Origin of the sequence: Acinetobacter sp. TR3 (assembly GCF_027105055.1) — a bacterium.
Taxonomy (GTDB): Bacteria; Pseudomonadota; Gammaproteobacteria; order Pseudomonadales; family Moraxellaceae; genus Acinetobacter.
The window spans coordinates 57,672-173,014 of record NZ_CP114264.1; the positions used below are offsets into that span (position 1 = coordinate 57,672).

The following is a 115,343-nucleotide window of genomic DNA, read 5'->3' on the forward strand; positions in this document are numbered from 1 at the left end:
AAAAAAGCTCTTTCAAGTCAATTGTGTCTTCAGTATTAGTATTTTGGCTCATAATCTTAATCTAAAAGTTAAATATAATTTTTCCAATCAGTGACACACTGTTGAATAAGCTGACATGTCTCATCGAAAAAGGCCTGATCATGCTGATATGGGTCTGGCACATTTTTATTTTGCCAATGGCCTAAGCGGAAAACTTTTCCTTTAGCAAAAGGCCAAGTTTGTTCAATATGAGCTTGCTGATTTTTACTCATGACGAGGATTAAATCAGCTTGTTTTAAATGCCCAGAGTTTAGTTTCTTGGCAATATGGGCACTCATATCAATACTTAAGTGCTGCATACACAATTGAGCTTTTTCATCGGCGGGGTGACCTGTAAGACCAGCAATACCAGCAGATTCAATATTCAACTCAGGATAGTCTCGTTTGAGTAGATACTCTGCCATAGGGCTACGACAAATATTACCAACGCAAACCACTAAAATACTTCGAATCTGCATGATTACTTACCTAGCTGATCAAAGCTATAAAGTGCGCTGGAGAAAGGTACAATCTGGTTCATAACACGTTGCCAGCGAGTTAAGCCTGTTGCATCAATATAAACAATATCATTACTACGCAAACGGAATTGATTTGCTAGCCCAAAGTCACCTAGACTCATTAAATTCAAATGATAAAGTTCAGTTCGTCGATCATTTGCATTAGTGCGTAATACATAAATTCGGCTAGCACTTGCGGATAAAGGATTTAGACCCAAACCCTCCCCAAGAGCATCGCTTAAAGTCATGCCCTGATCACGCATTGGTAGTGCTTGGTTTTTACCCGATTCACCCATGATGTATATTTTCTGATTTTCTTTGGTACTAACGTAGACTGTATCGTTTGGTTGCATTAAAAGTTTGTGTAGCGAATAGCCTGATTTTTCTAATTCAAGTGTGTTGAGGTTATAAGTGATGCCATTACGGACTAATTGTATGTATGTGTTGTCACCTTGATCTGAGACACCACCAGCCATACCTAGTGCGGTATATATGTTGATAGGTTGGTCATTTAAATAAAATTGACCACCTTTCCTTACACTTCCTTGAACAGAGTAACGTTGTCCTTGATAGTTTAAGACTCGAACGATTACGTCAGGAGTTTTTAAATAATGAGCAAATTGATTTCGTAATTCCGAATTTAATTGACTTAAAGTTTTACCGGATGCCTTGTATCGACCTACTAAGGGCAATTGGATGAATCCATTATAATCAATAGGGTATCCATTGGCTTGAATCGATTGATCATTCGTCAGATTGTTTACAGGTGGGGTGATTTCAGGGTATGCCCAAAGTTGAATGGATAAAACATCACCTGAACTTAAACGATAAATTTGCTGAGGTTGTGTGAATAGCGAGGTGTAGTTCTGTTGATTATTGAGTTGTGTCGGTTTGATTGTCTGCAAAGTATCTTGAGTAATTTTTATTACACTTACAGTGGTTCCAAGATCAGTTTTATAGATCCCTTCACTCGGAATATCATAGGTTTGTAAACCAGAAGTGACAGCACACCCTACAGCGCTTATGCTAATTGCAAGGATGGAAAATAGTTGATAATGCTTCACACTTTACCCTTGAATATTTATATATAATTTAATATCAGCTGCGGCACAAATAATCTGTGCGTAGACTTAGAATTTTGCTTATTCTAGCTTAAAAATCTTAAAAAATCATCGACAAAAGCCTTTGCTTTGTATGCGAAGTATATCTGATAGGTAGGGATTGTCTTGTTAATCATTGATAATATTATATTTTAGTTGAATTTATTAATTGGGATGACGCTAGATGGAAATACGTCATACAATTTCGTTATAGCGTGAAGAAAAACTCTGTTATATTGTGCACAGAAAAATTGATGGTTTCTATTTTCGTTCATTTGAATTTTTAAATATGTTGTAGGGATGAAGGCTAATTTTATGAAACTTGCCGAATTAAAAATAGCAATTATTGGTTTGGGATATGTAGGTTTACCGTTAGCTGTTGAGTTTGGGAAAAAAAGTTCAGTTATTGGGTTTGATATTAATCATAATCGTATCGATGAGCTGAAGCGTGGAGAGGACCATACTTTAGAAGTCTCATCAGATGACCTTAAAAAAGCAGATCAGCTTAACTTTAGTGCGAATTTACATGATTTAAAAGAAGCTAATTTTTTTATTGTTACAGTTCCAACACCAGTTGATCAAGTAAATCGTCCAGATTTAACACCTTTGAAAAAAGCGAGTGAAACAGTAGGTCAAGCTTTAAAAAAAGGTGACATCGTCGTTTACGAATCAACAGTTTACCCTGGGGCAACAGAAGAAGTTTGTATTCCAATTTTAGAGAAAATATCGGGTTTAAAATTCAATCAAGACTTCTTTGCAGGTTATAGCCCTGAACGTATAAATCCTGGGGATAAGATTAATACTTTAACCAAGATTAAAAAAATAACCAGTGGCAGTACGCCAGAAATTGCGAATACTGTTGATGCCGTCTACGCTAGTATTATTACGGCAGGCACTCATAAAGCATCTAGTATTAAAGTCGCAGAAGCAGCCAAAGTAATTGAAAATACACAGCGTGATTTAAATATTGCTTTGGTCAATGAACTTTCAGTGATTTTTGACCGTTTGGGTATCGATACTATCGATGTACTTGAAGCAGCTGGAAGTAAATGGAACTTTTTGCCATTTCGCCCAGGTTTAGTAGGTGGGCATTGTATTGGTGTTGATCCATACTATTTAACACATAAAGCGGAAGAGGTGGGTTATCACCCACAAGTGATTCTGGCTGGTCGCCGTATCAATGACAACATGGCACGTTATGTTGCACGTAATACTATTAAAAAAATGCTTCAAAATGGTATCGATGTCCCTCGTGCAAAAGTTGGTGTGCTAGGGGTAACTTTTAAAGAAAACTGCCCTGATATTCGTAACAGTAAAGTTGCAGACTTAATTAAAGAGTTTGAGGCTTGGGGGGCTCAAGTGGTTGTGTCCGACCCATGGGCTGATGCTGAAGAAGTGAAGCACGAGTATGGTATTGAGTTGGGGCTTGTTGATGCTGAACACCCTGTCGATGCACTTGTTGTCGCTGTTGGACATAATGAATTCCGTAACTTGTCTGCTGCCGAACTAAAAACATATGTGCGCAGCGATAAGCCTGTTCTTGCGGATGTTAAAGGCCTATTTAATCGCACAATCATAGCTGAACATGGTTTTACAGTATTCCGTCTATAATTTAGAAATTGAAAAGAAGTGAAATGATGAAAAAATTTGCTCTTATTGGTGCAGCCGGATACATCGCACCACGTCATCTTAAAGCGATTAAAGAAACAGGCAATACTTTAACTGTTGCTATGGATGTGAATGACTCTGTAGGGATTATGGATAGTCATTTTCCTGAGGCTGAGTTCTTCACTGAGTTTGAAGAATTTGAAGCGTATGTAGAAGACCAAAAATTAAAAGGTGAAAAGCTAGATTATGTTGCAATCTGCTCACCGAACTATTTACATGCACCTCATATGAAATATGCTTTGAAAAATGGCATTGAGGTCATTTGTGAAAAGCCATTGGTATTAAATTCAGAAGATTTAAATATGCTGTCTGAATATGAAAAACAATATAGTGCCAAGGTAAACTCGATTTTACAACTACGTTTACACCCATCAATTATTGCATTGCGTGATAAAGTTCAAGCTGCGCCAGCAGATAAAGTATTTGATGTTGACCTAACTTACCTGACTTCCCGTGGGAAATGGTATTTAAAATCATGGAAGGGCGTGGACAATAAATCAGGTGGTGTAGCCACTAATATTGGTGTGCATTTCTATGACATGCTTCATTTTATTTTTGGCAAAATCGTTAAAAATGAAGTGCATTTCCGTGACGAAAAAACGGCTTCTGGTTATTTAGAGTATGAGCGTGCGCGTGTACGTTGGTTCTTGTCAATTAATGCGAATAATTTACCAGAAAATGCAGTGCAAGGCGAAAAACTGACTTACCGTAGTATCACGATTGAAAATGAAGAGCTTGAATTCTCTGGTGGTTTCACCGATCTACATACACAAAGCTATCAGCGTGTATTAGAAGGCAAAGGTTACGGTATTGAAGAAAACCGTGCTGCGATTGAAACAGTTGAAGTGATTCGCGTTTCACCAATTATTGAAAACCCGTCAAATCCACACCCATTATTGGCAAAGGTGAAAAAGGCATGAGCTTTTATCAACATGAAACAGCCATAGTTGATGATGGTGCACAAATTGGTGAAGATTCACGTGTTTGGCATTTTGTTCATGTATGTAGTGGCGCCAAAATCGGTAAAGGCGTGTCTTTAGGTCAAAACGTATTTGTGGGTAACCGCGTTGTCATTGGTGATCACTGTAAAGTTCAAAATAATGTATCGGTTTACGATAATGTCGTTCTGGAAGAGGGCGTGTTTTGTGGCCCAAGCATGGTTTTTACCAATGTATATAACCCGCGCTCTTTGATAGAACGCAAAGATCAATATCGTGACACACTGGTGAAAAAGGGTGCCACATTAGGCGCAAACTGTACTATTGTCTGTGGTGTTACCATTGGTGCTTATGCATTTGTTGGAGCTGGTGCAGTCGTAAATAAAGATGTGCCTGCCTATGCGTTAATGGTGGGGGTGCCGGCTAAACAGATTGGTTGGATGAGTGAATTTGGTGAGCAGCTTGATCTTCCTTTACAAGGACAGGTACAAGTAACCTGTTTTCATACAGGAGCAGTTTATCAACTCGATGGAACGACATTAACAAAGCAGAGTTAATATGATTGACTTTATTGATTTAAAAGCACAGCAAAATCGAATTAAAGATAAAATTGATGCAGGTATTCAGAGTGTATTGACACATGGTCAATATATTCTGGGGCCAGAAGTAACAGAACTAGAAGAAAAGTTAGCTGCTTATGTTGGCGTAAAATACTGTATTACTTGCGCGAATGGGACAGATGCTCTGCAAATTGCACAAATGGCATTTGGGATTGGACAAGGTGATGAAGTAATTACTCCAGGTTTTACTTATATTGCTACTGCTGAAACTGTTGCATTATTAGGTGCAAAGCCTGTTTATGTCGATGTAAATTCTAAAACTTATAATTTAGATGTCGAAAAACTAGAAGCAGCAATTACACCTAAAACAAAGGCTATTATTCCTGTGAGTTTATATGGTCAGTGTGCTGACTTTGATGCCATCAATGCGATTGCCAGGAAGTATAATCTTCCTGTGATTGAAGATGCTGCACAAAGTTTTGGAGCGACTTATAAAGGTCGTAAAAGCTGTAATTTAAGTACAGTTGCTTGTACTAGTTTTTTCCCAAGTAAACCATTAGGTTGTTATGGCGATGGTGGTGCAATTTTCACTAATGACGAGGAGTTAGCTAAAGTCATTCGACAAATTGCTCGCCATGGACAAGATCGTCGTTATCACCATATTCGAGTTGGCGTTAATAGCCGTTTAGATACTATTCAAGCAGCAATTTTATTACCAAAATTAGAAATTTTGGATGATGAAATGCAGGCTCGTCAAAAAGTAGCTGAAAATTATAATCAGTTATTTAATCAAGTCGGTGTTCACACCACACCATACTTAGAGCCACATAATACCAGCGCATGGGCACAATATACGATTCAGGTCGATAATCGAGCAGAAATCCAAAAAAAGTTACAAGAGCAAGGTATTCCAACAGCTGTACATTATCCAATTCCATTGAATAAACAACCAGCAGTTGCTGATAAAAATGTATCGTTACCTGTAGGTGATGCGATTGCAGAAAGAGTAATGAGTTTGCCTATGCATCCTTATTTATCTTTAGACGCACAAGAAAAAATTGTTACATCATTAGGATAACGTAATGAAAAAAATGCTTGTGATTGGAGATGGAGATTCTGTTTTTATCAAGGATTTTGTTAATCAGTATGACAAAAAGGGTGTATCAGTTGATTTAATATCCTTCGGGCAAGAGATCAAAAATAAATTTGTACGTACACAAAAGAATATCACTGTAAAATTTGGTTTTTCATTTTCAGCTTTAAATAGTCTGTTTGAATTAAGTAAGATTATTGATGAACTGGATGATGACTATGATGTCATCGTCATACATTTTGTTTATTTTTTCCTAGGACCGTATATTTTTAAATTAAAAAGAAAAACAAATCGACTGGTGTCTGTTATCTGGGGAAGTGATTTTTATCGTATTGCCTCAAAGTTTAAATTTTTTCTTCAAAAGTTAGTATTTAAAGGTTCTGATGCAATTATTTTTACAAACCCAAAAACAAAGGCTTTATTTATTGAAAAAAAAGCAGCAATAGCAACTGAGCTTTATGTAGCTAGATTTGGATTGCCTGCTTTAGACGAAATTGACCGGCTGAAAAATGAAGATTATTTTGCTTTGTGTACTAATTTTAATTTACCAATTAATAAAATAAAAATTATGGTAGGTTATAATGCTAATTTAGCGCATCAGCAATTGAAAGTAATTGATAAAGTTGCTGAGCTAAATATAGAGGTTTTAGATAATATTCATTTGGTTTTTCCACTTGCTTATGGTGGGAATAGTAAGGAATTGATTAAAGAAGCATTAGATCAAAATAAAAATATTAAATATACTATTCTAGATCAATTCTATGATTTTCATGAGATAGCTAAGTTAAGATCAGTTGTTGATATTCTTATTAATATACAACCTACAGATCAGTTCAGTGGATCTATGCAGGAAACATTATATGCTGGAGGTTGGGTGTTAGCAGGTAGTTGGTTGCCGTATCAACAACTAACAGAATTAACATCTAAATTAATATTAATTGATTCAGTAGAAGATGTTGCGGAAAAGTTGAATGTCATGGTTCTGAATGGGTGTAAAAAGTCAGCAAGTAATAATGAATTGGTTAGAAATTTTATTAAAAAATCATCAAGTTGGAAAGAAAATATTCCTATTTGGGATGATATATTATTTCCCAATGAGGTAGGGTAATGTACCTAAAAAAAATTCTAGGCTATGCTTTAGGTCCTATAGGTGGAGGGATATTAAGCCTTATAAGCCTTCCTTTAATTACTTGGTTTTATAGCGTTGAAGATGTTGGTCGAATTTCAATGCTTCAAGTTTTTACGAGCTTTGCTGTTCTTTTATTTGGGTTAGGATTAGATCAAGCTTATGTTCGAGAGTATCATGAAACATATAATAAAGCCTTATTATTAAAAACTCTTATATTTCCTTGTCTTTTTTTTAGTCTTTTTTCTGTTTTTCTTATCCTTATATATAATTCAAATATTTTATCTATTTGGTTATACGGAATAGATAGTACATATTTAAGCGTCATAACTATAATATGCTTTGTTGCTGCATTATTAACTAGATTCCTTTCTTTAGTGTTGCGAATGCAAGATAGAGCTTTTGCTTTTTCTATTAGTCAATTATTGCCAAAATTATTGTTGTTAATTTTTATTATAGGTGTTTTCCTTTTGGGGGGGCCCAGAGATACTTTTAGTCTGTTGTCTATAAATATGTTATCAATAGTTTCTGCATTCGTATTTTATGCATTTAATACTAGAAAAGATTGGTTAAACTCTATTCAAGAGAGAATAGATAAGGAACAACTTAAAAAGTACTTTTTTTTCGGCTTCCCTTTATTGATTGGAGCTTTAGCCTCTTGGGCTTTGAATATGTCTGATAGGCTTTTTCTTCGTCAATTTTCTAATTATCATGAATTAGGTATTTACTCTGTTTCAATGAGTATAGCTGGTGCCGTAACTATTATAGCAACAATTTTTAATACGATATGGGCACCTGTAGTCTATAAATGGGTGAGTGAGGGTAGCGTAGATTATAATAAAATAGATGAGATTACTGAATATTTATTGATGATTATATTTTTTTTAGCGGTCTTATCTGGTTTGTTCTCATGGATAATTCCCTTTTTCTTGCCTAGTCAGTATTTAACAGTACAAAGTTTAATTGTAGCATGTGTAATCGGGCCACTTTTTTATACGCTCTCAGAGACAACAGCTATTGGTATCGCTATAGTAAGAAAAACGAGCTTACTTATGGTCGCTTCAATTATGGCGATGTTAGTTAACATTTTAGGGAATTATTTTTTAGTTCCTATATTAGGTTCATCAGGATCAGCTATCGCATTTGCTACTTCATTTTGGATTTTTTTTGTTATAAGAACTGAATTTTCTAAACTTGTTTGGCGAGATATTTCTACTTTTAGAACATATCTCATCACCTTTGTAATTTTAATTTTATCAATATTAAATGTTTTTAATTTTAAAGATTTAATTCCTAATTTTTTAATATGGTTGTTTATGTTTTTTATAGGCTTGATGATTTTCAGGAGAAGAATTTTAAAGATATTAACCTTGGTAATGGCTAAAAGGATTAATATATGAGTTTTTTGGTGATTAAAAAGAAGTCTATAATAAGTTTCTTGTTTTTTATTAGTTATTTCTTCTGTATTCTTTCTGATATATTTTACTTTCAATTCGCTGGTAGTTCTATTTCATATTTTTTTATTTTACACCTACCTGTTTTACTTTTACTTTTTTTTCTTTATCCAAAAGTTTTAACTAATAATATTTTTGTTGTCTGGTATTTGTGGTTTTTTGTTATAATTGTATTTTCTGTTTTGGGGGCTTTCCTCTATAGCAATATTGGATTGTTGGCACAAATGTATATATATATATTTATACCGATAATTTTCTTTTATTTTGGCTACTTAGTTAATTTTAGATTTCTATTTTGGATTAATGGTTTTTTTATATCGATTTGCTTTTTCTTCTCAGTTGGTCAGTTTCTTTTTTTTAATTATGGGTTGGGTGGGCCTTTAGGCTTATTTGAGTTTCTCACTCTCTTAATAAATAAAAGTCAAATTGGGTTGGGAGTGGAAGAAATTGGAGCAAGAGCGACAGGTTTCTTTGTAAACCCTAATATTCTTGGTTTTTTCTCAGGACTCTCTTTCTTCTTTTTCTTAATAACAAAAAAATATTTAAAAGAGCAAAGTATTTTCTCAATAATTTTTATTTTTTTAAGTCTGCTTTGTGTCATGCTGTCAATTTCTAGAACAAGTATGGTTGGATTATTTATTGGCTATAGTGTGATTTTATTTTATTCCTTTAAACAAGGAAATAAAATTGAGAGCATGAAGGGGGTATTGGGTTCTTTTTTTGCTGTATCTTTGTCTGTTTTTTTAATGTTTAAATTTTCTTCAGATTATTATTTGGAAAGGACAGTCGAGATTGGAAATGTTGCTAATCAGGGAGCAGAAGGCTCAGGTAATTTAAGCGGCCGCTTAAATGCGTGGATAAATCTTATTGACTATGTAACCCTTAATCCATTTGGGACTATCATTCCTCCTCAATTAGCCTTAGAAGAATCTCCAGATAGTCAGTTTATTTATTTCTTAACACAGGGCGGTATAATGCTCCTTATTGTTTTTTCAATCCTTTTGTTGAGTATACTATTTATTTTTAAAAAAACAAAATCAGAATATTTTTTAGCTGTTTTTATGTTTGTCTTAATAAGTTGTTTAACTTTTGTTTCATTTAACTCATTCGTAATATCTCTTTTTTGGTTAATGATTGGGCTATGTTTCAAGATGAAAGATAGTAGGTGTTAAATATGAAGTTTTTACATTGTGCTATAATGCTCTCTTATTCTTCTGGTATATACCAACAAATGTGTTGGGAGCAAAAAGCAGCTAATATACTAGGTAAAGATTTAACGGTTAAAATTTTCTGCCCTCAGAATACTTATCCTAATCATGAGGTGGTTTTTCCTAGCCGTATGTCTAAATCGACAGGCTTTATTAAGAAAGCTTATGCATGGTTTCAGATAAGAAAAGAGTTTTATAATTGGCTATTAAACGAAAGCTCTAATTATGATGTGATTCTTTTAAGATATAGTGTTCATGATCCCTTCTTATTAAATTTTCTAAATAAGATCAAAATACCAGTTTATTTAGTACATCATACTCTTGAATTACCAGAACTAAATAGTCTGGGCATTTTGGGAAAGTGTCGTGGGCAAGCTGATAGTTTGCTAGGAAGAGCTTGTATATCAAAAGCAGCTGGTATAATTGGTGTGACTCATGAGATTGTTGAATTTGAGCAAACACGCATTATAAAGAAAAAAGAAAAAACATTAGTTTATCCTAATGGTGTATTTCTAGAATCAAAACTTTTTAATGATAATAGATCAGATATTCCAGAAATTTTATTTGTGGCAAGTTACTTTTTCGAATGGCACGGATTGGATCTCCTATTAGTTAACTTGAAAAATACAGATGAAAAATTTATTCTTCATGTGGTTGGTAATGTAGAGCAAGCTGATAAAGAACTAGCTATAAACGATAATCGTGTTATTTTTCATGGTCAACTTAGTACAAAAGAAATTAATGATCTAGCACAAAAATGTTGGGTTGGTTTATCCTCTTTTGCTTTATATCGAAAAGGTATGCACGAGGCTTGTACACTAAAAGTTAGAGAATATCTTAGTTTAGGGCTTCCTGTATATTCTGGGCATAGGGATATTTTTCCTGAGGACTTTTCTTATTATAAGAATGGAGCTCCTGATTTTGACTCTATTTTAGAATTCAGTAAAGATGTAAGAGTTTCTTCTAGAGAGCATGTGTTTAATTGTTCTGAGAGTTTTATTAATAAAGTTAATTTGGTTGATGATTTAATTAATCAATTGGAAAGATTAAACTATTCCTGTGAATCTCATGACTAAGAAAATTGTTATTATTGGTACAATTGCATCAAGCTTTTATGGTTTTCGTGCAGATTTGATTAAATCTTTACGTTATAAAGGGTACGTGATCTATGCTTTTATTTCAGAGTATAAAGATACTGATTTAGAAAAAATAAGCTCTTTAGGCGCAATTCCTGTAACTTATGAATTAAATCGTGGAGGATTGAATCCTTTATTAGATTTAATAGCAACTTATAAGCTTTCCCATAAAATTCGTGAAATTAAACCCGATATCGTTTTCTCATACTTTAGTAAACCTGTTATTTTTGGAACTTTAGCTGCTAAATTGGCAGCAGTGCCTCGTCGAATTGGTATGTTAGAAGGTTTAGGATATACATTTACTGATCAGCCTAATGGAATATCCTCTAAGGCTAAGTTAATACGGAATATTCAGATCTTCTTATATAGAATCACATTTCCCTATTTAGATACGTTAATTTTTTTAAACCCTGATGATCCTATAGATTTAGTAAAAAAATATTCTTTAACAATAAAAAGTGTAAGTATCTTAGGTGGAATCGGATTAAATTTGAACGAATATCCTTATCGACCTGCTGCTACGATAAATGTACAAAAAATGCGATTCTTATTTATCGGTAGATTGCTGAAAGAAAAAGGTATACATGAATTTGTAGCAGCAGCAAAGCTTGTAAAAAAAGAATATCCAGATAGTCAATTCACTGTACTAGGGGCGATTGATAAGAGTAATTTAGGGGCCTTATCTGAGACTGAGTTACTAGATCTAATAGAAACGGGAATTATAGAATACCCTGGTCATGTTGATAACATTCAGGAATGGATTGCCAATAGTGATGTTTTTGTTCTGCCGTCTTATCGTGAGGGTGTCCCTAGAAGTACCCAGGAAGCAATGGCAATTGGTCGAGCAATTATCACTACAGATGTCCCAGGATGCAGGGAAACTGTCGTTAATGGTTTGAATGGTTTTATTGTTCCAAAGTGGAATGCTGAAGAATTGGCAAAAAAAATGATATATTTTTTAGAACATCCAGATCAGGTTAGAACTATGGGAGATGCTAGTTATAAGATTGCCATAGAAAAATTTGATGCCGATAAAGTCAACCACAAATTGCTTAATATTTTAGGTCTATAAATGCTTAAACGTTTACTTGATATTGTGATTGCATCAATTGCATTGGTAATTCTATCGCCTTTATACATTTTTGTAGCTTATAAAGTGAAAAAAAATCTAGGCTCCCCAGTTCTTTTCCGTCAGGTACGTCCAGGATTAAATGGGATACCTTTTGAAATGATTAAATTTAGGACGATGAAAGATGCAGTTGATATACAAGGGAATCCATTACCTGATCACGAACGTTTAACCCCTTTTGGAAAAATGTTACGTTCAACAAGTCTGGATGAAATGCCTGAGTTATGGAATGTCATCAAAGGTGATATGAGTATTGTAGGGCCTCGTCCATTACTCATGGAATATTTACCACTTTATAATAATGAACAAGCGAAACGACATAACGTTCGTCCTGGTATGACTGGTCATGCCCAAGTGAATGGGCGTAATGCAATTGGCTGGGATGAGAAATTCAAACTTGATACATGGTATGTTGAAAATCAATCAGTTTGGTTAGATTTCAAAATTATGTTTAAAACCGTCAAAAAAGTCATTGCTAAGGATGATATTAATGAAGCTGGCGAAGCAACGATGAGTAAATTTACAGGTACTAACAAGAAGGAAGTTGATAGATGAAAGAACTTATTGGTGTCTATGGTGCAAGCGGTTTTGGTAAAGAGGTTATGCCATTAGTTCGTGAAAAATTTCCAACATTAAATAAACATCAGTTTGTATTTATTGATGATGGACAAGCAGGCAGCTTTTTGAATGGTTATAATGTATTAAACTATTCAGACTTTATTGCAAATGCATCAACATATAAAGCTGTTACTATTGCGATTGCAAATAGCAAGGTGCGAGAAAAACTAGCCAATAGATTGACGCAGGATGGTATTCAACATTTAGCTATACAAGCAATCAATACAGTTATTTTAGATGAAGTTGAGGTAGGAGAAGGTAGTTTACTTTGCCCATTTACCTGTCTGACTTCAAATATTAAAATTGGAAAATTTTTCCATGCTAATATTTATAGCTATGTTGCTCATGACTGTGTGATTGGCGATTATGTGACTTTTGCACCAGGTGTAAAATGCAACGGAAATATTCATATTGAAGATCATGCCTATATTGGCACTGGTGCAGTCATTAAGCAAGGTACACCAGATAAACCTCTAGTGATTGGAAAAGGTGCGGTGGTCGGTATGGGCGCAGTCGTTACAAAGAGTATTCCAGCTGGTGTCACAGTGGTTGGAAATCCTGCACGAATTTTAGAGAAAAAATAGATTTTATCAGCAATATAAAGGGATGAGAGTATGTTAAACACAGCATTTGAACCATGGCCAAGCTTTACAGAGAAAGAAGCAGATGCAGTTAAAAATATATTGCTTTCGAATAAAGTAAATTATTGGACAGGACAAGAATGCCGTGAATTTGAAAAGGAATTTGCATCGTTTTCTGGTACAAAATATGCCGTTGCTCTAGCAAACGGGACTGTTGCACTTGATGTTGCATTGAAAGCATTACAAATTGGTGCTGGTGATGATGTGATTGTAACTTCACGTACTTTCTTAGCTTCGGCAAGTTCGATTGTTACAGCTGGAGCGAATCCAATTTTTGCTGATGTTGAGTTAGATTCACAAAATATTTCAAGACAAACGATAGAAGCTGTATTAACACCAAATACGAAGGCAATCATTTGTGTTCATTTGGCTGGTTGGATGTGTGATATGGATCCAATTATGCAATTAGCAGTTGAAAAGGGTCTATATGTTATTGAAGATTGTGCTCAAGCGCATGGTGCTAAATATAAAGGTAAGCCTGCGGGTTCTATCGGTCACATTGCTGCGTGGTCATTTTGCCAAGATAAAATTATGACTACAGGTGGCGAAGGTGGGATGGTTACCACTAACGATGAGAGCCTGTGGAAAAAAATGTGGTCTTATAAAGATCATGGCAAAAGCTACGATAGTGTCTACAATAAACAACATCCACCAGGATTCCGTTGGTTACACGATTCTTTTGGAACAAACTGGCGTATGATGGAAATGCAAGCCGTTATTGGTCGCATTCAACTCACTTATATGGCAGATTGGACGAAAAATAGGATTGAAAATGCAGATAAAATATTAAAAGCATTTGCTGATTCTATTTATTTTACTGTAAACCGACCAACAGATGATTATCTACATGCACAATATAAATGTTATGTGCAAGTCAATATAAATGCGTTACCAAGTGGTTGGTCTCGTGACCGAATCATGCAATTTATCAATGCAGAAGGCGTACCATGTTATAGTGGTTCATGTTCTGAAGTGTATTTAGAGCATGCTTTTGATAATACGAATTGGCGACCGAAAGAACGTTTGAAAAATGCTCAGCAGCTTGGTGAAACTAGTCTTATGTTTTTAGTACATCCAACACTGAGCGAAGATAATATTAAGAAAACAGTTGATGCGATTGAAAAACTAAAGAAAGTTTTTAGATCAGTGATGAGCGAATAGGCGATAAAGTTTAAAGCAGTTAATTATAAATTAGCTTTTTGCTTTATCGTTGTATTATTAAGGCAAGATCGTCATTTCAGCTTGTGGAAGAATTGCGTATAACGTGCGCATGCTTAATGGGATAATTAGAAGATTATTGTGAAGAAGATTATTTATCAGCTTGCATCAGCACCAAGGCTAGCAAAACAGGCTCTATTGATGTTTTTAGACTTAGTCGCATTTCCTGTGATTTTATGGTTGTGTTATGTCATTCGCTTATTTGATTTAGGAGCAGAAGTTGTACCTGGAGTTAACCACGGTGTAATTTTAATCACATTTTTTTCAATTATTAGCTTATTGTTGACAGGCGTTTATCATTTTATTGTTCGAACATTTGATGAAGTCTTCATTGTCAAACTGGCATTTGCTGTATGCAGTATGATGATAATACTGTATGGATTTAATGCATTTAGTCATGCATATATCCCGATGTCGATTCCATTTATGTTCGGCTTTATGATGTTTGCATGGATATGGTGTAGTCGAGCATTTATTCGTTTTATTGTGAAAGCGACCTTGCACACTCATGTTGGCTGTAAAAGGGTTGCAATCTATGGTGCAGGTGATGCTGGTCAGCAAATCGCAGCAGCTTTACATCGCTCAGATGACCATACGCCAGTTTTCTTTATTGATGATAAAGTTTCATTACAAGATCAAATTGTAGGTGGCTTAAAGGTTTATTCCACTGCGAAAGCACTACGGAATTTTAAAAAGTATAAGATAGATGAAATCTTACTTGCTTTACCTTCTGTGGGGCGTGTACGTAAAAGTGAAATTATTCAACAACTAGAACCAGCATTTGTGAAAGTCACAGAACTGCCAGGGCTAACTAAACTTGTTGATGGTGATATTCGAGTTTCAGATATCCGTGAGGTTGATATTATCGACCTTTTAGGACGAGATCCTGTTCCACCTATTGCTCATTTATTGGCTAAAAATATTCAGAATAAAATTGTTATGGTGACAGGTGCTGGCGGATCGATTGGTTCAGAGCTTTGTCGACAAATCATAAAAAATCAACCTAAAATGCTGGTTTTATATGAATTAACTGAATTTGCATTATATGATATTGATAAAGAGTTAAGGCAAACTGCCAGTTGCGACATTGTTCCCATTTTAGGGACTGTACAAGATCAACAAAAATTAGAACGTATCATCGAACAATATCATGTGCAGACAGTCTATCATGCCGCCGCTTATAAACATGTTCCATTGGTTGAGTGTAATCCAATTGCTGGATTAAAAAATAATGCAATTGGAACCGCAAATAGTTTAAATGCCGCTGTAAAAAAAGGCGTAGAAACCTTTGTATTGATTTCAACTGATAAAGCAGTTAGACCGACTAACGTCATGGGTGCATCGAAACGGATGGCTGAATTGTATTGCCAAGCCGTGGCTGAGACGAAACCAAATACGCAGATTAGCATTGTGCGTTTCGGAAATGTATTGGGTTCATCTGGGTCGGTTGTACCTTTATTTAGACAGCAGATTGCAAAAGGTGGTCCAATTACGGTGACTCATCCTGATGTAACGCGCTATTTTATGACGATTCCTGAAGCCTCTCAGTTAGTCATCCAAGCTGGGGCATTAGGTTCAGGTGGTGATGTGTTCTTACTCGATATGGGTGAACCTGTTCGAATTCAGGATTTAGCACGACAAATGATCGCTTTAAGTGGTTTAAAAGTTCGAGAAGCAAATACAATGGATGGTGATATTGAAATCGCTTATAGTGGTTTACGTCCGGGAGAAAAACTTTACGAGGAACTTCTCATCGATCAAGATAACACAGGTTATACAGAGCATACTCGTATTTTACGTTCTTTTGAAAAGCATTATCCGTTACAAGAGATTCAATTGGTATTCAGTAAAATCAATCAAATGACAGCAGTGGATCATGATGTAGATTGGGCTTTAAGTCAGTTAGAATATTATGTTGATGGCTATAAACGTAGCGGCGAAGTACGAGTTAATTAAGAGAGTATTGTATGATCAAAAAAGCAATTTTACCCGTCGCAGGTTTAGGCACCCGTTTTTTACCAGCAAGTAAATCTATTCCCAAAGAAATGGTTACGGTTGTCGATCGTCCCGCAATTGAATATGTGGTACGTGAGGCAGTTGAGGCAGGTATAGAACAAATTATTTTGGTCACTCATTCCTCAAAAGCTTCAATTGAAAATTATTTTGATCGTAATTTTGAGCTTGAAACAACTTTAGAACAAAAAAAGAAATTTGACCTGCTGAAAGAAATTACTGATATTTTACCGAAGCATGTCAGTGTGGTCAGTGTACGCCAACCACAACCCCTAGGACTAGGTCATGCGGTATTATGTGCGAAAGATATCGTGGGTGATGAAGCCTTTGCAGTGTTATTGCCTGATGTTTTAGTCAAAAATCAGGCTGCTGAGAATGATTTGTCTCTGATGATTCAACGATTTGATCAATCTCAGGCTGCACAGATTATGGTTGAGGCTGTGCCTGATCATTTGGTCGACCAGTATGGCATTGTAGATGTTGCTGTTTCTCCAAATGAAGGTGAAAGTATAGTCATGCAGGGTATTGTTGAGAAACCTGCAGTGGGGACTGCACCTTCAAATTTATCGGTGGTGGGACGTTATATTTTACCCGCTCAGATTATGGGGCTATTAGCAGATACACCCCGCGGGGCAGGGAATGAAATTCAACTCACGGATGCGATTGCCACATTGCAGCAATCAGAAACTGTGGAAGCCTACCGTATGAAGGGACAAACCTTTGATTGTGGTAGTAAGCTTGGATATTTAAAAGCTGTATTACACTATGGTATCGAGCATCCAAAATTGGGCGCAGAGTTTAAGGGCTTAATCCAAGAATTAGCCCTATAGTTTTAGGGCGTGTGGTTATGAAAGTTGCAATCTTTGGCAATACATTATATGCAGGCGTGATGTCTGCATTATTGTCTGAATCAGGGCATTTTGTATATTGGTGTTCCCACCTCAACCCAAATGAAAATGGTCAGCAATATTCTTTTCATGATGAAAATGTCAGTCGCTTACTTGAAAAACAGCTCAGTAGTGGATTTCTGATTTATCGTGATCTGGATAGTATTCCTTTAGACATTGATGCTTACTTATTTAGTTTTAATCAAACCCAAGAACAACAAGTTTTTCAACTGTTAGCATCACTAAAACAGCGTCCGATTATTCATCCAAAATTGATGATCAATGCATCTACCTTTGGCTTACATGGGACTGAGCATTTTCAACAAATCCTTTTTGAAGATCACTGGGTCTATTTACCAGATACCATCCAAGAGGGAAATGCGTTACAGAGTCTGACCCAAGCTAAGCAGCTGATAGTCGGATGTAGTCAAGCTAATGTTCAGACCAAAGTAAAAGAGTTACTTCGCCCTTTTTTCCCTTTGGCACAGCAATATCTATTTATGCCGATTTTAGATGCTGAGTTTACCAAACTCAGTATCTCAGGTATGTTGGCAACACGGATCAGCTATATCAATGATTTGGCCGTGGTTGCTGAGAAACTTGGGATTGATATTGCATCAGTACGTCAGGGTATGGCAGCGGATAACCGTATTGGTTCAGCTTACTTAGCCCCTGGTGCTGGTTTTGGCGGTGAAAATTTTTCTCATGATATTCTGACACTCTCTAATACAGTTGCAAATACAGGCGTTAAAAGCCAATTGCTTGCACAAGTATGGGAAATTAATGAGCAACAAAAAGAAATCTTGTTCCGTAAGTTTTGGAACTATTATCATGGGGATTTACAGGGAAAATCTGTTGCAATTTGGGGTGCTTCTTTTAAAGAAAATACCTCAAGTATTCAGCAATCACCTATTCACCAAATGCTTGCAGCACTCTGGGCGCAAGGGGTAACTGTTCATCTTCATGATCCACAAGCCTTGGATGAAATTAAGCAGATGTATGGACAACGTGACGATCTGATTCTTTGTGAAGATCAGTATGATGCGGTCAAAAATGTGCATGGTCTGTGTGTACTTACGGCTTGGAAACAATATTGGAGTCCAGCATTCAAACAGCTTGAACAGTTGATGGGACACCCTTTAATTCTGGATGGTCGCAATATTTATGATCCTGACTATGTTAAAGCACAAGGTTTTGCATATATAGGTGTGGGGCGTTAAAGATGATCAAGCAGATTCAGTCTTTTGCTGTAAAAGAGCAAGCTTCCGCCGTGGAGCACCTTTCATCTTTACAACAGCAATTTAAAAAGGTCCATCTAAATACATTATTTGCAGCAGATCCTGCACGCTTTAAACGTTTTTCGGTTGAGTATGACCAAATTGTTTTGGACTTCAGTAAGCATCGTATTGATCAAACGATTTTAAATAACTTAGTGGACTTAGCTCAGGCACAAGATTTAAAAGGCTGGATTAAAAAGCTCTTTTCATCTGAACCGATTAATTATACTGAACACCGCGCAGCAATGCATTGGGCTTTACGTTTACCACAATCGAGTCCAGACTTTTCTGATGTGAATCAGCTAGTGCAGCAGCAGTTGGAGCGAATGTATGCTTTAGTGGATAAAATCCACGCAGGGCAGTATCGTGGTGCGACGGGTGAGGTGATTCAAGATGTGGTGAATATTGGTGTGGGAGGCTCTGATCTCGGCCCGTTAATGGTGACACATGCACTTTCCGATTTTAAGGTTGCGACCACAAAACCTTTAGATGTGCATTTCGTTTCGACGATGGATGGCAGCCAGTTATCTGAGTTATTGCATCAACTCCGCCCTGAAACCACTTTATTTATTATCTCGTCAAAATCATTTGGCACCATTGATACGCTTTCCAATGCACAAACCGTGCGTCAATGGTTAGAAAAGGCATTGGGGAATAATGACAAGATTTTGCAAAATCATTTTATCGGGGTCTCGACTAAGCCTGACAAGATGACAGAATGGGGCATTGCTGCAGATAAACAGTTGTTGTTATGGGATTGGGTCGGTGGTCGTTATTCACTGTGGTCATGTATTGGTTTACCGATTGCGCTGACCATTGGGGTTGAGGGATTTAAGCAACTGTTAGCAGGGGCTTATGCGATTGACCAGCATTTTCAATCAGCACCCTTTCAGCAGAATATTCCTGTTTTGATGGGGTTATTAGGCGCGTGGAATAATAACTTTCTGGATATTCACACCCATGCGGTACTGCCTTATGATGGCCGACTTAAATATTTCGCGGCTTATTTGCAGCAGCTTGAAATGGAATCCAATGGCAAATCGATCCAACGCAACGGCGAAAAAATTGGTTCCGTGACCTGTCCAATTGTGTGGGGTGAGGTTGGACCTAACGCACAGCATGCATTCTATCAGCTGCTGCATCAAGGTACACATTTGGTTAGTTGTGACTTTATTGCGCCTGTGAAGCGTTATAATTCCAATCAATTCACTTATGCTGAAAGTGCTGAAGCTTTGGTAGAACAGCATCATTTGGCTTTATCCAACTGTTTGGCACAGTCGCGCCTGTTGGCCTTTGGGAATCAAGCATTGGCAGTAGATGAACTGGAAGGCTTACCCGCTTATAAACAATATGAAGGCAATCAACCTAGCTCCACTATTCTACTTAAAGAGCTGAATCCTTATAGCTTAGGAATGCTGATTGCGATGTATGAACATAAGGTTTTTGTACAGTCGGTGTTATGGAATATTAATCCCTTTGACCAATGGGGTGTTGAAAAAGGCAAAGAAATTGCCAATCAGCTGTTACCGATTTTAAACCGCGAGCAAGATGATCTATCGAGTTTTGATGCATCAACACAAGGTTTGTTGAAAATATTATTAGGAAAAATAGATGGCTAAAATTTTAGTCACAGGTGGTGCGGGTTATATTGGCTCCCATACCTGTTTGGAATTGCTTACTGCAGGTCACGAGGTTATCGTCTTCGATAACCTCTCAAATAGCTCTGAAGAGTCTTTGCGTCGAGTACAAGCATTAGCAAATAAAAGTTTGGTATTTGTGCAGGGTGATATTCGTCATCAGTTTGAACTAGATCAAGTTTTTCAGGATTATTCGATTGATGCTGTCATTCATTTTGCAGGTCTCAAAGCTGTGGGAGAGAGTCAGCAGATCCCTTTGGCTTATTTTGACAATAATATTACAGGCAGTGTTCAGTTGGTCAAGGCGATGGAGCGCGCAGGTGTATTTAGCTTGGTATTCAGCTCATCTGCAACGGTTTATGACGAAGCCAATCTTTCGCCTTTGAATGAAGATATGCCAACAGGAATGCCAAATAACAATTATGGTTATACCAAACTGATTGTTGAGCAAATACTGCAAAAACTGGCACAGGCAGACTCGCGTTGGTCGATTGCTTTACTTCGTTATTTTAACCCTGTTGGCGCGCATAAAAGCGGTCAGATTGGTGAAGACCCACAGGGAATTCCAAATAACTTAATGCCTTATGTCACACAAGTCGCAGTCGGTCGTCGTGAAAAATTGTCCATTTATGGTAATGATTATGACACCATCGATGGTACAGGGGTTCGTGATTATATACATGTAGTCGATTTAGCCAAAGCCCATTTATGTGCCTTAAATAATCGCTTATCTACACAAGGCTGCCGTGCTTGGAATATTGGTACGGGCAATGGCTCATCTGTATTACAAGTCAAAAATACCTTTGAGCAAATTAATGGTGTGCCTGTTGCGTTTGAATTTGCACCACGTCGTGCAGGTGATGTTGCCACTTCTTTTGCAGACAATACGCGTGCATTGAGCGAGCTCGGTTGGCAGCCACAATATACGTTGGAAGATATGCTGGCGGATAGCTGGAACTGGCAGAAGCAGAATCCCAACGGCTTTAACTGAATAGAACAGCAATTAAAAAAGGAGCAATATGCTCCTTTTTTATTGGGCTGAATTAACCCTGAATTAACCCAGTTAACTCATCCACATAAGTTTGCATTGGTTGTGGATTTTGATCGGCACGACTCTCAATATTCAAGCGAAGCAAAGGCTCAGTATTAGATGCCCGAACATTTAAACGCCATACACCAAAATCAAGACTCACGCCATCAGTACGGTCTACTTGTGGATTTTGGTCAGCATAATGATCAAAAATCTTTTGTACTGTTGTTTGAGTATCAGCCACTTTAAAATTGATTTCACCGCTACACGGGAATTTGGCAATCATGTTTTCAACCAGCGTTGAGAGTGATTGACCTGTTTCAGAGAGTAAGGCAATGGTCAGTAACCAAGGAATCATACCACTATCACAATAAGCGAAGTCACGGAAATAATGGTGTGCACTCATTTCGCCACCGTAAACAGCATTGTGTTCACGCATCACATCTTTAATAAAAGCATGTCCAGATTTTGATTGCACCGCGATACCTTGATATTGATCAACAATATCAAAGGTATTCCAGACCAGACGAGGATCATGCACAATCTTCTCACCTGATTGTTTGATCAAGAATGCTTGTGCCAATAAGCCAACAATATAATAGCCTTCTATGAATTGACCTTTCTCATCGAATAGGAAACAACGGTCAAAGTCACCATCCCAAGCAATGCCCATATCTGCATGGTGCGCAAGTACAGCATCACGGGTGCTGTCACGATTTTCAATTAAGATTGGATTTGGAATCCCATTTGGAAAATTGCCATCGGCTTCATGATGGATTTTGATAAATTCAACAGGAATATTGAGTTCTTGAAATTTTTGCTCAATCGCATCAATTACATGACCTGCTGCACCATTGCCTGCATTCACCACCAGCTTGAGGGGTTTAATTTTTTGTGGGTCGATATATGTTAATAAGTGATCGACAAATTCAGGCAAAATATTATAGTTTTCAGTTGAACCCTTTTGTTCTACTTCTACAAAATCACCAGACTCAGCCAATGCCTGAATGTCTTTTAAGCCTGTATCAGCACTGATTGGACGTGCATTTTCACGAACCAATTTCATACCATTATAATCCATTGGGTTGTGGCTTGCGGTTATCTCAATCCCACCTTGAACATCAAGATGAAAAGCGCCGAAATAGACTTCTTCAGTGCCTGTCATGCCTAAATCTAGAACATTGACACCCGCATCATTGAGACCACGAATGGTGGCTTGTTTTAAACCTTCGCTACTCAAACGGATATCACAACCAATCACAACTTTTTTAGGTTGGTAGATTTGTCCGTATGCACGACCGATTTTATAGGCGATTTCTTCGTTGAGTTCAGTGCCTAGTTTTCCGCGAATATCGTAGGCTTTAAAGCAAGTCAGTTGAGTCATGTTCAAAAGTGCTGTTTGTTGTTTATTCATGTGTTGCAGTATACAAAGACTCGCTAGGCTTGAACATTCATAGATACAGATTTAATCATTTAGTGATTTTTATTGGTTTTAGCTAGATGAGCAATCTTAAATTCAAAAGACTCTCATCATGTAAAAACAAAAAAGGTTGTTCCACGTGAAACAACCTTTTTTGATCCATAAAGTCTCCCTTTTAAAAGGGAGATGAGGAGCGATTATAGCTCCGCAAGGGAATTTTAAGCTGATTTCGCTAAAACTTCTGCGACTGCTTTTGCCACTTTATAAATATTATTCATATTTAGACCCGCAACGCAGATACGACCACTACGAACGAGGTAGATTGCATATTCTTCACGTAAGGTGTCAACTTGCTCACCTGTCAAACCTGTGTAGCTGAACATACCTTTTTGGTTTACAAGGTAGCTAAAGTCACGGTCAGGAAGGGCTTTAGTCAACTCATCTTTTAAGATGCTACGCATTTTGATAATACGCTCACGCATCTCTTTCACTTCGCCTTGCCATTGTTGGTTAAGATCAGTGTCATTTAACACTTGATCGACTAACCATGCACCCGTTGTTGGTGGGCTAGAGTAGATACGACGTACCGTTGCTTTTAACTGACCAAATGTGCATTTTGCTGCTTCAGCATCATCACATACGAAAGTTAAACCACCAACACGCTCACCATAAAGTGAGAAGATTTTAGAGAACGAGTTGCTGACGATGAAGTTTAAACCAGCTTGGTCTAAAGCACGAATTGCATAAGCATCTTGTTCCATGCTATCGCCAAAGCCTTGATAAGCGATATCAAGGAATGGAATCAAGTTATGCTCTTTTAATACCGCAATCACTTGATCCCACTGTGCTGGATTTAGATCCGCACCTGTCGGGTTGTGACAGCAAGGGTGTAACAATACGATGCTTTGCTCTGGCAGAGTTTTTAATGTCGACAGCATACCATCAAAATCAACGCCACGTGTTTCAGCATCGAAATATGGATAGTAGTTGCTCTTGATTCCAGCACCGTTGAAGATCGCAACATGGTTATCCCACGTTGGTTGGCTCACCCACACTTCTGAATTTGGGAAATAAGTTTTTAAGAAATCTGCACCGACTTTTAATGCACCTGAACCACCAAGCGTTTGAATGGTTGCAACACGACCTTGTTGAATAGCAGGGCTGTTTGCGCCAAACAATAGAGCTTGAATTGCGTCACGATAAGGCTTAAAACCTTCCATTGGAAGATAAAGTTTGGTTTTATCATTTTTAGGTGCAATACGTTTTTGCGCTTCGATAATGGTATCAAGCTGAGGAACGATACTGTCTTCGTTATAGTACAAACCAATACTTAGATTAACCTTTTCAGCGCGTGGATCAGCATTAAACTGTTCCATTAAAGAGAGAATTGGGTCGCCTGCATAAGGTGGGATATGTTGAAACATTAACAATGTCCTTTTATTCAACAAGGTGCATGGATGTGTCTTGCGGAGCATGACTCCAGATGCCCAATAATGTACCAATAAAGCGCTTATGAAGCACGCTGTTATTTACATTTCTGGTGCAGTATTTACTTACAAAAATTCGTAGAAAATCGATCGATTATAAGGATTGTCTACAATCAAGCTGTCATACCATGGTCGTAGCATACGTAATATAAATAATAGGAAAAATGCCTTGGATCAATTGAAATAAAGTACTTAAATTTTAGTAAAAATATGTTTTATATATAATTATTTTATATTTTTAGTGCCTTTTTCAGAACATTTTATTGTGAGTCAAGCGAATAGTATTGACTGGATCAGTCTATTTTATTGTCGACAATCCTATTGCATTTTTTCTTCTATCTCGTTATAAAATCATCAAAACTGTAGAGATTGTCGACAATATGCAAGATACCCTTGTTCCTCAAGCCATCAGCACGAGTCAGAGTATTACTTTGACGGAACACGTATTTAAGCAAATTCAATCGGCGATTGTATTAGGACAAATTCCTGCGGGCAGTAAGATTTCTGAACCTGAACTGGCGCGTATTTATGGGATCAGTCGAGGTCCATTGCGTGAAGCGATACATCGTCTTGAAGGACAGAAGTTAGTTGAGCGTACGGCACATGTGGGTGCGCGAGTTGTTTCTCTTTCTCTACAACAGTTTCAAGAGCTTTACCAAATTCGTGCTTCGCTTGAGGGTTTAGCCTGTAAATTAGCAGCTCAGCATATTGATAAAAAACAAATTTTAGCATTGCGTGATGTACTGCGAATGCATGCTGAAGATGAAAACTTTAAAGCAGGTAAGGGCTACTATCTGCAAGAAGGTCAAGACGATTTCCATTACTGCATTATCAAAAGCAGTGGCAATAAAACCCTCGAAAAAATGTTATGTGATGAGCTGTATCACCTCATCCGTATGTACCGAATTCAATTTTCAAATACCCCTGATCGACCAAGCAAAGCTTGGGATGAACATATCCGCATTTTAGATGCGATTGCAGAGGGTGATGGTGAACTAGCCGAAATGCTAATGCACCGTCACATCAATGCATCCTACAAAATTGTTGAGCAAACATTGCTGCAAACCCAAGGAGAACATCAACATGGCTAAATCTGCTGGTCAGCTATTCCGCGACGCGGTCGCAAATGAAAAACCATTACAAGTGGTCGGTGCGATTAACGCCAACCATGCGTTATTGGCAAAACGTGCAGGCTATAAAGCAATTTATTTGTCAGGTGGTGGTGTTGCCGCAGGTTCATTGGGTTTACCTGATTTGGGGATTAGTAACCTTGATGATGTCTTGACCGATGTGCGTCGTATCACGGATGTGTGCGACCTACCATTATTGGTTGATGTTGATACAGGTTTTGGTGCTTCAGCATTCAACATTGCACGTACCACTAAATCAATGATTAAGTTCGGTGCAGCAGCGATGCACATCGAAGATCAAGTGGGCGCAAAACGTTGTGGTCACCGTCCGAATAAAGCGATTGTTACGCAACAAGAAATGGTGGATCGTATTAAAGCGGCAGTCGATGCGCGTACTGATGAAAACTTTGTGATCATGGCACGTACTGATGCTTTAGCGGTTGAAGGCTTACAAGCAGCGATTGACCGTGCAGGGGCATACATTGAAGCAGGTGCGGATATGCTGTTCCCTGAAGCAATTACTGAATTGGCAATGTATAAGCAGTTTGCTGATCTGACCAAAGTTCCAGTATTAGCCAATATTACTGAATTTGGTTCTACACCATTATTTACGACTGAAGAATTGGCTTCTGCGGATGTTAGCATTGCGTTATATCCACTTTCAGCATTCCGTGCGATGAACAAAGCGGCTGAAAATGTGTATGAGACTCTGCGTAAAGAAGGCACACAGAAGAACGTTGTTGACACCATGCAAACTCGTCAAGAATTGTATGAGCGTATTAACTACCATGCGTTTGAACAGTATCTTGATGGAACTTTTGCGAAGAATAAATAATTTCCCCGTTCTTCACCTCTCCCTAGCCCTCTCCTCAGAGGAGAGGGAATAACATGAATCATAATTGATTGGATTTGTGTAATTCCTCCCCTTTTAGGGGAGGCTAGGAGGGGTCTTAAAAGTAAACAAATAAACACCATAAAAAGGACAATCTTATGAGCAGTAATGAAACACCAGTAGGCTTCAAACCAAAAAAATCAGTTGCACTCAGCGGACAAGTTGCAGGCAATACCGCACTTTGTACCGTAGGTCGTAGTGGTAATGACCTGCACTACCGTGGTTATGACATTCTTGACCTTGCAGTCGGTAGCGAATTTGAAGAAGTGGCTCACTTATTGGTACATGGCAAACTGCCAAACAAAGCTGAGTTGAAAGCCTATAAAGCAAAACTTAAAGCACTTCGAGGCTTACCAGCTGCATTAAAAACTGCACTTGAGCAGTTACCACCATCTGCACACCCAATGGATGTAATGCGTACAGGTGTGTCAGTTTTAGGTTGTTTAACGCCTGAACATGAAGACCACAATGAAGCAGGTGCAAAAGACATCGCTGACAAATTGATGGCAAGCTTGGGTTCAATGTTGTTGTATTGGTACCACTTCAGCAACAACGGTCGTCGTATCGAAGTTGAAACCAATGATGACTCAATCGCTGCGCATTTCCTTCATTTACTTCATGGCGAAGCGCCATCTGAAGAATGGATTCAAGCAATGCATACATCACTTATTTTGTATGCTGAGCACGAATTCAACGCATCAACATTTACATCACGCGTTGTAGCAGGTACAGGTTCTGACATGTACTCAGCAATCACTGGCGGTATTGGTGCGCTTCGCGGACCAAAACATGGTGGTGCGAACGAAGTTGCATTCGTGATTCAACAACGTTATGACAACGCTGATGAAGCAGAAGCAGACATCCGTAGCCGTGTAGAGAAAAAAGAAGTGATCATTGGCTTTGGTCACCCTGTTTATACCATCTCTGATCCACGTAACGAAGTGATCAAGAAAGTGGCGTATGACCTTGCTGAAGCGCAAGAGAATAACAAAATGTACCTCATCGCAGAACGCTTAGAAGCGGTGATGAAAGAAGTGAAAAACATGTTCCCGAACCTCGATTGGTTTAGTGCGGTGAGCTATCACTTAATGGGCGTGCCAACGGCAATGTTCACGCCATTATTCGTAATCGCTCGTACAGCGGGTTGGTCAGCACACGTGATCGAACAACGTCAAGACGGTAAGATCATTCGCCCAAGCGCAAACTACACTGGTCCTGAAAACCTAGAATTCAAACCATTGGCGGAGCGTGGCTAATGTCAAATCAATACCGTAAACCGCTGCCAAATGATAATGGCAATACCCAGCTCGAATACTATGACGTGCGTCAAGCCGTTGAAGATATTCAGCCAGGCGCATACGCAACCTTGCCATACACCTCGAAAGTGTTAGCTGAACAGCTTGTACGTAAAGCTGATGCAGAAAATTTAACTGCCTATTTAACCCAATTGATCGAACGCCGTCAGGACTTGGATTTTCCTTGGTATCCTGCGCGCGTGGTGTGTCATGACATCTTGGGTCAAACTGCGTTGGTTGACCTTGCGGGCTTACGTGATGCAATCGCTGAAAAAGGTGGCGATCCATCTAAAGTCAATCCAGTCGTTCCAACGCAGTTGATCGTGGATCACTCTTTGGCGGTGGAATTCGGTGGTTTTGACCCTGATGCATTTGAGAAAAATCGTGCAATCGAAGATCGTCGTAACGAAGACCGTTTCCACTTTATTGAGTGGACGAAAACTGCTTTTAAAAATGTTGACGTGATTCCTGCGGGCAACGGCATCATGCATCAAATCAACTTGGAGAAAATGTCTCCAGTGATTCAAAATCGTGATGGCTTGGCTTTTCCTGATACCTGTGTTGGTACAGATTCACACACACCACATACCGATGCACTTGGTGTCATTTCAATTGGCGTGGGTGGCTTAGAAGCTGAAAATGTCATGTTGGGTCGTGCATCGTGGATGCGCCTACCTGACATTATTGGTGTTGAATTTGTGGGTCAGCGTCAAGCAGGCATTACTGCAACCGATATCGTCTTGGCATTAACTGAGTTCTTGCGTAAAGAGCGTGTAGTGGGTGCATATTTAGAGTTCTTCGGTGAAGGCGCTGACAGCATGTCTGTGGGCGACCGTGCCACCATCTCGAATATGACCCCAGAATATGGCGCAACTGCGGCAATGTTCTACATCGACCAAAATACCATTGATTATTTACGCCTAACAGGTCGTGAAGATGCACAAGTGGCATTGGTTGAGCAATATGCAAAAGAAATCGGTCTTTGGGCATCGGATATGACCAAAGCGCAGTATCCACGGGTACTTCGTTTCGATCTTTCAACAGTCACTCGTAACATTGCAGGTCCATCAAACCCACATGCACGTGTCTCTACTGCTGACTTGAAAGCCAAAGGTATTGCAGGGAATTTGGATGTTGCGAAAGCACAAGAAGCAGAAGGTTTAATTCCTGATGGTGCTGTGATTATTGCGGCGATTACCTCGTGTACCAATACATCAAACCCACGTAATACCGTGGCGGCTGGTCTATTGGCACGTAAAGCCAATGAATTGGGCTTGGTACGTAAACCTTGGGTGAAATCATCATTTGCACCAGGCTCTAAAGCAGCGGCTTTATACCTAGAAGAAGCAGGCGTATTGGGTGATTTAGAAAAACTTGGCTTTGGTATCGTAGCGTATGCATGTACTACTTGTAATGGTATGTCAGGTGCACTTGATCCAGTGATTCAACAAGAAATCATTGATCGTGACCTATATGCAACAGCGGTACTTTCGGGTAACCGTAACTTTGATGGTCGTATCCATCCATACGCAAAACAAGCGTTTTTGGCATCTCCGCCACTGGTGGTGGCGTATGCGATTGCAGGAACGATTCGTTTTGACATCGAAACAGATTCGCTCGGAAATGACAAAGATGGTAATCCAATTTACCTGAAAGATATCTGGCCTTCGGATGCAGAAATTGATGCGCTTGTGAAAGAAGCAGTGAAGCCTGAACAGTTCCGTAAAATTTACATTCCAATGTTCGATTTGGGTGTGAATGAAGAAGCGGCAAGCCCACTGTATGATTGGCGTCCAATGAGTACCTATATTCGCCGTCCGCCGTATTGGGAAGGCGCGTTGGCTGCACCACGTACTTTAGCCAATATGCGTCCACTTGCAATTTTGGGTGACAACATCACTACCGATCACTTGTCGCCATCGAATGCGATTGTGTTAGACAGTGCTTCAGGTGAATATTTGGCGAAAATGGGCGTGCCTGAGGAAGACTTTAACTCATATGCAACCCATCGTGGCGACCATCTCACCACACAACGTGCAACCTTTGCCAACCCGAAATTGTTTAATGAAATGGTGGTTCGTTCAGACGGCACCATTAAACAAGGTTCAAAAGCGCGTGTAGAGCCTGAAGGCGAAGTGATGCGTATGTGGGAAGCGATTGAAACCTACATGAACCGTAAGCAACCGTTGATCATCGTGGCGGGTGCGGATTACGGTCAAGGTTCAAGCCGTGACTGGGCAGCGAAAGGTGTACGTCTTGCAGGGGTTGAAGCAATCGTGGCTGAAGGCTTTGAGCGTATTCACCGTACTAACCTTGTAGGTATGGGCGTGTTACCGCTTGAGTTTAAATCAGGTGTGAACCGTAAAACGTTAAAGTTAGATGGTACTGAGCTATACAGCGTGATTGGTAATATCTCACCGCGTTCGACTTTAACTTTAGTGATTGAACGTGCGACAGCGGATGGTAAAGAAGAAATTCTTGAAGTGCCTGTGACTTGCCGTTTAGATACAGAAGAAGAAGTGTCTGTATATGAAGCGGGCGGTGTACTTCAGCGTTTTGCACAAGACTTTTTAGAAGGTCAAGTAGCTTAGATTACTGGGTTTGTGGTTCTTATGAAAAAGCTCTATCGCTATGATAGGGCTTTTTTCTTGGTGATTAAAAAGCTAAAAATTAGATTATTTTAATGATGATGGAGGCTAAATTTATTTTTTTGAAATGAAAATACTATAGATTATACTGAACAGTATATTTTAACTCCCTAAGATGATACAAAAATGCTTTCTAAACAAAAAATAATACTCCCATTACTTTGTACTGTTTTTCTTACAGCATGTGGTGGCGGTGGAAGCGGTAATTCAAATAATTCCACTGGAAAACCAGAGACAAAACCAGAGACAAAACCAGAGACAAAACCAGAGACAAAACCAGAGACAAAAGTTGAGTATATTACATTAAAAGGTAATGCTCGTGCATATGGCAATGTTTTGGATAATATTAGACTGAACGTCACTGCTAAATGTGAGAATGGCACTGGTTTTAAAACAGATGTTGTAAGTGATCTCCATGGATCATGGTCTGGTGAGGTAGATCGTAAACAGCTCCCATGTAAGTTAAAAGTCGTTTCAGTAAAAGACACACACTACTCTTATATATTTGATAAAGACGTCTTTGTTAATGTTAACCCTATTACAACCTTAGTCGTTGCTTTGGCATCTCAGCAAAAATCTGAAGATTGGTTTAATTCTAAATATATTTTTACTCCAATGGATTTAAACAAAGCGAATGAAGCAATAAAACAAGAATTAATTAAGAAGGGCTATGTTCTTGACAAAGATTTGAATCTGATAACAAATGATGTGGGGAGTAACGCTTCTTATTATACTGTATTAGAAAAGTTAGAAGAATCGATTCATGGTGCGACAGGTTTTAAGGGCTACTCTGATTTAGTTGATTTAATTGCTAAAGGTCAAGTTGATGCAATTCCACTAATACCAGAGGATTATGCACGTTTAAAAATTAATTATCAGGCTTGTGCTGGAGAGCAGTATCAAGGGAGTACAAAAATATTAACACATTGTTCTTCAAGCTTATTACCTGATTTTAAGTCTAAAAAATTAAGACAAAAAGATAAGCAGGTTTGTGAAATTCAAAAGACAGGAGATCTGCTTTCAATTAAAAGTGGTCAAGCCAATTATCAAGTTAAAATAAATCAGCAAGAAAATGACAAAATTACAGATGGTTATCCAGTTATGAATACCTTATTACTTGCCGAAGGAAATCAGCGAGTAGAAATTCTTTTCCAATATGATTTACTTGTTATGGCGGCTGCATATCACGTAGATAGTAAAGGAAGTCAGAGTGATCTTATTTCTTGTGATGGCATATATACACGATAATGAGATCTTGTCGAAGGGGGAGATAAAGCCTCTCAAAGAGTATAAATGATAATTTTAACCTTTCCGACACTACCATTTGTCAGAAAGGTCAATAAATAATCAAAACTATCACGCTATAGTATATGTACCATTTCTAAAATCTATGGAGAACAAAGATGGTTACTGCTGGCGAAAAACCTGGAACTGGCTTCTATTTTTGTGTTCAATGCGGACACCGCACCTATTTAGAAATTGGTACTGATCGTTTACCTCCGTGTACCAAATGCCTTGGCAATCAATTCAACAGTAAGAATGCCTAAGCCGCAAACACCAAACAGTTACCCACTGTTTTGATGAAAGCCCTGTCACTCGATAGGGCTTTTTTGTTACTTTAAAATATGAAATAACAAGATAGCTATATCCAACAAAAATAAGGAAAACCCAGATGGAAACAATTTTAGGACTTTGTATCGGCGTAGGATTAAGCGCAGCCTGTGGTTTTCGTGTCTTTGTTCCTTTATTGGTGATGAGCATTGCAACTTTGTTGGGTTGGTATGAACCTGCTAAAGGCTTTGAATGGTTAGCCATTCCATCTGTATGCGCTGCACTTGGATTTGCAACCCTCTGTGAAATCTCAGCTTACTATGTGCCGTGGGTCGATAATCTCTTGGATACCATTGCTACACCTGCTGCTGTAGTGGCAGGCACACTCAGTACGATGGCAGTCAGTAGTGGAGAAATGTCACAATTTGCCACTTGGGCAGCCGCATTGATCGTGGGGGGCGGAACAGCAGGCGTAGTGCAAATGAGTACCGTAGCGGCACGTGGCATTTCAACCGCAACCACTGGTGGACTGGGCAATTTTGTGGTGGCAACAGGTGAATTGCTTGGTTCAATTGTCTTGTCGATCTTGGCATTTGTGATGCCTGTAGTGATGACGGTATTGGTGATTATTCTCGTGATTGTGGTTGTACGTTGGATTCACTCAAAACGCCAACAAAAAATCAGCCATTCCTTATAAATGTAATGACACCAATAACAACCTGAATGATGAATTAAAGATGATGATAAGAACGCAATACATAGCCCTAATCTTGGCTTGCTCAAGCCTATTTATACTTCCACAAACAACGTTTGCTCAAGAACAACCGACTGCAGAAGAACTTAAATTACGTAAAGATAAAGACATTTATAAAGCCTATATCCCAGCGACATATCATTTATTTGAAGCGATTGAGGGTGATTTAAATAAAGATGGCTTGAAAGATGTCGTGCTAATCGTCAAAGCAACTAATCCTAAAGCCTTTGTCGATGATGAATATCGAGGGCGTTTAGACCGAAACCGCCGTGGCATGATTGTTTTACTCAATGAAAAAGGCAAATACAAACCTATTGTTCGCCACTTAGATTGTTTTAGTTCAGAAAATGAAGATGGTGGTGTGTATTTCGCACCTGAACTATGGTTAGAGATCAAAAACAATGTATTGGATGTGCATTATGCCCATGGATGATATGGCGATTGGCATTATCTGTTTAGGTTAGAAGGAAATGACTTACGTCTTATTGGTTATGATGAATCCAATAATCATGGGCCCTATATTGAAAGTAAAACCAGTATTAACTTTTTAACAGGCAAAAAAGTTATTCGTAAAAATTTAAGTGCAGATGAAGACGCTGATCCGAAGTTTGAAGAAACATGGAGCAGTTTTAATCAAGCACCGATCTATTTATCCAAAGTGAAAGACTTGAGTGATTTGAGCTTTTAAAAATTGATCACTATCGAAAAAGTAAGCAGAACAGAGTAAATTACACCCACTTTTTAAGATGACGTTCAAGCTTATGGCTTTTACTTGGATTCTATTTACGATCATGGCTGCGTTTATGCAGGCGTGGCGCAACGCATTTCAGAAACAGCTCAGTACCACAGTCGATGCTTATGGTACGACATTGGCTCGATTTATCTTTGCTCCGATTTTTGCCTTTAGCTATTTAGCATTTCTCTATCTACATCAACCTGTCACTGCTCAAGTCCATTTTTCCAATATATTCTGGCTTTACGTGGTGATTGCAGGAATCAGCCAAATTTTTGCGACAGCGTTGATGGTGAAATTATTTCAACAAAAGAACTATGCGATTGGCATTGGACTGGCTAAAAGCGAAGCGATTTTGGCTGCTCTTATCGCCGTTTTATTCTTGCAAGAACGTTTGACCACTTGGGGTTGGGTCGGGGTAATGATTGGTGCGGTTGCAGTTTTTTTACTGAGTAAAGGTCGGCATAGTACGCAACTTTCATTCAATACCTTAATGATTGGTTTAGGCAGTGGTTTATGTTTTGCCATTACTTCACTTCTGGTACGTGAAGCCAGCTTAGAGTTGAGCATGTTGCCGTTTTTGCATCGTGCAGGATGGGTGTTATGCAGTTTGATTAGTTTTCAGTGCATTGTGCTATTACTCTACTTGGGTATTTTTAGTCGTCAAACGCTGTATAACATGTGGCAACGTCTTGGGCTGACGTTTCGGGTGAGTGTTTGCAGTTTTTTAGCATCTGTGGGGTGGTTTAGTGCCATGAGTATGCAAACGGTGGCGATTGTCAAAACACTGGGTCAGGTTGAGATTTTATTTAGTTTACTGATCTCAGCATTTTTCTTTAAAGAAAAGCTCGCTAAAACAGATCATTTAGGATTATGGCTGGTAATTGTGGCAGCTATTATGGTCATCTGGGCATAAATTTAGGTTTTAAATGAAAAAATACACATCTAAATTGGAATATATTGAAATTTAAATGAGCTATTTTTTATTGAAATGGAAAATAATTCTGATTGTAATATGAGATATGCAAAATTATTTCATTAGTGGCGAAAAATACCAGTTTTTAGGAAAACAATCCCGCACTGATTTGCCTAAACTATGTCTCAAGGGTGTGAAAGGGATCGAAAAGAGTAGCATGCACCGATGCTTATAAAGCAAGTGTGTACAAACCCAAAAGGTCTCGATTCGGCTTAGGACGCTATAGATCAAAAGTCTATAGGCAAAGGTTATGGCTTACAAAGTCATAGGTGTTGAAGTAAACAACATGTTTTCCCTTGATACCCTAAAAAATTTAATATAAACAGAATGTGACCAATCAGATATAAATAATAAAAACCCGATCAATGAATTTAAATATAAGTGTGAAATAGGTCTTAGAATATTTATTTTTTGAATATAAACTTCTGTTTTTATAATAAAAAACAAAATGATATAATTGAAACTAGAAAATTGATCATATTGGAAGAGGTCATAAAAATAATGAAAGAATTCGATCTTAAAATACGTTATCCGCATCAAACTAATCGAAATGAAGCTGATCATTTGGGTGCTTTTGATTTAGAAACGATCGTTGCTCGTTTCGATGAGATGGGATGGCGTCAGCAATTGGTTCGTCAGTTACAGCTAGATGGTGCAAGTACCAGCTTTATTGTACGAGATGATTACACTGAACAAACTTTACGCATCACAATAGATGCCTTTTCACAAACACAGCAGCTTGAATTTAAATTAGAAAGTGATATTCCTGTGTTTATTCCTAAAAAAGATTTATTCGGATTGGTGACACGTAAGAGTAAAGACACGATTTCTTTTAATCATTTAACGTTGAGTCGTGCGAAAGAATATTTGATTACTTTTTTAAATCGAGACATCACAACTTTAGAGCAGCTTTATAAAGACAGTTTAAATAAAGCGATAAAAACAGCATCATAAAAATATACGAGTTAATGTCGCAACAATAATAATCAAAACAGGCAACGGCATTAACTCTAGACATCTTCAATAACATTTCAATAAAACGAGTTCTTTGTTCAGGATTTCATCTCAAAATTCGTTTTTGGCTAAGAACTCGCTATAATTGCCGTGCTTTATTCAATTTGTTTATTTCCCATGCCCTTAAATGACAATTTTATCTATATGCCACCACAAGATCCGCTTGAGATCATGTATGAAGATGAAGACTTGGTGGTGGTGAATAAGCCTGCTGGTTTATTGTCGGTGATGGGGCGCTTGCCAGAACATCAAGATAGTGCCTATTTGCGTGTGTTAGACCAGCATCCAACTGCAAAAGTGACGCATCGTTTAGATATGGCAACGTCGGGGTTGTTGATGTTCGCCAAGCATCGTGATGCAGAGGTGGCAGTGAGTAAAATGTTCCAAGCACGAACTGTAAAAAAGTACTATGTTGCTTTGGTGCAGGGGCAGATTCAGCAAGACGGCAGTGTGGAAGTGCCCTTGATTACAGATTGGGAAAATCGTCCTCGTCAGATGGTGCATTTTGAATTGGGAAAGCCTGCCAAAACGCTATTCCAATCAATTGAGTATGATGTGATAACAGATCAAAGTAGAGTGCGTTTAGAACCAGTGACAGGTCGCTCACATCAGCTTCGTGTGCATATGATGCACATTGGTCATCCGATTATGGGAGATAAGTTGTATCATCCTGAACCAGCCCAATTTGATTTAAAACGTATGGCACTACATGCAGCTTATCTTGCATTTAAGCACCCTTTGAAAATGCATGCACTTGAAATTCATTCAGAAGTTACATTTTAATAAAAACAATCTATGAAAAAACATAGGTATTTGATCCAATAGCAATAATTGATAAGATTGGCAGAGTAATCACAAACTGAATGAGAGGTAGTTTGATGCGATGTAGACTTAAATTGTGCGTGAATTTTGCTCTAAATAATCTCGAGGTGTCTAAAAACTGACATAAAAATAGGTTAATCTATAGCCAATAATGAAGTCAAAACATAACAAAGGATATTGATATGACTCGCGACTATGAGCAATTTCCAGAAAATGATAATGGTAATGTCTTATGGCAGATGGTTGAAGATGGTAATGACTTGAGTGAGCCACACGAGGTCGAATTTTCAATTGTGTTTGAAAAACAAGAGCAAGTTGAAAAATGTGCACTCCATTTGTTGCACCAAGAACAAAAGATCTCACTTTATCAAGAAGAGTTGCACTCAGATGGCTCAGATATGTGGGTGTTGAATATCCATATTAATATGATGCTTGAATACGATGATATTGCTGATTTAGAAGAGTGGATGACACGTATTGCACAAGAGTTTGATGGTGAATATGACGGTTGGGGTTGTATGAGCTATATTTATGATGATGAAGCTGAATAACTTTAATATTGAAACCTTCAGCCTGTACTAAGCAGGCTGAAGATTGTTGAGTTAGAATTTAAACTGTGCTGAAACTGAAGCATTGATCGGTTCGCCAGGTTGAATCCATAGATCACTATAACTAGAAAGATAATAGGTTTTATCCAATAGATTATTGAGATTGAACTGATAGCGTAAGCGATCTGAAGGGGCGTAATACGCATTTAAATTGACCAAAGTATAGCTCGGCAAATTAAAACCATTGTCTAAATTATGTCCACTACGTTGCCCAACATAACTGATGTTTGCGCCTACACCTGCTTTCGTTGAGCCTTGTTGTAAAAACTCATAATTGCTCGTCATCGAAGCTTGGTGCTGAGGAATATTACTGAGTCGAGAGCCCTCGGCTAAGTCTTGGTCTTTTTCAATCTTGGCATCGGTGTAGCTATAATTGGCATTGAATGACCATTGATCATTGAACTGACGATTAAAATCGAACTCGATGCCTTGGCTACTCACTTCTCCTGCAGCCGTTTGAAAATTTGCATCAATTGGGTCTGTGGTCAGGACATTCTGTTTTTGCATTTTAAATAATGCAACACTGGCTAAACTTTGGTCATCGATTTGATATTTACTCCCGATCTCATAGCTTCGTCCTTTTTCAGGGGCAAAATTTTCTCCATTACGGTTCATGCCACTATTCATGGCAAATGAATGACCATAGTTTGTATAAAATGCCCATTGATCTGATACTTTGAAATTAATCCCAACACGTGGACTGGCTTGGTGCAAGGTTTGACTATGCTGAGCTTGAGTTCGATGATTTTCAAAATTCTGCTCAACCTGATCGAAACGTGAACCGAGCAACACACTCCATTGATCATTGAAAAAGATCTGATCTTGCAGATTGAGGGCGAAATAGCGTTGGCGTTCATCTGTATCCGTAAAGGGGGCGAGACTTGGAAGATATTGCGCATAAATCGGATGGTAAATGTTGATGGTATTTGGATTGCTTACGCTGTGATTACGACGTTGTTGGTACTGGCGATAATCCAGTTGCCCAATTTCACTGGACACTAAAAGCTCATGCCTTGCCCATGAATGTTCTAATTTGCCTAGTAGTTCAGTTTGCAACAGTAGGTCTTCACTTTGATAATTACGATAGCGACGCTGACGCTCTAACGTTTGTCCATCGGCTTGTATACGGCGTGGTTCGGTAGAGAAGCCAACTAGTTGCGCGTCTTTATAACTGAGTGCGCTGTTTAGTGTCCACGTATCATTGAAGGTGTGATTTAGACGAAATTGATAGAAATGATCTTTCACTCGCATGTCACCATCATTTGGTTCACCTGTGAATGTTTTGGGGTTCATCACAAATTTTTTCTGAAAGGTGCTGACACCACGATCAAAAGTACCCAGTTGTTGAGTCAATTCACTATCAAAATCAAGTTGAGTTTGATCTGAAATTTTCCATGTCAGTTGGGGTGAAAAAAACCAGCGTTCACTACTCACATTTTCTCGAAAGCTTTGGTTGTCCTCATGGGCGATGGCGAAACGGTAAGCAAGTTCATCATTGATGGGAGCGGTGTGTTCGATACTGATGCGGTATTTTTCAAGGCTGTTTGCACGTAAATTCACTTCATTTTCGCTTTGCCATTGTGGTTTTTTGCTATTCAGATTGAGTAATCCCCCTGTTTCTCCACGACCGTATAGAGCTGCCATTGGGCCTTTTAAGAAATCAAGGGATTCGATATTGACCATATCTTTAGGTGCGCTAATGCCACGATTGACACTTAAACCATTGCGGATCATGGCTGCTCCCCAATTGGGATCTGTGCTAAATCCTCGTACTGAGTAGTTATCCCAAAAACCTCCACCTAAGCTATTTTGGTGAAAGACCCCACTGACCAGTGTTAATGCATCATCAATCCGTTGTACATCCTGTTGTTCGAGTTGCTGTTTCGACAGGAATGAACGGCTAAAGGGGACATCGACTACATCATGAGAGAACTTCGTGGTTGCAGGACTGGTTTCATGACTGGGTTGTGTCGCATCTGCTTGAATATGGATGGTAGCAAGTACAGCGCTTTTATCTTCTGCCCACGCCGCAGTGGAAATAAAACCAAGCCCCAAACATGAGCATAATCCGAGTTTGTATTGCATAAATGATCAGCCAAATAAAGACAAAATAGATTTAATGTAATAGTATAACATTACATTAATTTGTTTATTTTTACTATGCGAGTCGAAAAAAATACGCAACGTTTACAGTCGATAGATGCATTACGTGGTTTGGTTATTCTGATTATGTTGCTCGATCATGTGAGGGAAACCTTTTATCTGCATAAGCAGGTCAGTGACCCGATGGACATCGTCATGACCGAACCTGCATTGTTTGGAAGTCGCTTATTGGCACATCTTTGTGCACCAGTTTTTGTGCTGCTAACGGGTATTTCAGCATTTTTGTTTTATTCAAAGACGCAAAGCGTGCAGCAAACGCGAACTTTTTTATTCAAACGTGGTTTATTTCTGATTGGGCTTGAGCTGACGTTGGTTAATTTTGCTTGGACTGCAACTTTTCCACCTGAGGTCATTTATTTGCAAGTCATTTGGGCAATTGGCCTGAGCATGTTGGCTTTGGCAGCATGTATTAGCCTGCCTTTACCGATAATTGTGCTGAGTGCATGTGCAATTATTTTTGGGCATAACTTACTGGACTCGGTTCATTTTGCCGAAGGAAGTTGGATGCAGACACTTTGGCTGATCTTACATGAACGTGGTTGGATGGAGTTTGCTGGGATCAAATTGCGAAGTTCTTATCCTGTTTTACCGTGGATCGGTGTGATTTTGTTAGGTTTTGCTTTGGGACATTTTTTCAGTCAAAAATATACGGCAAAACAAAGAAATACCTACTTGGTTTCAATGGGTGTGTTCAGTATTGGTTTGTTTGTTGTACTACGTTTGATCAATATCTATGGTGACCAGCCTTGGCAGCACTTTGACACATTCTCATTAAGTCTCATGAGCTTTTTTAATTTGACCAAATACCCACCGTCATTGCTTTTTATTTTATGGAATGTTGGTATTGGGCTGATTATTTTGGTGCTGTTTGAGCGTTGGCAGCAACAACGATGGTTTAGACCACTGGTTGTATTTGGTTCTGTGCCAATGTTCTTCTATCTCTTGCATTTATATGTCTTGAAACTGTTGTATGTGCTTGCAGTGAGTATCTGGGGTCTCAATCATGGACACTATTTTTCTGTCGACCATGTTTGGATGATGTGGCTGATGAGTATTGCACTGTCTTTTGCACTTTATCCTGTAGTGCAATGGTTCTCAAATTTTAAGCATCAAAATAAACAGATTTCGATCTTAAAATATTTTTAGCTCTTCTGACTTTAGCTCTAAAGTACGCTCTGAACCGTGCGTACTTTATTTGCTGACATCAAGGTATAAGCCTTCTTTGACTTCCTCCATCACCACATAGCTATGTGACGAGGCCGAAGCAGGCAGCTTTTTCAGTAGATCCCCCAATAAACGTCGATAAGCACTCATTTCTTTCAGTCTAGCTTTGACTAAATAATCAAACTCACCTGAGATCAGATGGCATTCTAGCACCTCAGGAATATCAACTAGATCACGTGCAACCTGATCAAAAACATCGCCAGATTTGGCTGAAAGTTTAATTTCTAAAAATACCAAAAGACTGCGGTCAACATGGGCAGGATTGAGTCGCGCGTAATAACCCATAATGATCCCTTCACGCTCTAAGCGTTTAACACGTTCTGAACACGGGGTGGTGGACAAATTGACACGTAAAGCCAGCTCACTAATCGCAATCCGACCTTCACGCTGCAGAATATCTAAAATCAGGCGATCAATACGGTCTAATTTACGCATAGATTATTCCCTTCTATTTTAATTTTTTCACGACGAAAACATGAAATTACCTAGATTATAAGCCTAAAAATAGTGAAAAAAACTGTTGATGCAAAAATATACTAGTTAAATAAACTAGTGTGCGTGAGGGATTGTTATGCGCGTCATCGTCTTAGGAAGTGGTGTTATTGGTGTGGCAAGTGCTTATTACCTTGCGCAACAAGGGGCTCAAGTGACTGTGCTTGATCGTCAATCAGGTCCTGCCAAAGAAACCAGCTTTGGTAATGCAGGGCAAATTTCCCCAGGATATTCGACACCGTGGGCAGCGCCAGGAATTCCTTTTAAAGCAGTTAAATGGATGTTCCAACATCATGCACCACTAGCGATTAATATTGATGGCAGTATGTGGCAGTTACAGTGGATGGCTCAAATGCTGAAAAACTGTAATCCACAAAGCTATGCAGTGAACAAAGAGCGCATGATGCGTGTTGCTGAATATAGCCGTGACTGTCTGCGTGATCTAAGAACAAAAACCGGCATTAATTACGAAAATCGTTCTAGAGGTACGTTGCAAGTATTCCGTAATGACGCTCAGCTAGAGGCGGTGCAACGTGATATTCAAGTACTCAAAGAATGTGGTGTGGATTTCGATTTACTTAATGCACAAGAGTTAGCACGCGTAGAACCTGCTTTAGCACATACCGATAAGTTAGTGGGTGGTTTACATTTGCCAAATGATGAGACAGGTGATTGTTATTTATTCACCAATGCCTTGGCAAAACTGGCACAAGATTTGGGTGTGGAGTTTAAGTTTGATCAGAATGTTGAAAACTTAATTGTTGAAGGCGATGAAATCAAAGGCGTCATGGTCAATGGAGCAGTTTTAACAGCCGACCGTTTTGTTCTTGCTTTTGGTAGTTATTCTCGTGACTTCCTCAAACCATTGGCGCTCAATTTGCCTGTATATCCAGTGAAGGGCTATTCATTAACAATTCCAATTGTTGATCCTGCACTTGCACCACAATCCACCGTTTTAGATGAAACTTACAAAGTTGCGATTACACGTTTTGATCAACGTATTCGTGTTGGTGGTATGGCGGAATTGAGTGGTTTTAATCTGGGCTTGAATGAAGACCGTCGTGCCACTTTAGAAATGGTGACTCAAGATTTATTCCCTGGCGGTGATTTACAGCAAGCTTCGTTCTGGACGGGCTTACGTCCAATGACACCTGATAGTACCCCGATTATCGGTGCGACCCAGTATAAGAATTTATTCTTGAATACTGGACATGGCACTTTAGGTTGGACGATGGCATGTGGTTCAGGAAAATTAATTAGTGATCTGGTGATGAATCATCGCACAGATATTAGTACGGATGGTTTGTCCATTCAGCGCTATTCACACGCAGCATAATTACAGCGTACAAGGAAGTTTATTATGCCTCGCCCAATTACTGCGGTCATCCATACTCAGGCTTTGCGTCAAAACCTCGAGGTCTTGAGAGCAAGTGTTCCAGATAGCAAGGTGTTTGCTGTAGTCAAAGCCAATGCTTACGGACATGGTATTGAACGTGTTTATGAATCATTTAAAACAGCAGATGGTTTTGCTTTACTGGATATTGAAGAAGCAAAACGCCTACGTGCACTCGGTTGGACAGGGCCTATTCTATTGCTCGAAGGGATTTTCTCTCCTCAAGATTTATTTGATTGTGTCCAGTATCAACTCAGTTTTACCATTCACAATGAGCAACAAGTTGAATGGGTACAGCAGCATATTTACCCCGCACAGTTTGATATTTTCTTAAAAATGAACAGTGGTATGAACCGATTAGGTTTCAAGCCACAACAATACCGCAAAGTCTGGCAGCATCTGCAACGCCTTAATCATGTTGCTAAAATCACGCATATGACCCATTTCTCTGATGCAGATGGGGAGCGTTTTGATCAAGCTGGCGTGGATTATCAACTCACAGAATTTGAAAGCACCATTCAAGATTTACCTGGGGAAAGATCGGTGAGCAATAGTGCCGCCATCCTCAGATATTCATCTCAACTACACTCCGATTATGTCCGTGGCGGCATCATGCTGTATGGAAGCTCTCCCGATTATCCTCAGCATAGTATTCAAGATTGGGGGCTTGCGCCGACCATGAGTTTGCGAAGTGAACTGATTGCAATCCAACAGTTAAATGCCAATGAAAGTGTGGGCTATGGCTCGAATTTTGTCGCTGCGCATGCGATGACCATTGGCATTGTGGCATGTGGTTATGCAGATGGTTATCAGCGTATTTCTCCTACAGGCACCCCTGTTTTAGTCAATGGAATTCGTACTCGAACTATTGGACGAGTCAGTATGGATATGTTGGCAGTTTATTTAACGCCAGTACCGAATGCTGAGATTGGCAGTGAAGTTGTACTTTGGGGAACCTCCAAAACAGGACAAATTCTATCTATCGATGATGTTGCAGCAGCCTCAGGCACAGTTGGCTATGAACTCATGTGTGGTGTAACTGCACGAGTTCCATTTATCACTCAAGACTAAGGAAGTCATCATGTCACATTCAGATATCCAGAAAATCAATAGCACCGAAGTGATGAGTGCTGTCACCGTCTTTAATCAAGTGGTGTATTTATCAGGACAAGTCCCTAAAAACCCCGATTTAGATATTGAGGGGCAAACGAGAGATATTCTTGCAACGATTGAACAGTTACTTGCTTTAGCAAATAGTGATAAATCGCGATTACTTTCGGTTCAGCTTTTTCTGAAAGACCTTGCTGATTTTCCAAAGGTTAATGCGATTTATGTGGATTGGTTAAAAGACAGTGTTGCACCATCGCGTGCCACCATTCAAGCCGATTTGGTCAATCCAAAATGGCTGATTGAAATTGCAGTGATTGCAGCACAAAAATAAAGCGATCAGCTTTATTTTTGTTTAAACATGATTAAAAACAAGAAAAGTAACGTATTTGCAATCACTCAAACGGTTTCAGATATGTATTTTCGAGTAATCAAAATGAATTCGTTCTTTAAAAAAGACCGCGAGATAAGCACATAAATTAGCGACGGATTCATTTTAGGAAGTAGTAAAAAGGAACTTTTATTATGACGGTGATTCAAAATCAGTCAGAAGGCGAACAAGCGCCTCAAGACTTACAACGAAAACTTTCCAATCGCCATTTGCAATTGATTGCTATTGGTGGCGCGATTGGGACTGGACTGTTCATGGGTTCAGGCAAAACCATCTCCCTTGCAGGTCCATCAATCCTGTTTATTTACATGATTATTGGTGGCATGTTCTTTTTCCTGATGCGTGCATTAGGAGAGTTATTACTTGCAAACTTACAGTACAAATCATTCGTTGATATGGCGCATGATCTAATTGGTCCATGGGCAGGTTATTACTTGGGTTGGACCTATTGGCTCGGTTGGGTTTTGGTCGGGATAGCAGACTTGGCTGCGGTGATTAACTATCTGGGCTTTTGGCTGCCCGAAGGTATGACCTTTACACCAGTCGGACAAGCGATGATTAGTGCAGGCTGCGTATTATTCGTTTTGGCATTGAATTTACTTACCGTCAAATTGTTTGGTGAAGTTGAGTTCTGGTTCGCACTGATTAAAATTTTAGCAATTATGGGATTAATTGCGGTGGGTGGTTATATGATTTTCAGTCATTTTACCGCACCGCATGGCACAGTTGCCTCATTCAGCAATATTTGGTCGCATGGGGGCATGTTCCCGAAAGGTGTCGATGGTTTCTTGGCAGGTTTCCAAATTGCAGTTTTTGCCTTTGTTGGTATCGAGTTGATTGGAACGACTGCTGCTGAAACTAAAGATCCACATAAGAACTTACCCAAAGCAATTAATGCGATTCCCATTCGTATCATCCTATTCTATGTATTGGCGTTGTTGGTCGTGATGTCTGTGACGCCATGGGATCATATTCGTGCGGATAAAAGTCCGTTTGTTGAATTATTCTTAAATGCAGGAATTGTGACTTCTGCGATTATCATGAATCTTGTGGTGTTATCTTCGGTGATGTCATCCATGAATAGTGGTGTGTTCTCAACAAGTCGGATGTTATTTGGTTTATCGAAAGATGGTCAGGCGCCTAATGCTTTTGGTCGCTTATCAAAAAGTGCTGTTCCAGCCAATGGTTTAATCTTCTCTTGTGTATTCATCATGGGAGGCGCGGTACTACAATACTTTGTGCCAAACACGATTGAAGCATTTACCTTAGCAAGCTCTTTATGCGTGATTCTATTTATCAGTGTATGGAGTCTGATTATGGTGTGCTATATCCGCTATCGTAAGTTACGCCCAGAATTACATGCTCAATCGACCTTTAAAATGCCGGGTGGGGTATTCATGTCTTACGTCGTGATCGCCTTCCTGATGTTTACTTTAGTGATTTTGGCCCTTGAACCCGATACATTGAAAGCCTTGTATGTCAGTCCCGTTTGGATTGTGATTTTAAGTGTGACCTATCGTGTGCTGTATAAACCAAGAATGCGCCGATTACAGGAAAAGTCTGCTGCTTAGTTTGAGATGTTGGCTTAAATAACAACATAGGTGTTTCTATGCAAATGGAAACACCTTTTTTATTGTCGTCATGGATGATTGCTTAAATCTCGGCAAGAAAAAAGCCCTAATCTTTCGACTAGGGCTTTTTAAATTTGGAGCGGGAAACGAGACTCGAACTCGCGACCCCAACCTTGGAAATAGTCACCGAGATTTACTCCATTAAATCACCTCAATTATAAGCATATGATTTAATTAGTAGTATATGTTTTGGTGGAGTAAAATTTTTAGCAATTTAGATCATTTAATGTGGTTTTGGTCACTTTATTTTAGATGTTTTAGTTCATAAAAGTTACCTATGTTTTGATGCTGATTTTCATGAGAAATAATAACAATATATAACTTAATATAATGAATCTTGATCCTCATGAAAATTTTTTATATTCAATTCAATAAATGAATATTATGTGCAATCCTATTTTGGATCATGTGGAGAGTCTCTGCTTGAATTTGTCCAGGTAATAGATCATGAGAGATATCACTGAATCGGATTGCAACCTTACAAATCGAGCCAATAATTTCATCGACTTCTTGGGCAGAAAGTTCCGCTTCCTGAGTACCAAGTTTTACAAGAGCTTGTCGAGGAATATCCAGTGCCTCACCCATGATATCCATTTGATGATATCCCCCTGGCCCTTCACAGAAAGTAACATCATAGGCAGGGGCGAGTTTCCATTGCCCATTTTGGGACATTAGAAATGAAAAGTTTTTGCAATGATCATCTCGATTATTGAAGACTACATTGAAAACAGCTCGCTTGAATGCAATTGCTTTTTCGCGAACATCATTGGTGCAAAAGTGTGTAGCGCGAAGAAAATTACTGTAGTCTAAACTCCCTGGTGATTTAAAATCAGCTCCGGTGAAGGCCGCTAAACTTTGCATAGGGATACGCATGCCATCGTGGCGGTCAAATCTTTTTGATGCAAATGCGGTTAATCCATTCGGAAGAGTAAAATATTGAGTATCAGGGGTGTCAATATGACAATGACGCAAACATTCTGCATAAACAGCTTCAATTGCACAAACTTCAGGATGCTCTTGCTGAGCGGGAAATTTGATCAACCATGCTTCATGTTGATGTGAGCTAACTGTTGAGAATTCGTTGGTAACAGGATCACGGTAGACGAGCGCTTTTGGCCTTGCACCTTGTGGAGATCCACCCATAATTAATAAATGCTGTAAAAATTCTGCACCTTCTCCTTTGAGAACTTCCTGAACTTCTTGAGCGAGTTTAATCAGTGGAATATTTTCAGTTAATGCTAACTCAGGTGCTGAAGGTTCAAAGGATAATGCCCCCATTGCATGTGTATTAATATACCTGAGTCGTTCTAATGGCCCAATCCGTGCTGGATTGAGTCCATTTTTTTTAAATAAGCGATCCATAAGAAGCATGCCCCAACCATCGGGCAAGGCATCATATATAGGACCTGGCAATCCCATTTGATGTGTAGGAAAGTTCGTTCTTAATGAGTCACCTTTTAATGGAAGTAGGTAAGAGGAAAGTTCTAAACCTTTACTGATCGCTTCTGCACTGTATTCAAAGGCGATTAATGGCCGACCTGTGATTGCGGTTGAGGAGACCAGTGTACCCCAAAGCCAATATTCACCCCATCCATTGTAGTAAACATTAAGTTTTTTGAGCATGGACTTATTTCCTTTTGATACGTTGGCGAGCCGTATTGCTCTCATAGCGGAGAATGTCATTTACACTGTTTAAATGAGGTTTGAAGAGTTCCTCTAATTCTTTTAATCGGCCCAATACCATGGCAACGCGTACTAAATTTTCAAATGAAACATTTCGACCAGCTTCCAGATTAGATACTGTATTCACACTAATACCAGCACGTGTAGCGACGTCTGCCTGAGTCATTTCCAGATAAAGTCGTTCTTTGCGAAGCCTTTCACATAATAAAGTAACAACCTCTTCAGGTTTTTTGAATTTTAAATCCATAATATTGTGTCTTATGTTTATATATATGTATTAAACCACAAAATAATGGAGTTATGAACTGTGCTCGTTGATCGGTAATGAGGTGCTTTATGGGCTGATTAGATCCTATTAGATTAAAGAAGTCTAATTAGATATTTAAAATCTAACAGAGCCTAACAACTTGCTTTAAGCTCAATCAGTTTCGCCTGTTGTCGCGAAGAACCTGTATTTGCTATCAGGTTAATCTGGAATATCTGGCACAAGTGGTTTGGAGCAACGAGGTTGATGGGCAGGGGGCTGTCTTTGCTGATACCTTAGGCAGCTTAGAAGTATCTACGCCAGCCAATAGAAAAAACATCAAAGTTCACTACCAGATAGCGAGTTATAATTTACATTTGGGTAAGTTGGGGGATGCTTCAAATTATAAATCTTTGTGCAATAAAGCCCTACTGTTCTGAAATGACAGCTTTGTCCGTTATAATTGTATAAATATTTTTAGTCTCTAGTAATTATGTCCTCATTGATCAATTTTCTATCTCGCTTTAGTACTGCAACTATTCAGCGTAGTCTTAGCTATGCTAAACACATTGATAGGGAAACGATTGAGTTCTTTGAGGAAAAAGATGGTATCACCATGTATGCCCAAATTGAAGGGACAGATTATTATGATACTGCGATTACCTATAATCCCCAAAAAGACCGTTTAATCGATGACGACTGCACTTGTCCGGTTGGATATAACTGTAAACATGCTGCTGCTTTAGCGCGGTTATTCTTTCAAGAATATCGTCAGGAATTTCAACAGCGTTATGCTGAATCTCAATCTCCGCAAGGAATCGCAAAACGCCAATGGGGGGATGATCAGGCGCAGCGCTGGTTGAATGATTTTAAACGGTATTTACAACAGACTGAACCTGAGCAATCTGTCAAAACAAACAATTATTTAATTTACCTGCTAGATCAGTCTGTCAGCTTAAAGAAATTGACAGTTGATGTTCAGAAGGCCAGACGCAATAAAAACGGCTCAATTGCAGGGGAAAGTTATTATACCCAATATGAAAATATCACCAGAAAGCATCTGACTTTACCTGAACAAAAACGACAATTATTTAACCAGATTTATTATTGCGCCAAAATAAACAGCGACGATCGCTTTTATCAAAGCAATCTTGATATCTCCGGCATTTTATTGGAGCATTTCAAATCTTTTATTCAAAGTGGCGATGTGTACTGGAAAAAAAAGAGCCATGCTGCACTTCAATGGTCAGAACAAGGCTATCACATCGAACTGATCTGGCAACAAGGTGTAGACAAACAGACAGAGCATTTAAACATTGAATTGGTTAATGGTGATATTCGACTCGATTTAAAATCAAATCCACATATTCAGATTCTCGCGAGCCATCCACCATGTTATGTGGATATTCAACAGAACACGGTGGGCCAGTTATATGGTGAATATACGGCAAATCTTCTGTACCATTTTTTACAGATGCCTGATCTTCCAACTATGCTCTTGCCAGAGTTTGAGAGACTGACTCATCAATATTCAGATGTGAAAAATCTGCCTCAACCCGAGTCTATTCAGCATATTGATGTCATTAAGGGTAGTCCCCAGCCAATTTTACGCTTCGGTGTTTTAGATAAATTTGATTGGAAATGGGAAGAGTCTGTTTGTGCTGAAATTGAATTCTCCTATGCAGGTGGGCGAATTAAAGCAGGTACATCAGGTGACAGTTTTATTGGTGAACAGCATGGTAAAATGGTGCGACAGCTTCGGGACTTAGTTCAGGAACAACAGTCAATCCAGCGTTTACAGCTATTGGTCGAATCACTGAAGTGGGTGAAAGATTTTAGTTATGACCAGCAATTAAAATTGGATAAACAACGTCTTGATTCTATGGTTTTTGCTTTCTATGGAGACTGGATCAAACAGCTGATGCCCATCAATCAAATTGAGCTGATGGGCTGGCAGATAGAGCATCTGGAGAACAGCCCTTTTAATGTGCAATATGTTGAAAATTTAAATATTTCTATCACTGAATCTGAAGGTCAGCAGGACTGGTTCAATATCGGTGCGACGGTTCAAGACAGTGCAGGCAATTCTTATAATTTGCTTGATGCGCTCGTAGCTTTGGTGCGAGTAAATCCTGATTTACTTGATCCGCGGACTTTTATTCATCTGCATGACAGTCAAATTTTCACCGTGAAAACTGCAGTTGATCAACCTGATTTGGCCTTATCCGTTAGGGATATTAAGCCGGTATTGTTGCATCTGCAGAGCATTTTACAGCAAGAAGAGCGCAGTATTGATCGCTATGATGCGAGTCAATTATTAGAATTGCAGCATAATCTTGGGATGACATGGCAGGTCAGTGATCGTCTGCAACAATTTGTACAGAAATTCAAACAAGGCTATCAGCAACAACTGCCGACACCACAAGGTTTTCAGGGGGAATTGCGTCCATACCAGCAGCAGGGTTTAGGCTGGTTACAGTTTTTAAGGGAAACCCAGCATGGCGGGATTCTGGCAGATGATATGGGCTTGGGGAAAACAGCACAAACTTTAGCCCATTTACTCATGGAAAAACAGGCTGGATATTTGCATGACAGTCCTGCCCTAATTGTTGCACCCACATCGCTGATGCATAACTGGTTCAAAGAAGCAGAGAAATTTACCCCTGAACTCAAGGTATTGCTGCTACAGGGGGCCGACCGCCATCAGTATTTTGAGCAGATTCCGCACTATGACATTGTGTTAACCACCTATCCGCTTCTGGCGAGAGATGAAGAACAACTAAAGCAATATGAATATCATCAACTCATTTTGGATGAGGCGCAGAATATCAAAAATCCGCGTGCCAAAGCTGCACAGGTAGTAAGGCAATTAAAAGCACGACATCGTTTGTGTCTAACAGGTACCCCGATGGAAAATCATTTGGGTGAGCTGTGGGCACTATTTTATTTCCTGATGCCAGGATTCTTATATTCACAAGAAATTTTTAATAAAAAATACCGTCATCCGATTGAAAAACGCGGTGATCAGCAGTTAAGACAAAAGCTGGTCAACCGGATTAAGACCTTCATTTTACGTCGCTTGAAAACTGACGTAGTCAAAGAGTTGCCAGAAAAAACCACGATTGAAGTCAATATTGATATGAATGACCAGCAATCTAAGTTATATGAGGCTGTTCGCGCCACGATGCAGGCAAGCATTCAGAAAATTGTGGCAGAAAAAGGCTTTAAACGTAGTCAAATTCAAATTTTAGATGCCTTACTGAAGCTACGTCAGGTGTGCTGCCATCCTAGCTTACTAAAGCTGGATTCAGTGAAAACCGCGCAGGCACATTCTGCCAAACTTGAACAGTTGATGGATATGGTCGTTCCAATGGTGGAAGAGGGGCGAAAAATTCTTATCTTCTCTCAGTTTACCTCAATGTTGGAACTGATTGAGCAACAGCTCCATCATGTAGAAATTGGCTATGTGAAGCTGACTGGGCAGACCAAAAAGCGAGATGAAGTCATTACAGCATTTCAGTCTGGACAAGTGTCGGTATTTTTAATCAGTCTGAAAGCAGGAGGGGTCGGTCTGAATCTAACTGCCGCAGATACAGTCATTCACTATGATCCATGGTGGAACCCTGCTGCTGAAGATCAAGCTTCAGATCGTGCATGGCGAATTGGACAGGACAAGTCGGTATTTGTGTATAAGCTGATTACCAATAAAAGCATAGAAGAAAAAATTCTTGTCTTACAGCAAAATAAAGCAAAACTGGCACACTCTATTCTAAGTACAGATCATGAAGGCGAAGTGAAACTGACGGAAAATGACGTGATGAACTTGTTTGAAAAATTTTAGTCTTGTTACTGGTTGCCCTAATCATCTGTAAGTATCAGAAAGTCTGGATGAAATTTTTCCCAATGTGCTCTTAATTTTTCTTTATGAGCGGAAGTTATAGGTAAGTCTAGTAATAGCGCTGGCCATAATGGTCGAGCATTATCCATAATATCGTGAAGTTGCTTCTCGATGATACGCCATGGAACGCCTACTTTTTCTGCCCATTGCTTAAAATGCTTTATCTCAGCTAGATACCAATCTTTATTTTTGGCAAGATTTAATGCGAAATGATGCTCATTTTCAATATATACACTAGTCATTAATATATCGTATGCGGGTGATAATCTTGGTGCACTTTTATCTTAATAAATTATATTCCAGTTCTTTAAATGTGCATCTCCATTGGCGAGTAAAATATTTATGAGTAAACGGCTAGCAAATTGCTGAATATCAATAATTTTTTATCTGAAAATTGATAAATGATCTTTCCTATCTGCTCATAATTTGTGGTGCTATATTTCTGATGTGGATATGCGCTGAAGATCTGAGCAAAATCTTCGATGTGAATAAGCTCTGTAGTATCAGCAGTACTCTCTCTATCAAATCTTTTGATTGCGAAAGCATATTGCTCTTGGGGTAAATTTAATGGTGGAAGGTCTTGTAAAATTGCCATATCCACTAAGCGAATCTCAGGGACATCTATTCCGACCGTTTTGGCAAGGGGCATCATAGAATATTCATTTAGCGCAACAAAAGCATGTCTGGAAGAAGGAGTTTTGATAATCCAGTCCCCGAGTAGAGTCGTTTCCGTTGCCACATTGTTTGTTGTGAGCTGAACTGCTCGTATTTGATATGAAGTTTGCGCCATTGGCGACGATATTCAGGTTAATGTTTCTTACGCTTCCGTTCGCCTTCACCTAAAAATTTTAACCCTGTAGAGTCGACGAGTACGTGTAACCCATCACGACTTTTCTGATAGCTTATCGCAATATCAATATGCTGTTGTCGTCTACAGAGGGTGGAGTAATCTGGTGCTGTCCAATTCAAACCACAGCGTTTAATCAGGCTTTGAGCAAAGCCAGTGACCATACGTAAAGAAAGATGGAATAGAGATTTGATCATTAAACAGTATTGAATCGCTGTATCGGAATAAGTTTGATTTCGTCCGTATTTGCCTTGTGGCTGTGCATACCATTGGGTCTTAGGATCAAACCAGATTGAAATATTTCCTCGCTTGATTAAAGCTTGGTTATACGAGGACCAATTGGTTGTACGGTAGATTTTAGGTGCAGACTTCTTCATCTAGAAATTATATTGTTGATGAAGACTTCAAGAATAGCTTTGTGCAACAAAGCCACGTACTTGTATAAAAAACACGTTATCTAAAAATTCTTAGGGCTTCTTATAAAGCTAAAATATATAGGTTTTAGAAAAAATATTATTAATAATCAAAAAGAAAAAACCCTAATCTTTCGATTAGGGTTTTTTTGAATCTGGAGCGGGAAAGGAGACTCGAACTCCCGACCCCAACCTTGGCAAGGTTATGCTCTACCAACTGAGCTATTCCCGCTTATTGAGCAGTTTTTACTAAAACTTACACTAAAAAATTTGAGCGGGAAAGGAGACTCGAACTCCCGACCCCAACCTTGGCAAGGTTATGCTCTACCAACTGAGCTATTCCCGCATGCCGTGTATAATACATTATGCAAAAATAGGGTCAATAATTTTATGCAAAGAAAATGATTAATTGCATAAAATAAAAGCATTTCTGCGCTTTTAAAAAGCGGAAAGGCAAAATTTTGTACAAAATTTTCTCTAGAGGTCGGGTCATGTATACTAATGGGCTATCTCAATCTGACCTTAATAGAGTGACTGATGAACTTAGAACAACAGTTGATTGAACGTTTGCAAACTTTAACACCTACCCATCTTGAGGTTATCAATGAGTCGGCAGGGCATGGTGGTTATTTTCCTGGTAAAGAATCACACTTTAAAGTGATTGTGGTGAGTGATGAATTTCAGGGCTTACGTTTGGTACAGCGTCATCAAAAAATCTATGCTGTTGCGACTGAGTTAATGAATCCTGGGAAAATCCATGCTTTAGCGATTCATGCTTATGTGGCAAGTGAATGGCAAGGGCAAGCGCCAGCCAGTCCTGAATGCGCGCATGCACCTAAAAGTTAAGGATTGATCATGGACGCACATTTAGTCACCAAAATTATTCATATGTCCGCAGTGAGCTTGTTGATCATTGCTTTTGTTCTTCGTGCAGCGAGTTTATTTATCGGTGTACAAAATCAACAACCCAATCCAAAAGGTTTTAAAGGTCTCGTCGGTTTACAACATTTGTCGCTGACCCTGATTATTTTGACAGGGGCTATTTTAGTCGTGATGAAGAACTTTGACGTAGCACCTTGGTTTTATGCCAAAGTGATTTTGTTTTTTGTCTTGTGGTCATCTTTGATCAAAACCTATAAAAAAGACAGCAGTGTGTTATTGCAACAGCGCCGTGCTGGTTTGTTGATCGGTACAGTGGCATTAGTTGGTATTATTGGCTTAGTCATCATTAAACCTGTTTTTGCGTAATTGTTTGACATTGTTTTAGTAATTGTTTTGGCACTAAGTTAAACTGCGTGCAGTTTACAAAAATCTTGTAGAGGGAAATCATGTTAACTCGTGTGGTGTTTAACCAAAAAGGTGGTGTAGGGAAATCAAGTATTACAGTCAACTTAGCTGCAATTAGTGCTAAGCAAGGTTTAAGAACTTTGGTGATTGATCTTGATCCACAAGCAAATTCAAGCCAGTACCTTTTAGGTGAAGATGCAACATATTCTGCTGACAAAGCAGCATTAGAGCCAAACATTGAAAATTTCTTTGATGATATTTTAGGCAGCACGCAGCAGAAGGGATTAATTAGCAATGCCATCGGCTCGATCCTAAAAGCACCACGAGGCAAAGGTTTAGAGAGTTATGTTCATCGGACATCTTTTGAAAATCTAGATGTGATTCCTGCCAGCCCAAGCCTTGGCGCGCTAGAACATGCTTTAGAAAGCAAACATAAAATCTATAAATTGCGTGATTCGATTCAGTCACTCAGTGCACGTTATGATCGTATTTTCATTGATACACCGCCCGCATTTAATTTCTTTACCTTGTCGGCATTAATTTCCGCAGATCGTGTCTTGATTCCATTTGACTGTGATGTGTTTTCGAAACGTGCGTTACAAACTTTGATTGAAAATGTACTCGAAACCCAAGATGATCATAATGATCGCTTAGAGATTGAGGGAATCGTCGTGAATCAATTCCAATCTCAGGCAAAATTACCGCGTGAAGTGGTTCAACAATTAAAAGATGAAGGTTTACCTGTTTTAGCAAGCATGTTACCGCCATCCGTGTTGATGAAAGAATCACATCAAAAGAATTTACCCTTGATTCACTTGGCATCAGAACATAAGTTGACCTTAGCTTACGTCACTTTATTTGGTGAGATTGAATCAAAAAAATAAGAGAATCTTATGAAACGCTTATATTGGATGCCTGTGTTAGCACTCAGTATGTTATTAGGTGCTTGCGCATCAACGGTTAAGCCGTCTTATGTTTCACCAACTCAGTACCAAGCTTTAAACTGCCAACAGTTGCAAGCTGAATATAATCGTGTTCAACAATACATCGATAATGGTGTGCAGACACCTAAGCGTACTGGGGTGGGTGTCGGTGTTGGGCTTGGTGGTGGTTGGGCAAGAGGCGGTGGCTGGGGAATTTCACCAACAATCTCATTAAATATGGGGCAGTCAATGAATACCAAGAACACCGAGCTCGCTAACTTATTAGGTCAGCAGGATGCAATTGTGCAAGCCGCACAGTTCAAAGGTTGTGCAATTGTGGTCAAGCCACGTTCAAAGTCATAAGTTGAAATTTATTTATCACTGTAATTTATTACAGTGATAAATAACTAAATTTTAGCAAAATGTTTCAATATAAAAATATATAAAACAATATCTTAGTAATCTTTATATTCATTTCTTTAATTTTTATAGCCTAATTTTCTCCCCTAAATTTGTTTTTTTGCTTCAAATTCGTTTAAGGTGGCGACCTACATAGTGGTTCGGTATCTTTATGATTGACAGTTGGTTTTTTGTTTTGGCGATGTTGGCAGTGTTACTTATTCCAGGTCCAACCAATGCATTGCTCGCCAGTGCAACTCATCAACAAGGGGCTTTTAAGACGATAATCTTCATTCCAATTGAATGGTTGGGATATGTATATGGCATAAGTTTGTGGGCATTATTTATTCATCTTTTTGAGCCGATTTGGCCAGCTTTAGATCTGATTTTACATACGGTGAGTTTAGCATTGGTACTTTGGATGGCATTTCATCTTTGGAAAAGTGCGCATTTGCAAAAATATGATCAACGCCATCAGAAGATACGTAAGACAAAATTATTTAGCGCGACCTTAAAAAATCCAAAAACAGTGCTTTTAGCGGCAGGTATTTTTCCTGTTGAAACGTGGAATTCGATTGAAAATGCAGTGCTAGTTTTTGCGATTTTTAGTGTGATCTTAATCCCTGTAAGTATTTTTTGGATGTACTTCGGACGAGCACTTCTGGTTGGGAGTTTTAATGGAATTAAAGCCGACCATTTATATAAAGGGTCGGCAATGTTATTACTGATCTGTATGTTGCCAATGATTTTTCGATTATTTTAATTTATTGAGCTTTACGCTCATTTAGTTTTTGCCGAACAAAACCAATAACGCCCGGCAAGATACTGATGATAATAATGCCAAAAATTAAATGGGTGAAATTATCTTTAACGATTGGCATATTACCAAAAATATAACCTAAAGTAATAAATGATGCGATCCAACAAAAAGCACCAATTACGTTATAGGTGAGGAAAAATTTATAATTCATACTGCCTGCACCTGCGACAAATGGTGCAAAGGTACGTGCAAACGGAACAAAGCGGGCAAAAATAATAGTTTTACCGCCATGACGTTGGAAGAACTGCTGTGTTTTGAGTAAATGTTGTTGATTGATAAATCGTGAATTCATTTCGAATACACGCGGGCCGATATAACGCCCAATGTGGTAATTTACGGTATCACCTAATACTGCGGCAATAAATAATAAAATACCGAGCACCCACGGATCCATCGCACCAGTTGATGCTGCTAGTGCACCCGCAGCAAATAATAAGCTATCTCCAGGTAAAAAAGGCATCACTACGAGGCCTGTTTCAACAAAGATAATTAAAAATAAAATGGCATAAATCCATACGCCATAATTGGTAATGAATTCTAAAAGGTGTTCATCAACGTGCAGAATAAAATCAATAAGTTCCATGAAGCTGTTAACAGTATAAATTTGAGCTAAATCCTAGCAGTGCAACTATAGAATGTCAGTATAAAAACCAATTTAATTGGTAACATTGATTGAGTAGCGACATGATTAATTTTGATCTGGAATAACAATGTTTGTTGCAAATATAGAACGATGCATTAATTAATATAATGTTTATTGCAAAATAAAACACACATAAACTGTTTCTATATTAAAAAACAACTAGTGTGGAATCAATTATGTTTAATCCAAATGTTATCGTAAAAAATATCGTAACGCAGTCAGGTGTAGAAAATATCGTTACGCTTGTTGCTCGTATCCTAATGGCCTATATTTTTATCATTGCAGGATGGGGCAAGCTCAGTGCTTATGGCGCTACAGCGGGTTATATGGAATCGATGGGTGTGCCTGCTGGATTGTTACCTTTGACCATTTTGGTTGAGTTTGGTGGTGGACTTGCGCTGTTATTTGGTTTTCAAGCCCGTTTAGCTGCATTTGGTTTAGGTATCTTTAGCATTATTACCGCATTCATTTTCCACGGTGCAGATGATCAAATGCAACAAATCAACTTTATGAAAAACTTAGCTATGTCTGGTGGTTTATTTTATTTAATGTTGCATGGTGCTGGTCGTTTGAGCTTAGATCATCTGATTGAGAAATAATGAGCCATTTAAAACGATCTCTACGTCAATGAGTGGGGATCGGTTTTTATACAGATAAAGTTAATGCTTAATTACAAACAGAAGCCGAAGCAAGGGCTTATCTCTGTTTAGATAATAATAAAGACAAGAACTGGAGGAGATATTCAATGAAACAAATCTTGATGCCTTGTGGAATAGCAATTTTAATTGGTTTATCAACATCAACTTGGGCAGGAAAAGATGATCATGTGCTTGTGCAAGAAGCAGCGAAAAATAATGTAAGTGTCGCTCAGGCTACGAAATTGGCAGATGAAACAGGTGTTACTTTAACAGGTCAAATTACGAAACATTTGCGAAGTGATCATTACGAATTTAAAGATCGGAGTGGCACGATTGGCATCGAAATTGATGATGATATTTGGCGTAAAGCAGGCTTGAAAGTAGGTGATCATGTTCGGCTAGTGGGAGAGGTGGATACCCACCGCTATAAACCCACTGACATTGAAGTGATCAAAATTGAAAAGTAGATGCACTAGTCATAAAAAAACAAGGAAGCTGAAGCTTCCTTGTTTGATTTTGATGGTATTGCTTTAGAGCATAAAGTGAATTTGCATTTCCCCAACAAGGAAACCTAGTACTGCGCCAACAATGATCAATGACCATTCATCTTCTTTAAATGCAGGGCGGAGCATGCCTTCAAATTCTTCAGGACTTAATTTTTGCATTCGTTCGACTAAGGTCGTGCGAACATCCATGGCATCTTCGGCATAAGACTCTACATAGCGCATCGTTTCTGGGAGTTGTTTTAAAATACGCTCAGCAACTTCTGCTTTCAGATTTTGATATTTTTCACCACCAATCGCATAAACAACCAATGGACGAACAATACCTGCCTGTAAATCAATTTCTTGTTTGACATGGCGGCTGACGAGTTCGATCACTTTATCTGAATTGGTTCCAGAAAAAAGTTCTTCCATCATATTGCGTGATGTAAGCAGTTGCTTGGAAATTAAGGCTGCATAATCGGCTGCAACTTCATTTTGACGTTTGATGAATAAACCTTGCCACGTATAACCCAATACCTTTTTGGGATACAGTGGTCTAAACATCATTTGTAAAGCCATCCAGTCACTGAAAAAGCCAACAAATCCACCAAACATTGGCAGCATCCAAGGATATTTTCCTTGAGTGACTACCCAACACAACATTTGCACCACACCAATAGCGAAGCCAAAGACAAAACCGACGTTACTAAAGAATTTAAACTCTTGTTTGCCAACTTTTTTGAAAATTTCGTTGAGAAGACGCTTATCTTTGAGGAGATTGCTAATCACCATGTGTTTGATGTCAAAGTATTTGATGACATCTTTTTGCACTTCGCCCATGATATGTTCAACAATCTCAGGGGCTTTGGCTTGAACTCGCTTAATTAATTTCTTTCGTGCGAACTCAGGCATACCTTCCCATAAACCCGGTTGATATTGTTGTGCAACTTCACGGGTAATGTCTTCAGCGGCAGCCATTAGTGGTTTTTCAATTTCTTGAGCAATCCTTTTCGGATCTAGTCTGGCAAAAATTTCTTGGGGTTGAATTAACTTTGAGGTCATTAACTCAACGGCTATGGTCGCCATTTTTTCAGCTTTGCGAGGGACGATGCCTTGCCATCCGATTGGAAGACCAAATAATCTTAGTCCCTTAAATTCAAGTGGTGCAAACATCATTTGAATGGCAATAACTTTGGTTACATAGCCAATAAAGCCACTAATAAACGGGATTGAAATATATAACCAGAAATTCTGTTGAAAATCCGCAATCATTTCTTGAAACATTATTTTATTGGTCCTTCAAGTCCTAATTGTTGCTCGTTATAGGGCAAGCCATAGATGATAGTGAAATATTTTACAATATTGACTGAGCCAATATCTTTTAGGCTTTTAGTTACCTTTTTATTTTCCTCTTTCCAAGGATAGTGCAGTCGCACAAAAAGGAAACGATGATGCCGACAGCATACCTTTCCGTGGTCATGCATCTTTTCGGCTCATCATCTTAGCACCAAATTTTATTTTTTGTTGATCAGAATCGCCAAGAAGAGTTGATTTAACACTCTTTTTAGGCATCATTTTATGAAATTTTAGTTTAAATATCAGTCATGATTGGTGATAAAAGTTAAAAAATAAGATAGATGATGAATTGCGATGCGCCAAAGCGTGAAAAATGTTAGAATATGGCGCTTAATTCATTTGCCTTTCTGATTAGCCATGACGACCAATACTCAAATTACTGAAGATCGCATCCTTATTCTGGATTTCGGCTCTCAATATAGCCAGCTGATTGCACGTCGTGTGCGTGAAGCAGGTGTCTACTCTGAAATGTATGCATACGATATGTCTGAAGAAGATATTCGTGCATTTAATCCGAATGGGATTATTTTGTCAGGTGGCCCTGAAAGCGTACATGAAGAAGGTAGTCCACGCGCACCGCAGTTGGTATTTGAATTAGGCGTACCTGTTTTAGGTATTTGCTATGGTTTACAAACCATGTCTGAACAGCTTGGTGGTAAAGTAGAACCAGGTACAGTACATGAATTTGGTTATGCTGCTGTTGATGTATTGGTTCGTGATCAATTGTTGGGTGATCTCAATGATGGTGACGACAAGCTTAATGTTTGGATGAGTCATGGCGATAAAGTCAGTGTGATTCCAGAAGGTTTCTCTGTTACTGCAAGTACACCAAGCTGTCCATTTGCTGCGGTAAGTGATGAAACACGCCGTTTCTATGGTGTTCAATTCCATCCTGAAGTGACACATACAGCGAAAGGTGCAGAGTTATTATCGAACTTTGTGCATGGGATTTGCGGATGTCGCAATCTTTGGAATTCTGAAAACATCATCGACTTACGTGTTGAACAATTACGTGAGCAAATTGGCGATCAAAAAGTTCTATTAGGTCTTTCTGGTGGTGTTGATTCTTCTGTTGTTGCTGCACTTTTACACCGTGCGATTGGCGATCAGTTGACTTGCGTATTTGTAGACAATGGTTTACTTCGTTTAAACGAAGGTGAACAAGTGATGGACATGTTTGCAAAAAACATGGGCATCCGTGTGATTCGTGCTGATGCTGAACAGCGTTTCTTAACTGCGTTAGCGGGTGAAGTTGATCCTGAGAAGAAACGTAAAATTATTGGTCGTGAATTCATCGAAGTTTTTGCTGAAGAAGCACGTAAACTTGATGGCGTAAATTTCCTTGCTCAAGGTACGATTTACCCAGATGTGATCGAATCTGCTGCCACTAAAAATGGTAAAGCACATGTGATTAAATCACACCATAACGTCGGTGGTTTACCAGAAGATTTAGCTTTTGAATTGGTTGAGCCGATTCGTGATTTGTTTAAAGATGAAGTACGCCGTTTAGGAACGACACTCGGTCTTCCATTCGAAATGCTTTATCGTCATCCATTCCCAGGTCCAGGTTTGGGCGTGCGTATTTTGGGTGAAGTGAAAAAGGAATATGCGGATATTCTACGTCTTGCTGATGACATCTTTATGCAAGAGCTTCGTGCAAGCGGTTGGTATGATAAAACTGCGCAAGCATTTGCAGTATTCCAACCTGTAAAATCGGTGGGTGTTGTTGGTGATGGTCGCCGTTATGCATGGGTGATTGCGCTTCGTGCGGTTGAAACGGTTGACTTTATGACAGCGCGTTTCGCTCATTTACCGTATGACTTAGTTGATAAAATCTCAACCCGTATCATGAATGAAATCAAAGATGTTTCACGTGTGGTGTATGATGTGTCATCTAAGCCACCAGCAACGATTGAATGGGAGTAAAACTGGGGTTTCAAACAGCAACGCTGCTTGCCAAATTTACGCCAAGAGCTGTGCCCGCGGCAGTAGGATTTCAAGAAACGAAGCCTAGTGCCAGTTTTATGCCATGAATGAGTTTTAAAATGAAACTTTAAAAATGATGCGTAAGGTGTTCTTGGCAGTGCCCTAGAAAATTACTCTTAAAAGAGCGCTTAGGCGCTCTTTTTCTTTTATACTGTTTTAAAAATTAGTATTTTATTTTGGGTTTATATGTATACACATTATGATTTGATGCTGCCTTTGCTCCGTATTATGCAATCACATGATGTGACTTATAGTTTAAAAGAAGCTTATGAAATACTACTTCAAGAATTAAAATGTTCAGAAGAAGATCGAAATGAAACAATGGAAGATGGGCGAAATGTTATATTTTATCGTTTGCAATGGGCCAAGACTTATTTAAAGAAAGCTGGATTAATTGATTATCCTAAACGAGCGCATTTTAATCTGTCTAATTTAGGGAAAAGTTTGGATCTAAGTAAAATTAAAAAAATAGATGCTCAATATCTATCTCAATTTGATACTTTTAGTGAATTTAGAAAAATAAATACAAAAGATAGAAAAGAACAAAGAAATGAAAGCACGCAAAAAGATGATGAAGACTCTGAAGAGTTAACACCCCCAGAAATTATTTCTCAGCAAGCTAAAATATTAAATGATGATTTGAAAATTGAGCTATTAAATTTAATTAAAGGCAATTCTCCGCAGTTTTTTGAAAGATTAGTTGTAGATTTGCTTGTTGCTATGGGTTATGGGGGTTCACATCAAGATGCTGCACAAGCAATAGGTAAAACAAGTGATGGTGGTATTGATGGAATCATCAGTGAAGATCGTTTGGGTTTAGACAAAATTTATATTCAAGCAAAGCGCTGGGAAGATACCGTTGGTCGCCCAAATATACAACAGTTCAAAGGTGCATTAGCCGATCAGGTTGCTAAGAAAGGTGTATTTATTACGACCTCAAGTTTTAGCAAAGAAGCAGTCGAATCTGCAAAAAAATCTGGAATTGTCTTAATTGATGGAGAAAAGCTAACTTCTTTAATGATCGAGTTCGGTTTAGGTGTGCAAGTTGAGCGAAGTTTTTATATTTATAAAATAGATCAAGATCGGTTTGATGAAGATAGTTTTTAAGAGCGCTCAGTCGCTCTTTTTTATTACTTAACTTTATAAAATTTCTCTATAAAAAATTAATAAATCATTAAATATCAAAATTATAAAATTTAAAAAGATATCTTAACTTGCCATAAGAATAATTAAGATATATCTTATTTATCATAAATTAAGCAGTATGAGAAAAATAAAGATGAGACATCAATCAGATCATCGTGAAAATGAACATGATACACACCATCGAGAGCATCCCCGTACAGGGCGCCGTGGACGTTTATTTGAATCAGGGCGTATGAAACTGTTAGTTCTGCATTTAATTCAGCAAAATCCTAAACATGGCTATGAAATTATTAAAGAAATTAGTGATTTAGTCGGTGATGGCTATACACCAAGTGCAGGAACAATTTATCCAACACTGACTAGCTTAGAAGAAATGAACTGTATTTCTTTACTGGATGCCGAACGTAAGCAATACCAAGTCACTGAATATGGCGAGACTTATCTAAAAGATCAGCAGGAAATGCTGACCGCTTTGTTGGAAAAACTACGGATTCGACGTGAAATTCATAACAACAATCAACTGATAGAGATCCATCGAGCAATGGAAAATCTAAAAACAGCATTACGATTAAAACTCAGTATTGCTGATCTACAGCAAGAACAAATTTATCAAATTGCTGAAAAGATTGATCAAGCCGCAATTGCGATTGGACGTTTATAAGTTGGGGGCGAAGGATGTTAGCGCTACAGCAGAAAATTAAACAGGCAGGATTACGAGTGACGCATCCACGCATGGCAGTTTTATCTTTACTGGCACAACAGACGGATGATCTCACCGTGAAACAAATTTACCAACGTCTAAATCTACAAAAGCAGCAGTTAAGTTTGGCAACCGTCTATCGCGTGGTGAGTGATCTTGTCTTGGCAGGTTTATTGGTGAGTTATCAATTCCATCGTGCGGAAACGAAATTTAATCTTCCAAGGGTTTCTAAAAATCAATTGCTACAAATTCACTGTGCAGATTTAACCACAGCAAAACAAGCACGATTTTTACAGTCCTTAGAAGCCGTATTTACTCAATTTCAAATTGATTTGATGCAGATCGAAATCAAAGAGAATGTTTAATTAAAAATTCATTGGAGCAAATGATGAAACAACATCAATACCATGTCACGGCAGAGCATTTAAAAGATGCGAAAGGACAAGTCTCAACTTATACCGAGAAATTAGAGTTTTATACAGGGAATCATGACGATATTTTTGAGATCGTTGAACGTTTGAAAAAAGCTGAGTTGTTCGATGATCAAACTACAAAATCTTTTGCAGTGGGGCTAAAACTTTTTAGTGAAGTGATGCTGGAAAATAAAGATCATCCACTATTCGAAGAATTCTTGCCGCAGTTCGGTCAATTTATGAAGAATCTAAAGCAACATGTAAAGAAACAGGTTGAATGAGTGTGGGGGCAAATGGCATGCAACAAACAAAGAAGACTTTCTTTACTAAATTACCTGCAAAATATGCTGCTTGGATTATGCCTTTATTGCTATCAGGGCTGATGAGCGCAACATTATCATTGGTGAACTTACTAATGAATGTTGGGCTAATAGATGGATTCGCAACGAAGTGGCTGTCAATATGGCTGTTTTCATGGTTGATTGCTTATTCTGTAGTTTTGATTTTTCTACCTTTGGTCAGACGTTTGACAGGCTTAATTGTGGAGATGCCATCACATTGATTGATCCTGTTCATGCATTGTGAAAAATAAATGCAAGATTGTCTCATTGATAGCACTCTGCGTATTACCAAAAGACTATATTGAATGATGATTGTATTGTTAAGATCACTAAAACAACTCATTGCAATAGCATAGGTAAAAGAGAGCGATATCATGAGCAATAATAACGATTACGATATTTCTAACTCCAAAGATTGTGAAACTTATATCAATCAGTTTATTCAAGAATTTACGATTAGATCAGCGGAAATTGGTAAGGGTACAGTCATTAAGCGAGCCTTACCGAGTCGTCAGAAGCGTTTGGTGGGGGCGTGGTGTTTCCTTGATCATGCAGGGCCTGTGAGTTTCCCTGCGGGAGATGGTTTAGATGTTGGGCCACACCCACATATTGGTTTGCAGACATTTACATGGATGATTGAAGGCACCATGATACATACTGATAGTCTGGGTTCAAAACAACTGATTCGTCCAAAGCAAGTGAATTTAATGACGGCAGGTCATGGAATTTCTCATACTGAAGTTGCACCTGAGACTGAAACTAAAATGCATGCGGCACAACTTTGGATTGCTTTGCCTGATGACAAGCGCAATATGGAGCCAAAGTTTGAACACTATCCAGAACTACCGATCGTAAATAAAGATCAGGTTGAATTTACAGTTTTGGTAGGGGATTTCTTAGAGACAGTTTCTCCAGTTCAGGTACATACACCTTTGGTTGGTGTGGACTTAACTGCACAAGCGAATACCAAAACCCGTATTCCACTCAATCCAAACTTTGAATATGCCTTTATGGCACTTGAAGGCATCGCTCAGGTAAATGGGCATGAACTCAATGCCGATAATATGGTGGTGTTGGAAACGGGGCTGACTGAAATCGAAGTTGAGCTGACAGAAGGTCATCGTGTGTTACTCATCGGGGGTGAACCGTTTGAGTCGCCAATTTTGCTGTGGTGGAACTTCGTTGGACGTACCATGCAAGATTTACAGCAAGCACGAGAAGATTGGGTCAATCATGATCCCCGTTTTGGTGAAATTCCTGATTATCAAGGTAAGCGTCTCGAAGCACCTGTATTACCTGAGCAAATGAGGGCATCGAAATGAGTATTATCGCAAGTGCAAAAGTTCTAACTTTACCTGAACCGTGGAAAGGGGAAGTAACGAGTGGAACACACCAATTTCTAACCGATAAACCCGAATCTTTTGGAGGGCATGATACAGGGCCAGCGCCCTATGATTTTCTGACTGCAAGTTTAGCATCATGCACCATGATTACCTTACGCATGTATGCACAGCATAAGCAAATTGATTTGGGTGAATTTACGGTTGAGGTGGACTTTCACACCAATCGTGAACAACAGGAACGAATCGAGCGTCGAGTAATATTTAAACAACCGATTTCACAAGACTTACAAGAAAAATTTCTCAATGTATGTAGCAAAACACCAGTTACTAAAACTTTGTTACGCAGTTTAGACATACAGACCGTGATTGTTTAAGACTAAAGTGCTATTGTGCTTGGGCGAAACATAATTCTAAGTGTAACTGTGAGAGGGATTAGAACCGCAGTTACACAGTAAAAAAGCAGGCACAAAAATGATTACCTTACATTACCTACAATGCTCACGTTCATTCCGTATCCTGTGGGCATTAGAAGAACTTGGTGTGGATTACCAAGTTGAGTATTATCAAAGGTCACCTAGTTATGCAGCCCCTGAAAGCCTTAAACAAATTCATCCTTTAGGAAAAGCACCAATTCTGGTTGATGATGAAGAGGTTATTGTAGAATCTGCTGTTATTTTGGATTATTTGCAACAGCAGTATGATGGGCAGCAAAAATTTAAACCAGAACAAGCAAAAGACCAGCGGCAATATTCCTATTGGATGCACTATGCAGAAGGCTCTCTTATGCCATTGTTGGTGATGACTCTCGTCATCAATAATGTAAGCAAGCATGTTCCGTGGGTTATTCGCCCTGTTGCTGAAAAAATTACCAATGGTATAAAAGCTGGTTTTGTTCGTCCTCGTGTAAAAGAACATATTCTCTATCTTGAACAGTATTTGGCAGAACATGATTATTTCGCGGGAGACTTTTCTTTTGCAGATATTCAAATGGCATTTCCACTGATTGCAATCCAAAAACGTTTACATGGTAAATATCCGAATATTCAAGCCTTTGTCCAACGTGTTCAGCAGCGTTCAGCATTTCAGCACGCTGAGCAAAAAAGTTTGCATTCGCAGTGTGCATAAATTTTCAAACATGAAAAAAGGGAGAACAACCGGTTCTCCCTTTTTTCATTCATGAAGATTTTTATCGTTTAATTACAATTGAATCAATACCACTGTGTTGCAAGGTTTGTTGAGCAGCAAGTGCTGCATCTTGGCTATCATAAGGACCAGAGAAAACACGATACCATGTTTGCCCATTCTCAACGGTTTTTATGATATCGGCAGATAAACCATTCAAAATAATTTCCGCACGACGTGCATCAGCGCTATCTGGATCTGGATAGCTACGTACTTGTAAGATATAACTGGCTTGAACTGGTGCGGTTGGTTCAGCCGATGTGATGGTTGTTGGGTCTGCTGTGGTTGTTTCAGGTTTTGGTGATTCGATAATCACAACATTACCTTCTTGTTTTGTTTCAGGGACAGCTTGTTCAGGAATTGGCGTGACTTGTTGTTGGGGTAACAAATCATAGAAACGATAGTCCTTATTGGTGTCTTCTTCGTAATGTTCAGAAGTGACTTGATTCTTTGCGGGGACGGGTTGCCACGGCTGCCATAGCATTAACATGACGCCTGCACAAAGGATCGCAAGAATTGCGACAAGCATTCCTAACCACTTGGGAACAAGTGGTTTTTTGGGCTTGTTTGGTCGTTCAGATACACCACGTTGCGTTTTTCCAAACACCTGAAATTCCTCTTGATCCTAATTAGGTTATTTGTAACTTGAAACTGCTTAAAAACAAAGCATTATGTTTAAAATAATGCTTTGTTTGTTTTGCGATCTGGGTAATGTTGCAAGAGCGTTGCTTTGCTGATTACATTTCTACGCGGGCATAGTCCTTGTCTTGCGACAATGTGCAAAGCGTTGCTTTGCTAGTTACATTGTCTCAGGTGCAGATACACCGAGTAATTCTAAGCCATTATGTAAAACTTGCTGTACGTTGATTGAAAGTAATAAACGTGCTTGTGTAAGTGTCACATCATCGCCAAGGACTTTATGTTCGTTGTACCAACCGTGGAATAAGGCTGCTAACTCTTTCAGATAGTTGCCAATTTGATGTGGTTCATACGCATTTGCTGCACGTACTAAAATATCTGGATAAGCGGCAAGTTTCGCTAAAATTTCAGTTTCAGCATCAAGCTCTAAACGATTTGCATGTTCACGTGCCGAAACAGCATCAAAACTGAGATGTGTAGATGCTGCTTTTTCTAACATACGGCAAATACGGGCGTGTGCATATTGAATGTAGTACACGGCATTATCTTTGCTTTGTGAAACTGCAAGGTCTAAGTCAAAGTCGATGTGTTGTTCAGATTTACGCATCACATAATAGAAACGTGCTGCGTCATTACCGACTTCTTTACGTAGGTCACGTAAAGTCACGAACTGACCCGAACGAGATGACATTTGCACCATCTCGCCACCACGCCATAAGCTCACGAACTGAACCAAAAGCACGGTCAATTTCTTCGAGTCATAACCCATTGCATCAATGGCTGCTTTCACACGTGAGATATAGCCGTGGTGGTCTGAACCCCAAATATCAATCAGGTCGGTATAGCCACGTTGTAACTTATTTAAGTGGTAAGCAATGTCAGATGCAAAATAAGTGGTTTGACCATTACGACGTTTGACTACACGGTCTTTCTCATCGCCAAATTCAGTTGATTTAAACCAAATATTGCCATCTTTTTCATAGAGAAAGCCACGTTGATCAAGCGTCGCAAGTGCTTCATCAATTTTTTCGGTTAGCGAAGCTTCGCTGAACCATTCATCAAAAGTCACGCCAAAGTCAGCAAGGTCATCTTTGATATCATCCAAAATGGCATGTAAAGCCGCTTGGTGAAATACACGATAACCCGCACCTAACTGTTGTTGTGAATTGGCAATTAAGCCATCAATGTGTTTTTCTTTATCACCAGACAAAATAACTTTATTGCCTTCAGCATCGAGTTCTTCGGCATATTGAACGTCTTCAGGCACATCTTTATAAATGTCAGCAACTGGACGAACATGCGCATCTGCATCTTTATCAATAATGCTTTGTGCGATTTCTTTGACGTAGTCGCCTTGATACGCATTTTTAGGGAAAACCAGTGTTTGTCCCGTGAGTTCTAAATAACGTAAATACGTTGATGTTGCCAAAATATCCATTTGGCGACCTGCATCATTGACATAGTATTCACGGTCAACTTGTGCACCTGTTGCTTCTAAAAGGTTAGCAACAGTCATGCCGTAAGCTGCACCACGACCATGTCCCACATGCAGACTAGATGTTGGGTTTGCAGAAACAAATTCGACTTGGATTTTTTTAGCTGCATTGGCTTGGCTGCGTCCATATTGGTCTTTTTGTGCTTGAATTTGATCAAGTACTGCGAAGCGTTGGTCTGCATTTAAAAAGAAGTTAATAAAACCAGGGCCTGCGATTTCTGCCTTTGTAATGTCAGCGACTTCAGGCAGTGCTGCTAAGATTTTTTCAGCTAGATCACGTGGTTTCATACCAGCAGCTTTAGAGCCGATCATGGCAATATTGGATGCAAAGTCACCGTGACTTCGGTCTTTGGTACGGGTTAAATGGCTCGTGTTTGTCCAATCTGAAGGAAGTACCCCTTGTTGTTGAAGGGATTGTACCGCATGATCAAGAGCTGCTTGTATTGCCGTATTCATAGTTACCGAAATAAATGTCGCGGAAAAACGTCAAATATAGCAAATTTTGAGGGCTTAATGGGAGAGTGATTGAAGTGGAATTAACATATTCACATAAATCTTTTCAGACTTTTATTTTTCAGTGTGGTGATGGGGATGCTATATCGACGATAGATATAGCATTTTTCTCTTTAAGCTTGTAAAACCTGTTCGAGTAATTCATCACTTGGTGCGAAATAATATGCCCCATCAATCGCAGTAGTGAAATGCAATAAACGGTCATGAATACCATCACCTGTGGTACCAAACATTCGTTTTAACATGGCATCAATAATGCTCAAATTATTGGTATAGGCAACAAAAAATAGACCTTGTTCACCTTTACCATCACCATAAGGCAAACTGTGACGCAAGATTTCCATTTCTTCGCCATCCTCATCTTCTACTACAGTACGAGCGACATGCGAATTTTGGGGTTTGATGTCATCATCAAGTTCAATAGATTCAAGTTTGGTACGTCCAAAAACATGTTCTTGAGCATCGACTTTGAGTTGTTGCCATTTTGCTAAATCATGAATATAGCGTTGTGCAAAAATAAAGCTGCCATCTGCAAAAGCGCCAGCTGTTTCTGCAAGGAGGGCAGCTTCAGCACGGTCATCTGGAAATTGAGGATTTTCTGTACCATCAATAAAGCCTGTCATATCGCGACCATCAAAGAAACGGAAACACGCGCGTTCATCTAAAACATCAACTTTGTTTTGAATGCCACTGAAGAATGCTTGACTGATGGCAAAGCAAATATCGGCACGAGCGCTGGCGATATGAATAAACACATCGGCGGGTACGACAGGCATATTAAACGCCCCTTGTTGAGGGTCGAGTTGTTTAAACCCCTCAGGCGTTTGTGAATAAAGTCTCGACCAAAGCTCAGGGCCAAATGCAATCGCAGTTTTAATCTGATCATTTGGGTGTTGAGTGATAAGACGATCACGAGTTGAAAGCAGAGCTTCAATCTGCTGCTTGAGTTCCGAAATACTTAAATCTTTTAAACGCAAAACAATAAAACGAGCATGGTCGGATGGTAATGGAAGAATGACGGATTGAGCAGTCATGAAGCTCTCCTTGGTTCGTTATTTTTAAATGATACAAAGATATGATTTTGCCCGATGTGAGCAGTGCTTAATAGCTTACTTTTGACGATTTTTACGATATTGATAATCGTTAAATAATAGTCGACATAGCATCCAAGCATTGGATGCTAAGATTGGAAACATTTAATTGGTTTTAAAATTTGGTATGAATTTTTGTACTGCAAAAATAACTGCGAAGCAAAGCGCCATACATAAAACGATACTCAGACCTGTGGCAATATTTAACGCCGCACTAGACCATAAGCCAACCGTCACACCCAATTGAGCCAGTATAAATGCCCAAATCACCATTTGTTTAGGTGAATGTGCAAGTAAGCGTGCGCTTAGTGCAGGAATCACCAGTAATGCACCCATAAGGAGTGAGCCGACAGCGCGGAGCGCAAGTACAGTAAATAAAGCCAGTAATAGCATGAAAATTAAACGTTGCCAGTTGGCACTGACTCCTTCGCTCATGGCAATATCAGGGTCAATCGCAATTTGGATTTGCGCTGACCATGAGCGATAAAGCACAGCTAGAGAACTCACAATGACCACGGCAAACATGGGTAAATCAGCCCACTCGATACTGAGTAGATCACCGAACAAATAGCTCAATAATTCGGGACGTAAACTCGGAATATGCTGAATCAAGAGCAAGCCTGAGCAGAGTAAGGTTGCTGAGCTTAGAGCGAGGAGGGCATCATTGGGTAGGCGAGAATCATGCAGCACCCATAAAATTGCTACCAATAATGCAGCTAAACTGGCTACACCTAACCAAAAAGGTAAATGCAATAAACCTGCAATCGCGACACCCAGTAAAGTTCCGTGGGCCATGGTGTCGGCAAAAAAAGACATTCTGCGCCAAAGCATCAGGCAGCCGAGTGGTGCTGTCAGGAATACCAGTAGCGACCCCATAATCCAAGCAGGTAATAGTAGTTGTAACCATTCCATCATTGCTTAGACCTTTGGTTCGGGGTGAATATGTGGGCGTGGATCATGAGAACAGGGTTCGGCATGGTCACTATGCCCACAATGATTGTGATGATGCTGATAGAACATCCGTTGCGTACCAAAAATCGCTTGGTATTCAGGATGCTGCTGAATGCTTTCAGGTAAACCACTACAGCAAATGTGCTTATTGAGACAGACCACCCGATGCGTACCTTGCATCACCCATTGCAAATCATGTGAGACCATTAACACTGCGCAACCATAACGTTCAGGTAAGCTGCGGACATAGTCGTAGAGTTCAGCTTCGGATTGAATATCCAAACCTTGCATTGGCTCATCAAGCACTAAAATATCAGGTTGACGTAGTAAAGCACGTGCCAGTAAAACCCGTTGTCGTTCACCGCCTGACAGTTGTTGTACTTTGGAGGACAGTAGTTTTTGAATCCCTGTATCACGACTAATTTCTTCACGTAAATCAGCAGTGCAAATTTCTAAATCAAGTAAGTCTTGAACACGTAAGGGAAGACTGGCTGAAGGGTTGAATTTTTGAGGGACGTAAGCCAGTTTTAATTTCTTGGAAAAGTGAACTTTTCCTTTATTGGGTGACATGATGCCGAGTAAGACTTTAATTAACGTCGACTTACCTGCACCATTTGGCCCTATGAGCGTTACAATTTCTTTTGCTTGTAATGCAAAATCAATATTTCTCAAAATATCCCGCTCATCACGTCGAACAGAAATATTCTCCAATTGAATAAGTGGAGTGCTTACTGACGTGTGTTGCACTGATGACATTTTCCAGAAATTTCAATGATGCTGTGCTGTGCAAAAAATTGATCAGAAGCAGCAAGTTGATCAACCTGTTGAATCAAGCCTTGTGCTGAAGCCTCTTTCACTGAATGACATTCAGTACAAATCAGAAAGGCAGCTTGGTGTCCTTCACGTGGATGACAACACGGAATATAAGCATTGATAGAGGTTAATCTATGAATTAAGCCTTTTTCTAGTAAAAAGTCTAAAGTACGATAAACCGTAGGTGGGGCAGCAGGGCGGTCTGCTTGTCCTTTAATTTTAGCCAATAAATCATAAGCCCCCATCGGTGCAGAAGCATTTAGAATGAGTTCAAGCACTTCTTTACGCAAAGGGGTTAGGCGAGCGCCAACCGCAGCACATAAACTTTCTGCTTCAGCAAGTCGAGCTTTAATATCGTGATGACCGTGGACACCATGTAAAGCATTGTCATGTTCATGAGAACAAGAACCCATAAGTTGACCCCATTATTTTTGTAGAATCTATTGATTGTTCATAAGCCGTAGCTTTTATTGACGTTTCAATAGACTCGCTATCATAACATGCAATTCAGGATAACGAGCTATATATAAGTTAAGCGCGTGGCGGATAGAGTAATGAATCTTAAAATAGCCATAGGCATTTTTTAACTTTTGTTATATTATAACGTGTTCTGCTGAATTGAGTACTGTTGAGATGTTACGCCTTTTTGTTTTTGTTTTCTTTTCGATGTTAAGTACATGGGGATGGACTCAAAGTTTGGTGGTCTCAACACATCCGATTTATTTAATTGCTAAAGAGATTACAGCAGGTGTGGAAGAGCCTATTCTGTTACTTGGTGATCAAAGCGGACATGATGTACAACTCACACCTGCACATCGTAAGGCAATTCAAGACGCTTCATTGGTGTTATGGTTAGGTAAAGTGCATGAAGCACCTTTAGAAAAGTTACTTAATAAAAATCCTAAAGCAATTGCACTTTTAGATTCAGGTATTTTGACGATCTTGCCACAAAGAAGTTTACGTGGTGCTGCATTAGCAAACACTGTAGATAGCCATGTGTGGTTAGAGCCAAATAATGCAGTGCGAATCGCTTTCTTTATTGCAACTTTACGTTCACAACAATATCCAGAAAATAAAGCCAAGTACATGGCAAATGCGAAAGAGTTTTCGCAACAAATGCTACAGGCTTCACAGCAATATGAAAGCTCGAATAAAGCCAAACCTTATTGGTCGTATCATGATGCTTATCAATACTTAGAGCGAGCGCTCAATTTAAAATTTGCAGGTGCTTTAACAGATGATCCGCATATTGCACCTACTGTTACCCAAATTAAATTCTTAAAAGATAATCGACCTAAAACACAAATGTGTCTATTGGCTGAAGTGTCAGCAAGTCGTAGTCAATATCAAAAGTTGAATCCAGTAGAGTTTCAAGCTGTAGATGAAAGTATGCGTGGTGAAGAGGATTTTGTTACTGCATGGAAAAAATTGGCTTCAAAAACCGATAAATGCATATTAAGTACGCAAAAATGATGAAAAAAATAAAAATGAGTTGACTCTATCGTCAGGAAATATGCTAACGAAAAAAACCGACTTAGGTCGAGAAAAGATTGCATGTTCAGGGGTGTAACTCTATAATGCCTGCGATTCGAAACGATCATCAATAAAACTTGTCAAGCAGTTATGTTGTGAGTGGATAAAAAATGAGCCAAACTAGTCGCATGATTGACCGACGATTAGCAAAAGCTTTGGTCTTCTTACAAGCGTGTATGATTCCAGTTGCAGCTTTGCTTGCGTGGATGATGAAAGACACAACTGCTGCTTTGAGTGCTGCACTTGGGGCTTTGGTCTGTTGGTTAGCACATTGTTATTTTGCTTGGCAGTCGTTTAGAACGGCAGGCGCAAGAGCATCAAAACAAGTCATGCTCAATATGTATCGAGGAATGCTCGGCAAGTTTGCAATTGTGATTGTGGGTTTTATTTTAATTTTAAGCAATGTTAAGCCACTGTCACCGGTTGCATTGTTTGGTGGATTTATACTTGTTCAGGCAATGACGTGGGTTGCACCTTTTTGGGCATCACGATTACAGAAACGAGTGTAAGACACATTTTGAGATTTTTGGAAGTGGAAACGAGATCGTTGCAGTTCGCATGATTTGTTTCGCTTCTTTTTAATGATTGACATTGACCAGGTGTGATTTATGGCTGCTGAAGAACATGCCCTGACTTCGACCGAGTATATCAAGCATCACTTGACGAATATGACCTATGGCAAAATGCCTGATGGTTCATGGAAGTTAGCTGAGACTGCTGAAGAAGCTCATTCGATGGGGTTCACTGCAATTCACTTGGATTCAATGGGTTGGTCTATCGGACTTGGTGTGATTTTCTGTTTGTTGTTCTGGACAGTTGCGAAAGCTGCAAATGTAGGCGTTCCAACTAAGTTTCAATCAGCAATTGAAATGATCATTGAGTTTGTAGACTCAAGTGTCCGTGATACTTTTCATGGCAAATCACGCTTAATTGCTCCACTTTCATTGACGATTTTCGTGTGGATTTTCCTCATGAACGCAATGGACTTGATCCCTGTTGACTTTATTCCTTATTTGGCTCAACAGATTGGTGCAGGCGTGTTTGGTATGGACCCTCACCACGTTTACTTTAAGGTTGTTCCATCTACTGACCCGAACATTACTCTTGGTATGTCGTTGTCTGTATTTGTTTTAATTTTGTTTTACAGTATCCGTGAAAAAGGGATCGGCGGTTTCGTCGGTGAATTGGCACTTAACCCATTTAACCCAAGTAACCCAGTTGCAAAAGCGTTATTGATTCCAGTGAACTTAATTTTGGAATTAGTAACTTTCCTTGCTCGACCAGTTTCGTTGGCTCTACGACTGTTTGGTAACATGTATGCGGGTGAGTTGATTTTCATCCTGATTGCATTATTGCCACTCTGGATTCAATGGGCACTTTCAGTGCCTTGGGCGATCTTCCACATTCTTGTAATCACGCTGCAAGCATTTATCTTTATGATGCTGACCATCGTTTACTTGAGCATGGCAAGCGAAAAGCATTAATGGTATTGCCTAATTATCAATCGATGGTTAGGCTTAAATTTTAGTTTAATTTGGTAATAACCTAACCTCTGAGGAATTTTTCATGGAACTCACTTTAGGTCTAGTTGCAATTGCATCTGCTATCTTGATCGCTTTTGGTGCTTTAGGTACTGCGATTGGTTTCGGTCTTTTAGGCGGCCGTTTTCTAGAAGCTGTTGCTCGTCAACCAGAATTGGCTCCACAACTTCAAACTCGTATGTTCTTAATTGCAGGTCTTCTTGATGCTGTGCCTATGATCGGTGTTGGTATTGGCTTGTTCTTCATCTTCGCTAATCCATTTGTAGGTTAATAGCTTAATTCCTAAATCCACATATTGAGGAATAGCGAAATGAATATCAACCTCACATTGATTGGCCAAGCGATTGCTTTTGGGGCATTTGTCTGCTTCTGCATGAAGTTTGTTTGGCCACCACTAATCAATGCGATTAGTGAGCGTCAGCGTAAAATTGCTGATGGCTTAAATGCTGCTGAAAAAGCAAAAGCTGACCTTGCTGATGCGCAAGCACAAGTTAAGGCAGAATTAGACGCAGCAAAAGCACAAGCGGCTCAATTGATCGAACAAGCGAACCGTCGTGCAGCACAATTGGTAGAAGAAGCGCGTACCCAAGCATCTGCTGAAGGTGAGCGTATTCGTCAACAGGCGAAAGAAACTGTTGATCAAGACATCAATGCTGCTCGCGAAGAATTACGTCAACAAGTTGCTGCTTTGGCAGTTGCTGGCGCAGAAAAAATTCTGAACCAACAAGTTGACGCAGAAGCTCATAATGCCATGCTGACTCAGCTGGCTGCTAAACTTTAAGCGAGGCGAAATATGGCTGAACTCTTGACGTTGGCACGCCCATACGCTAAGGCAGCATTTGCTTATGCATCTGAGCAAAATGCAACTGACTCTTGGTCAAATGCATTACAACTGCTCAGTGCTGCGGTGCAAGATGAAGCATTTTCCGCTTATTTAAATCGCCCTGAGTTGACTCCTGCGGAGCAGGTAAGTCTTTTTGCGAAAGTTTTAGGTGAAGATCAATCACAAGCTGTGTCGAACTTTTTGACATTACTTGCAGATAATGATCGTTTAGTTTTATTGCCTGAAATTGCAGCAGAATACGAATTACTTAAATCGCAGAACAACAACACTTTGGAAGTAGAGATTGAATCTGCTTTTCCATTAGATGCGACACAAGAGCATATTTTAGCTCATGCGCTTGAAAAACGTTTTAACAGAACTGTTCATGTGACTGTTAGCGTTAATCCAGCGTTGATCGCAGGTGTTGTGATTCATGCAGGCGACCAAGTGATAGATGACTCTGCGCTTAACAAGCTTGAAAAAATGCGGACTCGTCTTCTTGCGTAATAGCAAAAAGACTGAACTTAAAAAAGATTGAGGAATAGCGCAATGCAACAACTGAATCCATCCGAGATCAGTGCGCTCATTAAACAGCGTATCGGCGATCTGGACACCAGCGCGACCGCGAAGAATGAAGGTACCATCGTCATGGTATCTGACGGTATCGTGCGTATTCACGGTCTTGCGGATGCAATGTACGGTGAAATGATCGAATTCGACGGCGGCTTATTTGGTATGGCACTGAACCTAGAACAGGATTCAGTGGGTGCCGTTGTTTTAGGTAACTACCTAAGCCTGCAAGAAGGTCAAAAAGCTCGTTGTACAGGTCGTGTATTAGAAGTTCCGGTTGGTCCAGAACTTCTAGGCCGTGTCGTAGATGCTTTAGGTAATCCAATTGATGGTAAAGGCCCAATTGATGCGAAATTAACTGATGCTGTTGAAAAAGTAGCACCAGGTGTAATTTGGCGTCAGTCTGTCGACGAACCTGTTCAAACTGGTTATAAATCAGTTGATACCATGATCCCTGTAGGTCGTGGTCAGCGTGAGTTGATTATTGGTGACCGTCAAACTGGTAAAACAGCAATGGCGATCGATGCGATCATCGCTCAGAAAAACTCTGGCATTAAATGTGTATACGTTGCGATTGGTCAAAAACAATCAACAATTGCAAACGTGGTACGCAAGCTAGAAGAAACTGGCGCTATGGCGTATACAACTGTTGTCGCAGCTGCGGCCGCTGATCCTGCAGCAATGCAGTATTTGGCTCCGTACTCTGGTTGTACAATGGGTGAATACTTCCGTGATCGTGGTGAAGATGCGTTAATTATTTATGATGATTTGTCTAAGCAAGCTGTTGCTTACCGTCAAATTTCATTGTTATTACGTCGTCCACCAGGTCGTGAAGCGTATCCAGGTGACGTATTCTATCTTCACTCGCGTCTTCTTGAACGTGCTTCGCGCGTTTCAGCTGATTACGTTGAGAAATTCACTAACGGTGCAGTAACTGGTCAAACTGGTTCTTTAACTGCATTACCGATTATTGAAACTCAAGCGGGTGACGTATCTGCATTCGTACCAACCAACGTAATTTCGATTACTGACGGTCAGATCTTCTTAGAAACATCATTATTCAACGCAGGTATTCGTCCTGCTGTGAACGCGGGTATCTCTGTATCGCGTGTTGGTGGTTCTGCTCAAACTAAGATCATCAAAAAATTGTCTGGTGGTATCCGTACTGCTTTAGCACAATACCGTGAATTGGCTGCGTTTGCTCAGTTCGCTTCTGATCTTGATGAAGCAACTCGTAAGCAACTTGAGCATGGTCAACGTGTAACTGAGTTAATGAAGCAAAAACAATATGCTCCTTACTCAATTGCTGACCAAGCTGTTTCTGTTTATGCATCTAACGAAGGCTATATGGCTGACGTAGAAGTGAAGAAAATCGTAGACTTTGATACTGCGTTAATTTCTTACTTCCGTTCTGAATATGCTGCGTTAATGCAACAGATCGATGAAACTGGTGATTATAACAAAGACATCGAAGCAGCAATCAAATCAGGTATTGAGAGCTTCAAAGCGACTCAAACTTACTAAGTTTACCTTTAGTTAAGTTTGGTTCACGGATCAACCTTCGAAAGCTCGAAAGGGCTTTCGAATACTAGGTTAAGCGTATGGCAAATTTAAAAGAAATTCGCGCCAAAGTAGCTAGTATCAAGAGCACGCAAAAGATTACTCGCGCGATGCAAATGGTAGCTGCTTCTAAAATGCGTCGTGCGCAAGAGCGCATGGCTCAGGGCCGTCCGTATGCCGATAATATGCGCCGTGTAATTGCTCACTTAGTTCAAGCAAACCCTGAATACAAACACCGTTATATGGTTGACCGCCCAGTTAAGCGTGTTGGCTATATCGTAGTGTCTTCAGATCGTGGCTTGGCGGGTGGCTTGAACATTAACTTGTTCAAGAAAGTTGTGCAGCATGTCAAAGCACAACAACAGCAGTCAATTGAAGTTGAATTTGCTTTGATTGGTCAAAAAGCGGTTTCGTTTTTTAAGAATTACGGCGGTAAAGTGCTTGGTGCAACGACCCAACTTGGCGATGCGCCGAGTTTGGAACAGTTAACTGGCTCTGTACAAGTAATGCTTGATGCATTTGATAAAGGCGAATTAGATCGTATCTATCTCGTATCAAATGGTTTCGTCAATGCAATGACTCAACAGCCTAAAGTAGAACAACTTGTTCCTTTAGCACCAGCGCAAGCAGGCGATGATCTCAACCGTACTTATGGTTGGGACTATATCTACGAACCAGAAGCAGAAGAATTGTTAAATGGTTTGTTGGTTCGCTATATCGAGTCTATGGTTTATCAAGGTGTGATTGAAAACGTTGCATGTGAGCAATCTGCTCGTATGGTCGCGATGAAAGCAGCGACGGACAACGCAGGACAATTGATTAAAGACCTACAACTCATTTACAACAAGCTGCGTCAAGCCGCGATTACTCAGGAAATTTCCGAGATCGTTGGCGGTGCCGCTGCCGTTTAACATTATTAAGTTTGAATTGAGGAGACAGCAATGAGTAGCGGTCGTATCATTCAGATCATCGGCGCGGTTATCGACGTCGAGTTTGAGCGCAATAGCGTTCCTAAGATCTATGACGCTCTCCAAGTTGACGGTACTGAAACTACATTAGAAGTTCAGCAACAGCTTGGCGATGGTGTTGTTCGTACCATCGCAATGGGTTCTACAGAAGGTCTTAAACGTGGTCTTAATGTAACCAGTACAAATGCACCGATTTCTGTTCCAGTTGGCCCAGCTACGCTTGGTCGTATCATGGACGTTTTAGGTCGCCCTATTGATGAAGCAGGTCCTGTAGCGACTGAAGCGCGTTTGCCAATTCACCGTCAAGCGCCTTCTTATGCTGAACAAGCAGCTTCTACTGATCTTTTAGAAACAGGTATTAAAGTCATCGACTTACTTTGCCCGTTTGCGAAAGGTGGTAAAGTTGGTTTATTCGGTGGTGCGGGTGTTGGTAAAACCGTTAACATGATGGAGTTGATCAACAACATCGCGAAAGCACACTCAGGTTTATCTGTGTTTGCTGGTGTTGGTGAGCGTACTCGTGAAGGTAACGACTTCTATCACGAAATGAAAGATTCTAACGTTCTTGACAAAGTAGCAATGGTCTACGGTCAGATGAACGAGCCACCAGGTAACCGTTTACGCGTAGCGTTAACTGGTTTGACTATGGCTGAATACTTCCGTGATGAAAAAGACGAAAATGGTAAAGGTCGTGACGTATTATTATTCGTCGACAACATCTACCGTTATACACTTGCAGGTACTGAAGTATCAGCATTGTTAGGTCGTATGCCATCTGCGGTAGGTTACCAACCGACACTTGCAGAAGAAATGGGTGTTCTTCAAGAGCGTATTACGTCTACTAAGTCTGGTTCGATCACATCGATCCAAGCTGTATACGTACCTGCGGATGACTTGACTGACCCATCGCCTGCGACTACATTTGCTCACTTAGATGCAACAGTAGTATTGAGCCGTGACATCGCATCTTCTGGTATTTACCCAGCGATCGATCCACTTGACTCAACTTCACGTCAGTTAGACCCATTGGTTGTTGGTACTGAGCATTATGAAATTGCACGTTCTGTACAGAACGTATTGCAGCGTTATAAAGAGCTTAAAGACATCATCGCAATCTTGGGTATGGATGAGTTAGCAGAAGAAGATAAATTGGTTGTTTACCGTGCGCGTAAAATCCAACGTTTCTTCTCTCAACCATTCCACGTAGCTGAAGTGTTTACTGGTGCTCCTGGTAAATTAGTACCACTTAAAGAAACGATTCGTGGCTTTAAAGGTCTATTAGCTGGTGAATACGATCACATCCCAGAACAAGCGTTCTATATGGTTGGTGGTATTGACGAAGTGATTGCTAAAGCTGAGAAACTCTAATTTAAGGAGATCATCTCATGGCGACTATGCAATGTGATGTCGTAAGTGTTAAAGAGTCTATTTACTCTGGACAAGTTACGATGTTAATCGCAAAAGGTGCGGGTGGTGAGCTAGGTATTTTACCAGGGCATGCGCCACTTGTAACTTTACTCCAACCGGGACCGATCCGTGTTCAGTTGGAAAATGGTACAGAAGAAATCGTGTATGTATCAGGCGGTGTGTTAGAAGTTCAACCTCATGTTGTTACGGTGCTTGCAGATACTGCAATCCGTGCTGACAACTTAGATGAAGCTGCAATTATGGAAGCTCGTAAACAAGCTGAACAATTGTTAGCAAATCAAAAGAGTGATTTGGATTCGGCTGCTGCTCTTGCTGCGCTTGCAGAAACTGCGGCTCAGCTTGAAACCATCCGTAAAATCAAGAATCGCGCAATGTAATTGCAGATTTAAGATTGAGAAAGCCACCGAAAGGTGGCTTTTTTAATGCAAAAAATTTTGATTTACTCTTTAACTAATTAAATTTTTTATATAAATTACATGCCGCATTATATAAACATATGAGAAACATCATAATGAAAATTTTACTTCCAATGATTCTTACTTTTGCATTTGTAGGCTGTGCTTCAGTTCCACAAGCAAATCCACAATTGTCTCAACAAGCAAAAAAATTAGAAGCACCTTCAGCAGGAAATGCTGCAATTTATGTCTATCGTTCCAATAGTCCTTTTGGAGCTGCATTAAAGAAAGATGTATGGATTGATGGTGAGTGCTTAGGTGAAACTGCGCGTGGGACGTTTTTCTTTAAAGAAGTGGCAGGTGATAAGGAACATACAGTTTCTACTGAATCTGAATTTTCTCCGAATCATTTAGTACTTAAAACAGAAGTGGGTAAGAAATATTTTGTTCAGCAGTCGATTAAGCTTGGAGCTTTTGTTGGTGGAGCAAACGTAGCACAAGTTGATGATGAGACAGGTAAAAAAGCAATTAGTGAATATCAGCTAGCACAGTCTGGTAAGTGTAGTAAACAAACTATTAGCTTAGATTCAAAGTAATCATAGAGCCGCCGAAAGGTGGCTTTTTTATTGATAAATTTGAGAAAACAATAATGAAATACGAAAATTATTATTATATTGACGGTCATGTTGAAATTGAGGAGAACTTAGGTACTGCGCGATTATTAAAACCTTATCGGATGTTACCATATTGGAATGAGAAAGAGCTGTCTATTGTATATATACATGATAATGGATTGGTTGATGAAGGATGTCCTTGTTTTAATATTGCAGTATCTATTGAGCAATTGAAGAAACTTTTTAAGAAATCTGATCCTAGACAGTATCGTGGACAACCGATCCCTCTAAATTCTTGAAATATTTCTGTTCAAAGGCTTCTGGACTTAACCAGCCATTTGCAGAATGCCTTCTGATTCGATTGTAGTAAACTTCAATATACTCAAACAAGATAGCATTTGCCTCTTTTCTCGTAGAAAATACACTGCCATGTACTACATGCCCCTTCAGGGTATGGAAGAAGCTTTCGGTCACTGCATTGTCCCAACAGTTTCCTCGTCTAGACATGCTTTGAATACAGTTATTCGTCAATAATAGCGCCCTAAAATCACGACTACAGTACTGACTACCTTGATCCGAATGCACCATGACACCCGTTGGATAACCCTGACGAGCCATTGCATAATTAAACGCATCACACACCAATTGGCGGTCTATTCGATGGCTGGTTTGCCAACCCACAATACGACGGCTGAATAGATCTAGCATCACACATAAATACAGCCAGCCTTCTTTAGTTCGGATATAGGTAATATCCGTTGTCCAAACTTTATTAGGCTGAGTAACTGTAAATTGGCGATCCAACAAATTTGATGCTGTAGACAAACGATGGTTTGAATCAGTCGTATGCTTGTATTTACGTGCAATCCTACTACGTAAACCAAGCTTTTTTAGCATCCTTCCAACGGTACGTTCGCTCATGCGATAACCTAAATCACGCATGTCATGTACCAATGACGGTGCACCCAAGCGCGCATGATGCTGCCAATATACAACTTTTAAATCATTGTATTTCTGCGCTGTATTGGTCTGGCGTTTTCGCCAGGCATAATAGCCTGAAGTGCTGACATCTAGGCATTTACAGACAGAAGACACAGTGACTTCATTTATATCCATATCTTGAATTACCGTGTACTTTTCTTGGCATGATCTGTCAGAAAGTACACATGCGCTTTTTTTAAGATGTCATTGGCTTCCTTGAGCTGTTTGACTTCTTTTTCTAATTCCAAGATCCGCTGTTGTTCAGGAGAAAGTTGACGTTTGCTTGAACCTACTGGATTGGCTTCACGAATCCATTTATCTAAGGTTGAATAACCCACACCTAATTTATGGGCGATTGCAGCTATAGGCTCGTGGGAGTTTGAAAGTGCATGATCAATTGCTTGCTGTTTAAATTCCGGACTAAAACGTTTAGCCATTTCTTGGATCTCCAAAGATTGAAGTTACGTTATCTTTAGAGGGACATGCTGTCCATTATTTTGGCTAGGATCAATCAAAGAATCAGGTTGTAATAAAGCAAACAGGTGAATATTTGGGAGAGGTTCAATTAGTTCATGGCTATTCGGCAGTTAGTACAGGAGAGAGTTATGATCGTTCTATCGATATGTATAAGATAAGAGTTAAACGTAAAAATACAGAAGAAACGTGGTTTTTTATTGAGGGCACAACAAGATTAGTAGAAGAAAAAGATACTCGTGATAAAGACCTTCAACTCAAAAAAAAGCAAATTCAAGAGTTTGGTCACTTAAAGTTTTTTATTTGGTTCTATGTGCGAGATACTCGAATTAAGGATATATTTAAGGACAAAGATTGTCGAAAGATTTATGAGGATTGGGTTACTAGTTTAAATCCAGAATAGAAACTCATCAATCTGATAGAAGAAATAGGTTTGGGAAGCGTATGTTAGCAAGTAATGTCTTAAAGTTGCGTTTAGATCGCATTGAGCAACAAGGGCATCATTTATCAGTTAGAAATCAACTGAAGCTTGTTACATTCGCTCAGCCAGAATTAACAGCAGGCTTTTATTCCCACTGCTTCAGCTGACTTTACCCAAAACATGGCATTTTCAGCATCATACAACTGATGAGATTGTATGTTCATTACGCTTGATCGAGCTAATTATTCGTACTTTTATTCCTAAATATAAGCAACATGCTCATCGTTTTGCATGGTTTGAACGGTGTCTAGCATTTCGTTTGCAGTATGCAAATCAACCGTATAAAAGAGCGGATACTCAGGCGTTATTGGAACAACAAGGGCATCAGATACTTTGGCTTCCTGCATACAGTCCTGATTTAAATCCTATAGAAAAGATGTGGGCATGGGTTAAACGCAAGCGTAAAGAGTGGTTGGTTGATTCAATTGATCAATTATTTCGGTTATTTTTCAACAAATGTATGAATAATTAAACAGTTTTACTATAGCTATTTTCTGGTGGAGTCTGATCGCAAGTTGTAAATAAAAACGATGCTGCCAAAAATGTTATGGATGAGAGAGTGGCTTTGATAGATAAGTTTTCCATCATGGCAAAAAGATACTAGCCTATGAGAAGCGAGCACTATAATGATAAAAATGAAGAAAAAATGATTGTTGCAATTCACCAACATTTTAATGAAAGAACGTCATGGAAAGACTTATTTGAAGGTTAAGCCCAAATATTTTGTGTTGTATTTGGACTTAGATCATTTGCTTTAGATGTTCATATCAGCAAGCCAAAGGAAATATCCACCATAACTATTGAATTTGAATTCGCCACCAATAGTTTTTCCTTGCTCAGTAAGCTGGTGTTTACCTTTATCATTTAAGATCAAAAAGCCTTTATGTACGAATTGCTCTAAAAGCTCATTCGTTTTGATTTTATGTTTTGCGGCTAATTTTGATGTCGTTAGCTTACTGAGATCTTCTTGTTCATTATTTTCTTGAACAATTTCAACTTCTTTAACTTCATCTAATGAAATACGAACTTCATCACTTATACGGATAATCCGTTGAGCTTCTTCATAAGCATCTTTAAATACGGATTCATCCTGATCTTTTGTAATTAGGATACCCATTTCATTGTTATTTACTTGGCTAAATTCATAAAGATTTAAACTTGAAATAATACAGGTCGACTCATTGATATAACATTTTGCATGTAAATTCTTACAGAAGCTAACTCTAATATACTCGAGTTTTTGCATCCATTTGATTTCATCTGGATGTAAATCACTTTTACCATAAATAATACGAATATCTATTTTTAAGCGATTTTTATCCTCTAAAAGTTCTTTAATACGATCATTAAGCTTTAGGAATGGGCTGATTAAAATTAATCTTTCTTTAGCATTCTTAATTAATTCTTCTAGATAAAAATTAGTTGCGCTTGTATTCAGAAACCTTGACATAGAACTCCAGTTTTATTTTAAATATCATGAATTAAACTAAAATTATAATAGTTATTTAAAAGAAAAGAATAGATAAACTATTCTTTTCTATAAACTTATAAAAATTATTTGGCTAGTTCAGCTTCAATCGCAGTCACGATACGTTCATCATCTGCGGTGATATCAGGGGCAAAGCGTGCCACAATTTCACCATTCTTATTGACTAAGAATTTTTCAAAATTCCACAAGACTTCAGGTGGATTGTTTGGTGTTAAGCCATAATCAACGAGGTCTTTCCACCAAGGCCCTTCACCAAGACGTTCTGGGATCGTTTGTGTGAGTGTTTGATATAAAGGATGTTTGTCTTCACCTGCAACAGAGATTTTTGCAAATAAAGGGAAATGTACATCATAGTTGAGTGAACAAAATTGTTCGATTTCATCATTTGTGCCTGGCTCCTGCTCTAAGAAATTATTCGCAGGGAAGCCTAAAATCTCCAAGCCTTGATCTTTTTTCGCTTGGTAAAGTTTTTCTAAACCTTCGTACTGTGGTGTTAAACCACATTTTGAGGCAACGTTAACAATCAGTAAAACCTTACCTTGGTATTGATCAAGATCAACCTCTTGACCTTTAATATCTTTCACTGGAATGTGATAAACCGATTGGCTCATTGGTTACGTCCTAATTTGTTGTTGTGAAAATACTTGTTTGTTTTAACTGCTAATTTAGTGGAGTGCAATGCTCTTGAGATGAATCCATACAAATTATGCGTAAAAGTAGGCATGACCTTTATATTGAGGCATTTTTAAGTTGGATTGGGGTTTGTCCCGTATAGCGTTTGAAGAATTCAATAAAACTAGAGCTATGATGATAACCTAAAACGTATGCCAGTTGTTTAATGGTCATCCCTTGACGAATTTGATTGATCGCAAAGATGATTTTGGCTCGATTCCGCCATTCAGATAATGAAAGTTGTAATTCTTGTTGGCTTAATCGCAATACGTGACGCTCGCTTACAGCAACGTTATACAACACTTGTTGTAGGCTCAAATTGAATAAATCAGGATCTGCAAGTTGCTCTAAGATTGGCGCGAGGATGGGATGGGCACTTTGAGGTAAATAATGAGAGTGTGCTGGTGCTTGTTTTAATTGATCAAATAAGACTTGCAATAGGTGTTCAAGATACGCAGGTGATGAGTTCTTTTTTTGTTGCGCTAAGATTTGAACGACCAAAGCACGAAAAAATGGCTCAATACTGAAGCAGCGGCACGTATCCCCTAAAAAATCTCCGTATCTAGGATGTAGGCGAATACAAATATAATGAATTTCATGTGCAACGGGGAGCGATTGGTGTTCAGTGCGTGGAGGTAACCAAAGTCCATAAATGGGTGGTGATAGATAATATTTTCCTTCAATATCAAATTCTAAAGTGCCATTTAAACTAAAATTAAAATCACCCCAAAGTGAAGAATGAGGGCTGACAATATCATCTTTTTGGTAGAGAAACTCATGTACTTCTATGCCATTTAAAAGAGGGAATTGCTCAATATCATCAGGTTTCATTTAGGGATCTCATTGAGTTTTCAAAACTGATTTGAGGAGTATTCAAGCCTTTTACTAAAGTGAAAAGATGGATACAGACGAAGGTAATAAAGCTGATTACAGCATAAATTAAGATATTTTTATTGAAATGATCAAGCGTATAAGTCTCAATTTGTAAATTTGGATCTGCGTTTAGAGTTGATGTCGACATAGCGGTATAAATGTCTGAAATACGATATTTCAATTATTTTAGACATCTTTCAGAATATTCCTAATCTAGAAATATTGTGAGATGGCTGATGACTCAGTTAAGTAGATACCAAAAATGGGCATTTGTACTGCCATTGATAGCAGTCTTAATTTGGTCGTTAAATATTGCAGTGACTCGTTATGTTGCGGACTATATTTCACCCGTCAGTATTAGTTTTTATCGCTGGTTTGTTGCCTTTCTCATTTTGACACCATTTATGTTGCCTAAAGTATGGAAACAGCGAGCTTTGATTCGCCCATATATTCCTAAATTAGCAGTTCTGAGCGCTTTTGGAATGGTGTTGTATCAAGGGCTTTCTTATACAGCAGCACATTATACCACTGCAACAAATATGGGTATTGTAAATGCCTTTGTTCCAGTTTTTACCATTTTTATCTCTTATATTATTTTAAAAGATAAACCAAATCGATTTGCAATCTTTGGCAGTTTCTTATCATTTTGCGGCCTACTTTATGTGATGAGCCAAGGGCATTTCTCTCGCTTATTTGATCAAGGAGGCCATTGGGGAGATGCTGTCATGGTCTTGGCTGTAGGCTTTTATGCATTTTATGGCGTCTTTCTAAAAAAATGGCAAGTACAATTGCCATTGATGACCAGTCTCTATACCCAAATCGCCTTTGCATTGCTATACCATCTTCCATTTCTACTTTGGTTGGGCTTAGATGCAATTAATGTAAATAATGCAGCAAGTGTATTGTATGCAGGCGTGTTTCCATCGCTGATTGCACCTTTATTATGGATGGTTGCTGTTCAATCCATTGGTCCAAACCGTACTAGTATTTTTATGAATTTGATGCCTGTATTTACTGCAATTATTGCAAGTGTATGGCTATCTGAGCATTGGACGATCTACCATACCTTAGGCGGTGTGACGATTTTGGTCGGTATCATTTTAGCGCAAAAGAAAACGGAGAAAGCACCTGTAGAATGGATTGAAAGCTCCACTTAAATATGAAATGATGGTATAAAATTGTTTGAAATAGCGACAAACACATCAAAATTTTTATTTAATGAAGATTCTTTCTATATGATTTTCAAATATATTTTAGATATTTATCAAGTTTGTGATCAAAAAAATTTCAATAAAAATAGAAATATAATTTTATTGAAATTTTAAAACTGACAAAAATGGTACGCTTTTCACATTTTTTGTTAGAGAAATAATATATTTGTATAAATCAAATGATTGATCCATAATAGCTTTCAGAGTAGCTAGATTCATTTTTAATGATGAATATACTCAACCAATTTGCAGACCCTCTGGATGTGATTATACACATCCTTTTTATGCTCAGTTATCCCTATATAACTGAGCTTTTTTTTGTCCGCTATTTACATAATCAAGCGCGAATGATTTCACCAGTTAAAGCGTTGAGAATTCGACTAGGTTCTTGGCTAAGTCCTAAATCACCCTCTAAATAATTCAGGGATGGACCAAAATAACCTTGAGCTTGTTCTAAATTTTGTGCTGGATTTAGTCCCGCGGGATTGGCACTGGTCGATACAATAAAGCCGCCAAAAGCATTACAGAGTTCGACGCACAAAGGATGCGTGGTTACACGTACAGCAACCAATGGATGTTGACCTTTAATCCAAGTAGGAATGTGCTCATCAGCGGGGAGTAACCACGTAGTTGCTCTTTCAGTTGCTACACGATCCGTCCAACTATCAATCACTTGCTTACGTATCTTTGGGGCTAAGCTTCGTAACAAATGCTCAACTTGCCCTAAGTGACCTGCTAATAAAATGACTCCTTTTTCAATTGGGCGATGTTTTAGCTCAAGAATGTTTTGAAAAGCTTGTTGATTGAATGGATCGCAGCCTAAGCCCCAAACTGCTTCTGTTGGATAAGCAAGAACTTGTCCTTGCTTCAAAAGCTGTGCTGCTTCCGAAATTGATGAGGTAATCATGGGATTATATTTAGCGACAAAGATAGGTTATTTTAATGAATTGGACGACAACGTAAATAGCGACCGCCCTGTTGTATACAGAAACCGAGTAATTCTAATTCCATTAATTGGGCTGTGAGTTCTGCAATCGGAATTGGATGACGTTGAGAAAGTTCATCCAAGTCTTGTCCAACCCAGTCAAGACTTTGATAAAGAGCAATCAAATGTGTTGGTAAGCTTGGCGTGATGGTTACAGGTTCTTCGGAAATTTGTTGTTGTACTTGCCATTGTGTAGGTAAAGCTAAGTCTTCAATGACTTGTTCAGGATGATCGACCAAGGTTGCACCTTCACGAATTAATTGATGACAGCCTTGATGATGCTCACTATAAATGTGCCCTGGAATAGCAAATACCATTTTTCCTTGATTTGCTGCCTCATTTGCAGTTATGAGTGAGCCACTCTTTAATGCCGCTTCTACAACCACCACACCAAGACTTAAACCACTAACAATACGATTACGACGTGGAAAATGCTGTTGCAAAGGCATTGTCGTCGGGAGAAACTCGGTGACAATCGCACCTGATTGAGTAATCTGTTGTGCAAGTTTGATGTTCTGCGAAGGATAAACTGTATCTAAGCCTGTTCCTGTCACAGCGATTGTTCGATGATGGGCTAAGCCACCACGATGGGCTGCTTCATCAATTCCATGCGCTAAACCACTGCTGATGTAAAATCCTTTTTCACTTAAATAATAAGCAAAATCATAGGCAACCTGTCTCCCGTGAGGACTCGGTTTACGACTGCCAACCATGGAAATTTGGGGTTGTAATAATGCTTGAGCTTGACCTTGACCAAATAAAATTGGAGGATGATCTGAATAAGGTAAAAGTTGAGTAGGGTAGTCGATATCTTCAGGGGTTAAAATAAAATCAGTATGCTGACAAATCAATTGAACCATGTGGTCAAATTGCTGTTTCCCATGTGGGGTTTGGAATTCTTCTAGACGTTTTAAATGATTTTTGTGTAAACCGAGCTGTTGCCATTCAGAAAGGCGATGTGTTTGGACTGCTTCCGTACAACTACCGAAATAGTTTCGAATTTTTTGAAAACTAGAAAGGGAGTGTTGAACCAAGTACCACACCAACACAGTATGATAATGATGGGGCGATAGCTGATTCAACATTTCTAATTAGAGCTTAGTTATCAAGACGAGGTGGCTTGATATTTGAACCAAGTTTAATTGGTAATTCGCTCTCTAATACATAAGCGTAACTGATGCGGTCAAAACTCTTGAAGATCATGATGCTACCAACATATTGCCCTGGTAATTTCACATTTTCTTTGGTTTTTGGATCACGTACAGTTTCGCCATCTTGGTAAGCACTAAAGACTTGTCCGATTTCAATCCCATCCGTTGTACCACGATCAACGGTGACAACACCATTTTTTGCTGCTGTACCCAGAGATCCCATCACGCGGATGACTTTACCACCATCTTTCACCTGATTTGGTTCAGTTGGATAGAATAAAGTAGGTAACATCGCATCTTGTTCAAGCATGATGCGGTCGCCACGACGTACTTCACCATTATAACTATCAGTTAATTCAAAGGTGGTAATGTCTTTTTCATTGGTAATCGCAACACCAGAAGCGACTTGCGTGAGCTCAACACCTAGATTCTGTTTCTTCCCTTTTTCATCAAGCACGATATACGGTTCGCCTTCACGGTATACGCCATAACGTTGACCATTTTCGATACCTTGACCACGAACATAAATGTTCTGACCTTTACCAGCCAACACACGATTATCTGCTGTACCCAATACATATGGGGTATTTGCAATCGCATTCGCTGGAAGAATAGAGGTACGTTCTAACCATTGTTGAATATGTGCCAGTGGAATTACAGGAACACTATTATTGAGCGCCTCAATACGAACTTTTGGACGTAAAGTAGATCCACTGCCAGAGTAACGGCGAATGATACCATCACAACCATCGCCTTCATCTTTACCAATGAGTGGCTTACCGTTCAAACTACAAAGTAGTAAGCGATCACTAGGATAAATCCAATGTGGATTCTTGACATGTTTATTGCTTGCCCAAATTTCAGGCCAGCGCCAAGGCTTGCTTAAAAATTTGCCTGAAATATCCCAAAGCGTATCCCCTTTTTTCACCACATAGACATGTGGTGCACCCGCTTTTACGGATGGTGGGTTTGCATTAGGGCTTGCCGCATGAGTAAGGTTTATGCTCATGCCTAATCCTGCACAAATTGCAGCAGCAATCAGTTGTTTTTTTAACCCCAAGGCATGAAATGATGGTATGCCGTTTAAAACCTTTTTCATTATCATAATTCCTAAAAATTATGTGTGTAGTTGCGTTATAATAACGACCTTACACACAATTTTTTGATCAAGCATTCCCTTCAGTTGGTTTTCTGATCAATGGCATAAATGAGGAACGGTATGGCCTTATTACCTATTTTAAGTTTTCCTGATCCCCGTCTTCGAACCATTGCTAAGCCAGTCGAAGAAGTCACTGATGATATTCGTCAGCTTGCAGCAGATATGTTTGAAACCATGTACGAGGCACCGGGTATAGGTTTAGCGGCATCTCAGGTTGATCATCATATTCAGCTTATTGTTATGGACATCTCTGAAGAGAAAAACCAACCGATGGTGTTCATTAACCCCAAAGTCACTCCACTGACCGTAGAGACGCAGCCGTACGAAGAAGGCTGTCTCTCTGTGCCTCAAATATACGATAAAGTTGCGCGTCCGTCACGTGTAAAAATCGAGGCAATTAACCTTGAAGGTCAACCATTTGAATTAGAAGCTGACGAACTTCTCGCAGTTTGTATCCAACATGAAATGGATCACTTAAATGGAAAACTGTTTGTAGACTATTTATCACCATTAAAACGTCAACGTGCACGTGAGAAAGTTGAGAAAATTGTGCGTCAACGCGATAAAGAAAAAGTTGCGGTTAAACGTTAAGAAATTATATTAGGTCTGTTTAAATGCCTTTATTGCTTCGTAGTGGTTTAATGCTTGCATTCACCGCAGTCTGTTTACAGATTGCGGTGTTTTTGCAGCCACTGCTCCCGAAGCAATATCAGATTGCACCTGTCTGTGAAACGATTACCCAAGCGTTATTGTTGCCTAAATTAAAATCTGAACAGCAGTCTGTATCGCACAATATGCATCATCATTCACATCAGCTTGAACAACATCAAAGCTTGATGTCGAAACATGACCATCACGATCCAAATCACCAGTGTCAATACTGTACGGTGTATGCCAATTTGGTATTACCGCCTGAATTCGGCGTGAAAGAGGTTTTAGTTCGAATCCAAATCCGTTTAGTCGCGTATCAACAGGCATTTAAGCATGTTTATTTTGCACTGCAACGGCTGTTTTTATTGCCTCAAGGGCGAGCCCCGCCACTCTTTGCATAAATTAAAACGTCAATTTTATTAGGGTTTTCAAAACTCTAGCCTAGTTTTACTTATGTTTTAAGAGAGACCAATCATGGCTCAAACTAAATTTTTATTACAGCCGCTGACGGTTGCGATCTTGGCTGCTTCAAATACCACACTCTTGTGGGCAAATACGGACATTCAGTCAGAACAACGTACACCTGTTGTCTTAGCACCGATTGTTGTTACGGCACAACAACCAAATGATGCAAATGGTTTGATTGTGCATAGTGATCCTAAACAGCCGATTCAGCCTGTTCCTGCTTCGGATGGTGCTGCATATTTGAAAACTATTCCTGGTTTTAGCAGTATAGGCAGTGGGGGAACGAATGGTGATATCAGCTTTAGAGGAATGTTTGGTTCACGAATTAAAGTATTGAATGACGGTTCTGAGGAACTGGGTGCATGTCCAGCGCGTATGGATAATCCAACCTCATATATTTCGCCTGAGAGTTTTGATCGTATTACCGTGATTAAAGGACCTCAAACCGTTCGCTATCCAACACCAGGTTCTGCAGCAACAGTTTTATTTGAAAGAGATCCAGTGAAATTCGATCAAAATCAAAACTATAAAGGTCAAGCGAGTGTGGTTGCAGGCTCATACGGTCGATTAGATCATAATGTAGATGCGGCGATTGGCAATGACACTGCTTATGCACGTATTAATGCGAACCGTTCTGTCGCCAATGACTATCAAGATGGTGATGGTAAGGATGTTCATTCAAATTGGGAGCGTTGGGGTGCTGATCTTGCCTTAGGATGGACACCAACTGAAAACACGTGGATTGAATTGCAGGGTGGAAAAGGCGATGGTGAGTCGGCTTATGCGGGGCGTTCACTTGATGGATCGCAATTTAAACGTGAAAGTCTCGGACTACATCTAGAACAACGCAATATTAGTGAGGTGATTAAAAAAATCGAAGCACAAGTCGATTATAGTTTTAATGATCACATTATGGATAATTTCAGTTTGAGAGATGTGCCAGCAGATGGTATGCCTATGGCAATGGACGTCACTCGCCGTACGCTTAATGCAAGAGCAGCGATCACGACAGAGTGGGATAAAATCAGTCTCATTTCAGGACTTGATTCTCAGCACAATAAACAAGCGGGCAATATGTACATGCGTGGTGATTTGCCGCCAGCAATGGATGAGACACTCAGTTTTCAAAGTTATGGTGCATTTACTGAAGCAACCATTCCTGTAAATGATAATAATAAAGTGATTACAGGCGCTCGTATTGACCATGTGGAAATTGAAAATCTAGCGAGCAATAAATCGCGTAAGAATACTGTACCTAGTGGTTTTATTCGCCTAGAAAATCTCATGCCGCAACATGATTTGAAAAGCTATATTGGTTTAGGCTATGTAGAGCGTACGCCTGATTTCTGGGAAATTTATCGGACAGTATTACCATCGACAAACATGGGTATGGATGACATGAATGGTCATGGCGGTCATGGCGGTCATGGCAATATGCCAATGCCGAGTGCAACCAGAACAATGGATGACTTGGAATATCTAGACAATGAAAAAACGCTCCAACTTGATTTGGGTTATCAACTTGATCATGGGAAATACAATAGCTGGGCATCTGCTTATGTTGGTGTGATTAAAGACTTTATGTTGATCAGCTATGATGATCCTGATAATGAGATGCTTACCCCGAAAATTCGTAATGTAGATGCCACGATTGCAGGTGCAGAATTAGGTGTAGGCTATAAATTTACAGATCAAATCCAAACCGATGTGAGTGCAATGTATGCGTGGGGAGAAAATACCACGGACAATAAGCCATTACCGCAAATTGCACCTTTGGAAGCACGCTTGAACTTGCGTTATGTCGCTGATAATTATTCTTTAGGTATCTTATGGCGCGTTGTTGCGAAACAAGATCGTATTAGCAAGAACGAAGGAAATATAGTTGGCTATGATATGGGGGAAAGTAAGGCTTTTAACACGCTGTCTTTAAATGGTGCCTATAAACTAACTCAAAATGTTGAGTTATCGGTCGGGATAGATAACATCCTTGATGAGACCTATGCTGAACACTTAAATAAAGGTGGCGCTGCAACAGGTTTTTATCCTGCTGATACTCAATATAACAATATTGGTCGAAACTATTGGACTCGAATCAGTATGAAATTCTAAGCTATAAAAAAACAAGGTGGGTTTTCCACCTTGTTTTTATTTTTAAGTTAAGCCAAACAGTCTTGCTTAGGCATCAAACTATCGCAATACAATGGATTTAATGCACACTGCAAATCATCAATTTGTTCTTGAGTTACATAGTTTTTTGCGATGAGATATTCTGCGACGCGATCATCACGTAAACTTAAGAAAGCAGCGTCATACACACCTAAATCTACAAATAAAGCCGCTGTTTCCAAGCTATTGAAATGATCTAAAAATACATCGTTTTCATGCATCAAAAAAATGTGTGTCAGTTCTGCATTGGCATCTACGTTTAAACGCTGTGCTAATTGCTCTGGGCGAGTTTTAATAAATAATAAATCTGATAGTTCATCGAACTGACTTTTATCCAGTTGATTTTCGCCATCTTTGACATGACCTAACCATGCTTTAAAGACCAACACGGCACCACCACGAAGTAGCATACTCCACATTTGATGACGTGTTTCATGATCTAAATGAGCGGATTCTGTTTCTAATACATCCAAGAATTTTTGTTCTTGCAACGCTAGTTTTTCAAATAGTCCTAGACCTTGTGGCTGATAAGCTGATGGTGCAAATACATCAAAATTCAGCTCATGGAATACATTGAGGGCAAGGGGGACGGCTGCTTGATAAAGTGTATTCAATGCTTTTAGATGAGTATCATCTAAGTTGCTCTGTACAAAAATATCCTGCCAGTTGAGCTCTGGTAATAATGCATTTGCACTGTATTGGCGATAAAACTGTAACTCGTTATGTTCTGAAGTGGCTTGATTGCTATTCATGATCATGTCCTTTATGGCGATTGTGTTAGAAACCTAAAACAGCAAAGACATAGGTTCCTATCATTTTGATCAATTTATGCGTTATTCAGAAAACAACTAGAATACGACTAAAGTTGTAGATGTGGTTTTTGTGGTAGTATTCATTAATAAAAACAATATCTTAATTAATTGTAAGTAAGTGTACAAACGTTCACTAGTGTAAGTGAACGTTTTTGCCATAGCCAATAAGCTTTTGAGCACTTTGGTCAATTTTTTGTCATTTCAGCACTCTTTTTTTGATGGTTTTTGCCTATGTTTCAAAATATTTTGCCATTTAGCTCATCGGCATAATTTTTAAACCAGAAAGCCAAGCACGTAATCCCGCTGGTTTGAGCGGTTTTTTCAATAGAATAATATTTTGCTGTTTCAAATATTGAGGCAACTCAGGATCAGAATCTGCTGTAATTAATGCAACTGGAATATGTGCAGGGCGATATTGTTCAATAAAATCTAATCCCCGTTGATCATGATTTAAATGCTGATCGATTAACCACACTTGAATATCTTCTTGTTCAATTATTTTTAGTGCTTCCGATGGCTCAGTTGCTGTAAAAATTTGATAGCCCCATTTGCTTAATAAAGTCTGCATACCTTGTAAAATAGTTTCATCATTGTCTAAACAAAGCACTTTATATGCAGTATGTTGCAGTGCGGTCACATGCGCTGTAGTCACTTGAATTTTTGGTGCTTCGGCTAGCGGTACTTCGATCATAAAGCAAGAACCTTTGCCTAATTCTGAATAGACATGCACTGGGAAATCGAGCAGGCTCGTCATACGTTGAACAATCGCAAGACCAAGACCAAGTCCTTGTTCACCCCAAGGTGAGGTATGCCCGCAACGCTCAAATTCTTGGAATAATTTCACCCGTTGTTGTTCATTGATGCCAGGTCCTGTATCCCAAACACCGATTCGAATATGGTTTGGTCTTTGTGCAGAACGTAATACACCAATAACGACACGACCTTGTGCTGTATAACGCAATGCATTACTAACGAAATTCTGAATAATTCGTCGCATCCATTGTGGATCGGTATCAACCCAGAATTGAGTATCGTGTACAGACAGTTGAATATTACGCTGCGCTGCAATTGATTTAAATTGCAATTCAAGATCATTTAAGAGGTCATGTAATGAATAGGCTTGGCGTTTGGGTTGGATGGTTCCACCTTCTAAACGGGCAATATCGAGTAGGGCAGAGAGCATGCTTTCAGCACCATACAGTGCGCGATCAAGTTGTTGTAAGGTCTGTTGGTCTTCAGTTGAGCTGACACTCTGTTCTAATGCTGTACTGAACAAACGTGCTGCATGCATCGGTTGCAGTAAATCGTGACTGGCCGCTGCCAAAAATCGACTTTTAGATTGATTGGCTTTATCGGCTTGTTCACGGGCAAGTTGCTGTTCAGTTAGTGCATTTGCAAGCTGTTGAGTTCGATCACTCACTCTTTCTTCAAGAATCGCTTCATTCTCGCGGAACGCAGTAATATCGGCGAAGGTTGTGACGAATCCTCCACCCTCAATAGGATTACCGCGCATTTGAATGACCAAGCCATCTTTACGAATACGTTCAAATTCATGGGCGCTACCGACTTTCATCCAGTGAATTCGTTTACGGACATGTTCTTCAACTGAACCGGGTCCACATTCTCCACGTTCTGCGTTATATCGAATTAAATCTGCAATTGGACAACCGACATAAACAAGGTCTTTAGGATAATCAAATAAGGTAAGATATTGATTGTTCCATGCAACCAAACACATATTTTTATCAACAACACTCACCCCTTGAGTCATGTGGTCGATCATGGTCATCAAAAGGTTTTGGTTAAAGCGTTGCCATTGTGAAGCTTGATCGAGAATATTCGCGACTTGCCCCAGTGCTAATCCATTATTGATCATGGCAGTGGTGAGCAAAGTACGTGCTGATGCAGCACCAATAATGCCTGCCAAGTATTGTTCAGTGAAGCGCCACCACATGCCATTTGCAACATGATTTTCATTGAGTACGACATGATTTTGTTCACAAAATTGCTGGAACGCTTGTGTTGTAGGGCGATCACCTGTAATACGTTTAGCCAAAGCCAATAGATCGCCAACTTTGAGCCGCGCTGCATTTTGCGGTAAATCGGTTAAATCAAGGTTTGTCTGGGTAGAGGGTAAAGGTTTGCTTTCATAGTAGAAAAAGCTTTCAGCCTGAATCTGTTCCGCAACACTTGGGCGATACAAACGAGAACCCCAAATATAGCAAATAATATTCAGTCCCAAAGACCACATGACACCATGGGTCAATGGTGCAAAAGATTCAAAACCAAGTAAAGCTTCTGGACGTAAGCTATTAATATCGAAAGGCCCAAACAATAATAAATGTTGTGCGAACGCTTGATATTGTTCTGGGAGGCTACGCAACAAAGTAGGAAATAATAGTGTGTAGCTCCACATGATGAAGCCTATGATCAGACCGACATAGACACCTTGACGGCTTGCACCACGCCAATATAAACCACCGATGAGGGCTGGCGAAAATTGCGCAACTGCGCTAAAAGCCAATAGGCCAAATACTGATAATTGATTAATGTCATTAAAAAAGTGGAAGAATAAAAAACCCAGTAACATCACACTGATAATACTAATTCTTCGAGTCAGTTTGAGTACTTTGGGTAATTGTTGGTCGTGTCGAGAGATAATCTTAAAGTGCCATAAAGCAGGCATAATTAAATCATTACTGAGCATGATAGAAAGTGCGACTGAGGCAACCAGTAACATACCTGTTGAAGCAGAGAAACCACCTAAAAAAGCGAGTAATGCCAACCAATCTTGTTGATAGCTGAGTGGTAAGGCCAATACCGCAATATCAGGTGTACCTAATGTATCAGGAAGGGAGTGTAAGGCCCAACTGGCGATAGGAATAATCGCCATGATGGTCAAAATCAAATACGCTGCAAACCAACGTCTTGCGCCACGAATATGTTTTTCATCACGCAATTCGACTACGGCAACATGAAACTGTCGCGGTAAACAGATCATAGCTAGCGCAGCGAGTAAGGTTTGTACCCAGAAGGTTTCAGGAACCCCTAATTGTTGCAAATCTTGAAAATGTTGAGTGATATCATTGCTGACTTGTTTGATATTTTCGGGGGATTGGAATAAGAAAAAAACTGCAACACTGAGTAACGCAAACAGTTTCACAAAAGATTCAAAAGCGACTGCAAGCATTAAGCCGCCGTGTTGTTCGGTATGTGCAATATGCCGAGTGCCAAAAATCATAGCCAAAATCGCAAGTACTGCTGTAAGTAATAACACACTATTTGTGGTGGTATGAACATGTGCATTCTGTTCGAGTACAACGGAGGCACTCAATGCAATCGCTCTTAATTGCAAAGCGAGATAAGGGATAATTGCAATCACTGCAAGAATGGTGACTAGTGCCGCTAAGCTGCCACTTTTGCCATAGCGAGCAGCAACGAAATCGGCAATTGACGAAATCGCATGATGCTGTCGAATCCGACCCAAACGTTTCCAAATATCGTAACCAAACCAAATAAATAGCAACGGACCTAGATAGATCGGGAGGAAAATAATACCTTCACGGACTGCTGCACCTGTTGCGCCGTAAAATGTCCAAGATGAACAATATACGCCTAAAGTTAAGCTGAACATCAACATACGACCACGTGTGCTTAAGCGACTGGCATGTTTTTCTCCAAAAAAAGCACAGCCAAATAACAGCACGATATATAGGGCAAGTACCCCAATAATAAGCCAATTGTTCATATTGCTCACGTGATCAAACTCCATTTTCTATCATACCCGAAGCATCAAAAGGGTTATGAGCAGAGATTTGTATTTAGAGACCAAAGTCTAAGTTACGAGTCAAGCATAATCTTGTTAATTTAAATAATGAAAAATCCCTAGTAAAAAGGGGTCCACGGCTGGACACAAAAATAAGGAGTTAATGATGGATGACTCACAGGTAGAACGCATTCTACACAATCCAAAGTTTCAAGAAATGGTCAGCAAAAAACGTACATTAAGTTGGACATTAACAGCAATCATGTTGTTTATCTATGTCGGATTTATGCTTTTAGTTGGCTATAACAAAGAGTTCCTAGCAAGTTCTTTTAGTGGTGGTGTAACAACATGGGGCATGCCCCTCGGTTTAGGCATTATCGTACTGTCATTTTTATTGTGTGGTGTCTATTCATACATCGCCAATAATACACTTGATCAGTTGAATGAAGAGGCTCTCAAGGAAGTTGAGGCAATCACACATGAAAAAGGGATGCACTGAGATGAAAGGGACGTCATTCAAAGCGAAACTGTTCGCGCTTGCAAGCCTATGTTGTTCTCACGTTGCATTTGCTAGCCCTGATTTAGGTGCAGCAGAGCAACAGGCAACAAACTGGCATGCAATCATCATGTTCACCATTTTTGTTGGTTTCACTTTGTTTATTACTAAGTGGGCAGCAAAACAAACCACGAATACAGCTGATTTCTATACCGCAGGTGGTGGAATTAGTGGCTTCCAAAATGGTTTAGCGATTGCAGGTGACTATATGTCAGCCGCATCGTTCCTCGGTATTTCAGCACTTGTGTTCAGTTCAGGCTTTGATGGTTTGCTCTATTCACTTGGTTTCATGGTCGGTTGGCCAATCGTACTTTTCCTTGTTGCTGAACGTTTACGTAACTTAGGTAAATATAATCTTTCTGATGTAGTTTCTTTCCGTTTGGAAGAAAAACCAGTTCGTACCTTAGCTGCATTAAGTTCTTTAGTTGTGGTTGCATTTTATCTGATTGCTCAAATGGTAGGAGCAGGTCAGTTAATCAAATTACTTTTTGGTTTGAACTATAATATTGCGGTTGTAATCGTCGGTTTGTTGATGATGGCATACGTAATTTTTGGTGGTATGTTAGCAACCACTTGGGTACAAATCATTAAAGCCGTAATGTTACTCAGTGGTGCAACATTCATGGCATTCATGGTGATGAAAGCTGTTGGCTTTAGTTTTTCAAACATGTTCAATCAAGCGATTGGTGTGTATAGCCAATCTCACAGCATTAGCTGGGATGAAGCTGCAAAAATCATGGGGCCTGGTAAATTGGCTGCAAACCCGATTGATGCTTTATCACTTGGTCTTGCATTAATGTTTGGTACTGCGGGCTTACCACATATCTTAATGCGTTTCTTTACGGTTAAAGATGCTAAAGAAGCACGTAAATCAGTTGTTGTTGCAACAGGCTTTATTGGTTACTTCTATCTATTAACTTTCATCATTGGTTTCGGTGCGATCTTATTCGTTTCAAACAACCCTCAATTCCTTGATGTTGCGAAAGCAGCGGTAACAGGTAAATTAGAGTTGGTTGGTGGTAACAACATGGCTGCGGTTCACTTAAGTGATGCAGTCGGTGGTGACTTGTTCATGGGCTTCATCTCAGCGGTTGCATTCGCAACGATTCTCGCTGTAGTTGCAGGCTTAACACTTTCAGGCGCATCTGCGATTTCACATGACTTATATGCAAACGTATTCAAAAAAGGTCAAACAACGCCTCAATCTGAATTACGTATGTCAAAAATTGCGACTTTAGGTTTAGCAATCTTTGCCATGATTCTAGGGATTTTGTTCGAAAAACAAAACGTTGCGTTCATGGTTGGTTTAGCATTCTCTGTTGCATGTTGTGCAAACTTCCCAGTACTTGTATTGTCTATGTTCTGGAAAGGTTTAACGACACGCGGTGCGGTGATCGGTGGTGTTGTTGGTCTAGTGACTGCTGTAACCCTAATCATTCTGTCTAAAGCGGTTTGGGTTGACACCTTGAAACTTTCAGATACTCCAGTGAATCCATTCAATGGCCCTGCAATTTTCGCGATGCCATTATCTTTCCTTTGCTGCTGGTTCTTCTCAGTAACTGATAAAACTGCACGTGCAGAGAAAGAGCGTAAAGCGTTCGATGCTCAGTTTGTTCGTTCACAAACAGGTATTGGTATCTCTGGTGCATCTGATCACTAAATAGATCGAATCCTAAAAATTACAGCCCTCAATTTTGAGGGCTTTTTCTATTATTGATGCATACTGGCCAGTTGTTGAGCTTGATTATGATAGAGTGACAAACCGATTCGTTGCAAATGCCGCCCTTTTTCTTCAAGCAGTTGATTTAATTTTGGAATATGTTTCGCACCTGTATAAAGTGCTAGATTTCGACCAATTAAATAATAAGCAAACCATGAGGCTGACTGAGGTGCTAAACCCAATTTCTGCATTTTCTTGCGACCAATAAAGAACTGGGTAATTTCGAGGTGTTGCTTATAGGCTAGTTTTTGCTGAAAAGAGCGTAAGTAACGATATTTCCGTTCAAAGGGTTCTTTGGAAAGACTAGAGCCAAGAGAAATACTGCTCTCATCAGATTGAGGATGTGAAAACTGCATCCAGTACATGAGCTTCCATCCATCAGCTTCATTATCCACTAACCATTTTTCTTCAACGCCCATCAACCAACCCGCATATTTCCAAAAATGTAAAAAACTATCAACTTCTTGTGCGCTAGGAAAAATTCCCAATGCCCTTATACCAATCAATACCACGCCACTAAAGGCAATATTGGTCATGGCCTGATCATATTGGTTAATAGGTAGCCCCCAAGTCTCGGCATCCCATTTCTCCGATTTTTGTAATTGATGGCGTACCAGTGAGTGAATAAAACGCACAAAGATCGTGGAGGTAAAGCCTTTACTAAAACGTTCAAACCCATCTTGTTCGGTGATATCGACCCACCATTTAGTTGTTTCGGCTAAACGTGTACCTGCCTGTTTTTTTAATGCGCCTGTCAGGACCAAGGGTTGGTTAAAACCAGGGTACAAATAACCTGTCATTAGAGATAAATCTCGTAGGATCAGTCCGTTATTGATGCCTAGGCGATAGGTAAATTTAAGTGCTTGATCGACTTTGGCTTGCTCATACCAATCAGGTTTTTGTCCCACCAATTGAAAGAAGCAGTTGAGTTCAGGAATTTCAAGCGGCAGCTTATCTAAACCTTCATACAGCGCCGTTTCAAAATATTTTCGATGCTGTTTGGGATTTTGAAGTATCCAAAGTAGCAGTTGATCCATGGGTGCATCACCACTTTGCAAGGCTGTGTTCAAGGCGAGATATTCTTGATAATTCGGTTGAATTTGTTGATGCGTCATATAACCAAGAATTTTGGTTTTAATATTCGATTGAATCATGTCTTCAAACGCTGCTAAGCGTTTAGGTTTAACGATGCTTTGCATTGTAGAAAGCCTTTGATTGTTATTTAATCAAAGCTTAATATGAATAAATATTCGTATTCAATTCGCGTTTTAATAAAGGCTGAACATGAGAAAAAGACCCCAGCAGCAACGTGCAAAAATGATCGTCGAAAGTATTCTGGAGGGAACGCAAAAATGTATTTCTGAATATGGTGTATTACAATTAACTACACCTAAAATTTCTGAAAAATCAGGGGTAAGTGTCGGGTCAATTTATCAATACTTTGAAAATAAAGAACAGATTGTTGCTGAACTATTGTTACGTAAAAGCGAAAATTTAGGGCAAGCACTAAAGCAGTTAGTGATGCTCCAACAACAAACAGCTATTCAAGACATCATCACATTAAGTATCACTTTTGGTTTTGAATCATTGAAATCAGATCATGGTTTTTTTATCGAAATCTTAAAAAATTGGCATACCTATAGTGATTCAGAAGCGGCACAAGTATTGGAGCAGCATTTCTTGGAAGTGGGGATGTACTTATTTGGACGTTACTACCCCCATTGGGATTTTGAGACTTTAAAACACAAGTCTTTTGTGATTATTAACAGTACTTTATTTACCATGATGCGTTATGCCAGTAAAAATACCTTTTTAATTGAAGAACAACGTTTGCAACAAGAACTCTCTAAAATGATTGTTGCCTTTTTAGATACGGTGTGATGCCATTAACTTAATGAAAATCATAACAATCACAAGGAAAACAACATGCAAAGCTTAAAACAATTTTGGGGTGGTTTTCGTTTATTACCTTCTGCGTGGTTGTTGTTGGTGCAATTGGCATTATTAGTTATGGCGATGTTGACTTATGGAGATAGTGAATATCGTGCTTTAACTTGGTCACTAGGTGTTTTAGCTCTCTTAATTATCGCCAAGGTCATTCGCCAAACACCAGTATTTACATTTTGGGGCTTAATCTTTGTCAGTGGCGCTTTTCTATTTTCAATTTTAATTTTTATTGGCTATGACAATTCGACAATCCAAATTATCGCTTATAGTTTTGAAGCATTAGCGTATTTTTATGCGGCTTATGGATTATTACGCTATATGTTTGCAGATCGTTATCTCACCAAAGATGAATTATTTGCTGCAGGTGCAGTTTTTACTCTCATCGCTTGGGCATTCGCCTTTTTATATAGTATTTGCCAGTTGCTTTTACCCAATAGTTTTCAAAACCCAAATCAGCCACAAGATTTACAAGTTTGGCTCGATTTATTATTTCTGAGTTTTAGTCTGCAATCAGCAACGGGTTTATCTGATTTGATGCCAATTAGCCCAGCCGCTAGAGTATTAACCATGCTACAAATGTTTGGTGGGGTGATGTATCTCGCTGTCGTAGTTTCTCGATTAATTGCATTGCAATATATTGCCCATTTACCTAAGCAATCGAGCGATAAAGAATAAATACAGTTACAGCATTACAACTGCTTTATTTTTCACATTTTTTATAATTTATATCGAGTTTTTGCAAAATTTAAACTCGCTTTTGTTCACATTGTGAATGTCTTATTTGACCCTTAGGGTCTGTCGTTATCATTAAAAAAATATGGGGGAATTATGCCTTCCAAGCCATCTTCGCAGTTTGCGAATGTGAATCCAAACGTGTTTTTAAGCACGGTGATTATCATTGCGATTTTTATCGCAATTGTCATTATCGCACCCAGTTCATTTGAACTTCTCACCCAACAGTTAAAGCAATGGATTACAGATTCTTTTAGTTGGTTTTATGTTTTATCTGTTGCTGTTTTTCTGATTCTACTGATTTATATTGCCTGTTCTGCCAGTGGGAAAATTAAGTTAGGACCCGATCATAGCCAACCTGAATATAGCAATGGTTCGTGGTTTGCCATGCTGTTTACCGCAGGTATGGGCATCGGTTTGATGTTCTTCGGTGTTGCAGAACCTGTGATGCATTATGTCAGCCCACCGAGTGGAGATTCTGAAAGTATTGCATCTGCGCAACAAGCCTTAAGGATTACCTTTTTCCATTGGGGCTTACATGCATGGGCAATTTACGCCATGGTTGGATTGGCTTTAGCCTATTTTGCTTATCGCCATAATTTACCGTTAAAAACCCGTTCAGCATTATATCCCATTATTGGTAAGAAAATTTATGGTCCTTGGGGGGATGGGATTGATACCTTTGCGACCATTGGTACGGTTTTCGGGGTTGCGACCTCTTTAGGTTTTGGTGTGACGCAAATCAATTCAGGTCTGCATTATCTATTTGGGGTTGAGCAAAGCAGCAATGTTCAGGTGATCCTGATTATTTTTGTCAGTGTTTTAGCATCTTTATCTGTTTTTTTAGGACTTGATAAAGGTGTAAAACGTCTCTCAGAACTGAATTTAATCTTGGCTTTAGTATTGCTCGCCTTTGTATTTATTGCGGGCCCAAGTATCTACTTGCTGCAAACGACGATTCAAAATACAGGATCGTATATTTCGAATTTATTTAGCATGACTTTCAACCTATATGCCTATCAACCTAATGGCTGGATTGGCGGTTGGACGATTCTTTATTGGGCATGGTGGATTTCATGGTCGCCGTTTGTGGGTATGTTTATTGCGCGCGTGTCACGAGGTCGAACCATCCGTGAGTTTATTGTGGGTGTGTTACTGATTCCAACAGGTTTCACCATTATCTGGATGGGGTTTTTAGGAAATGCAGCACTGTTTAGCATTATGCAAGAGCATAATGTTGCCTTAATTCAAGCAGTACAGCACGATTCATCAGTCGCTTTATTTGAGTTTTTAAATCATTTGCCATTTTCGGGTGTGATGAGTTTGCTGGCAACCGTATTGGTGATGCTCTTTTTCGTAACATCTGCGGATTCGGGTGCTTTGGTTACCGATTATCTCACAGCTAAGACTGAAAACTCTCCAACATGGCAAAGACTATTTTGGACCGTATTGATGGCAGCCTTGGCCATTATCCTGCTATTGGTTGGTGGTCTGTCTGCATTGCAATCCTCTATTATTATGAGTGCATTGCCATTTACATTGGTCATGTTATTTATGAGTTGGGGTTTGCTCAAAGCCTTAAAATTGGATGTCACCAAAATGAAGGCCATTCAAGAGGCGCGTATTACGCCACGTGCCATCAATAATCCACGCAGTTGGCAGCAGCGTTTAGGTTTAATCATGCATTATCCGCATACTGAAACTGAAGTTCAGCACTATATCGACACACAAGTTCGTATGGCTTTTGAAAGTATTCAGCGTGAATTCAAACGCCGTCACTTGGAAGTGGGGATTCGTGAAATCGAAAATGGTCTGCAACTGCATGTCGATCATCATCATGAAATTAACTTCACTTATAAAGTGATCTCACATTCTACTGTTCCACCAAGCTTCATGTTGGGACGAGCAGAGGAAGATGAGACCAATTACTTCCAAGCAGAAGTCTTTTTAAGAGAGGGTGGACAAAACTATGATGTAATGGATTGGACGCAAGAAGATTTAATCCAAGACATTATTGATCAATATGAACGTCATCTATACTTCTTGAATATTGTGAGAGGGAGTACTCCTTAAGAGAAAGTACTTATTGCAATACTGAAAACAACGGTTTTGAGCGATCAAAGCCGTTGTTTTTATTCTGGGTGGTGAAATTTCAAACATCAATCGAATAAGAGACAGATTTTTGCATGGAGTAAGGTGGTTAAAATAAAAGCCAAATATAAAAATAAAGCTGCTTTATTGCTGATAATAAAAACAGATTTTTAATAAAATATTTAAATTTCAGTTAGTTAGTTTATTTAAATTCACTTTTAAGATAATTAATAAATTTTAAATTATATAAATCAGTGAATTAGGTAAGTTAAAGTTTAAAAAAAAAACAACCGAATCATTTAATTTTTAAAAGGTGTTGCGTTGGTAGTGAAATGCTGTAGAATGCACATCCATCGGCGGTGATGCAGATAAAAACTTGTTGAGAAACAAGGATTTGGCTAGAAAGGTTAGATTCTTGGGTTGATTGGTAGGTTTAAAAAATATCGAAATTACCTGTTGACTTTAGTTTAGATTAGAGTAACATAGCCGACCTAGCTTGATGATGACGAATCATCGAGAAGATCATTAAGAGAATAGAAGAACAACTTGTGTGGATTTTTACTGGTTGATCGATCGAAAATATTTCATTGATTGAATGGTAGAAATTTCTCGAAGTTTATTTGAGCGAATTTTTAGTCAGAAAATTGATGAGCCAAGATTTGTAGCCATAAGCTACTAATGATTTTAAACTGAAGAGTTTGATCATGGCTCAGATTGAACGCTGGCGGCAGGCTTAACACATGCAAGTCGAGCGGAGATGAGGTGCTTGCACCTTATCTTAGCGGCGGACGGGTGAGTAATGCTTAGGAATCTGCCATTTAGTGGGGGACAACATTCCGAAAGGAATGCTAATACCGCATACGTCCTACGGGAGAAAGCAGGGGATCTTCGGACCTTGCGCTAAATGATGAGCCTAAGTCGGATTAGCTAGTTGGTGGGGTAAAGGCCTACCAAGGCGACGATCTGTAGCGGGTCTGAGAGGATGATCCGCCACACTGGGACTGAGACACGGCCCAGACTCCTACGGGAGGCAGCAGTGGGGAATATTGGACAATGGGCGGAAGCCTGATCCAGCCATGCCGCGTGTGTGAAGAAGGCCTTTTGGTTGTAAAGCACTTTAAGCGAGGAGGAGGCTACTAGTATTAATACTACTGGATAGTGGACGTTACTCGCAGAATAAGCACCGGCTAACTCTGTGCCAGCAGCCGCGGTAATACAGAGGGTGCGAGCGTTAATCGGATTTACTGGGCGTAAAGCGTGCGTAGGCGGCTGATTAAGTCGGATGTGAAATCCCTGAGCTTAACTTAGGAATTGCATTCGATACTGGTCAGCTAGAGTATGGGAGAGGATGGTAGAATTCCAGGTGTAGCGGTGAAATGCGTAGAGATCTGGAGGAATACCGATGGCGAAGGCAGCCATCTGGCCTAATACTGACGCTGAGGTACGAAAGCATGGGGAGCAAACAGGATTAGATACCCTGGTAGTCCATGCCGTAAACGATGTCTACTAGCCGTTGGGGCCTTTGAGGCTTTAGTGGCGCAGCTAACGCGATAAGTAGACCGCCTGGGGAGTACGGTCGCAAGACTAAAACTCAAATGAATTGACGGGGGCCCGCACAAGCGGTGGAGCATGTGGTTTAATTCGATGCAACGCGAAGAACCTTACCTGGCCTTGACATACTAGAAACTTTCCAGAGATGGATTGGTGCCTTAGGGAATCTAGATACAGGTGCTGCATGGCTGTCGTCAGCTCGTGTCGTGAGATGTTGGGTTAAGTCCCGCAACGAGCGCAACCCTTTTCCTTATTTGCCAGCGAGTAATGTCGGGAACTTTAAGGATACTGCCAGTGACAAACTGGAGGAAGGCGGGGACGACGTCAAGTCATCATGGCCCTTACGGCCAGGGCTACACACGTGCTACAATGGTCGGTACAAAGGGTTGCTACCTAGCGATAGGATGCTAATCTCAAAAAGCCGATCGTAGTCCGGATTGGAGTCTGCAACTCGACTCCATGAAGTCGGAATCGCTAGTAATCGCGGATCAGAATGCCGCGGTGAATACGTTCCCGGGCCTTGTACACACCGCCCGTCACACCATGGGAGTTTGTTGCACCAGAAGTAGGTAGTCTAACCGCAAGGAGGACGCTTACCACGGTGTGGCCGATGACTGGGGTGAAGTCGTAACAAGGTAGCCGTAGGGGAACCTGCGGCTGGATCACCTCCTTAACGAAAGATTGACGATCGGTAAGAATCCACAACAAGTTGTTCTTCGAAGATGTATCTGAGGGTCTGTAGCTCAGTTGGTTAGAGCACACGCTTGATAAGCGTGGGGTCACAAGTTCAAGTCTTGTCAGACCCACCAAATCTGAAAGATATATCGTTCATTAAGTGATAAGCTGGGGACTTAGCTTAGTTGGTAGAGCGCCTGCTTTGCACGCAGGAGGTCAGGAGTTCGACTCTCCTAGTCTCCACCATGTACTTTACAGAGTACAAGCTAAGAAGATTATAGAGTTTAGTGAATACAGTCTAATTTGACTGGTTTATTAATCTCTGTGATTTATCACAGTTTACTGCAAGCTGACGAGGCTGTAGTTAATCATTAACAGATTAGAATTTGAGTCTGAAATAAATTGTTCAAACTCGATTAAATAGGAAGATAACAAGTAATTGTTAAATTAATATTTAATCTGAGAACTAGCAAAAACACTGAATCAAGCGTTTTGGTATATGAATTTAGATTGAAGCTGTATGGTGATTAAGTTCACAGACAACGAATAGTAGCAATTAAGTTTGCAACGCTAACACTGACTTGTATGTGTTAACGACTGTTTGGGGTTGTATAGTCAAGTAATTAAGTGCATGTGGTGGATGCCTTGGCAGTCAGAGGCGATGAAAGACGTAATAGCCTGCGATAAGCTCCGGGGAGGCGGCAAATATCCTTTGATCCGGAGATTTCTGAATGGGGGAACCCACCCGCTATAAGGCGGGTATCATAAGCTGAATACATAGGCTTATGAAGCGAACGAGGGGAAGTGAAACATCTCAGTACCCTTAGGAAAAGAAATCAATTGAGATTCCCTTAGTAGCGGCGAGCGAACGGGGAGCAGCCCATTAAGTTGTGTGTGTTCTAGTGGAACGCTCTGGGAAGTGCGAACGTAGAGGGTGATATTCCCGTACACGAAAGGGCACACACAATGATGACGAGTAGGGCGAGGCACGTGAAACCTTGTCTGAATATGGGGGGACCATCCTCCAAGGCTAAATACTCCTGACTGACCGATAGTGAACCAGTACCGTGAGGGAAAGGCGAAAAGAACCCCTGTGAGGGGAGTGAAATAGATCCTGAAACCGCATGCATACAAGCAGTGGGAGCCGACTTGTTCGGTGACTGCGTACCTTTTGTATAATGGGTCAGCGACTTATATTCAGTAGCGAGGTTAACCGTATAGGGGAGCCGTAGAGAAATCGAGTCTTAATAGGGCGTTTAGTTGCTGGGTATAGACCCGAAACCAGGCGATCTATCCATGAGCAGGTTGAAGGTTGGGTAACACTAACTGGAGGACCGAACCCACTGTCGTTGAAAAGCCAGGGGATGACTTGTGGATAGGGGTGAAAGGCTAATCAAGCCTGGTGATAGCTGGTTCTCCCCGAAAGCTATTTAGGTAGCGCCTCGGACGAATACCATTGGGGGTAGAGCACTGTTTCGGCTAGGGGGTCATCCCGACTTACCAAACCGATGCAAACTCCGAATACCAATGAGTACTATCCGGGAGACAGACTGCGGGTGCTAACGTCCGTAGTCAAGAGGAAAACAATCCAGACCGCCAGCTAAGGCCCCAAAATCATAGTTAAGTGGGAAACGATGTGGGAAGGCATAGACAGCTAGGAGGTTGGCTTAGAAGCAGCCACCCTTTAAAGAAAGCGTAATAGCTCACTAGTCGAGTCGGCCTGCGCGGAAGATGTAACGGGGCTAAAACTATGTGCCGAAGCTGCGGATTTGACAATAGTCAAGTGGTAGGGGAGCGTTCTGTAAGCCGATGAAGGTGTATTGAGAAGTATGCTGGAGGTATCAGAAGTGCGAATGCTGACGTGAGTAACGACAAAACGGGTGAAAAACCCGTTCGCTGAAAGACCAAGGGTTCCAGTCCAACGTTAATCGGGGCTGGGTGAGTCGACCCCTAAGGCGAGGCCGAGAGGCGTAGTCGATGGGAAATTGGTTAATATTCCAATACTTCTGTGTAATGCGATGAGAGGACGGAGAAGGTTAAGTCAGCCTGGCGTTGGTTGTCCAGGTGGAAGGTTGTAGGCATGTATCTTAGGCAAATCCGGGGTACTCTATGCTGAGAACTGATAGCAAGCTGTACTTGTACAGTGAAGTGGCTGATACCATGCTTCCAGGAAAAGTCTCTAAGCTTCAGTTACACAGGAATCGTACCCGAAACCGACACAGGTGGTCAGGTCGAGTAGACCAAAGCGCTTGAGAGAACTCTGCTGAAGGAACTAGGCAAAATGGTACCGTAACTTCGGGAGAAGGTACGCTGCTGACGGTGATGGGACTTGCTCCCTGAGCTATTGGCAGCCACAGAAACCAGGCCGCTGCAACTGTTTATTAAAAACATAGCACTCTGCAAACACGAAAGTGGACGTATAGGGTGTGATGCCTGCCCGGTGCTGGAAGGTTAATTGATGGGGTTAGCGTAAGCGAAGCTCTTGATCGAAGCCCCAGTAAACGGCGGCCGTAACTATAACGGTCCTAAGGTAGCGAAATTCCTTGTCGGGTAAGTTCCGACCTGCACGAATGGCATAATGATGGCGGCGCTGTCTCCAGCAGAGGCTCAGTGAAATCGAAATCGCTGTGAAGATGCAGTGTACCCGCGGCTAGACGGAAAGACCCCGTGAACCTTTACTGCAGCTTGACATTGAACTTTGACCTTACTTGTGTAGGATAGGTGGGAGGCTTTGAAGTTGGAACGCTAGTTCCAATGGAGCCGTCCTTGAAATACCACCCTGGTAATGTTGAGGTTCTAACTCTGCCCCGTAATCCGGGGCGAGGACCATGTCTGGTGGGTAGTTTGACTGGGGCGGTCTCCTCCTAAAGAGTAACGGAGGAGTACGAAGGTGCGCTCAGCGTGGTCGGAAATCACGCGTAGAGTATAAAGGCAAAAGCGCGCTTAACTGCGAGACCCACAAGTCGAGCAGGTACGAAAGTAGGTCTTAGTGATCCGGTGGTTCTGTATGGAAGGGCCATCGCTCAACGGATAAAAGGTACTCTGGGGATAACAGGCTGATACCGCCCAAGAGTTCATATCGACGGCGGTGTTTGGCACCTCGATGTCGGCTCATCTCATCCTGGGGCTGAAGCAGGTCCCAAGGGTATGGCTGTTCGCCATTTAAAGAGGTACGCGAGCTGGGTTTAGAACGTCGTGAGACAGTTCGGTCCCTATCTACCGTGGGCGCTGGAAATTTGAGAGGATCTGCTCCTAGTACGAGAGGACCAGAGTGGACGAACCTCTGGTGTACCGGTTGTGACGCCAGTCGCATCGCCGGGTAGCTATGTTCGGAAGGGATAACCGCTGAAAGCATCTAAGCGGGAAGCCTACCTCAAGATAAGATTTCCCTAGGAATTTATTCCTCTAAAGAGCCGTTCGAGACTAGGACGTTGATAGGTTGGGTGTGGAAGCACGGTGACGTGTGAAGCTGACCAATACTAATTGCTCGTGAGGCTTGACTATACAACACCCAAACAGTTGTTGTATTCAAGATAAATTCAATACATAACTTGATTTAGTGTGAAAACTAGTTAAAATGCTGAACACAAAGTTAGACTCAATATCTAATCCGTTAATAACTCATTTGGAAAAAGCCTTGGCATAGATAAGACCAAAGCAAGTATCCATAAACAGTTTGCTGGCGACAATAGCAAGAGTGAACCACCTGATCCCTTCCCGAACTCAGAAGTGAAACCTCTTAGCGCTGATGGTAGTGTGGCGTTTGCCATGTGAGAGTAAGTCATCGCCAGCTTTTAAATTATAAACACCCCTAACCTAACGGTTAGGGGTGTTTTTTATGTTACATTTATTTTAATTATATGATTGTTGTTGATTAAGAAGATGTTATGGATGGAATCTCATTAGAAAAAATTAAATCAAATTTTAAACAAGTAGAAAATATACTATCTAATTCTACCCGTGTACACATTGATCGAGTTGAATATAGGACTTTCGATGAAGGGATGTGTGATGCTGTCTATTTTATTTGTAAAAAATCACAAGGTTTAAATCCATTAGAAGCATTTATAACACTGGTTATTCATGAACTTCATTTTTATGAAGAATGGGATATTCTTGAAACAACTACAACAGATTTAAAAAATATTTTTGATATTTGGTTATTACCTATATTAGAGAAAGCTAATTTTAAAAAACTAACTGAACTGGAAGTACAAGAACAAACACAATGGATAGTGTATTCTATCCAAAAATTAATAAAGAAAAATCAGAATGCGAAAAATCTAAAATACTCTGATCGTTGGGGAATTTATCATAACGATGTGGAGGTTACTCCAGTTGAAAGTTTTACTTTACCTATTTCTTCAGATATAAAATTAGCATTAGGATTAACAGCAGATTGGAATGAGGTAGAGATATTTTATGAAACTTCCGATGAGTATGTGTTTTTCTCATGGTTTACGGGTGCATAATCGGCGAAGAAAACTATAAATATGGGAAAAACTTTTCATAAATCTTAACGTTTTCTACTTTCCTCCTTGGCTGACAAGCCTATAATGCTTAAGAAGCATTCCAAATCTAATAAGGAAATAACATGTCGACCGATCAACAATTTCCAACGCCTGCCAACCTTGGTATCGCAGTTTATGCAAACAATGCAGAAGCGATAGGCAATACACCTTTAGTTCGTATCAATCGTTTGATTAAATCAGATGCTACAGTATTGGCAAAAGTGGAAAGCCGTAATCCTGCATTTTCAGTAAAATGCCGTATTGGTGCAGCGTTGATTGCGGATGCGGAAAAACGTGGTGTACTTAAAACAGGTATGCATATTGTGGAACCGACTAGCGGTAATACAGGGATTGCTTTAGCATTTGTTGCAGCAGCAAAAGGTTATCCTATTACTTTAACTATGCCAGCAAGTATGAGCTTAGAGCGTAGAAAAGTACTGAAAGCTTTAGGCGCAAATCTTGTTCTGACCGAGCCAGCAAAAGGTATGAAAGGTGCAGTTGATGAGGCTGTCCGTTTAGCGACTGAAAATCCAGAGATTTATTTCCTACCACAACAATTTGAGAATCCAGCCAATCCTCAAATTCATGTCGATACGACTGGTCCTGAAATCTGGCAGGCAACCAATGGTCAAGTGGACATTCTTGTGGCGGGTGTCGGTACAGGTGGTACGATTACGGGTATTTCACGCTATTTTGAGCAAGTCCAGAATAAACCTCTTTATTCAGTTGCGGTTGAACCAGCAGAATCTCCAATTATCACTCAAACTAAAAATGGTGAAAGCATCACACCTGCACCGCATAAAATTCAGGGGATTGGTGCGAATTTTATTCCTAAAAACTTAGACCTAGACTTGGTCGATGAAGTGTTGCCAGTGAATAGTGCGGATGCGATTGAGTGGGCAAGAAAATGTGCAACGCAAGAAGGAATTTTAGTGGGTATTTCAAGCGGTGCAGCATTGGCGGCGGCAGCAAAAATTGCTGAACGTCCTGAAAATGCAGGCAAAACGATTGTTGTAATTTTACCTGATAGCGGTGAACGTTATTTGTCTTCAGTGTTATTTGAAGGTTTGTTTGACGAAGCGTAATTTCATTATTCAGCCAATAAAAACCATGCCTAAGAGCATGGTTTTTTATTTACTCTTTATTTTATAGGGCTTTTTTTAAGATTTTTTCATGACGTTTTACTGAACGAGCATACTTTTTACCTTTATGGCGTGTCCAAAAACTCCGTTCATAACCTGATGGCCCAACATTATAATACGCTACGGCTTTTGACCAACTGCCAGCTGATTTATAATAGGTCGATAGGATATATGCACCGCAATTAATATTAGTATTTTCATCATAAAGATTGCCAGGACAAGACTGGCGCCAATGAGTCGAAACTATTTGAGTTAAACCGATCGCACCTGTAGGGGAGCGTGCTGAACTATTATAATTTGATTCTTGGCGAATGAGCGCAGCGAGTAAAGTTGGTGATACGTCATAACGCTCTGCGTTTTGCACGATCATTGGGGATAAGCGATTTGCTGTATTTGGAGAAACAGAATAGGCATTTTGTATTCCTGATGACAATTGATTAGAGCGATTGGCAAATGATCCACTTAAACTACTGCAAGCTGTCATATTGATTGCAATCACGATCAAACTTATTTGAAGAATCAGCCTTTTTAATTTTTTTATAGATCGTTGTTGATCAGTGTGAATGGAGATGAGTTGCAAAATAATGAACCGTTAGCGTTAAGTTAAATGGATGGTATTAACAGCACATAGATGAGTCAATAACAGTTATTTTATGATATGTGAATATGATAATTGATTAATAAAAAAGCCCCGACATCCTGTCGAGGCTTTCTCATATTTGGTTTCTTGCCGTTAACTCCTGTCAACGACCACATCCTGTGTTTCTTGTTGTTCTGAATGAGACATCCTGTCTCTCTATGATTTATATATTAGACATTTAAGGTATTGCTGTATATTCGTCAATCACCGCAAGCGGTGTACGTTTTTGCGTACAAAATTTTATTACATGGAGAGGTGACTTCTACTCGCTACTTTGTAGTGATGTGATATATCACGGTTTTGGGTTGTCATCTTTTCGCCATAAATACTTCATTTTATTGCAGTAAAAACGTCATCAAGGCTTGTTTAAATTTATTCTAATTTTTACCAAACGTATAAAATTATGAACAAGACAATTTTAGTGATGCTTTTCTGTTGTACCGCTTTGGGTCTGACCGCTTGTAATGATGATAATCAAGAGCAAACTACATCGACAGACACCGTGACAGAACCAACACTTATTTCTTTTGCCAAACTTCCTGTAGCAACCTATGCGGCAGGACCTGATTCTGGTAAAGCAGTGAGTGGTGCGAATGGCATCTATCCACCTTTTAAAGGACAACCTGTGCAAGGCTTCTCTGCCGCTTTAAAAAATGATGATGGCAGCTATATGGCGATGGCGGATAATGGTTTTGGTACACAAGATAACTCGGCTGATTTCTTACTTCGGATTTATAAATTAAAACCTGACTTTAAAACCAAAGCGAAAGGTACAGGACAGGTCACTGTACAAAGCTTTATTCAGTTACGCGATCCAAATAAGTTAATTCCTTTTGAGATTATCAATGGTAATACCTCGGAACGTTTATTGACGGGAGCGGATTTTGATCCTGAATCGATGCAACGCGCGGCAGATGGAACGTATTGGATTGGGGATGAGTTTGGTCCGTATCTGTTACATTTCTCAGCAGAGGGAATATTGTTAGATGCACCTATTCCGCTCCCAAATCCATTGAATTCAACACAAGAATTGCGTTCACCACAAAACCAGTTCAATAAAGCCAAGATCAATTATGTTGAACCTTTAGTCCAACGAAGTGGTGGTTTTGAAGGTATGGCGATTTCACCTGATGGTAAATATTTATATCCATTGCTTGAAAAACCCTTGGTGAATGATTCGACGGGGAAATTGTTGATTTCTCAGTTCGATCTCCAGAAAAAAGCCTATACGGGACTGTACTATTGGTTTGTGCTTGATAGTAAAGCGACCAATATTGGAGATTTTCAACTTTTTAATGACAAAGAAGGCATCATCATTGAACGTGATGCAAGTCAAAATAATTTAGGCGGTTATAAGAAGTTGATTCGTGTGAAATTTAACGAACCGAAACAAGCGGTTGCACGTGAAGATCTCGTCGATTTAATCAAAATATCTAATCCTAATGCTCTTTTTGGTACAGTACGAGAAGGAGATATTGGTACAGGTTCTGTATTTGCTTTCCCATTTGAAACCATTGAAGATGTGATTATTGAAAATGGTACAACGTTGACTGTATTGAATGACAATAACTTCCCTGGATCATCAGGACGTAATTCGAAGCAAGCTGATGATAATGAAATCATTCAGATTCGTTTGCCGAAAGCGTTATTTTAAGTTGACGGTAAAAATAGCCGAAATGATCATTCCGCATTTTGGCTGAAAGCGTATACTGATCAGGCATAAGGAGTCCGAATGTCTGAGTCAGTGCTACGCCCAACCCA

106 protein-coding genes, 4 tRNA genes, 3 rRNA genes and 3 pseudogenes (2 of these 116 cut by a window edge) are annotated in these 115,343 nt (G+C 39.7%); 83 read left to right on the forward strand and 33 right to left on the reverse strand.

Annotation, left to right across the window (positions count from 1 at the left end):
• The 3 genes in view from O1449_RS00275 to O1449_RS00285 are tightly spaced (at most 16 nt apart) and all read right to left on the reverse strand, a layout consistent with a single transcriptional unit that may run on beyond the window.
• Nucleotides 1-52 carry the beginning of a polysaccharide biosynthesis tyrosine autokinase gene (locus O1449_RS00275; protein ID WP_269238813.1) on the reverse strand. Its footprint begins 2,132 nt before the window's first position, so 52 of the gene's 2,184 nt are visible here — the first part of the coding sequence; it begins with the start codon at nt 50-52; the stop codon falls past the left edge of the window.
• Between the two features lie 16 nt (nt 53-68).
• Entirely contained in the window at nt 69-497 is a 429-nt protein-coding gene (locus O1449_RS00280) for a low molecular weight protein-tyrosine-phosphatase (RefSeq protein WP_269229167.1), read from the reverse strand.
• Nucleotides 498-499: 2 nt separating this feature from the next.
• The gene (locus O1449_RS00285) at nt 500-1,600 is read right to left on the reverse strand and encodes a polysaccharide biosynthesis/export family protein (protein ID WP_269238814.1); all 1,101 of its coding nucleotides are present in this window, start codon (nt 1,598-1,600) and stop codon (nt 500-502) included.
• A gap of 351 nt (nt 1,601-1,951) precedes the next feature.
• Between O1449_RS00285 and tviB the strand changes: the two genes are divergently transcribed.
• The 17 genes from tviB (at nt 1,952) to galE (ending at nt 21,230) form a co-directional block, all read left to right on the forward strand.
• Nucleotides 1,952-3,247: a Vi polysaccharide biosynthesis UDP-N-acetylglucosamine C-6 dehydrogenase TviB gene (gene tviB / locus O1449_RS00290; protein WP_269238815.1), complete on the forward strand. Its 1,296-nt coding sequence runs from the start codon at nt 1,952-1,954 to the stop codon at nt 3,245-3,247.
• Nucleotides 3,248-3,273: 26 nt separating this feature from the next.
• Nucleotides 3,274-4,224 carry a Gfo/Idh/MocA family protein gene (locus O1449_RS00295; RefSeq protein WP_269239643.1) on the forward strand — a complete coding sequence of 317 codons (951 nt, stop codon included), beginning with the start codon at nt 3,274-3,276 and terminating at the stop codon, nt 4,222-4,224.
• Complete coding sequence (wbpD, locus tag O1449_RS00300; protein WP_269238816.1) at nt 4,221-4,799, forward strand: UDP-2-acetamido-3-amino-2,3-dideoxy-D-glucuronate N-acetyltransferase; 579 nt, start codon at nt 4,221-4,223, stop codon at nt 4,797-4,799. The genes O1449_RS00295 and wbpD overlap by 4 nt, the downstream gene beginning before the upstream one ends.
• Before the next feature lies 1 nt (nt 4,800).
• Complete coding sequence (locus tag O1449_RS00305; protein WP_269238817.1) at nt 4,801-5,880, forward strand: DegT/DnrJ/EryC1/StrS family aminotransferase; 1,080 nt, start codon at nt 4,801-4,803, stop codon at nt 5,878-5,880.
• A gap of 4 nt (nt 5,881-5,884) precedes the next feature.
• On the forward strand, nt 5,885-7,003 hold the full coding sequence (locus O1449_RS00310) for a glycosyltransferase (RefSeq protein ID WP_269238818.1): 1,119 nt from the start codon (nt 5,885-5,887) through the stop codon (nt 7,001-7,003).
• Nucleotides 7,003-8,421, forward strand: coding sequence for a lipopolysaccharide biosynthesis protein (locus O1449_RS00315; RefSeq protein WP_269238819.1), 1,419 nt, complete (start codon nt 7,003-7,005; stop codon nt 8,419-8,421). Before O1449_RS00310 ends, O1449_RS00315 begins: the two co-directional genes overlap by 1 nt.
• A complete protein-coding gene (locus O1449_RS00320; RefSeq protein ID WP_269238820.1) occupies nt 8,418-9,647 on the forward strand; it encodes an O-antigen ligase family protein in 1,230 nt (409 codons plus the stop codon). Before O1449_RS00315 ends, O1449_RS00320 begins: the two co-directional genes overlap by 4 nt.
• 2 nt (nt 9,648-9,649) lie before the next feature.
• Nucleotides 9,650-10,759: a glycosyltransferase gene (locus O1449_RS00325; protein ID WP_269238821.1), complete on the forward strand. Its 1,110-nt coding sequence runs from the start codon at nt 9,650-9,652 to the stop codon at nt 10,757-10,759.
• Nucleotides 10,752-11,891, forward strand: a complete 1,140-nt coding sequence (locus O1449_RS00330) for a glycosyltransferase family 4 protein (protein ID WP_269238822.1) — start codon at nt 10,752-10,754, stop codon at nt 11,889-11,891. The genes O1449_RS00325 and O1449_RS00330 overlap by 8 nt, the downstream gene beginning before the upstream one ends.
• Nucleotides 11,892-12,503: a sugar transferase gene (locus tag O1449_RS00335; protein WP_269238823.1), complete on the forward strand. Its 612-nt coding sequence runs from the start codon at nt 11,892-11,894 to the stop codon at nt 12,501-12,503.
• Entirely contained in the window at nt 12,500-13,150 is a 651-nt protein-coding gene (locus O1449_RS00340; protein WP_269238824.1) for a NeuD/PglB/VioB family sugar acetyltransferase, read from the forward strand. The genes O1449_RS00335 and O1449_RS00340 overlap by 4 nt, the downstream gene beginning before the upstream one ends.
• 30 nt (nt 13,151-13,180) lie before the next feature.
• Entirely contained in the window at nt 13,181-14,368 is a 1,188-nt protein-coding gene (locus O1449_RS00345) for a DegT/DnrJ/EryC1/StrS family aminotransferase (RefSeq protein ID WP_269238825.1), read from the forward strand.
• A gap of 138 nt (nt 14,369-14,506) precedes the next feature.
• Entirely contained in the window at nt 14,507-16,381 is a 1,875-nt protein-coding gene (locus tag O1449_RS00350) for a polysaccharide biosynthesis protein (protein WP_269238826.1), read from the forward strand.
• A gap of 11 nt (nt 16,382-16,392) precedes the next feature.
• Nucleotides 16,393-17,268 carry a UTP--glucose-1-phosphate uridylyltransferase GalU gene (gene galU, locus O1449_RS00355; RefSeq protein WP_269238827.1) on the forward strand — a complete coding sequence of 292 codons (876 nt, stop codon included), beginning with the start codon at nt 16,393-16,395 and terminating at the stop codon, nt 17,266-17,268.
• Between the two features lie 17 nt (nt 17,269-17,285).
• Nucleotides 17,286-18,545 carry a nucleotide sugar dehydrogenase gene (locus O1449_RS00360; RefSeq protein WP_269238828.1) on the forward strand — a complete coding sequence of 420 codons (1,260 nt, stop codon included), beginning with the start codon at nt 17,286-17,288 and terminating at the stop codon, nt 18,543-18,545.
• 2 nt (nt 18,546-18,547) lie between these two features.
• A complete protein-coding gene (gene pgi / locus O1449_RS00365) occupies nt 18,548-20,221 on the forward strand; it encodes a glucose-6-phosphate isomerase (protein WP_269238830.1) in 1,674 nt (557 codons plus the stop codon).
• Nucleotides 20,214-21,230 carry a UDP-glucose 4-epimerase GalE gene (gene galE, locus O1449_RS00370; protein ID WP_269238831.1) on the forward strand — a complete coding sequence of 339 codons (1,017 nt, stop codon included), beginning with the start codon at nt 20,214-20,216 and terminating at the stop codon, nt 21,228-21,230. Before pgi ends, galE begins: the two co-directional genes overlap by 8 nt.
• Nucleotides 21,231-21,282: 52 nt before the next feature.
• On the opposite strand, the gene O1449_RS00375 is transcribed toward galE, so the two are convergent.
• Both O1449_RS00375 and O1449_RS00380 read right to left on the reverse strand, forming a co-directional pair.
• Nucleotides 21,283-22,653, reverse strand: coding sequence for a phosphomannomutase CpsG (locus O1449_RS00375; protein ID WP_269239644.1), 1,371 nt, complete (start codon nt 22,651-22,653; stop codon nt 21,283-21,285).
• A gap of 254 nt (nt 22,654-22,907) precedes the next feature.
• Nucleotides 22,908-24,113, reverse strand: a complete 1,206-nt coding sequence (locus tag O1449_RS00380; RefSeq protein WP_269238833.1) for an amino acid aminotransferase — start codon at nt 24,111-24,113, stop codon at nt 22,908-22,910.
• 443 nt (nt 24,114-24,556) lie between these two features.
• Between O1449_RS00380 and O1449_RS00385 the strand changes: the two genes are divergently transcribed.
• From O1449_RS00385 to O1449_RS00440, 12 genes and pseudogenes are all read left to right on the forward strand, one after another.
• Nucleotides 24,557-25,267 carry a GntR family transcriptional regulator gene (locus O1449_RS00385; RefSeq protein ID WP_050042008.1) on the forward strand — a complete coding sequence of 237 codons (711 nt, stop codon included), beginning with the start codon at nt 24,557-24,559 and terminating at the stop codon, nt 25,265-25,267.
• Nucleotides 25,260-26,141 (forward strand): methylisocitrate lyase, encoded by an 882-nt coding sequence (gene prpB / locus O1449_RS00390; protein WP_004665301.1) that lies wholly within the window; start codon nt 25,260-25,262, stop codon nt 26,139-26,141. Before O1449_RS00385 ends, prpB begins: the two co-directional genes overlap by 8 nt.
• Nucleotides 26,142-26,296: 155 nt before the next feature.
• A complete protein-coding gene (gene prpC, locus O1449_RS00395) occupies nt 26,297-27,454 on the forward strand; it encodes a bifunctional 2-methylcitrate synthase/citrate synthase (RefSeq protein ID WP_046739287.1) in 1,158 nt (385 codons plus the stop codon).
• Nucleotides 27,454-30,084, forward strand: a complete 2,631-nt coding sequence (gene acnD, locus O1449_RS00400) for a Fe/S-dependent 2-methylisocitrate dehydratase AcnD (protein WP_269238835.1) — start codon at nt 27,454-27,456, stop codon at nt 30,082-30,084. Before prpC ends, acnD begins: the two co-directional genes overlap by 1 nt.
• 183 nt (nt 30,085-30,267) lie before the next feature.
• Nucleotides 30,268-31,389 carry a hypothetical protein gene (locus O1449_RS00405; protein ID WP_269238836.1) on the forward strand — a complete coding sequence of 374 codons (1,122 nt, stop codon included), beginning with the start codon at nt 30,268-30,270 and terminating at the stop codon, nt 31,387-31,389.
• A 155-nt stretch (nt 31,390-31,544) separates the two neighbouring features.
• A complete protein-coding gene (locus O1449_RS00410; protein ID WP_004637424.1) occupies nt 31,545-31,688 on the forward strand; it encodes a zinc ribbon-containing protein in 144 nt (47 codons plus the stop codon).
• 125 nt (nt 31,689-31,813) lie between these two features.
• On the forward strand, nt 31,814-32,389 hold the full coding sequence (locus O1449_RS00415) for a DUF4126 domain-containing protein (protein ID WP_269238837.1): 576 nt from the start codon (nt 31,814-31,816) through the stop codon (nt 32,387-32,389).
• Between the two features lie 43 nt (nt 32,390-32,432).
• Nucleotides 32,433-33,134: pseudogene (locus O1449_RS00420) on the forward strand (hypothetical protein).
• Between the two features lie 73 nt (nt 33,135-33,207).
• Nucleotides 33,208-34,095 (forward strand): DMT family transporter, encoded by an 888-nt coding sequence (locus tag O1449_RS00425; protein ID WP_269229137.1) that lies wholly within the window; start codon nt 33,208-33,210, stop codon nt 34,093-34,095.
• A gap of 561 nt (nt 34,096-34,656) precedes the next feature.
• The gene (locus O1449_RS00430; RefSeq protein ID WP_269238839.1) at nt 34,657-35,109 is read left to right on the forward strand and encodes a hypothetical protein; all 453 of its coding nucleotides are present in this window, start codon (nt 34,657-34,659) and stop codon (nt 35,107-35,109) included.
• Between the two features lie 177 nt (nt 35,110-35,286).
• Complete coding sequence (locus tag O1449_RS00435; RefSeq protein ID WP_269238841.1) at nt 35,287-35,952, forward strand: RluA family pseudouridine synthase; 666 nt, start codon at nt 35,287-35,289, stop codon at nt 35,950-35,952.
• Between the two features lie 221 nt (nt 35,953-36,173).
• Nucleotides 36,174-36,542, forward strand: coding sequence for a ribonuclease E inhibitor RraB (locus O1449_RS00440; RefSeq protein ID WP_269238842.1), 369 nt, complete (start codon nt 36,174-36,176; stop codon nt 36,540-36,542).
• 51 nt (nt 36,543-36,593) lie between these two features.
• On the opposite strand, the gene O1449_RS00445 is transcribed toward O1449_RS00440, so the two are convergent.
• Nucleotides 36,594-38,684 (reverse strand): TonB-dependent receptor, encoded by a 2,091-nt coding sequence (locus tag O1449_RS00445; protein ID WP_269238843.1) that lies wholly within the window; start codon nt 38,682-38,684, stop codon nt 36,594-36,596.
• 75 nt (nt 38,685-38,759) lie between these two features.
• Here O1449_RS00445 and O1449_RS00450 point away from each other — a divergent pair, with 75 nt between their 5' ends.
• Complete coding sequence (locus O1449_RS00450) at nt 38,760-39,908, forward strand: DUF1624 domain-containing protein (RefSeq protein WP_269238845.1); 1,149 nt, start codon at nt 38,760-38,762, stop codon at nt 39,906-39,908.
• 45 nt (nt 39,909-39,953) lie between these two features.
• Here O1449_RS00450 and O1449_RS00455 read toward each other — a convergent pair whose 3' ends face one another.
• Nucleotides 39,954-40,421 (reverse strand): Lrp/AsnC ligand binding domain-containing protein, encoded by a 468-nt coding sequence (locus tag O1449_RS00455; protein WP_269229132.1) that lies wholly within the window; start codon nt 40,419-40,421, stop codon nt 39,954-39,956.
• A 136-nt stretch (nt 40,422-40,557) separates the two neighbouring features.
• Here O1449_RS00455 and O1449_RS00460 point away from each other — a divergent pair, with 136 nt between their 5' ends.
• The 4 genes from O1449_RS00460 (at nt 40,558) to O1449_RS00475 (ending at nt 44,940) form a co-directional block, all read left to right on the forward strand.
• Nucleotides 40,558-41,814: a D-amino acid dehydrogenase gene (locus O1449_RS00460; protein ID WP_269229131.1), complete on the forward strand. Its 1,257-nt coding sequence runs from the start codon at nt 40,558-40,560 to the stop codon at nt 41,812-41,814.
• A 24-nt stretch (nt 41,815-41,838) separates the two neighbouring features.
• Nucleotides 41,839-42,942 (forward strand): alanine racemase, encoded by a 1,104-nt coding sequence (gene alr, locus O1449_RS00465; protein WP_241340974.1) that lies wholly within the window; start codon nt 41,839-41,841, stop codon nt 42,940-42,942.
• A 10-nt stretch (nt 42,943-42,952) separates the two neighbouring features.
• Complete coding sequence (locus O1449_RS00470; RefSeq protein ID WP_004665264.1) at nt 42,953-43,312, forward strand: RidA family protein; 360 nt, start codon at nt 42,953-42,955, stop codon at nt 43,310-43,312.
• Between the two features lie 191 nt (nt 43,313-43,503).
• A complete protein-coding gene (locus O1449_RS00475; protein ID WP_269238849.1) occupies nt 43,504-44,940 on the forward strand; it encodes an amino acid permease in 1,437 nt (478 codons plus the stop codon).
• 423 nt (nt 44,941-45,363) lie between these two features.
• Here O1449_RS00475 and O1449_RS00480 read toward each other — a convergent pair whose 3' ends face one another.
• Nucleotides 45,364-46,623 carry a type II toxin-antitoxin system HipA family toxin gene (locus tag O1449_RS00480; RefSeq protein WP_269238850.1) on the reverse strand — a complete coding sequence of 420 codons (1,260 nt, stop codon included), beginning with the start codon at nt 46,621-46,623 and terminating at the stop codon, nt 45,364-45,366.
• A gap of 4 nt (nt 46,624-46,627) precedes the next feature.
• A complete protein-coding gene (locus tag O1449_RS00485) occupies nt 46,628-46,930 on the reverse strand; it encodes a helix-turn-helix transcriptional regulator (protein ID WP_000364388.1) in 303 nt (100 codons plus the stop codon).
• Nucleotides 46,931-47,420: 490 nt separating this feature from the next.
• On the opposite strand from O1449_RS00485, the gene O1449_RS00490 reads away from it, so the two are divergent.
• Nucleotides 47,421-50,768, forward strand: coding sequence for a DEAD/DEAH box helicase (locus O1449_RS00490; protein WP_269238851.1), 3,348 nt, complete (start codon nt 47,421-47,423; stop codon nt 50,766-50,768).
• Between the two features lie 17 nt (nt 50,769-50,785).
• On the opposite strand, the gene O1449_RS00495 is transcribed toward O1449_RS00490, so the two are convergent.
• From O1449_RS00495 to O1449_RS00515, 5 genes and pseudogenes are all read right to left on the reverse strand, one after another.
• Nucleotides 50,786-51,067, reverse strand: a complete 282-nt coding sequence (locus O1449_RS00495; protein WP_269229125.1) for a hypothetical protein — start codon at nt 51,065-51,067, stop codon at nt 50,786-50,788.
• A 98-nt stretch (nt 51,068-51,165) separates the two neighbouring features.
• On the reverse strand, nt 51,166-51,531 hold the full coding sequence (locus O1449_RS00500; RefSeq protein WP_269239645.1) for a HipA domain-containing protein: 366 nt from the start codon (nt 51,529-51,531) through the stop codon (nt 51,166-51,168).
• A pseudogene (locus O1449_RS00505) lies at nt 51,517-52,049 on the reverse strand (IS5 family transposase); the annotation flags it as partial. The pseudogene O1449_RS00505 and the gene O1449_RS00500, both read right to left, overlap by 15 nt.
• Nucleotides 52,050-52,241: 192 nt before the next feature.
• Nucleotides 52,242-52,317: transfer RNA gene (locus O1449_RS00510), tRNA-Gly, on the reverse strand.
• Between the two features lie 41 nt (nt 52,318-52,358).
• Nucleotides 52,359-52,431 (reverse strand) — tRNA-Gly (locus O1449_RS00515).
• Nucleotides 52,432-52,622: 191 nt separating this feature from the next.
• Between O1449_RS00515 and O1449_RS00520 the strand changes: the two genes are divergently transcribed.
• The 5 genes from O1449_RS00520 to O1449_RS00540 all read left to right on the forward strand — a co-directional run bounded on the left by O1449_RS00520 (nt 52,623) and on the right by O1449_RS00540 (nt 55,457).
• Nucleotides 52,623-52,931 (forward strand): BolA family protein, encoded by a 309-nt coding sequence (locus tag O1449_RS00520; protein WP_269238852.1) that lies wholly within the window; start codon nt 52,623-52,625, stop codon nt 52,929-52,931.
• Between the two features lie 9 nt (nt 52,932-52,940).
• Nucleotides 52,941-53,333, forward strand: a complete 393-nt coding sequence (locus O1449_RS00525; RefSeq protein ID WP_269238853.1) for a SirB2 family protein — start codon at nt 52,941-52,943, stop codon at nt 53,331-53,333.
• Nucleotides 53,334-53,413: 80 nt separating this feature from the next.
• Nucleotides 53,414-54,256, forward strand: a complete 843-nt coding sequence (locus O1449_RS00530) for a ParA family protein (RefSeq protein ID WP_269229123.1) — start codon at nt 53,414-53,416, stop codon at nt 54,254-54,256.
• Nucleotides 54,257-54,265: 9 nt separating this feature from the next.
• Nucleotides 54,266-54,658, forward strand: a complete 393-nt coding sequence (locus tag O1449_RS00535) for a hypothetical protein (protein ID WP_269238854.1) — start codon at nt 54,266-54,268, stop codon at nt 54,656-54,658.
• A 208-nt stretch (nt 54,659-54,866) separates the two neighbouring features.
• A complete protein-coding gene (locus O1449_RS00540; RefSeq protein ID WP_269238855.1) occupies nt 54,867-55,457 on the forward strand; it encodes a threonine transporter RhtB in 591 nt (196 codons plus the stop codon).
• Between the two features lies 1 nt (nt 55,458).
• Here the strand turns inward: O1449_RS00540 and O1449_RS00545 are convergent, their stop codons facing one another.
• Nucleotides 55,459-56,097 carry a DedA family protein gene (locus O1449_RS00545; protein WP_005218868.1) on the reverse strand — a complete coding sequence of 213 codons (639 nt, stop codon included), beginning with the start codon at nt 56,095-56,097 and terminating at the stop codon, nt 55,459-55,461.
• A 236-nt stretch (nt 56,098-56,333) separates the two neighbouring features.
• On the opposite strand from O1449_RS00545, the gene O1449_RS00550 reads away from it, so the two are divergent.
• Together O1449_RS00550 and O1449_RS00555 are read left to right on the forward strand one after the other, a co-directional pair.
• Nucleotides 56,334-56,756 carry a DoxX family protein gene (locus O1449_RS00550; protein ID WP_269238856.1) on the forward strand — a complete coding sequence of 141 codons (423 nt, stop codon included), beginning with the start codon at nt 56,334-56,336 and terminating at the stop codon, nt 56,754-56,756.
• 146 nt (nt 56,757-56,902) lie between these two features.
• Nucleotides 56,903-57,262, forward strand: coding sequence for a NirD/YgiW/YdeI family stress tolerance protein (locus O1449_RS00555; protein ID WP_269238857.1), 360 nt, complete (start codon nt 56,903-56,905; stop codon nt 57,260-57,262).
• Between the two features lie 63 nt (nt 57,263-57,325).
• On the opposite strand, the gene O1449_RS00560 is transcribed toward O1449_RS00555, so the two are convergent.
• Nucleotides 57,326-58,552 (reverse strand): DUF445 family protein, encoded by a 1,227-nt coding sequence (locus O1449_RS00560; protein ID WP_269230486.1) that lies wholly within the window; start codon nt 58,550-58,552, stop codon nt 57,326-57,328.
• 441 nt (nt 58,553-58,993) lie between these two features.
• On the opposite strand from O1449_RS00560, the gene guaA reads away from it, so the two are divergent.
• From guaA to O1449_RS00605, 9 genes are all read left to right on the forward strand, one after another.
• On the forward strand, nt 58,994-60,562 hold the full coding sequence (guaA, locus tag O1449_RS00565) for a glutamine-hydrolyzing GMP synthase (protein WP_269229118.1): 1,569 nt from the start codon (nt 58,994-58,996) through the stop codon (nt 60,560-60,562).
• 246 nt (nt 60,563-60,808) lie between these two features.
• On the forward strand, nt 60,809-61,729 hold the full coding sequence (locus O1449_RS00570; protein WP_269229117.1) for a restriction endonuclease: 921 nt from the start codon (nt 60,809-60,811) through the stop codon (nt 61,727-61,729).
• A gap of 172 nt (nt 61,730-61,901) precedes the next feature.
• Complete coding sequence (locus O1449_RS00575; RefSeq protein ID WP_269238858.1) at nt 61,902-62,429, forward strand: PadR family transcriptional regulator; 528 nt, start codon at nt 61,902-61,904, stop codon at nt 62,427-62,429.
• 14 nt (nt 62,430-62,443) lie between these two features.
• Entirely contained in the window at nt 62,444-62,833 is a 390-nt protein-coding gene (locus O1449_RS00580) for a Fur family transcriptional regulator (RefSeq protein ID WP_269238859.1), read from the forward strand.
• A gap of 23 nt (nt 62,834-62,856) precedes the next feature.
• Complete coding sequence (locus tag O1449_RS00585; protein WP_269239646.1) at nt 62,857-63,162, forward strand: DUF3861 domain-containing protein; 306 nt, start codon at nt 62,857-62,859, stop codon at nt 63,160-63,162.
• Between the two features lie 17 nt (nt 63,163-63,179).
• Complete coding sequence (locus O1449_RS00590) at nt 63,180-63,443, forward strand: DUF2798 domain-containing protein (protein ID WP_269238860.1); 264 nt, start codon at nt 63,180-63,182, stop codon at nt 63,441-63,443.
• 153 nt (nt 63,444-63,596) lie between these two features.
• A complete protein-coding gene (locus tag O1449_RS00595) occupies nt 63,597-64,544 on the forward strand; it encodes a pirin family protein (RefSeq protein WP_269238861.1) in 948 nt (315 codons plus the stop codon).
• On the forward strand, nt 64,541-64,939 hold the full coding sequence (locus O1449_RS00600) for an OsmC family protein (protein ID WP_269238862.1): 399 nt from the start codon (nt 64,541-64,543) through the stop codon (nt 64,937-64,939). Before O1449_RS00595 ends, O1449_RS00600 begins: the two co-directional genes overlap by 4 nt.
• Before the next feature lie 97 nt (nt 64,940-65,036).
• Entirely contained in the window at nt 65,037-65,690 is a 654-nt protein-coding gene (locus O1449_RS00605; RefSeq protein WP_269229110.1) for a glutathione S-transferase family protein, read from the forward strand.
• A gap of 61 nt (nt 65,691-65,751) precedes the next feature.
• On the opposite strand, the gene O1449_RS00610 is transcribed toward O1449_RS00605, so the two are convergent.
• The 6 genes from O1449_RS00610 to O1449_RS00635 form a co-directional block, all read right to left on the reverse strand.
• Nucleotides 65,752-66,354 carry an SPOR domain-containing protein gene (locus tag O1449_RS00610; protein WP_269238863.1) on the reverse strand — a complete coding sequence of 201 codons (603 nt, stop codon included), beginning with the start codon at nt 66,352-66,354 and terminating at the stop codon, nt 65,752-65,754.
• A gap of 192 nt (nt 66,355-66,546) precedes the next feature.
• Nucleotides 66,547-68,337 (reverse strand): arginine--tRNA ligase, encoded by a 1,791-nt coding sequence (gene argS, locus O1449_RS00615; protein ID WP_269238864.1) that lies wholly within the window; start codon nt 68,335-68,337, stop codon nt 66,547-66,549.
• Between the two features lie 170 nt (nt 68,338-68,507).
• Nucleotides 68,508-69,428 (reverse strand): Dyp-type peroxidase, encoded by a 921-nt coding sequence (locus O1449_RS00620; RefSeq protein WP_269229107.1) that lies wholly within the window; start codon nt 69,426-69,428, stop codon nt 68,508-68,510.
• Nucleotides 69,429-69,590: 162 nt separating this feature from the next.
• The gene (znuB, locus tag O1449_RS00625; protein WP_269229106.1) at nt 69,591-70,400 is read right to left on the reverse strand and encodes a zinc ABC transporter permease subunit ZnuB; all 810 of its coding nucleotides are present in this window, start codon (nt 70,398-70,400) and stop codon (nt 69,591-69,593) included.
• A gap of 3 nt (nt 70,401-70,403) precedes the next feature.
• Nucleotides 70,404-71,192: a zinc ABC transporter ATP-binding protein ZnuC gene (gene znuC / locus O1449_RS00630; RefSeq protein WP_241336834.1), complete on the reverse strand. Its 789-nt coding sequence runs from the start codon at nt 71,190-71,192 to the stop codon at nt 70,404-70,406.
• Nucleotides 71,165-71,662 carry a transcriptional repressor gene (locus O1449_RS00635; RefSeq protein WP_269238866.1) on the reverse strand — a complete coding sequence of 166 codons (498 nt, stop codon included), beginning with the start codon at nt 71,660-71,662 and terminating at the stop codon, nt 71,165-71,167. The genes znuC and O1449_RS00635 overlap by 28 nt, the downstream gene beginning before the upstream one ends.
• A 220-nt stretch (nt 71,663-71,882) precedes the next feature.
• Between O1449_RS00635 and O1449_RS00640 the strand changes: the two genes are divergently transcribed.
• The 11 genes from O1449_RS00640 to O1449_RS00690 all read left to right on the forward strand — a co-directional run bounded on the left by O1449_RS00640 (nt 71,883) and on the right by O1449_RS00690 (nt 80,663).
• A complete protein-coding gene (locus O1449_RS00640) occupies nt 71,883-72,722 on the forward strand; it encodes a metal ABC transporter substrate-binding protein (protein WP_269238867.1) in 840 nt (279 codons plus the stop codon).
• Between the two features lie 170 nt (nt 72,723-72,892).
• On the forward strand, nt 72,893-73,291 hold the full coding sequence (locus tag O1449_RS00645) for an ATP synthase subunit I (RefSeq protein ID WP_269229104.1): 399 nt from the start codon (nt 72,893-72,895) through the stop codon (nt 73,289-73,291).
• 99 nt (nt 73,292-73,390) lie between these two features.
• Nucleotides 73,391-74,266 carry a F0F1 ATP synthase subunit A gene (atpB, locus tag O1449_RS00650; RefSeq protein WP_269238868.1) on the forward strand — a complete coding sequence of 292 codons (876 nt, stop codon included), beginning with the start codon at nt 73,391-73,393 and terminating at the stop codon, nt 74,264-74,266.
• An 82-nt stretch (nt 74,267-74,348) separates the two neighbouring features.
• Complete coding sequence (gene atpE, locus O1449_RS00655) at nt 74,349-74,594, forward strand: F0F1 ATP synthase subunit C (RefSeq protein WP_000424060.1); 246 nt, start codon at nt 74,349-74,351, stop codon at nt 74,592-74,594.
• Nucleotides 74,595-74,633: 39 nt separating this feature from the next.
• Entirely contained in the window at nt 74,634-75,104 is a 471-nt protein-coding gene (locus O1449_RS00660) for a F0F1 ATP synthase subunit B (protein WP_269238871.1), read from the forward strand.
• A 12-nt stretch (nt 75,105-75,116) separates the two neighbouring features.
• Entirely contained in the window at nt 75,117-75,653 is a 537-nt protein-coding gene (locus O1449_RS00665; RefSeq protein ID WP_004665206.1) for a F0F1 ATP synthase subunit delta, read from the forward strand.
• Nucleotides 75,654-75,695: 42 nt separating this feature from the next.
• Complete coding sequence (gene atpA / locus O1449_RS00670) at nt 75,696-77,240, forward strand: F0F1 ATP synthase subunit alpha (RefSeq protein ID WP_004665204.1); 1,545 nt, start codon at nt 75,696-75,698, stop codon at nt 77,238-77,240.
• 77 nt (nt 77,241-77,317) lie between these two features.
• Nucleotides 77,318-78,187 (forward strand): F0F1 ATP synthase subunit gamma, encoded by an 870-nt coding sequence (gene atpG, locus O1449_RS00675; RefSeq protein ID WP_004665202.1) that lies wholly within the window; start codon nt 77,318-77,320, stop codon nt 78,185-78,187.
• 30 nt (nt 78,188-78,217) lie between these two features.
• Nucleotides 78,218-79,612 carry a F0F1 ATP synthase subunit beta gene (atpD, locus tag O1449_RS00680; RefSeq protein ID WP_004665200.1) on the forward strand — a complete coding sequence of 465 codons (1,395 nt, stop codon included), beginning with the start codon at nt 78,218-78,220 and terminating at the stop codon, nt 79,610-79,612.
• A gap of 17 nt (nt 79,613-79,629) precedes the next feature.
• Nucleotides 79,630-80,049 carry a F0F1 ATP synthase subunit epsilon gene (locus O1449_RS00685; protein WP_004665198.1) on the forward strand — a complete coding sequence of 140 codons (420 nt, stop codon included), beginning with the start codon at nt 79,630-79,632 and terminating at the stop codon, nt 80,047-80,049.
• A 134-nt stretch (nt 80,050-80,183) separates the two neighbouring features.
• On the forward strand, nt 80,184-80,663 hold the full coding sequence (locus tag O1449_RS00690) for a DUF2846 domain-containing protein (protein WP_005218844.1): 480 nt from the start codon (nt 80,184-80,186) through the stop codon (nt 80,661-80,663).
• 276 nt (nt 80,664-80,939) lie between these two features.
• Here the strand turns inward: O1449_RS00690 and O1449_RS00695 are convergent.
• Nucleotides 80,940-82,099, reverse strand: a protein-coding gene (locus O1449_RS00695; protein WP_269238047.1) for an IS3 family transposase whose coding sequence is annotated in 2 segments (ribosomal slippage) — nt 80,940-81,865 and nt 81,865-82,099 — 1,161 coding nt in all. Because the reading frame shifts where the segments join, the coding sequence is not laid out codon by codon here.
• 113 nt (nt 82,100-82,212) lie between these two features.
• Between O1449_RS00695 and O1449_RS00700 the strand changes: the two genes are divergently transcribed.
• The 3 genes and pseudogenes from O1449_RS00700 (at nt 82,213) to O1449_RS00705 (ending at nt 83,089) form a co-directional block, all read left to right on the forward strand.
• Nucleotides 82,213-82,539 carry a hypothetical protein gene (locus tag O1449_RS00700; RefSeq protein ID WP_269238873.1) on the forward strand — a complete coding sequence of 109 codons (327 nt, stop codon included), beginning with the start codon at nt 82,213-82,215 and terminating at the stop codon, nt 82,537-82,539.
• Between the two features lie 41 nt (nt 82,540-82,580).
• Nucleotides 82,581-82,933, forward strand: a pseudogene (locus O1449_RS16275) (hypothetical protein); the annotation flags it as partial.
• The gene (locus O1449_RS00705) at nt 82,925-83,089 is read left to right on the forward strand and encodes a transposase (protein WP_442865328.1); all 165 of its coding nucleotides are present in this window, start codon (nt 82,925-82,927) and stop codon (nt 83,087-83,089) included. The pseudogene O1449_RS16275 and the gene O1449_RS00705, both read left to right, overlap by 9 nt.
• Nucleotides 83,090-83,371: 282 nt before the next feature.
• Here O1449_RS00705 and O1449_RS00710 read toward each other — a convergent pair whose 3' ends face one another.
• From O1449_RS00710 to O1449_RS00720, 3 genes are all read right to left on the reverse strand, one after another.
• The gene (locus O1449_RS00710) at nt 83,372-84,067 is read right to left on the reverse strand and encodes a phospholipase D family protein (RefSeq protein WP_269229100.1); all 696 of its coding nucleotides are present in this window, start codon (nt 84,065-84,067) and stop codon (nt 83,372-83,374) included.
• A 104-nt stretch (nt 84,068-84,171) separates the two neighbouring features.
• Nucleotides 84,172-84,717: a glutathione peroxidase gene (locus tag O1449_RS00715; RefSeq protein ID WP_269238875.1), complete on the reverse strand. Its 546-nt coding sequence runs from the start codon at nt 84,715-84,717 to the stop codon at nt 84,172-84,174.
• A gap of 118 nt (nt 84,718-84,835) precedes the next feature.
• On the reverse strand, nt 84,836-85,609 hold the full coding sequence (locus O1449_RS00720) for an AraC family transcriptional regulator (RefSeq protein ID WP_269238876.1): 774 nt from the start codon (nt 85,607-85,609) through the stop codon (nt 84,836-84,838).
• Nucleotides 85,610-85,887: 278 nt separating this feature from the next.
• On the opposite strand from O1449_RS00720, the gene O1449_RS00725 reads away from it, so the two are divergent.
• Nucleotides 85,888-86,808, forward strand: coding sequence for a DMT family transporter (locus tag O1449_RS00725; RefSeq protein WP_269238877.1), 921 nt, complete (start codon nt 85,888-85,890; stop codon nt 86,806-86,808).
• A 391-nt stretch (nt 86,809-87,199) separates the two neighbouring features.
• Here the strand turns inward: O1449_RS00725 and O1449_RS00730 are convergent, their stop codons facing one another.
• Genes O1449_RS00730 through O1449_RS00740 form a run of 3 tightly spaced genes read right to left on the reverse strand, consistent with a single transcriptional unit; the run spans nt 87,200 to nt 90,097 of the window.
• Complete coding sequence (locus O1449_RS00730) at nt 87,200-87,769, reverse strand: Sua5/YciO/YrdC/YwlC family protein (protein WP_269238878.1); 570 nt, start codon at nt 87,767-87,769, stop codon at nt 87,200-87,202.
• Between the two features lie 32 nt (nt 87,770-87,801).
• Nucleotides 87,802-88,932, reverse strand: a complete 1,131-nt coding sequence (gene dprA / locus O1449_RS00735) for a DNA-processing protein DprA (protein WP_269238881.1) — start codon at nt 88,930-88,932, stop codon at nt 87,802-87,804.
• A gap of 13 nt (nt 88,933-88,945) precedes the next feature.
• On the reverse strand, nt 88,946-90,097 hold the full coding sequence (locus O1449_RS00740; protein WP_269238882.1) for a LysM peptidoglycan-binding domain-containing protein: 1,152 nt from the start codon (nt 90,095-90,097) through the stop codon (nt 88,946-88,948).
• Between the two features lie 120 nt (nt 90,098-90,217).
• Here O1449_RS00740 and def point away from each other — a divergent pair, with 120 nt between their 5' ends.
• The 3 genes from def to O1449_RS00755 all read left to right on the forward strand — a co-directional run bounded on the left by def (nt 90,218) and on the right by O1449_RS00755 (nt 93,382).
• Nucleotides 90,218-90,748, forward strand: coding sequence for a peptide deformylase (gene def, locus O1449_RS00745; protein ID WP_269238883.1), 531 nt, complete (start codon nt 90,218-90,220; stop codon nt 90,746-90,748).
• A 23-nt stretch (nt 90,749-90,771) separates the two neighbouring features.
• Nucleotides 90,772-91,209, forward strand: a complete 438-nt coding sequence (locus O1449_RS00750) for a DUF2946 family protein (RefSeq protein WP_269229092.1) — start codon at nt 90,772-90,774, stop codon at nt 91,207-91,209.
• 73 nt (nt 91,210-91,282) lie between these two features.
• Nucleotides 91,283-93,382 (forward strand): TonB-dependent copper receptor, encoded by a 2,100-nt coding sequence (locus O1449_RS00755; RefSeq protein ID WP_269238885.1) that lies wholly within the window; start codon nt 91,283-91,285, stop codon nt 93,380-93,382.
• Between the two features lie 47 nt (nt 93,383-93,429).
• Here O1449_RS00755 and O1449_RS00760 read toward each other — a convergent pair whose 3' ends face one another.
• Both O1449_RS00760 and O1449_RS00765 read right to left on the reverse strand, forming a co-directional pair.
• Entirely contained in the window at nt 93,430-94,191 is a 762-nt protein-coding gene (locus tag O1449_RS00760) for a hypothetical protein (RefSeq protein ID WP_269238887.1), read from the reverse strand.
• A 313-nt stretch (nt 94,192-94,504) separates the two neighbouring features.
• Nucleotides 94,505-97,999, reverse strand: a complete 3,495-nt coding sequence (locus tag O1449_RS00765; RefSeq protein WP_269239647.1) for a hybrid sensor histidine kinase/response regulator — start codon at nt 97,997-97,999, stop codon at nt 94,505-94,507.
• Between the two features lie 184 nt (nt 98,000-98,183).
• On the opposite strand from O1449_RS00765, the gene O1449_RS00770 reads away from it, so the two are divergent.
• On the forward strand, nt 98,184-98,516 hold the full coding sequence (locus O1449_RS00770; protein ID WP_050041932.1) for a DUF485 domain-containing protein: 333 nt from the start codon (nt 98,184-98,186) through the stop codon (nt 98,514-98,516).
• A gap of 1 nt (nt 98,517) precedes the next feature.
• Nucleotides 98,518-100,233 carry a cation acetate symporter gene (locus tag O1449_RS00775; RefSeq protein WP_269229090.1) on the forward strand — a complete coding sequence of 572 codons (1,716 nt, stop codon included), beginning with the start codon at nt 98,518-98,520 and terminating at the stop codon, nt 100,231-100,233.
• Nucleotides 100,234-100,283: 50 nt separating this feature from the next.
• Here the strand turns inward: O1449_RS00775 and O1449_RS00780 are convergent, their stop codons facing one another.
• Entirely contained in the window at nt 100,284-101,492 is a 1,209-nt protein-coding gene (locus tag O1449_RS00780; RefSeq protein ID WP_269238888.1) for an oxygenase MpaB family protein, read from the reverse strand.
• 85 nt (nt 101,493-101,577) lie between these two features.
• Here O1449_RS00780 and O1449_RS00785 point away from each other — a divergent pair, with 85 nt between their 5' ends.
• The 10 genes from O1449_RS00785 to cysK all read left to right on the forward strand — a co-directional run bounded on the left by O1449_RS00785 (nt 101,578) and on the right by cysK (nt 112,885).
• Nucleotides 101,578-102,174, forward strand: coding sequence for a TetR/AcrR family transcriptional regulator (locus O1449_RS00785; protein WP_269229088.1), 597 nt, complete (start codon nt 101,578-101,580; stop codon nt 102,172-102,174).
• A gap of 45 nt (nt 102,175-102,219) precedes the next feature.
• Complete coding sequence (locus O1449_RS00790) at nt 102,220-102,915, forward strand: ion channel (protein WP_269229087.1); 696 nt, start codon at nt 102,220-102,222, stop codon at nt 102,913-102,915.
• Between the two features lie 153 nt (nt 102,916-103,068).
• Nucleotides 103,069-105,045 carry a BCCT family transporter gene (locus tag O1449_RS00795; protein ID WP_269238889.1) on the forward strand — a complete coding sequence of 659 codons (1,977 nt, stop codon included), beginning with the start codon at nt 103,069-103,071 and terminating at the stop codon, nt 105,043-105,045.
• Between the two features lie 704 nt (nt 105,046-105,749).
• A 16S ribosomal RNA gene (locus O1449_RS00800) occupies nt 105,750-107,287 on the forward strand.
• Between the two features lie 59 nt (nt 107,288-107,346).
• Nucleotides 107,347-107,423, forward strand: a tRNA-Ile gene (locus O1449_RS00805).
• Nucleotides 107,424-107,459: 36 nt separating this feature from the next.
• A tRNA-Ala gene (locus O1449_RS00810) sits at nt 107,460-107,535 on the forward strand.
• A gap of 367 nt (nt 107,536-107,902) precedes the next feature.
• Nucleotides 107,903-110,793, forward strand: a 23S ribosomal RNA gene (locus tag O1449_RS00815).
• A 174-nt stretch (nt 110,794-110,967) separates the two neighbouring features.
• Nucleotides 110,968-111,082: ribosomal RNA gene (rrf, locus tag O1449_RS00820) — 5S ribosomal RNA — on the forward strand.
• Together the 16S, 23S and 5S rRNA genes with 2 tRNA genes alongside form the textbook arrangement of a ribosomal RNA operon.
• 94 nt (nt 111,083-111,176) lie before the next feature.
• Nucleotides 111,177-111,761 (forward strand): hypothetical protein, encoded by a 585-nt coding sequence (locus O1449_RS00825; RefSeq protein ID WP_269238890.1) that lies wholly within the window; start codon nt 111,177-111,179, stop codon nt 111,759-111,761.
• A gap of 122 nt (nt 111,762-111,883) precedes the next feature.
• Nucleotides 111,884-112,885 (forward strand): cysteine synthase A, encoded by a 1,002-nt coding sequence (gene cysK, locus O1449_RS00830; protein ID WP_269238891.1) that lies wholly within the window; start codon nt 111,884-111,886, stop codon nt 112,883-112,885.
• A 61-nt stretch (nt 112,886-112,946) separates the two neighbouring features.
• On the opposite strand, the gene O1449_RS00835 is transcribed toward cysK, so the two are convergent.
• Nucleotides 112,947-113,426, reverse strand: a complete 480-nt coding sequence (locus O1449_RS00835; protein WP_269239648.1) for a lytic transglycosylase domain-containing protein — start codon at nt 113,424-113,426, stop codon at nt 112,947-112,949.
• 559 nt (nt 113,427-113,985) lie between these two features.
• Between O1449_RS00835 and O1449_RS00840 the strand changes: the two genes are divergently transcribed.
• Nucleotides 113,986-115,236, forward strand: coding sequence for an esterase-like activity of phytase family protein (locus tag O1449_RS00840; RefSeq protein ID WP_269238892.1), 1,251 nt, complete (start codon nt 113,986-113,988; stop codon nt 115,234-115,236).
• Nucleotides 115,237-115,314: 78 nt separating this feature from the next.
• Nucleotides 115,315-115,343: the 5' portion of an MFS transporter gene (locus O1449_RS00845; protein ID WP_269238893.1), read on the forward strand. It continues 1,174 nt past the right edge of the window; the window shows 29 of its 1,203 coding nt (coding positions 1-29); the start codon lies at nt 115,315-115,317; the stop codon falls past the right edge of the window.

What these genes read in the sequence shown, in the direction of transcription:
- O1449_RS00770 (WP_050041932.1), top strand. Translation starts at nt 98,184, where the DNA reads ATGGATGACTCACAGGTAGAACGCATTCTACACAATCCAAAGTTTCAA.
- O1449_RS00785 (WP_269229088.1), top strand. Translation starts at nt 101,578, where the DNA reads ATGAGAAAAAGACCCCAGCAGCAACGTGCAAAAATGATCGTCGAAAGT.
- O1449_RS00525 (WP_269238853.1), top strand. Translation starts at nt 52,941, where the DNA reads ATGGACGCACATTTAGTCACCAAAATTATTCATATGTCCGCAGTGAGC.
- O1449_RS00725 (WP_269238877.1), top strand. Translation starts at nt 85,888, where the DNA reads ATGACTCAGTTAAGTAGATACCAAAAATGGGCATTTGTACTGCCATTG.
- O1449_RS00765 (WP_269239647.1), bottom strand. Translation starts at nt 97,999, where the DNA reads ATGAACAATTGGCTTATTATTGGGGTACTTGCCCTATATATCGTGCTG.
- atpG (WP_004665202.1), top strand. Translation starts at nt 77,318, where the DNA reads ATGGCAAATTTAAAAGAAATTCGCGCCAAAGTAGCTAGTATCAAGAGC.
- O1449_RS00280 (WP_269229167.1), bottom strand. Translation starts at nt 497, where the DNA reads ATGCAGATTCGAAGTATTTTAGTGGTTTGCGTTGGTAATATTTGTCGT.
- argS (WP_269238864.1), bottom strand. Translation starts at nt 68,337, where the DNA reads ATGAATACGGCAATACAAGCAGCTCTTGATCATGCGGTACAATCCCTT.
- O1449_RS00475 (WP_269238849.1), top strand. Translation starts at nt 43,504, where the DNA reads ATGACGGTGATTCAAAATCAGTCAGAAGGCGAACAAGCGCCTCAAGAC.
- O1449_RS00590 (WP_269238860.1), top strand. Translation starts at nt 63,180, where the DNA reads ATGCAACAAACAAAGAAGACTTTCTTTACTAAATTACCTGCAAAATAT.
- O1449_RS00835 (WP_269239648.1), bottom strand. Translation starts at nt 113,426, where the DNA reads ATGACAGCTTGCAGTAGTTTAAGTGGATCATTTGCCAATCGCTCTAAT.
- O1449_RS00425 (WP_269229137.1), top strand. Translation starts at nt 33,208, where the DNA reads ATGGCTTTTACTTGGATTCTATTTACGATCATGGCTGCGTTTATGCAG.
- O1449_RS00775 (WP_269229090.1), top strand. Translation starts at nt 98,518, where the DNA reads ATGAAAGGGACGTCATTCAAAGCGAAACTGTTCGCGCTTGCAAGCCTA.
- O1449_RS00480 (WP_269238850.1), bottom strand. Translation starts at nt 46,623, where the DNA reads ATGCTCAAAAAACTTAATGTTTACTACAATGGATGGGGTGAATATTGG.
- O1449_RS00295 (WP_269239643.1), top strand. Translation starts at nt 3,274, where the DNA reads ATGAAAAAATTTGCTCTTATTGGTGCAGCCGGATACATCGCACCACGT.
- O1449_RS00320 (WP_269238820.1), top strand. Translation starts at nt 8,418, where the DNA reads ATGAGTTTTTTGGTGATTAAAAAGAAGTCTATAATAAGTTTCTTGTTT.
- O1449_RS00520 (WP_269238852.1), top strand. Translation starts at nt 52,623, where the DNA reads ATGAACTTAGAACAACAGTTGATTGAACGTTTGCAAACTTTAACACCT.
- O1449_RS00455 (WP_269229132.1), bottom strand. Translation starts at nt 40,421, where the DNA reads ATGCGTAAATTAGACCGTATTGATCGCCTGATTTTAGATATTCTGCAG.
- O1449_RS00470 (WP_004665264.1), top strand. Translation starts at nt 42,953, where the DNA reads ATGTCACATTCAGATATCCAGAAAATCAATAGCACCGAAGTGATGAGT.
- O1449_RS00840 (WP_269238892.1), top strand. Translation starts at nt 113,986, where the DNA reads ATGAACAAGACAATTTTAGTGATGCTTTTCTGTTGTACCGCTTTGGGT.
- O1449_RS00660 (WP_269238871.1), top strand. Translation starts at nt 74,634, where the DNA reads ATGAATATCAACCTCACATTGATTGGCCAAGCGATTGCTTTTGGGGCA.
- O1449_RS00795 (WP_269238889.1), top strand. Translation starts at nt 103,069, where the DNA reads ATGCCTTCCAAGCCATCTTCGCAGTTTGCGAATGTGAATCCAAACGTG.
- O1449_RS00340 (WP_269238824.1), top strand. Translation starts at nt 12,500, where the DNA reads ATGAAAGAACTTATTGGTGTCTATGGTGCAAGCGGTTTTGGTAAAGAG.
- O1449_RS00605 (WP_269229110.1), top strand. Translation starts at nt 65,037, where the DNA reads ATGATTACCTTACATTACCTACAATGCTCACGTTCATTCCGTATCCTG.
- O1449_RS00635 (WP_269238866.1), bottom strand. Translation starts at nt 71,662, where the DNA reads ATGGGTTCTTGTTCTCATGAACATGACAATGCTTTACATGGTGTCCAC.
- O1449_RS00405 (WP_269238836.1), top strand. Translation starts at nt 30,268, where the DNA reads ATGCTTTCTAAACAAAAAATAATACTCCCATTACTTTGTACTGTTTTT.
- O1449_RS00490 (WP_269238851.1), top strand. Translation starts at nt 47,421, where the DNA reads ATGTCCTCATTGATCAATTTTCTATCTCGCTTTAGTACTGCAACTATT.
- O1449_RS00450 (WP_269238845.1), top strand. Translation starts at nt 38,760, where the DNA reads ATGCGAGTCGAAAAAAATACGCAACGTTTACAGTCGATAGATGCATTA.
- O1449_RS00600 (WP_269238862.1), top strand. Translation starts at nt 64,541, where the DNA reads ATGAGTATTATCGCAAGTGCAAAAGTTCTAACTTTACCTGAACCGTGG.
- O1449_RS00825 (WP_269238890.1), top strand. Translation starts at nt 111,177, where the DNA reads ATGGATGGAATCTCATTAGAAAAAATTAAATCAAATTTTAAACAAGTA.
- alr (WP_241340974.1), top strand. Translation starts at nt 41,839, where the DNA reads ATGCCTCGCCCAATTACTGCGGTCATCCATACTCAGGCTTTGCGTCAA.
- dprA (WP_269238881.1), bottom strand. Translation starts at nt 88,932, where the DNA reads ATGTTGAATCAGCTATCGCCCCATCATTATCATACTGTGTTGGTGTGG.
- O1449_RS00410 (WP_004637424.1), top strand. Translation starts at nt 31,545, where the DNA reads ATGGTTACTGCTGGCGAAAAACCTGGAACTGGCTTCTATTTTTGTGTT.
- O1449_RS00580 (WP_269238859.1), top strand. Translation starts at nt 62,444, where the DNA reads ATGTTAGCGCTACAGCAGAAAATTAAACAGGCAGGATTACGAGTGACG.
- atpE (WP_000424060.1), top strand. Translation starts at nt 74,349, where the DNA reads ATGGAACTCACTTTAGGTCTAGTTGCAATTGCATCTGCTATCTTGATC.
- O1449_RS00645 (WP_269229104.1), top strand. Translation starts at nt 72,893, where the DNA reads ATGAGCCAAACTAGTCGCATGATTGACCGACGATTAGCAAAAGCTTTG.
- O1449_RS00535 (WP_269238854.1), top strand. Translation starts at nt 54,266, where the DNA reads ATGAAACGCTTATATTGGATGCCTGTGTTAGCACTCAGTATGTTATTA.
- O1449_RS00620 (WP_269229107.1), bottom strand. Translation starts at nt 69,428, where the DNA reads ATGACTGCTCAATCCGTCATTCTTCCATTACCATCCGACCATGCTCGT.
- def (WP_269238883.1), top strand. Translation starts at nt 90,218, where the DNA reads ATGGCCTTATTACCTATTTTAAGTTTTCCTGATCCCCGTCTTCGAACC.
- O1449_RS00750 (WP_269229092.1), top strand. Translation starts at nt 90,772, where the DNA reads ATGCCTTTATTGCTTCGTAGTGGTTTAATGCTTGCATTCACCGCAGTC.
- O1449_RS00345 (WP_269238825.1), top strand. Translation starts at nt 13,181, where the DNA reads ATGTTAAACACAGCATTTGAACCATGGCCAAGCTTTACAGAGAAAGAA.
- guaA (WP_269229118.1), top strand. Translation starts at nt 58,994, where the DNA reads ATGACGACCAATACTCAAATTACTGAAGATCGCATCCTTATTCTGGAT.
- O1449_RS00555 (WP_269238857.1), top strand. Translation starts at nt 56,903, where the DNA reads ATGAAACAAATCTTGATGCCTTGTGGAATAGCAATTTTAATTGGTTTA.
- galU (WP_269238827.1), top strand. Translation starts at nt 16,393, where the DNA reads ATGATCAAAAAAGCAATTTTACCCGTCGCAGGTTTAGGCACCCGTTTT.
- O1449_RS00755 (WP_269238885.1), top strand. Translation starts at nt 91,283, where the DNA reads ATGGCTCAAACTAAATTTTTATTACAGCCGCTGACGGTTGCGATCTTG.
- atpD (WP_004665200.1), top strand. Translation starts at nt 78,218, where the DNA reads ATGAGTAGCGGTCGTATCATTCAGATCATCGGCGCGGTTATCGACGTC.
- pgi (WP_269238830.1), top strand. Translation starts at nt 18,548, where the DNA reads ATGATCAAGCAGATTCAGTCTTTTGCTGTAAAAGAGCAAGCTTCCGCC.
- prpC (WP_046739287.1), top strand. Translation starts at nt 26,297, where the DNA reads ATGAGCAGTAATGAAACACCAGTAGGCTTCAAACCAAAAAAATCAGTT.
- O1449_RS00545 (WP_005218868.1), bottom strand. Translation starts at nt 56,097, where the DNA reads ATGGAACTTATTGATTTTATTCTGCACGTTGATGAACACCTTTTAGAA.
- atpB (WP_269238868.1), top strand. Translation starts at nt 73,391, where the DNA reads ATGGCTGCTGAAGAACATGCCCTGACTTCGACCGAGTATATCAAGCAT.
- O1449_RS00485 (WP_000364388.1), bottom strand. Translation starts at nt 46,930, where the DNA reads ATGGATTTAAAATTCAAAAAACCTGAAGAGGTTGTTACTTTATTATGT.
- O1449_RS00325 (WP_269238821.1), top strand. Translation starts at nt 9,650, where the DNA reads ATGAAGTTTTTACATTGTGCTATAATGCTCTCTTATTCTTCTGGTATA.
- O1449_RS00310 (WP_269238818.1), top strand. Translation starts at nt 5,885, where the DNA reads ATGAAAAAAATGCTTGTGATTGGAGATGGAGATTCTGTTTTTATCAAG.
- wbpD (WP_269238816.1), top strand. Translation starts at nt 4,221, where the DNA reads ATGAGCTTTTATCAACATGAAACAGCCATAGTTGATGATGGTGCACAA.
- O1449_RS00305 (WP_269238817.1), top strand. Translation starts at nt 4,801, where the DNA reads ATGATTGACTTTATTGATTTAAAAGCACAGCAAAATCGAATTAAAGAT.
- O1449_RS00530 (WP_269229123.1), top strand. Translation starts at nt 53,414, where the DNA reads ATGTTAACTCGTGTGGTGTTTAACCAAAAAGGTGGTGTAGGGAAATCA.
- O1449_RS00685 (WP_004665198.1), top strand. Translation starts at nt 79,630, where the DNA reads ATGGCGACTATGCAATGTGATGTCGTAAGTGTTAAAGAGTCTATTTAC.
- acnD (WP_269238835.1), top strand. Translation starts at nt 27,454, where the DNA reads ATGTCAAATCAATACCGTAAACCGCTGCCAAATGATAATGGCAATACC.
- O1449_RS00640 (WP_269238867.1), top strand. Translation starts at nt 71,883, where the DNA reads ATGTTACGCCTTTTTGTTTTTGTTTTCTTTTCGATGTTAAGTACATGG.
- O1449_RS00730 (WP_269238878.1), bottom strand. Translation starts at nt 87,769, where the DNA reads ATGATTACCTCATCAATTTCGGAAGCAGCACAGCTTTTGAAGCAAGGA.
- O1449_RS00665 (WP_004665206.1), top strand. Translation starts at nt 75,117, where the DNA reads ATGGCTGAACTCTTGACGTTGGCACGCCCATACGCTAAGGCAGCATTT.
- O1449_RS00435 (WP_269238841.1), top strand. Translation starts at nt 35,287, where the DNA reads ATGCCCTTAAATGACAATTTTATCTATATGCCACCACAAGATCCGCTT.
- O1449_RS00330 (WP_269238822.1), top strand. Translation starts at nt 10,752, where the DNA reads ATGACTAAGAAAATTGTTATTATTGGTACAATTGCATCAAGCTTTTAT.
- O1449_RS00690 (WP_005218844.1), top strand. Translation starts at nt 80,184, where the DNA reads ATGAAAATTTTACTTCCAATGATTCTTACTTTTGCATTTGTAGGCTGT.
- O1449_RS00415 (WP_269238837.1), top strand. Translation starts at nt 31,814, where the DNA reads ATGGAAACAATTTTAGGACTTTGTATCGGCGTAGGATTAAGCGCAGCC.
- tviB (WP_269238815.1), top strand. Translation starts at nt 1,952, where the DNA reads ATGAAACTTGCCGAATTAAAAATAGCAATTATTGGTTTGGGATATGTA.
- O1449_RS00740 (WP_269238882.1), bottom strand. Translation starts at nt 90,097, where the DNA reads ATGAAAAAGGTTTTAAACGGCATACCATCATTTCATGCCTTGGGGTTA.
- prpB (WP_004665301.1), top strand. Translation starts at nt 25,260, where the DNA reads ATGGCTAAATCTGCTGGTCAGCTATTCCGCGACGCGGTCGCAAATGAA.
- O1449_RS00360 (WP_269238828.1), top strand. Translation starts at nt 17,286, where the DNA reads ATGAAAGTTGCAATCTTTGGCAATACATTATATGCAGGCGTGATGTCT.
- O1449_RS00375 (WP_269239644.1), bottom strand. Translation starts at nt 22,653, where the DNA reads ATGACTCAACTGACTTGCTTTAAAGCCTACGATATTCGCGGAAAACTA.
- O1449_RS00540 (WP_269238855.1), top strand. Translation starts at nt 54,867, where the DNA reads ATGATTGACAGTTGGTTTTTTGTTTTGGCGATGTTGGCAGTGTTACTT.
- O1449_RS00575 (WP_269238858.1), top strand. Translation starts at nt 61,902, where the DNA reads ATGAGACATCAATCAGATCATCGTGAAAATGAACATGATACACACCAT.
- O1449_RS00460 (WP_269229131.1), top strand. Translation starts at nt 40,558, where the DNA reads ATGCGCGTCATCGTCTTAGGAAGTGGTGTTATTGGTGTGGCAAGTGCT.
- O1449_RS00380 (WP_269238833.1), bottom strand. Translation starts at nt 24,113, where the DNA reads ATGTTTCAACATATCCCACCTTATGCAGGCGACCCAATTCTCTCTTTA.
- O1449_RS00720 (WP_269238876.1), bottom strand. Translation starts at nt 85,609, where the DNA reads ATGAAACCTGATGATATTGAGCAATTCCCTCTTTTAAATGGCATAGAA.
- O1449_RS00550 (WP_269238856.1), top strand. Translation starts at nt 56,334, where the DNA reads ATGTTTAATCCAAATGTTATCGTAAAAAATATCGTAACGCAGTCAGGT.
- O1449_RS00430 (WP_269238839.1), top strand. Translation starts at nt 34,657, where the DNA reads ATGAAAGAATTCGATCTTAAAATACGTTATCCGCATCAAACTAATCGA.
- O1449_RS00495 (WP_269229125.1), bottom strand. Translation starts at nt 51,067, where the DNA reads ATGACTAGTGTATATATTGAAAATGAGCATCATTTCGCATTAAATCTT.
- O1449_RS00790 (WP_269229087.1), top strand. Translation starts at nt 102,220, where the DNA reads ATGCAAAGCTTAAAACAATTTTGGGGTGGTTTTCGTTTATTACCTTCT.
- O1449_RS00440 (WP_269238842.1), top strand. Translation starts at nt 36,174, where the DNA reads ATGACTCGCGACTATGAGCAATTTCCAGAAAATGATAATGGTAATGTC.
- O1449_RS00780 (WP_269238888.1), bottom strand. Translation starts at nt 101,492, where the DNA reads ATGCAAAGCATCGTTAAACCTAAACGCTTAGCAGCGTTTGAAGACATG.
- O1449_RS00315 (WP_269238819.1), top strand. Translation starts at nt 7,003, where the DNA reads ATGTACCTAAAAAAAATTCTAGGCTATGCTTTAGGTCCTATAGGTGGA.
- O1449_RS00560 (WP_269230486.1), bottom strand. Translation starts at nt 58,552, where the DNA reads ATGATTGCGGATTTTCAACAGAATTTCTGGTTATATATTTCAATCCCG.
- znuC (WP_241336834.1), bottom strand. Translation starts at nt 71,192, where the DNA reads ATGTCATCAGTGCAACACACGTCAGTAAGCACTCCACTTATTCAATTG.
- cysK (WP_269238891.1), top strand. Translation starts at nt 111,884, where the DNA reads ATGTCGACCGATCAACAATTTCCAACGCCTGCCAACCTTGGTATCGCA.
- O1449_RS00595 (WP_269238861.1), top strand. Translation starts at nt 63,597, where the DNA reads ATGAGCAATAATAACGATTACGATATTTCTAACTCCAAAGATTGTGAA.
- O1449_RS00715 (WP_269238875.1), bottom strand. Translation starts at nt 84,717, where the DNA reads ATGAGCCAATCGGTTTATCACATTCCAGTGAAAGATATTAAAGGTCAA.
- atpA (WP_004665204.1), top strand. Translation starts at nt 75,696, where the DNA reads ATGCAACAACTGAATCCATCCGAGATCAGTGCGCTCATTAAACAGCGT.
- O1449_RS00335 (WP_269238823.1), top strand. Translation starts at nt 11,892, where the DNA reads ATGCTTAAACGTTTACTTGATATTGTGATTGCATCAATTGCATTGGTA.
- O1449_RS00760 (WP_269238887.1), bottom strand. Translation starts at nt 94,191, where the DNA reads ATGAATAGCAATCAAGCCACTTCAGAACATAACGAGTTACAGTTTTAT.
- O1449_RS00710 (WP_269229100.1), bottom strand. Translation starts at nt 84,067, where the DNA reads ATGTCAAGGTTTCTGAATACAAGCGCAACTAATTTTTATCTAGAAGAA.
- O1449_RS00385 (WP_050042008.1), top strand. Translation starts at nt 24,557, where the DNA reads ATGCAAGATACCCTTGTTCCTCAAGCCATCAGCACGAGTCAGAGTATT.
- O1449_RS00585 (WP_269239646.1), top strand. Translation starts at nt 62,857, where the DNA reads ATGAAACAACATCAATACCATGTCACGGCAGAGCATTTAAAAGATGCG.
- O1449_RS00445 (WP_269238843.1), bottom strand. Translation starts at nt 38,684, where the DNA reads ATGCAATACAAACTCGGATTATGCTCATGTTTGGGGCTTGGTTTTATT.
- galE (WP_269238831.1), top strand. Translation starts at nt 20,214, where the DNA reads ATGGCTAAAATTTTAGTCACAGGTGGTGCGGGTTATATTGGCTCCCAT.
- O1449_RS00570 (WP_269229117.1), top strand. Translation starts at nt 60,809, where the DNA reads ATGTATACACATTATGATTTGATGCTGCCTTTGCTCCGTATTATGCAA.
- znuB (WP_269229106.1), bottom strand. Translation starts at nt 70,400, where the DNA reads ATGATGGAATGGTTACAACTACTATTACCTGCTTGGATTATGGGGTCG.